The following is a 115,343-nucleotide window of genomic DNA, read 5'->3' on the forward strand; positions in this document are numbered from 1 at the left end:
AAATGGCTTGACAGATATGGGATTGACAGAGTAGTATGCGACTATGTAGCGGGAATGACAGATAGATATGCAGTAAAAAAATTCCATGACATATTTATTCCAGAGTCATGGAGATTTTGATAATATTAGTAATTGATATATTAATATAACAATCCCCTAATATTTATTGTTAGCAATGTTAAAAAATAAATATTAGGGGATTCTATTGATATTTTTAAATAAATTTGGATGAAAGGTATATGATTGTAAAAATAAAGAAAAATATAATTAATTGATCACTAAGATATTTGTAAAAACAATGAAATATAAATAGCTTTTAATATATAATAGCAACTATTTAATAAAATTCTTTTATTTATTTTAATAAATAGTTGTGAAAATATAAATAATTATATTAAAATATATAAAATAATGAAAAAAAGAAGGAATATTTATAAATATGTCGAAGAAATACTTATAATTAAGACTTTTATTAAATGTTTAGGAAATTAGGACTTGAAAAATTAGTGTTTTTTATATATGGTATATATGGTTGTTGAGGTTGTTAAATGCGTTTAAGTGATGAACAGATTGAAGAAATAAGAATTAATAATGATATTGTTGATGTAATAGGTGAATACGTGAGATTGGAACGAAAGGGGCAATACCTTTTTGGTTTGTGTCCTTTCCATAAAGAAAAAACGCCTTCATTTAGTGTAACACCATCCAGACAGATGTTCAGATGTTTTGGATGCGGAAAAGGCGGGAATGTATTTCATTTTATTATGAACGCTGAAAACCTTGATTTTATAGAAGCAGTTAGGCTACTAGCCGATAGGGCTAGAATACAGTTACCGGAAGGTGATAGTGAAGAAGAAAAAAGAACTCAGAAGCTTAAGCAAGAGATTTTGAAAATTAATGTCGAAACTGCACGTTTTTTTCATAAGCAATTGAATTCGCCAAAAGGTGAGATAGCATTAAAGTATTTAAATAACCGAAAAATTAGTGAAAATACAATAAGAAAATTTGGAATCGGTTATTCCCTGGATGATTGGGACTTACTGCACAAACATTTAAGCACTTTGGGGTTTTCGTATGAAGCTTTAAAAGAAAGCGGCTTATTGATTCCCAATAAAAACGGCGGGTATTTTGACAGATTTAGAGGAAGGGTTATATTTCCTATATTTGATTTAAGAGGAAATGTAATCGGTTTTGGCGGAAGGATTATAGGGGATGCAAAAACTGATAATATGGGTTATAAAGAACCTAAGTATATGAACTCTCCCGAAACCTTAGTTTATAATAAGGGAAGAAATCTGTATGCATTAAATTATGCTAAAAACTCAGGTGATAATACTCTCATTATTGTTGAGGGTTATATGGATGTAATATCTTTACACCAGAATGGCATAATAAATACTGTAGCTTCTCTTGGTACAGCACTGACGGAAAGTCAGGGCAGAATATTAAAAAAATATGCTGAAGAAATAATTATCTGTTATGATGCGGATATGGCTGGTCAATCAGCAGCAATGCGAGGTCTTGACCTGTTGAACGATATTGGATGTAATGTTAAAGTACTGACGGTACCGGATGGAAAAGATCCGGATGAGTTCATCAAAAAAAATGGCCAAGCCGCCTTTAGAAAGCTTATTGAAGGCTCACTGTCACTTATTGAATACAAGATTAAGTATCTAAAGAACCAAATAGATGTGGAAACAACTGACGGAAAATTAAAATTTTTAAACAAGACTGCAGATGTTCTCACAAAAGTTGACAATAGGCTTGAAAGAGAAATAAATATTAAAAAGCTTTCTAAAGATTATGGTATATCTGAGGAATCTCTGTATGCTGAGGTTATGAAAAGAACCAAGCCGAAAGGTGAAATAAAAAAATCTATTATTGATATGAAAGGTTTTAAAGACAATAAAAGCGTTAATAATAGTGAAAATAGAGATTTGGATAAGCTAATACACTTGGAAAGAATGCTTATAATGCTCTTTTCAATTGACAATAGTGTTTACAAACTAATTAAAGACAGGATAAACAGGGATTATTTCATTGATGAAAACAGGCAAATTGCTTCAATTGTATTGGATAAGCTTGAGAATAATAAGGGCATTGTAGCTGCAGAACTATTTAGTGTCATAGGGACAGAGGCAGCAAATGAGTATTCAAGAATAATTCAAGATGAATGCAATTTTGAAGACAATAAAAAGGCTGTTTTAGATATATTAAAAAAGATTGAAATTATCAAACTTGAAAAAAGACGCAAGGAAATCTTAGAACTTTTAAGTGGTAAAAATGATTTAATAGAAGGAGATGTTGAACAATTAAAAGAGGAACTGAAGCTGTTATTACAGAAGCAAAAAAGCCTTTAAATATGAGTTGTGTTGAAGGGAGGGTAACTGTTGAAACCAAACAATGAGAGCAGGAAAGCAGTATTAAAAGAGTTGGTCGACAGAGGTAAGGCTAAAGGAATGCTGACATATAAAGAAATTATGGATGCATTTGAAGAGATTGATCTTGAGCCTGATCAAATAGAGAAAATATATGAAACATTAGAAAATGTAGGTATAGATGTAGTTGGAGATATAGATGCTGAGATAGAAGACATTCAATTGACTGAAGAGGATCTTGATATTTCCATTCCGGAGGGCATCAGCATAGATGACCCTGTCAGGATGTATTTGAAGGAAATTGGAAAGGTGCCCCTATTATCGGCTGATGAGGAAATAGATCTTGCAAGAAGGATGGAAAAAGGCGATGCGGAAGCAAAACGCCGTTTAGCTGAAGCAAATTTAAGACTTGTTGTCAGCATAGCCAAGAGATATGTAGGAAGAGGAATGCTATTTCTGGACTTGATCCAGGAAGGTAATCTGGGACTTATTAAAGCAGTTGAAAAGTTTGATTATACAAAGGGTTATAAATTCAGTACCTATGCAACCTGGTGGATAAGACAAGCCATAACCAGAGCAATAGCGGATCAGGCACGTACAATAAGGATACCTGTTCATATGGTTGAAACCATAAACAAGCTTATTAGGGTGTCGAGACAGCTATTACAAGAGCTTGGAAGAGAGCCTGCACCTGAAGAAATTGCTAAGGAAATGGGAATGTCTGTTGACAAGGTCAGGGAGATTATGAAGATATCTCAGGAGCCTGTTTCTTTGGAAACACCTATTGGTGAAGAAGAAGACAGTCATTTGGGAGATTTTATCCCGGATGATGATGCTCCGGCACCTGCTGAAGCTGCTGCATTTACTTTATTAAAAGAGCAGCTTATAGATGTACTTGATACTCTTACAGCAAGGGAAGAAAAGGTATTAAGACTTCGTTTCGGCTTGGATGACGGAAGAGCCCGCACCCTTGAAGAAGTTGGTAAGGAATTTAACGTTACCAGGGAAAGAATTCGTCAGATCGAAGCAAAGGCGTTAAGAAAACTAAGGCATCCCAGCAGGAGCAAAAAGTTAAAAGATTACTTGGATTAAACTCGATTAAATCGAGTTTTTTCTATGTAAGTCATTTTTCATTCATACCTAATTACATAATGATTGATGATTGCTATACTGCTATATTGCTATACTGAACGGTTCCTCCAGTTACCTGAATCTTATATCCGAATTTTTCTGTAGTGTCCCAACCGTAAGATTTGGCATTCTTGTATCCACCCATTGTTACATTGCTTATGACTACCGTTACAACACCATTCTTGGGTGCTTTGGCCAGTTTAAGAGTGGTTTTGCCGCTTGATACAGGTGAACTGAATACTGTAGTGCCGTCTGCAGCTCGGTAAACTATTTGAGCTCTCATATCGGCTGTAGTTCCATTGCTTCCTTGTAGATCAGGTGCAAAATCTACGGTAACTTCTGTTGCTCCCGAGTTGACCGAAATAGGTATATTATTTCTTCCTGTATATCTTGGAAGCTTGTTTTTGTCTGGAATCAGTTTCAACAAATGGATATGAACCCTCCCATTTTAGGTCTTCATTAATACGATTAAGGATGGAGATTTGTGTATCTTTTGATACCTGTGATGTTCCGTTAGATCTCTCATTTAATAGAATATAACCATTTGGAATTGTCAGAGAAGGTTTTCCATATGGATTAATGTTAATTGGTGTGAGGGGTGGGTTATCTTTCCACACTTCTTTTGTATTGTATTAGTTGGAGCTATTGAAGGATAATTTCCTGGAACTGCATTAAAATGTGCAGCAATGATCAAAACATCAGACATATTTATAGTCTTGTCATTATTTAAATCACACTCTTCCAAATAATTCGCATCCCCTGACACAGAGTTGAACACTTTGGCGATTTTAATTACTTCAGTCATGTTAAAGAGGTTGTGTATTGGAAGTTCCACCAATTTTCGCCGCAAATGGTCACTGGATTGGCGTAGTAATACCATGCAGGTTGTACACCCCGGCAGGCTCTTGTCTTATCGTTGATTTTTGACATCATGGTTTTGTTATTATTCATTTTTGCAAGTGTGTAGACTGCTTCCTCGCCTGTATTGTCATAACTGTATTCTGAACCGTAAGGATATTTGGTGTTTTAGAAGTTGTTATACTTTGTAGCCATCTTTTTAACAATGTCGTTGGCCTCAGTTGTATAACCCTCATCCTTTAAAGCTTGTATGATTTCAGGCGTGGTCAGCTCACCCATAAGGCCGGTATTCCATTTGCCATAGGAGGTAGTCATTAACCAGGGAGTAGGTTTCTGTTAGCTGGAAATTCTTAATTCCCTGGGAATTGCCCGAGTTCTGATAACTAACCGTCACAGTGCTGCCGCTCTGGCTTTGCTGCCTCACATCTCCGGATTGGTTTGTAAATGCTTTAGTCCAAGCCCCCGTGCCAAGTCTATAGGTGAACATAAGCTCTCCAAGCCATTGATGGTCGGAAGTATATCAATTATATCTTTCTTGTAATATTCTACCATATTTTGAGCATTTCGTCCGTTTATGTACTTTAATTGCATTTGATTTTTAAATATTGAATCACTATAGACTTGCTTGAATAAATACCTAAAATATAGTACTATGTAGTTAACATAATAAATTTTTGTCGATAACTTTAAAAAAATCAAAGTGATAAATCTTTAAACTAAGCCTTTAAATATAGATAATATTAGCTCTTGAACTTTAGGGAGCTAATTAACTTTTAATATAAATTAATTTATAGGGGGATGAAAAAATTGAATAAAAGGTTAATCAAAAGGATCGCGTTATTGATTGTTGTGCCTTTATTGGCCAATATGTTAGTAACTGGTGGGAGTGTTTCTGCAAACACCAGCGATTTTCTCCAAAACGTAGCGGCAACTACGACTGCTACAGAAGCATTAGATGAAAATGCATCTGAAACAACTCCTAAAACAACTCCTAAAACAACTCTAGAAATGAATTCTGAAAAAGCATCAGGAGAGGCAGCTGAACCTATCATAGACAACATCAAAACCAATACCAATATGCCTTATGAATCTTCGGTTCAACAAAACGGTATTGTACTGCCTCTCATTGATAAAAAAGAGGGAACGGATAGTGATGCCAGCCTTAAAAAGTCCACTACCGCTAAGGCAGACATATTAAGGCAGGTATTACCCAAAGAGGTAAAGACTGGTGGTATTTTATCAAAAAGTAGAACACTAAAGTCACTTTCCTCAATGGATATACCTGATGATGCCATCAATGTTAATGAAAATGAAGTGAAAATTCTAAATGAAAACAGCAGTGAGTATAAATCATACTATACGTTTGTATTTACCCTGATACCACGGATTATTATAAAATAACTGCATCAAGTATAAAGATTCCATACATATACGTAAACGATAGTCAGAATAACACTATAGGATGGAACAGGACTTATCCCCAAATGAGCGATTCCATTGCGTGTAAGATGTATAAGGGGCAGCAGTATTTGATTAATCTCTCTTCGGTTAGCTCAGACGATGCAACGGAGTTTTCCGTCAAAAAGTATAGATCAAATGCAAATTCTTTTACATATACATTTGTTGATAATACATATACGGGTGATGAAAACGCTTCAATTGTTGTTACCCTTCCTAACATTTCGGCTGATAAGCTTTATGGAATATTGGATAGAGACATACTTATAAGGGCAGAGCTGTTTAAGGGCGATGAATTGATAGATAAAATATCTGAAATTCCTGCACAATCCATAAGAGGAGCTATGGGAACACCTGATGATAACATACTGCAGTTTGTTTGTGAGTTTGGTAGGGCTGTGGAACATGATGAATATACAATAAAAATTACCTGCTATGATAATGAAGGCAATATAGTAATAGATACATGTGAAAGTATAATTGAAGTTGGAAGTTCCACTTTCTTGTATGTTCCTTCGCAAAGCATAGTGTTTAAGTCTAATTCTTATAATGGTCAGCAAAGGGTCTATTTCAAAGGAGTAAATACTGATAAAGGCAAGTTTATTGTATTTGACGGTGATAGAATAATCGGCACAAGTGCCGATACCAGTACAGGAAGTACATATACGCAGCATGAAGATTTGTTTGAAAATTATTATTCAATAAACCATTATGAATACGACACATCAAAATTTGTTAAAAAATTATACTATGCAGATATTCCAGATTTATCCTTTGTAGAGCCTCTACAAGAGGGCAAGGATTATAAACTGAAAATGGTTGCAGGTGTCGGTGAGTTTGGCACCAATGCAAAAATTATTCCAACAAAAGGACTTGTGCTTAACAATATTTCTTATGATTCACTTTATAACAGCAGCTCCAAGCTCACTGTTTATGCCGAGTTTTACAACTTCGGCAGCATTAAACCCAATGATATTTCAGTAGAGCTTATAGACTTAGCAGGAGAGATTGTAGCTTCACAGGTTGATTATGCATATGATTCCTATTACTCAGGAACAGATAATATAACATATATTCGTTATAATTTACGCATAAATAAACCGCTTGAAGCTACAAAAAAGTATAGTGTAAGAATCAACTACCTGGGGAAGTTATATTTAAATACAGCAGGAACTTACATAGAAGCTTATCCAAATGGTGATTACCTGAACTTAAAATCCCCCACTGTATTGGATGCTGAAAAATTAAAAATAAGTATTCCAACATATCAATGTGATAACAAACTGGATTATGATGTAATTCTTTATAGAGAAAGCCAATCGTTAAGTGTGCCAATTTCCCAGGTTACAGGGGCTAAACCGGATAACAACGGCACCTTTGTGATAGATTTCCCTCAGGATAATGGTCTGCCAATTCTTATTCCCGGTGCATCATACTATATTGAATTTAAATACAAAAGGCCTTCATATAACAATGAAGTAGTTACTTCGAGCATTGGTTTTAGCATGCCGCAGACAACTGTTTCAAATGTATCAAAAAATATTACTTTTTATCCTCCTGCATTACCTGCAGAAGGGGAGATTGAATTTACCATAAGCGGCTACGAAATAGAAAACGGAATAATGGGAACTGATAACAGCAAAATAAATATTGAGCTTGTTGCAAATAATGAGATTTATGGATCGGTAATTAAAGACACCATAAAAAAGAGTGCATCCCTTTATGATGTTAATTCCCATTATAGCATGAGTCAGATAATGATATCAGGAAAGCTGCAGTTACAAAAAGCATTAGTTGATGATGTCCAATACTTTATAAGAATTAACGGCAGTGATTATGAATATTTTTACAAATCATCAAAACCATATATTGACGAAAACTCATTAAACATACAGCATTATTGTTCCTATTCTACATATAAAAATTCTTTGGGAACTGATTGTCTGCTGTATGATTTGTCCTTCAAGGAACCGTTAGAGTTAAATTATGGTTTTATAAAGAACGTACCTGAAGATTACAAGCTAGTGCTAAAAGATGCAGAAAATAATCAGGAGATTGAATTAGGCACATGGAAAACTGAAAAAACTTACTTTGATGGGGAATATAAAGATATTTCCATAGAGGTTGATTTGTCACAAGTTGCACAAGACAGAGTTTTTGAATTGTGCTTAAAAGCCGGCGAAAATTTTTACAGTCTTAATAAATTCATCAAATTGATTAAGCCCTATGAGGCACCTTCCTTTAGTGTACACGAGGCTGTATACGGAAGTGATAGGGTTACATTGTCATTGCCTTTATGTTATGATATTGATTCACTATCTTTTGATGTAAAAGATTCTTTTGATATGGTTTATGACTTAAGTGTGGTTCCTGGTAGTTTGAAAAGAGATTCAGATGCTATTTACATGGATGTGAAAACAGATATCCCTTTAAGTTATGGGGGATATACATTACGCATGTATGGTGCCGACAATACAATTAAATATACTGTGCAGTATACAGTTTCCCAAAAAAGCAGCAGTCCTTTTATAGATCATATTAAAAATGGGGTGCCATATCTTATCTATGGTAAAGACCTTAGTGATGAAGGGGTTTATACTGCGGATATTACTGATTATAATAATGTAACAAGGGTTAAAGGTGATATTACACTTACAAAGAAACATGGAGAAAATGTTTTGGAGCTGGATGAAAACAGTCTTCAAGGTTTGCCAATCGGAAACTATAATGTTGCAGTAAAACTCAATGGAAGCACTATAGGGGTTGCCTACTTTTATTACTCAGGTCCCATGATGTTAAAGCCCTTAATATCAGCAAAGGAATGGATAGATTCACCTGAAAAAAGTCCATTAATAGCAAGTAATAATGTAGAATTAATTATAAAGACCATGTATTATAACAAGGTTCGGTTTGCCGAAAGCCTGGAAAAGCTAAAAGAAATGAGTTACCAACCTGTAACAAACAGCATCAATTACAAGTTTGAAAATGCAGGAAGGATTAAGCTGCTTTATTTCCAGTTTGCTGATGACAATGAAAAGGAAAGTGAAATATTAACTTTTAAGGCGTACCTGGCATCAGATAAAAACGAGATAAAAGTAATTTCTCCAGAGAAGGATAAAACATATGAGAATGGTTTGCCTATTTACGCCAGTGTCTCAAATAATCCACACTCGGTATGGCTTGTATTGTACTGGCAAGGTGCTGTAGCATCTATGGCAAAAGCCACAGCTAATTCACTATACTCTTCAACCGACATTCAATATGTGAAACTGTCAAAGGATGATGCAAATGATTTTTATTCTTATGAAATACCGCAAGATTCAGCAGGTAATCTTATAAAGTTTGAGATTTATTCAGCAGATGTATTTGGAAATATAACAGATACTAAAACAGTAGATTTCAGGGAAATTGTAGACCCTGAGCCTGTAACAGCAATTCAAATCTCAAATCTGGCTCCGGCGTATAAAAAACAAAATATAACTATTTCAGGTAGTAATGCAACTACCGGAAGCAATGTTACCATTTATGCATATCCCCTCAAAGATAACGGATCTTCTACAGGAGGATATCCTTACTTAATCACTGTAATTGCAAATGAGGAAGGTAAATTTGAAGGCTCGTTGAATATTCCAAAGGATGGCTATTATAGGATTTACATAACCGATAATATGGGAAGAACAAGTTATAACTATCACCAAACTTGGGTTGATACAATGGCACCTGTGTTAAGAGACTATAACACAATAGCTCAGGGGGTCAACAGCGTAAGAATTTCATGGGATGTAAATGACCGCAGCAATTGCAATTATACATTGTGGAGAGACGGTAAGATTATTGAAAACCAATATAGGGAAAAGTATTATGTGGCAACAGGACTTACAAAAGGCCAAACTTATACATATAAGGTTATGGCAACGGACTTAGCTGGAAATCAGTCGGAAGCCGCCCAAATAATTGTAACTGTCGGAGATACCATCGCTCCTGAAACACCAAAATATCTTCATATAAGCTCCAATGCTGGTAGAAGCATCACCTTGTCATGGGAACCATCAACAGATAACAGCTATGTTGCCGGATATGAGATATACAGAAATGATGAAAAAATCGGGGTTTCTTATACAACAAGCTATACAGATTCCAATCTTGTAAAAGGTATAGAATACAGCTACAGAATAAAAGCCTTTGATCCATCAATGAACTATTCCGGGTTAAGTGAGCCTGTTGTTCATTCAATTCAAACTGTAACTGTAAAGGATGCCTATGACGGCAGCTATAACGTAGTAGCTTCAACAAACAAGACTTTGGTATTGAAAGCTATAACAAGTGATATTTTGAATAACACCAATATAAGAGTAGTTTTTGCATATTCAAATGATAAAGGGGCAAATTGGACTCGTATTGCTACAGTTTCACAATACACTACTACTCCTGATGGCCTCTTGTTCAGCACGATATGGAGTATTGATGGATACGAAAGCGGTGAATACATTATAAGATATACTGTAATTGACGTTGACAGCTTTACTAATCAGGACTTCTCCAAGCCCATAACCATACAAAAAACAGATGACTTTATAAACCCTACTATTAAATCTATCTGGCCTTATCCCTCATGTTATGCCAATTCCATACCACTTTGCATTACAGCAGAGGATAATGTGGGAGTAAAAAGCATAACAATACAGGAATCTATGGACGGGGCAGTGTGGGAGGATGTAACCTCAGTATCCATGAGTTATATCAATAAGATAAGCACCGTAAACTATAATCTTGATGTTTCTGAGATCAGGGAAGGACCCTACTATATTAGGGCTATAGCTGCAGATACAAGCGGCAATAACAGTAACAGTACAGGGGCTGCTTCTTATAACCAGTATATAATAGACAGGACTGCACCACAAAAGGTATCTGATGTATCGGTATCAAGTACTGTTGACTATATTGAACTTAAATGGGGCATGAACTCTGAGCCCTATGTAAAAGGATTTGATGTGCTAAGAGCCGAGAGTATTAACGGTGAATACATAACATTAGCTGCAAATTCCAATACCTTGAATTTTATAGACCAAAGTGCCAAGACAGGAGTTACTTATTATTACAAGGTGTCCTGTACCGATATAGCAGGAAATACAGGTGAAACCAGTGAGCCTGTGAAGGCAGTAAGACTTAGTATAGATGATATAACCGATGATTTGCCTCCGCAGATCACAAGCATATACCCAAATAACAATGCTGTCATAGGCAATAAGCTGAATTTGGCTGTAACTGCAATGGACAATATAAGGCTTTCAAAGATAGCAGCACAATTTAAAACAGGAGAAAATGATTGGACAGATTTAATGGTATTTGACACGGCATATTCCTCTGATGGGTTTTCAGCCGAATTGGATACTTCAAAGTACCCTGCAGGAACTGTTATAAAGGTTAGAGCATATGCGGTAGACGCAAAGGGAAATAAAAGCAGCTTTGAATATGCTGACTACACTGTTGATAATGTGCCTCCAAAGACTCCTGTAGTAGATGTGGTTGCACGTAACATGGGGATTTATGTATCCTGGTCATGTGAAGATGAAGACATAGCGGTTTACAAGGTTTACCGCAGAATATCAGGCTCAAGTTTCTATACACTTATAGGGGAATACTCCAAATCAGCAAATAATGTTTTGGATACAAGCCTCGATCCTTCATGCCAGTACGTATACAAGGTTATAGCAATAGATGGGCTGGGTAACACATCTTTTAAAGAGAGTAGGGCTATTTCTCCATTAGATGTGGATGATATAATGCCTCAAGCTGTTATAAACTGTATTTCATCTGCTGAAATGGACGCAGTTGTAGAGTTTGACGGTACTTCATCATATGACAATGTAAAGATAGCAAAATATGAATGGGATTTCGGTGACGGAAAAACAATGGAAGGCAGCACTGTAAAGCACCAGTTTAGCAATGTTGGGACTTACAGCGTGGTGCTTAAAGTAACTGATACTTCTGGAAACCAAAGCCTTACATCAAGGTTGGTTACAATTATAAAAAAGGGAGTTGCGGGTACTGTTGAAGTTTCAATAATAGATGATCAGGGAAATAGACTTCCCTTTACCGATGTTTTTGTAAATTTGGGTGAAGCTGATCAATACAAGAGTACATCTGATTCTACAGGAAGTTTGTCACTTAATATGGAGCCGGGCACATACAAAATAGGTGCCTATAAATCCGGATATGCTCCATCGCAGCAGGAAGTACTTGTTATAGCTGGAAAATCCAATACTTTAAAGCTGGTTCTTAAAAAGTCGGAAGTGGTTATTGGAAGTATGACAGCAACAAAGATGACTCTCGATGAGATTAAGAAGGCAGGTATAGATGTTACGGCACCTGGAAATCAGAATGTATTTAGGTACCAGATTAATCTTGTATATCAAAACAAGCCATATACAATAACGCATATAGCAAACACATCAAATTCTTCTTATGTGAGCTCTTCTTCAATCGGTGACAGGACTTTATATGTCAGCACAGTACCAAGGAGCGGAAGTTCCGGAAGTGCACCGGTGACAGTACTTCTTGATGTACCGGGAGGAACTTCCTGGCTTAAGGATTTCTTTGATGTTAAGCTCCATTTGGTTAATACCCAGGGAGCGTATGATATAGAAAACTGTGTTGTTAACTTAAATATACCATCCGGGCTTTCCATAGCAGGAGGCAGTGCAAAAACTACAGAAATAGGCACTCTGCCTGCCAATAGCGGCAAGGTTTTAAACTGGATAATACGTGGAGATAATCCAGGCAGCTATAACATATCTGCAGATTTCAGCGGGATTTTAGAATCGTTTAATGAGACAATATCAGCAAGGTTTGCTCCTGCTGAGCCAATTAAAGTGGAAGACAGCTCAAGGCTAAAGCTTTTTATAGAGGTTGAGGAAGTAAAATATCCAAATGATAAGCTTCTATACAGGGTGGGTTTTAAAAATGAAAGAAATTCTGATTTGTACAGACCTAAAATAAGCATGCAGGATTCCGAATATATAAGAAGCTATAAGACAAGCACCAGCATGGCTCTTATAAACACTTCCCATGAGGTTTTAAAACCGGGTGAGATATTATGGTCTGAGTACTCTATAGACCCTGCAAAATTTGAAGGTAACAACAATGTAGGACTTAAACTTACCGAGTATGCATCTACGGCTTTAGGAGGAATGAAAATACCAATAGAGATAAGGCCTGTGGAATATGGAACCTTTGGAAGGGTGAAACCCACAATATATGTCATTGACCCTCATACAGGAAGAGAAACAGAGACGGATTCTATTGACCTTATTAGATACAGATCCAGGGCAAACGATGTAATGCCTGATTTAAAGATTAAGACCGGCAGAGGAATTTCAAAAGATGTAGTGGTAAAGGAAGCTTGCAAACTTACCATAGGTGATGGCCTTTTTGATGTAACACAGGAAATAACTACAGACAAAAACGGGGAATACATATATAAAGGCGGAAGTATAGATGCTGTAAAGATAAACGATTCAGGTAAAGGCTATTTCAGCATAAAGGTTACATCCGATACCAAAATCTCCGATACATTAGGGATAAGGGTTTTGGACCAGAATCTTTTATCAGAAACGGAGTTTGGAAGCGTTTCGGGTAGGGTTTGGAACAAGGATGAAAGTAAACCTGTATCGGGAGCAACGGTAATAATAGGTTCAAATACACGTACTACTGATGCAAACGGTAATTTCAGTTTTAATGATATTATGTTTGACGGTGACACAATAACAGTAAAGGCAGCGGGTTTTCCAGAGAAAAATATAGACAGGGATCTTAGAGATGGAAGTTATGTTACTGTTTATTTAAGCAAAGTACCTGAAATAACCAAGGTTGTCTCGTGGTGTTCAAGCAGCAGCAACTATAGAAGTTCAATTGTTCCTTTAAATCTTATTGGAAGCTCTGTTAACTTTAGAATTGATACAGATTTAAAGGGCAATGGAGAAGTTACCGAATACATATATAAAATAGTGGATAAAAACGGCAATGAAAAGTACAGCGGATCTGAAACAGACCAAATAGTAACTATTTGGGATATAAAAAATAGGATGGCAATTGGAGATAGATTGAAGTTTGCAATCAAAACAAGCGGTCCATATGGTGATTTTACATCGAATTATGTGGATGCCAAGCTGGTTATGGCACCGGAATTGAAAATATTAGATACTGTTGATTGGCTTTTTGATAGTGGGGTAATACCAAATGAATTATCATTCAATCCTGAAATTGAGGGTATAAATGATGCTAATGAATTTTTAAACGGTAGTGACTCAAATGTACCATTCCCTGGAGATAGCGGCATATTCTGTTCCACGAAGCTGATACCTATAAATCCTTCTATTGATATGGATGTTGAATATGATTTTTTAAATGCTAAAGTAACTATTACCAATAAGGGAGGAGTTTCAGGAGAATTTTTGGGCGGACTTGCAGAGTGGGATCATGGATCTGACGGTGAAGGAAGCCGCAGGATTAATATTGGCGGAGAATTAAGTGCAACCTTTGATACAGTGCTTACATATAATGATGCTGCTTTGAGATGGGAATTGGAAAGAATGGATGTAAATGTCGTTACCGGGGCTAGCTTCACAGTAGAGTTCAAATATAGTGTTCCGCTGGATGTGTATTTTGGAGGTGCTTTATTATCAGGTTATGCAGCTGTAGAGCTGGAGGGAGGAGTTCAGCTTATTGTTAACGCCTCAATCCCGGATGTATCGAGCTTTGACAGTATAAGTGACCTGGTAACTGAAGTACAGGCAAACTTGCACCTGGGAATAAAAGGGGCTATAGGAGCAGAGGTAGGATATGGACTTTTATCAGGAGAGTTTTTTGTCAAGGGAGAGCTTGATGTAAATGTTCCAACCTGGAGGACAGAGCTCACATTATCTTATGGTGTAGGCTATGGTTATCTCTGGTTTTTCTCAGATGAGAATACCCTTGGAGAAAAAACTTGGGTTTTATATCAAGGTAATCAAAATAGAAGAATGTCAGGAATGCTTGCTGCACCACCGAATGTTGCAAATGAAGGTATAGTTTACAAAAGTGCTCCTAGAGGCTATTTGCAAAATCAAAAATGGGTTGGAAAAGAAGAAATTATAAAGGATGCTTACCCTGATTCGAGTGCTAAAATATCAGCTGTGGATAAAAAAATCGGTGACATGTTAATGGTTTATATAGGTGATGACAGTAAAAGAACTGATAATAACAGAACTTCAGTATACTCATCTGTATATAGGGATGGAACATGGTCACAGCCTGTACAAATAGATATTGACGGAACAGGGGATGCTTATCCAAGTCTAGCAGCAGATGGCGAAAATATATATGCATCATGGCTGGATATGGAGGAAGAAATGGGTGCATCCGCTGCCATGTCAGAGGATGACATTACAAAGAATGTCCTAGGAAAAATGGGAATATCCATTGCAAAGTTTGATGCAGGCACAAAATCATGGAAGGAACAAATTAGTAAAAAAACAGAAGGTATAATTAAGCTTCCTGAAATTGCGGCAAATGACGGCAAAGTCATGGCAGTGTGGGTAAATAACGGGAAGGGCAGTTTAAAAGGCAATTTGGAACAGCCGGATGATTTATACTATGTATATAATGATGGAAGCGGATGGAGTGAACCTAAGGCTTTTGTTACAGGTGCGGCTAACGTTACGGAAGGCAAATTATATATGTATAACGGTAAGGCATATTATGTTTTTGTTACAAATGCATATTCGGATGAAGGAATAAACAAGGCATATGTTACACGCTTTGACGGCAAGAGCTGGTCTAACCCTACAGAACTTATTGATAACAGTAATGAGGACAGTCATACTACTATAGCTCTTTACAATGAAGAACCTACTGCATTCTGGCAAAATGACGGAACCATATATAAGGTTTCTCTTGAAAGGCCTTACGGTGCTCAGATAATAATCAATTCAACACAGGTTGAGGGTGTTTTGGAGCTTAGTGCAGCCAACACAGAAAAAGGAGTTGCTTTGGCGTGGACAAGTGCATCAGCAGGAGAGAAAAAACTTTATATAAGTACTTTTGATGAAGAAAGCTCTTCCTGGACAGAAGGAACAATGAATAAGTTTAATACCATGGAAATACCAAAGGGTATAACACTGGCTGGCCTGGGAGATTCGGTAACGGCTGTATACAATAAATCCCAATATAAGTTTGATGAGGACAAAAAGATTTACTACAGGGATAATACATCATTAACTTCTACCAACTATATCAGAAAAGCCGATCTGGCTATTTTGGAAAATGGAGTGTATTTTGAAAACGGCAAGCCTCTTCCGGGAGAAGATACAACTGTTATAGCTACTGTTAAAAATGTAGGAGATATTACTGTAAAAGGTATAAAAGTTTCTTTATATGAAAGTGATAAGCTGGTTGCAGTAAAAGATATGCCGGAAGCGATATTAAGCCCTGGAAATTCAGTTTTGGCAAGTTTTCCATGGAAGGTACAGCAAAATGCATCAGGCTTTAAGTTAAAGGCGGTTGTAGAAGCAGCCGATGACAGCGATCCTATAAATAATGCTGCAACACTGGAGAAATCATATACTGATGTGGAAATTACAGGCGTTTATAATGAATTATATTCTAAAAATAGCGGCACAGTTTTCGTTGATGTAAAAAATTCAGGATACAGCAGTTTGGATAAAGTGAAAGTTTACATATCAACCGATAAGGAATTTAAAAACATTATTGCAGAAAAAGAAATTAAAGATATTAACCCTCTTATGGATAAAAAAGTTGCATTCCAATTCAAACCAACTGATGAGCAGATAGAAAACAGAGTTAAGTTATATGCAAAGGTTGAAGCCCTGCAAAGTGAATATGATTATTCAAATAACATCGATTTTACTGTTATAAGACCAATGGAGGACCCGGATGGAACAGGAATTATAGAGGATGACGGTCCTTCACCAACGCCAACACCAACCCCGACACCAACTCCAGGGCAGAATCAGAATAATACAACTATACCGGTTCAAACTCCTGGTACATCTGATAAAGGTAATGGTGATAACGGAAATAATCAGACAGATAAAAACAATCCAACGGATGAGCCAAAAGATAACGGTACAAAACCATCAGATAAGCCTGTAATTGTTGTACCGACTCCTGATGTGCCTTCAACCGGAGGAGAAAATAAAAAGAATGTTCCTTACATGAAAGGTTTTACTGATAAAACATTCAGACCGGATAAAGGGCTTACAAGAGCTGAAATGGCAGTGATTCTGGCTAACTTGGACGGTGTGTCACAGAAGCAAACAGAAAGTTTAATATTTAAAGATGTCAAGAATAATCATTGGGCAGCTTGGGCTATCAGTTATGTGACCGAAAAGGGAATTTTCAACGGCTACAGTGACAAGACATATAGACCGGATAATTTTATAACAAGAGCAGAGCTTTCGGTTGTATTGTCCAAATACATAAGTATTAAAGCTATTGATAAAGGTGATACAAAATTAAATGATATTGATAAGCACTGGGCAAAAGGGTATATAATGGGACTTGTTTCAGGGGGATATATTAAAGGGTATCCCGATGGTACATTTAAACCTGCAAACAATGTTAAACGTTCAGAATGTGTTTCCATTATTAACAGGATTTTAGGAATTGCACCATTAAAGAGTTCAGAACCAAGTTTCATAGATGTTGCAAAAAAACATTGGGCATATGGAGATATAATGGCTGCAACTTCTCCAAAAGTAAAGTAATGTAATAAAATGCCTCACAAAGCTTGTTTGAAAAAACTTTGTGAGGCATTTTATAATCCCTAATTGTGCTTGAAATAAAATACAACTTATAAATATATAGTATATCAAAATAATCTCCAGGAAAAAATAAAGAAAAATAAACAGAAGAGGGAGATTAATGATGGGATTTAACAGTGAAAATAAAAATGAAGTGGAAATGACCACCTACGATAGACTTTTAAGAGCTTGGGAAAACTCAAAGGAGCTAGTTAGAGACTTTGAGATGTATTCAAAAAGGATTGAAGATGAAGAGATTAAAAATGTTTTCAAGCAGTTTGCTGAAGATGAAGGAATGCATGCTACAAAGCTAAGAGAAATTATATTGAATTATAAAAGCGAAGGTGATAACCAGTAGTAAAAGTACGATTAGTAATGGCTAAGAAATAACATCCGCATAATTTGCTATAAATAAAAATTGATTTTACTGTAAGAGAAATTTACAGTAAAATCAATTTTATTTATGTGTGAGAAATGAAATTGTATGCTATAAAGCTATAAAAAGTAATTACCATCCAAGCTTAATCTTTATTTCTTTAGTAAGCTGATCAGCCATTAATTGGTGAGTTTTAAGGCTTGGGTGCCAATCTTCACCGTATCCGTTGCTTTCAGATTGTTGTGGATATTCAAGGAAGTATACTTTAGTATCTCCCTTTGTTTTAAAACCATTAACAACTTCATTCATGTAGTTGTAAGATGATTCCAGGCCTGTACCCCAAAGCATTGGACCCATTGTGCAGAATATATGTGCATTTGGATAGTTAGTGCGAACTGTAGTTATAAGATTGTTATATGAAGTTATAAATTTTGTCTTTTCTGCAGCAGTAGTTGAAAAATCATTTGTACCAAGATTGATAACAACTACCTGAGGTACATAGTTTTTAAAATCCCATTTAACTCCGCTATTTGGAAGTGTAAGAGGGTAACGGTCCCCTATAATTGGGCCTGCTTGACCTCCATAGTTCATTGTAAGGCCAATTCCTGACCAGGCAATAATATTTGCACTAGCGTTCAATGAACGTGCTGTAATGGCAGCATATGATAAATAACTGTTTTCATTCTTTGCTGTAAAGTGCTCTTCTTTTGCTTTTCCTTCATTTCCATATGCACAGGTGATAGAGTCGCCGATAAATTCAATCTTTCTTTCTAAAGGAGCTGGAGCAGCAAGGAGTTTACCTTGTCCGAAATCAAAGCCTAAGAACTGTGCTTCACCCTGGGAAGCTTCAGTTCTTTTCCATAAAACAAGCTTGTGGGTTCCATTTGTAAGATCGCTTGCTAAAGTTACAGTAGATGTTGTGCCGTTAACAGAGAAAGGAGTGAGTTCTTTACCGTCTATAATAGCTTGAAACCAGTTTTCCCCTGTAGATTTTATTGTTGCACTGACCTGTGTTCCGGAGAAGTTTAACTCTGCATTACTGCCTGACCAAGCACATTTTGGGCCCTTAGGGTCTGAAAAATCGAATCTTCCGTTATATAGTACTGCCGGAGAGGATGATGGAACAGGTGTTGGTGAAGTGTCTTCTATTACTTTATTAAACACTAAAGCGACCAAAATAACATCACTCATGTTTATAGATCCGTCATTATTTATATCGCATCTTTTGTCATAATCGGTTGTGCCAATGTTGCGTTAAAGTGGGAAGCTATCAATACCACATCGGCCATATTTACTGCTTTATCCCCATTGATATCTTCAGGATATGAAGATGGATTGGACGAATTTGTAGTTGTTACTTTAGTAGGTGTTGGAGTGTTTGTGGGTGTGGCAGTTGCAGCTGGTGTATTTTGAGTTCCGCCGGAACCCTTTACAAGTGCATTGGCTATATCAGGATAATACCATGTAAGTGCAGACCTATTTAACAAAGCATATGTTTCTGCCTTACCCGGTGCATAATAACCGTTATCCCACCAAAATAAAGCAATACCCTTAGCTCTTGCTTCCTGAGCATAATATTCGGCATGGGCTGTTCTGGAAGAGAGGTTGTTTTTATCTATGGTACCGAATTCACCGATAATTACAGCTCGTCCTTTACTTATAAACCTATTATAAAGTGCATTGAATTCTGAAGTAAGTGAAGATTTATCAGAAGAAGTTCCCCAAGTTGAAGTTCCGTTTATATCCATAGCAAAGAAATATGGGGAGTAAGCATGTATTGATACAATGACTTTATTATCGTCGTTTGGTATTTTAAAATCGTTTAGAGTAACATCCATAGCAGCTGCTGCATGGGGAGGAACCATTATGAACCTTTTGGCATTATTTCCGCCTGTAGCTCTTATAGTGTTTACTGCTGCCAAATTGAAATTGTTTATTACATCACGGTTTTCAGCTGTTCCGCCTGTCCACTCATTAGCCGAACCTTCTACCCTTGGTTCGTTCATTGTTTCAAATATAAGATAGTCACTGTAGTTTTTAAAACGGTTTGCAATTTGTTCCCAAAGCTTGGTAAGCTGTGTTTTGCTTGCTGCTTCCTTTGCATATGTAGGAACAAGCCATTTGTTTTCGTGGTGAAGATTTAAAATAACGTACATATCGCTATCAAGAGCATAATTTACTACTTCCTCAACCCTGTTAAGCCATGTTTGATCAATATTATAATCAGGGGCTGCTCCAACATGAGTATCCCATGTTACTGGTAATCTCACTGCGTTAAAACCCATTTCCTTTACCTTGTCTATCATTGCCTTGGTTGTTCTGGGATTTCCCCAGCCTGTTTCGGTAGGTGCATCAAGTGTATTACCCAAATTCCAGCCAAGCCTTATATCCTTTACAAGATCAATAGCTGTTATATCCCGCATACCCGTGTTAGCAGTAGATGCCGTAACATTCATACTGCCAAGAATCGTGACAAGAAGAAAAACAATCGCCAATAGTGAGGCTTTTCCCCTAACGAAAAACTTTTTACTCATTATACCAACCTCCATAAAATTTAAATATTTAGAAATGACCCATATTTTATCATTCCTTTATGTATCTATGGTTATCGAACTGATATATAACTTTACAGTTCGACACCTATTATAATAATTCGAAAAAACAAACTTATTTGAGTAGGGGGAACAAAATGGTTTGTAATTTTCTTTCATACCCTATACTGAAAAATTTGAATTTTATCGAAATATATAAGAGGGGAGGAAATCAAATTGGCAAAATTGAGTATTTTTAAGAAGCTAAAACCTGAAATCGATTACACTAATGACATAATAATTAAAATTCAAGATGGAGACAAGCTTTTAAAAGAAAGATTTATAAGTGATTATACTCCTTTTATTTTAAAGACAGTTGCCAGAATAACCAATAAATATGTTGATGTTCAAAACAGCGAAGAATATAGTATTGCACTGATGGCATTTGATGAAGCAATAAATTGCTTTAATATAGACAAAAACAAGAGCTTTTTGGCATTCAGCGACCTTGTTATCAACAGAAGACTTATAGACTACATTAGGAAGAACAGAAAAGATAATAATGTATTTCCTTTTACATACTTTGATTGTGAATCATATGAGGAACTTAAAGAAAAGTATTTGCTTGAATACTCTGTTACAAGGCTTGATAACATTGAAATAAAGGAAGAAATTATTCTCTTTAAGGAAAAACTGGCAACATTCGGTATAACCCTTGAAAACTTGGCTAAAAGCATACCAAAACACAAAGACTCGAAACTAATGTGCATTAGAATAGCAAGGATTATAGCCAGCGACAAGGAACTTAATTATAAATTAAATAAAACAAAGAATATTCCAATGACTGACTTGATGAAATTAGTTGATGTACACCATGCAACGATAGAAAGAAACCGCAAGTTTATAATTGCAGTAAGTCTTGTAATAAATAGTGGCCTTGATGTTATAAAGAGTTATCTTCAGTTTACTGAGGAGGGGGGTGTGAGTGGTGATTAACATGGGGACTATTATGGAGGTATATAAAAATGAAGTATTGGTTATGACTGTGGACTTTGAACTGGTACGTGTGAAAAGAAAGCCGGAAATGTATTTAGGACAGCAGGTTTATTTTGGTGATAGTGAGGTTATTAAATCCCAAAGAAAAAGTAATTTTTTTGTTGCTTCAGCAATAGCAGCGATAATGATGTTTGCAATTATAATTATTTATGTTGTTTTACAAAAAGGAAATTTTAAAAATGATAATAACTTTTATGCTTATGTTGATTTAGATATCAATCCAAGCATTGAGTTTTTAATAAACGATAACGATATTGTTAAAAAAGTTATTCCATTAAACAATGACGGAAAAAAGGCGATATCTGATACTTTGTTAAAAGAATTGCCTATAAAAGAAGCTGTGGAAAAAGTTATGGGCAAATTTCAAAAAGAGGGTATAAAGAATGCTAAAAATAATATTGTTATGATTTCAGCATCATTAAACCCGGAAATTAAAAGTTATAAGGAAAATAAAGATAATGCGGAGCTTAAGCTAAACAAGCTTATTGCTTCATTAAAATCTATCGATGGTACCGAGATAAATAAGGAGTATACTGTAAATGTAGTCAAGGTAGAACCGGAGGTTAAGAAGCAGGCGGTGGAAAACGGTTTGTCTGCCGGAAGACAGTTTATATTGAAAGAAGCTCAGAATAATGGTGTTGATATGACGCTAAATGAGGCAAAAACAGGCAATCTGGCAGTGCTTATGAAAAAGTTGGATTTGTATAATAAAAGTACTGATAAAGAGACTTTAAGTACACCGACCGTTAAATCTATAAAAAATACTACACCTGAAGCTAAACCAACTTTTACAAAAGGAGCTGCATTAGTGGGTTCTACTCCGAAAAATTCGTATAATCCTATAAATCTAAAAAATGATAAGGAAACACCAACAAAATTAAATATTCCAACGCAATTAGATATACCGACTCAATTAGATATACCACCAAAATTAAATACACCAACACCTAAGAATATATCTGAAAGTAAAAAACCAGTTGAAAGCAAAACGTCTGATTCATCAGCAGGTACAATTAAGATACAGTATTATAATGTTTCAAAGAAAGTAAGTAAAGTCATTCAGATAAACACTGTTATAAATGTTATTAATACAGGCAGTGAGGCAATTGATTTAAAAGACCTGACTGTTAGATATTATTACACAATTAATGGGGAGAGGCCCCAGTCGGCAGATTGTTGGGCTCAAACAGACAAATCCAATATTATTCACAGATTTGTTAAAATGAATAGGCCTTCCGGTAAAGCGGACTACTACCTTGAAATAGGATTTAAAAGCGGTTTGGTGGAACCGGGGAAAAGTACTATGGTTATAACATGGTTTAATAAAGACAATTGGTCAAATTATGAGCAGGACGACGACCATTCATATAATTCATCCGGAATTGAGGAATTGTATGATTGGAAGTATGTAACGGGTTATATAAAAGGTGCCTTAAAATGGGGAATCGAGCCTAAGTAAGTTTTCTTAAATTTTTTGGTTTATAGAAAAGTTAAAAGCTTTATAATATCTATTCACAAATTTGTTGTAATGAAAAATGTGAAATTTTAAGAAATTAGTAGATAATGCATGAAATGAGTAGTAATAGAAATGTAAATATCAATAATTGGCGATATTGGTTAAATAACGTCTTGACCAAACAGCTATCCGTCAGTATAATATAATACGTGTCTGAGACATGACAACGACATTCCTCAATAGCTCAGTCGGTAGAGCATGCGGCTGTTAACCGCAGGGTCGTAGGTTCGAGTCCTACTTGAGGAGCTATAAGGGCCTTTAGCTCAGTTGGTTAGAGCAACCGGCTCATAACCGGTTGGTCCGGGGTTCGAGTCCCTGAAGGCCCACTTAAAAATAGGAAGCTTGCAAAAGCTTCTTATTTTATTTTGTCTGGAAATTATTTTGTGTCTAGGGAATTATGGTGTTTGCATAATCATAATTTCTCACGACAACAATCAAGGTTAACAAAATCATTTCGTGATTTTGTTATTAATCGGTGGAGTGTTATGGAGTTAAAAGGAAGATTGAAGCTTATTGCCTCAAAAGTTGTCAAGAGTGATACGGTGTGCGATATTGGGACTGACCATGCATATATTCCAATATATCTTGTTAATAACAACATTTGCAAAAGAGCAATAGCTTGCGATGTTAAAAAAGGTCCTATTGTGTTTGCAAAAAAGCATATTGGATGCTCTGGGCTTTCAAATTACATAGAAACCCGTTTAGGTGACGGTCTCGATCCATTAGGTGAGAACGAGGCTAATGTGGTTATTATTGCAGGAATGGGTGGTTACCTTATAAGTAGGATTATCAGCGATGGTTTATATAAGGTTACCAATTGTGAAAATATAGTCTTACAGCCTATGAACGAGATAGAATGTTTAAGGAAATGGCTTTATGAAACCGGGTTTGATATTGTTGATGAAGAGCTTACAAGTGAAGGTGAAAAGATATATAATGTCATTGTGGCAAAATGGACTGGAAAACCTTCAGTAAAGGATGCGGTATACCACCATTTTGGAGAAAAGCTTTTTGAAAGGAATGATCCGCTTCTGAAAGCTCATATCGAAAAGAAAATAAAAACATACAAAAAAATAGTTATGGAAATGGTAAATATAGATCAAAATAGGGATGAATTAAGGCAGCATTACATATCTTTGATTGAAAGCTTTGAAAAGCTGGCTGAGGGACTAAAGTAAATTCTGTTATTTTGGTCATGATCAAAAAATAACTTCCGCTATAAATTTCGCTCATGTGTTGACTTAACTCGTCAACACCCGCTTAGAAAGCGGAAGTAATTTTTTATTCATGCCTGAAGCAAAGTTACTCATTTGGTAGGAGCAAACATTAAATGGAGGTAAGATAGCTATGAGCATTATTTGCAGGCATGTTGTAAACTTTATGGAAGAACTGGCACCACCCCATTTATGTGAGGAGTGGGACAATATAGGGTTATTGATAGGAAGTAAGAACAAAAAAGTTCAGAAGATACTTATATGTCTTGATATAACAAGAAATGTTGTAAAAGAGGCCATAGAACAAAAAGCAGATATGATCATATCTCACCATCCCTTTTTGTTTAAGGGGATAAAAAGAATTATTCCTGAGGATCCAAAGGGAGAATTGATTTACAGTCTTATCAGGGAAGATATATGTGTTTATTGTGCTCATACCAATCTTGATTTTGCAGAAAACGGTCTAAACTATACACTTGCTAAAACTCTAGGACTAAAGAACATAAAAAACCTTAAGACTTATACAAAAGAAAAATTGTATAAAATTGTAGTTTTTGTACCGTGTGAATATGGTGAAAAAGTGACAGGTGCCATGACTGCTGCAGGTGCCGGATGGTTAGGAAATTACAGCGATTGTTCCTTTACATTGGAGGGAACAGGTGCTTTCAGACCATTAGAAGGTAGTAACCCCTTTATTGGGGATACCGGTAAACTGGAAAAAGTAAGTGAGTTCCGGGTAGAAACTATTGTAAGGGAAGAGTTGTTAAATAGAGTTGTAGAATCCATGCTTGAGGCTCATCCATATGAGGAACCTGCATATGACATATATTCTTTAGTGCAGGGTGGAAAAGAGTACGGTTTTGGTAAAGAAGGAGAACTGGATAAGGCATTAAGTCTTGATGAATTGGTGTCCAGAATAAAAAACAGCTTAAATATAAAAAGCTTGAGAGTTATAGGAGACAGAAGCGAGGATATAAAGAGGGTGGGAGTCTTTTGCGGAAGCTTTGATGGCGATGTGATTCCATCATTGGGTAAGCTGGATATATTGGTGACAGGAGATATAAAGTACCACACAGCACTTGACATTGCAGAAATGGGATTGTGTGTTATTGATGCAGGTCATTTCGGAACCGAAAAAATTATTGTAAATGAATTAAGCCGTTTGCTGAGCGGCAAATTCTCAGATCTAACAATAGTACCAAGCAAAGTGGAAAAGGACCCAATAAAAGTTACTTGACTTTTTTGACTTTGGATATTAGTATATAATATGTTGCTTATTTTTGATAAGTAAGAATTTTAAAATTAAAACTTAATATGAGTAAGCCAGATGATCGCGTGTAAAGTGCCGAAAGGCCTTATACGAGGAAAGTCCGGGCTCCATAGGGCAGGGTGCCGGGTAACTCCCGGTGAAGGTGACTTCAAGGAAAGTGCAACAGAGATATACCGCCTCATTTATGAGGTAAGGGTGGAAAGGTGAGGTAAGAGCTCACCAGCGGCATGGCGACTTGTCGGTCTATGTAAACCCCATCTGGAGCAACACCGCAGAGGGACGTTAAGGTTGCCCGCTAGTCCCGGGTAGGTGGCTTGAGCTATACAGAAATGTATGGCCTAGATAGATGATCATCAAATACAGAACCCGGCTTATAGACTTACTCATTCAAATACGCATTAGCACCAGCTTATATGGCTGGTGTTTTTGCTTATACGCTGTTTTTGCAAGTATTATTGTTCGTTGGATCAGTTTTAGGGATAATAACGTCGGCTTCATTCGCTTTTGGGCTAAGGTAGTGTTTAGTACCATCAGGGAGCTCAATAAATTCATCACCATAATCACGTATTAAATGAAACTCTTGAAATACTTTTTCTTGAGCTATCTTAGCATCTTCCTCATAACCTTCCCTTGTTATATAAATAGTGGAAACTTTATCTCTATGAGAAAATAATGAAATGCAGGATTTACATGACCTGTAGATGCCAACATTAAGTGTACTGTCTGGGAATATATTTTTAAACAAGGTATGAGCTTTTTGATTATCAATGCCCAAGAATTTAATATCATATAAGTAGGCTTCAGCTTCAGGCATAAATTCAATAGTGCCACATACATGAATGTTATTTTCGTCAGGCTCATAATGTATATTTGAACTCCTGCATTGTGTGGATTGTTGAAAACGGAAAGTTGCATATAACAGTGTCGTATCGTTGTTGTAGTAATATTTTATGGTTAAAACAATAATTACACTTATCATATCCACAGCCTCAAATCCTTGTTCAGCGAGCATCCTGACATGGTCCCTATATCGTTTTTTTATTATAACTAAGCCTTTTACCCTGAAATATTTGGCAAAATAAATAATTGCGGTATATAATAATGTTGTCAGATTATTGCCGTATTTAACTTTGGGGATGAGGTGCATAAGTATAGGGAGAAGTGTTAAGAAGCAGGTGAGAGGTGAATTGAATAGAAATAAAGAAGTGTTGTTGATTGATATTTGTATAGGCTTTATCTTTATATTAATTGTTTTACCTTTAGTATATTCTTTTTATGGGTCACTTGAGGTCTATCCTAATGATGAACAGAACAGCAAAGTGAGAATAGTAATGGGGGCTATAGTACTTATATTAGTAATAATAGAACTATTCTTTCTTAGTATTCGATATAAAATAGTTTCTAAAAGGAATAGAGAAAAATAAAAGCACTTTATCAACCCCTACAGTTCTTATTGCCTATAAGCAAATATGAAACATCAGAAAGGATGAACTATAAAATTGAAATTACTTGAAAGACACATATTTGAATTGGAAAAAGAATTATTAAAACCTGAAACAAGGCAATCAGCAGAAAAAATAAGTGAACTGCTATCAGATGATTTTATGGAATTCCGTAGTTCAGGGTCCATATACCATTATAGTATGGGTGATGTTTTTAGTAAGGAGATAGATATATCAGTTGAGAATTGCGAAGTGCGGGATTTTACAATCAAAGAACTATCTAATGGCTGTGTACTGGCTACTTATAAGGTGATTAAGCATAGTGAATTGAGTCAAGATGTAAAGTATTCATTGCGAAGTTCAATATGGAAGGTATTCAATGGTTCATGGAAAATAGTTTTTCATCAAGGTACTTTAACTTCTAAAATACAATAGGTAAAACAATGAAAGAATTATTGAAGTTATTATGGTTATGAGGTGTATCGTGTGAAAATAATGTGGTGCTGGCGATGCAAACAAGAAGTCGGGATGCTTGATGAAGAAGAATATAACAGAGTTCATGAAATTTTCATAGATTGTACAAAAAGGACAAAGGTTTATAGAGAAACAACAGGAAGTCCACTTGATAAGACAACTTTATGTAACTTATTTAAACCTGTAGTTGAAGAATATGAGAAGATAACTGGATTTAAGGGTTTTCATCATAATGTAGTAATGCATCATAGAGTTTCGATTTATGGACACCCATGCAAAAATTGTGGGAAGCCATTAAGGACTCCAAGAGCAAAAATGTGTACAGCATGTGGGGCAAAAGTTTAGAAGAATTGATAGTCACGCTCCTCATGTGTTTGAAAATTGGAAGAAAAGGTTTGAAACAGGAACTTTCCCTTTTTGAAATTTATAGGCTAAATATCAGTCAAAAAATGGAGTGATTTCAATGCTTGATAAAGATGAATATTATTGCAAAGTATTTGTAAATAAGGATATTGAAAGATTTCAATTAAATAGAATTATTATGGATATTGTATCTGGAGCCTTTGATGGATTTGATATTGAGGCTTGGTGGGGGAATATTTATCTTAAGGAAAATGAGGCTACAAAGCCACCTTGGGGCAAAGTCAATGGAGATGACTTTATTTACTGGCTTTATTTTATGGATATAGAGCCAAGTGATGAAGTTGAAAGGGAAGATTATATTGAATCCATAGCAAAACTTATGACTGAATTATATAATAATGGCTGCCAGGTTATCGCTGCATGTGACTTTGAGGATGAGGTGCCGAAGTATAGGGAAAAGTTGTAGGAGATAAGTAGTAGGGCGTTGATATAAAATTAAGTAGAGAACGGGGAAAACATGTATATGAGTTGGAAATATAAAACTGCTTTGAATTCTATGAGGAAGGTACTATATAGTGGAAAATAAAATAGTAGTTGCTGTTAAAGGCGTAATAGTAAATGACGGGAGAGTATTAATAGTAAAACGTGCAAGTAATGATGAAATCGGTGCAGGCACTTGGGAATGTGTAGGTGGTAAAATTGAGTTTGGTGAGGAATTGGAAACTGCACTTATACGAGAAATTAAGGAAGAGGTTGGGTTGAATGTTACAGTTGAGAAACTTTTATATGCTACCACTTTTAAAACATCCCCGACAAGACAGGTAGTTATCCTTACATATCTATGTAGAAGTGAAGTGACTGATGTCAGGCTATCAGTGGAACACTTGGAATATCTTTGGGCTACCAAAGACCAATTAAAGCAACTTTTGCATCAAGGTATTCTTGAGGATTTTGAAAAGAACAATGTATTTTCAATACAAGAATTGTTATGATATGGTATAAATAAAATTATTTATTGGTGTTACACTTAAGTCTTTATTTGTAACGGACAGGAGGTAATAAAGTGAAAAAAACATATGATATGAAAAATCCGATGGCCCCTCCATGGCTAATGTGTCCCAGTATCAGCAGATATAGTATTGGCTGGAGAATGGGATATGGAGAAAATTATATATACAGATTCGGAGAATGGTTCGGTGCTCTGACAAAAGAGGAACAGAAGAAGTTTGAGCAGATGTTTCCTGCACCTAAAGGCTGGCTTGGTTGGTATGAAGATAATGAGGAAGATTTTTATGATGATGTAGGATATCTTCTTTGGAACAAAGATGGAGATATGAAATATTCCATTGACTCTTTACAAAAGGATTTTCGTGCAGGTAAAGAAAATAAGTACTTGTTTTTCTGGGGCCATCAGCCGTCCGCTGATGGAAGTATTACAAAAACCTGCCTAAGCCAATGGTGGGAATCCGACTTTACAATTGATATAAATACTTACTGCTGTATGGAACAGTATATGATGGCAGAAAAAGCACGGCTCTTTGGAGATGAAGAAATATTAGAGGAGATATTGAAAAGCAAACACCCCAAGCAGATTAAGGAGTTGGGAAGAAAAGTCAGGAATTTTGATGAAGAGGTATGGAAGATAAAACGGTACGCCATAATTCTCAACGGTAATTATGCAAAATTTATACAAAATGATGGGTTAAGGGAGTTTTTAATTGGGACCAAAAATCGAGTACTTGTTGAAGCCAGTCCTTATGATAAGATTTGGGGAATAGGAATGGCGGCTGATGATAAGCATATAGAAAATCCTTTGGAATGGAAAGGGTTAAACTTTTTGGGGTTTGCGTTAATGGAAGTACGAGATGAACTTATCCGTGTTTGTAAGAACTATGATAAATTGAATTTAAAAGTATTACATGAAGATAATACTTAATGAATCAATTCTTAAGGTAAGGGAGAGGTGCTTTGGAAAACATCAAAAACATTATTTTAAATGCAGGTGAAGTCTTAAAAAAACAGTATAATGGATTAAAAACCTGCGAAACTAAAGAAAAGTTTGATTTGGTTACGCAAAGTGATTATTTAATTGAAAAGATATTGATAAATGAGATTAAATTAATTTACCCTGATTATTCAATATATTCTGAAGAAGTTGGAAGCATAAGTAATAAGCCAGATAAGTGTTGGATTATTGACCCTATTGATGGAACTGCAAATTTTGTATTTGGAGTACCATATTTTTGCATATCGGTATGCCTCGAAAATCAGGGAGAGATTACTGAGGCTTATGTTTATAATCCTGTCTCAGAAGAATTTTTTTATTCAACAAAAGACGAAGGGAAATCTTTTTTAGATGGGAAAGAGATAAATGTCTCTCAAAACAATGAAATTGGTGATTGCTTGGCAGTCTTCGGATTTAGTGCAAATTATAATAATATACAGAGATACTACAAAGACTGGAGTTGCATTTTTGAAAATGCTAAAAAGGGAATGCCACTTTTATCACCTGCCCTGAATATTTGTAATGTGGCGAGAGGAAGAACAGATTTTTTTATAGATTTGAGCAGTAATATGGAAGGTCATTCAGCGGCAGCATTAATTCTGAAAAATGCAGGTGGGAAAGTATATAATTATGATTTTACAGAGTGGGATTATAAGAGTAAAGGGATAATTGTTACAAACGGCAAGGTATGCTTGGAGCAGTATAAAGATAAATATAGCAGTTGATTGAAGAAATACTTTGTGGATTATGACTATTATATATGACTAAATATGTGTTCATAATTTTGTAGTTAGAAAAATACTAAGCAGGAAATGGTATTTTAATATTGACTGCCACATCTTGTTGAATTAGAATATAATAAAATGACAATATTATTAATGCTATGAAGAGAAGAGTAAACTATTGATGTCTTTTACAGAGAACTCCTAAATGCTGAGAAGGAGTAAAGAATAAGTAGTTGAACATGGTCTTGGAGCGTTCGTACCAAATATTCTATAAAAGTTTATAGATATAGGCTACGACGGGTGCACCCGTTACAGTGCCAGAGTATAATTAGAATCCATTTATTCTAACGTACTTGTTGAGGCTGATGTCGTGAGTCATCGGTGAATCGGGGTGGTAACACGGAGTATAATGCTCTCGTCCCCAGGATGATACCTGGGGGTGGGAGTTTTTTATTTGCATTTATTGTTTCATAAAACCACAAAATTTAGGAGGTGCTAACAATGAACATATTTATTGGAGGAGCGTGGCCATATGCAAATGGGTCACTCCACATCGGGCACATTGCGGCTTTATTGCCAGGAGATGTACTGGCAAGATATTATAGGTTGAAAGGGCATTCAGTGTGCTATGTTTCTGGAAGTGACTGCCATGGTACACCTATTCAAATTAGAGCAAATAAGGAAGGTGTTTCACCAAAAGAAATTTCTAACTATTATCACAATGAATTCAAAAGTTGTTTTGATAAACTGGGCTTCACATTTGACTTATATAATCAAACAAATGATTATTTTCATAGCAGTTTTGTTCAAGAGTTCTTTGCAAAACTATTAGATAGTGGATACATTTATAAGAAAACTGTAGAACAGGCCTTCTGCCAAAAATGTAATCAGTTTTTACCCGACAGGTTTGTGGTTGGCAAATGTCCTAACTGCGGAAGTATTGCAAAAGGCGACCAATGTGATTCCTGTGGTTCCCTTTTAGACCCGTCCAACTTAAATGACAGGAGATGTGGAATTTGTGGTGAATCCCCTATATGTAAGCCATCAGAACACTTTTTTCTGGCTTTGTCCAAACTTGAGCCGTTTATTAAGAAATATATTAACTGTTCAAGTGGATGGAGAGCAAATGCTATTAGTTTATCGCAAAGATATATTGATGAAGGACTTCGTGACAGGGCAGTGACAAGAGATTTGGAGTGGGGTATTCCTATACCTGTTGAAGGATTTGAAACTAAGAAGATATATGTATGGGTGGAAGCGGTTTTAGGATATCTCTCTGCAAGTAAGAAATGGGTTTTCGCTAATAATTTAAACTGGGAATCCCTGTGGGCTGATAATTCTCTACACTACTATATACATGGCAAAGATAACATTCCATTTCACACAATTATTCTTCCAGCATTGCTAAAAGCACATGGAAACCTTCATTTGCCTGATAAGATAATATCAAGCGAATATGTAACCCTTGAGGGTAGAAAGATATCCACAAGTCAAAACTGGGCGGTTTGGATACCATATCTTCTTGAAAGTTACAATCCAGATACTATCCGCTACTTTTTTATATCCAATGGACCTGAAAAGCGGGATATTGACTTCTCATGGAGAGAATTTATAAATAGCCATAATGGTGAATTGCTTGGTGCATATGGAAATCTTGTTAATAGAAGCCTTGTTTTTATAAATAAGTCTTTTGACAGCAAAGTACCAGAGGGTCAATGCAATCCTAATATCAGAAAATTATTAACTGAACTCTATTTAGGCGTTGGAAATCTGATTGAACAAGGTAATTTTAAGGATGCTTTAGAAACTATATTTTCGTTTATACGGTCAGCAAACAAATACTTCGATGAGGAACAACCATGGGTTACAGTAAAAGATAACATTGTAAAATGTAAAGAAACACTTCATACATGTGTACAAATTATCGCTAACCTCTCAATACTACTGAACCCTTTCTTACCAGTTTCGTCAGATAAAGTTAAGAATATGTTAAAAATAGAGACAAATGGCTGGGAGTATATTGAAGTGCCATCAGATTCAAGAATAGGAAATGTAACGATTTTGTTTGAACGTATTGATAAAAATAGAATAGACGAGGAACTTGAAAAACTCAAGAAATTATAGGTGTTGTGACTGCTCTTGCTGAATATTAGGTGGGAGCAGTTAATTCTTGAACTATGCGTATTACAACCACAATAGTGCTTACTGATTTTACTTTTATATAAACTCATATTGGAAAGGCTTTAAGGATGATATAGGATAAAACAAAGAACCTGTAAATATTTTTTAAGTTTGGTATAATTTAAAATAAGATAGAAGAAAAAATTATGTGTTATGGTAAAGAAACCTAAATTATTCAATATTACATCAAATATCTTTGAAAGTGAGATGTTAAGATGATTTCATCAATAACTAAATCAAAAATACCAATTGACTTTTCGTATGTGCTTAAAACATCACAACTTGAAGAGATACTTGGAAGAGAAAATATTATTACCGATGTAACTCTGGAATACTGGAAACCACAAATAATTGGTTCAATTTTTGAAGTGCATTATTGGTTGCCTAATGAAAATAACCCCTTTAATAGATTATATATCAGGGCTGGAGCAATATTAAAAAAGGATGTTTATAACGCCAGAGAGGGCTTGCAGAAAGAAGTATTACCTGAGTTTGTGAAATGGATAAAAAATATTGAGCAATTAGAAAAGTCATCACCGCTGAATACCGAACGATTATTCTCAGGATATTATCGAAATAATAAGGTTTTTATTGTGAAAGATTGATTTATGTAAGTATAGGTATGAGACTTCAAGCAATGAACATATTGTCTATTATATTCAAGAACTTGACTTATGGGTTACCATAATATAACATTGAATTACAAAACCTATATCACATACTTTAATATAAAACAGAGGATGTTTTCATGATTTCAATAATTGTAGCAGTATCGAATAATAACGTGATAGGTAATAATGGTATTATACCTTGGAAAGTTAAAGGTGAACAAAATAGATTCAAGGAGTTAACTATAGGTAAAACCATTATTATGGGCAGAAAATCTTTTGAAGAAATAGGAAAACCACTCCCTAACAGAAAAACCATACTAATTTCAAATACTCAGAGTATAAACAATGAGAACTGTATCACAGTAAAATCCCTAATTGAAGCAATTAACTTAGTAAAAGATGAGGATGAAATATTTATTGCAGGCGGAGGTCAAGTATATAGGGATGCATTGCCATACACAGATAGGATATATATTACTGTAATTGATAAAACTATTAATGGTGATATATATTTCCCTCAAATTTCTAAAACAGAATTCGAAAAAATCTATGAAGAACATGTGGATGGAGAAATTCCATACACATACTATACATATGTAAGAAAACGCAGAGTTTATAATGAAAAACAACTGTAACAAACCCATAATACCTTCATTCCCATTTATACAGAGGAAATAAAAGAATGAAAAAATAAATTTTTTTTAATGGACCTGCAGGTGTAGGAAAAACAGCAAATTGAAAGAGTTTACTTGAGAAAATGAATAATGTAGCATGGCTTGAAAGCGACTGGTGTAGAACAATAAATATGTCTCCCTCTACTTTTAATCCAGAAACAGATGAGATTGCAGTCAGAAATATTTCTTTTGTTTTAAGAAACTACTTAAAATGTAATATGCTGGATTATGTAATTTTTTATTGGGTATTACACAGGAAACATTTATTTGGTAGGGTTCTTAACAATATAAGTGACATGGTAATCCAGTTATTGATACGACAATGTTATCTGCGGATGAAACGGTCGAAAAGATTTTAGAGGTTATTAAGAATGCAACTTTATAAAATCTATATTGAATTGTTATGACAGGGAGGGACTTAGGTGAAGGGTGCTACCCATGTTTATGCAATTATTAGGATTGACAAGTTTATAGATGATTATAAAAATGCTGTTACAGTGAAAGAGGTTGTTTTGTCACTTGAAGACGCTGAAAAGGAAGTAGAACGGCTAAATAGAATTAATAGTGACAAAGATTGTTTGTATTTTTGGCAGACAACACGGCTGATAAGTAATATTTAATACGTACAAACTTACATAAAGTAACTTCAATAAACCCATAATTTACTCGCTTAAGGAACCGATTGAAAATTGTTAATGCGCAAGGATGCAGAAGTACTTAACTGATTAAAAGGACGAAAAGGAATTCTATAGAATAACTTTTTTGTTCTTTTTAATTTTACTCTTGACACTCACGTAACGTTATAGTATAGGCTGGATATATAAAAGGAGGGAATATAAAAATGAGGACTGTAAACGATGTTTCCAAATTAACTGGTATTAGCATACGCACGCTCCATTATTATGATGAAATAGGAATACTAAAGCCTACAACATATAATGAAGCAGGATATCGGATTTATGACGATAAAGCAATGGAAACATTGCAACAGATATTATTTTTTAAAGAGTTTGATAAAGAGAAAACGCTTATAAACCAGAAGAAGATACTGTTGTTGAAAAAGGAACGCCTAAATGGCCTGATAAAACTGATTGATGATAAATTAAAGGGAAAAATAAAATGAGTTTTCATGAGTTTAGCAAAGAAGAAATTGAAGATTTGTTTCATTCAATGCTTGTTAATATGGGCAGAAAACAAGTAGAAGGTTGTGAACGAAATTATGGATATATGGAGAATTTCAAAGACAAGTTCATGGCTAATGCAGGCAGTGAGGAAGCACAGGGTAATTTTAGAAAGATTATAGAATGGTATGGGAGTAAAGAGGCTGTATTGGATGTTGTAAAAAATCCAAATCCGCCTGAGATTATGCAGTCGTATCAGGTTCGGATTTCGGAGATTCTTAAGAAGTTATCGTTATTTAAGGAAGAAGATGCAACGCTATTTCAGGTAGAGAAAAATTGCATCAACAATTTCTTGGTTGGGCTTTTCACCAAACCAATCCATTTCAATACATTCACCACAATGCTTGCAGTGATATGATGCATATGTATTAACCATTAAATTTATAAAACTTTGTCCAACGTGCATTTCAATTTGCTTTCCGCATTTCGGACATTTGATTAAAATTATTGCCATGTGATACCTCAAACCAATTCTATCAATGATTGGCTTCTAAAATCTCACTTTTAATATCAGCAGTTATTATGTTAAATTATAACCGATTTGCATTTTTCATTTACAGGTAAATTCTCTTACAGACTTAACCTGATTTAAGTATATCTTACCTGTAACACCTTGAATATCCAACATACCCCAATCAGGATGCTTTCGCAAGTATTCTAAATCGAATATCCTTTCCCAACTTAATTCCATGTCGATAATTTCATCATCATAATCCAAAATCGGATAATCATTTAAAACGCAGTGCCATGCTTGAAAATCAGATAATAGTACTTTACTATCTGGTAGTTCTACCTCAATAAGAATAGCCTTTTTACCTCTTTCCATATGACCACTTCGCCTTAAGTCGGGCTTTTCAGGCCAAAGCCATATAGGATACTCCTCATTATATTCGGGAATTCTTTTAAGCATTTGGGACATCATCCAGTGATAGGGACGTAAAAATTCTTCCCAAACATACTTTTCATTACCAATTAAATAACCTCGGTGCTGTGCTTCAGTCCAAGCATTTAAATCTTGTATAGAATAATATATTCCCATATCAATACCTCAAATCTATTTTAATTCAATAACTTCAGGTTCATCTTTTACTATACCACCAATAATATCATAAAAATATACATTCTTGTTTTCAAAATCAACTATAGTGAGAGAGGGATTATGTTCCCGAAATAATGTACCAACATTAATAATGGTTTTATCTTGTATTTGCTTAACCATCTTTCTGTGGGTATGCCCATTAATCATAATAGATGGATACGAACCATTAATAAACATCTGCAAATCATCATTTGATTCGATTGCGTACCCATAATCATCAGAACATACCCTTGCCATTTCATTGTCCAAAATTCCGTGGCAAAGAAGGACTGAGCCAGTAGAAGTCGTAATTTCACGGGTTTTAGGCAAACTTTTAAGAAAATCAATTGAATCATTTGATAAATCGGCTAAGGTCATTGAATCTGGCATGTTTCTCATAATACCTCCCAAACACCAAATATCATGATTACCTTTAACTGATATTATTCCTTCATTACGAGCCCTTGAAATTATTCTATCTACATTACCGTAACCATCACAAAAATCCCCAAGGCAATAAATATCCTTGATACCTTGGCGTTTAAAAAACATTATTGATGTTTCAAATATAATATCCTCTGCATGAACATCACTGATAAACCCAGCAACTTTAACCATTTGTTTAATTGCATCCATATCAGATTCCTCTTTAATCTTTTTCAATGAACTCAAGTATAATTCCCAAATCTTTTGCAGTTTTATCTATTTCAAAATAGTCAGCATAATCAAACTTTTTCTCTAATAGCAGTTTTTTATCAGACCTAATATAATCTATTAACGCTTTTGTTGATAAGTCATATAATCCGCCAAATTGCCTGAAAAACTTTAATACTGCTGAATTTACTTTGAATTCGGAAGGAATTAACCACAATTCACCATCAAATCCAGGAGTTAGAAAGGTTTTCTGAGTTTTTGCAAATTCTTTTACCTCTTCACTGCTCTCAATATACTGACTATATGTTTCAGTATGAATCAGATGTTTTCTGTTTAAAATATGTGTAATAACTTCAGAAGGCAATTTAATGTAGTGCGACTCAATATAATGTAAATCAATATTCGACCACCTGTAAAAGCCATCGTCAAAGAAATACGGACCGCCAATTCTTTTTTGTCTGCAACGAAATCGGCACCAGACAATACCAGGAGACCAGAGTACGCATTCAAATGATTTTAAGTAACTGATAACTGTTTTTCTTTCAGACTCATTCCAAGTCAAATCAACAAATCCTGATAGGTCAAAACCATCTGGATTATCCTGACTGATACAATTATTTTCAAAAAGACTTTTTCTATTTATCATTTTACACCTTCTTATAAATAAATGTTTATAAAATAGTAAAAATTAGTCTGAGTACTATGAAATATCAATTCTTACAAGATGTATTTTCCCTATATGGCACTTAGGGCAGTCGCTTTCAAAAGGACGATATGGCACTAAAAAAAGTAAATTAGTTATATCACAGTGAGGGCAACGGATTTTTTTATCAGGATTATTTTTAGGGGCTTTAAGTTTAAAATCATATTTTCCCCATTTTAGAAACTGTTTATATTCTTCATGAGAGTAGCCTGGTTTTAGTTCAGTATGTTTACCCCAGACTTCAAGGTTGGTAAAAACTCTTTTCTTATATTCCAATAAAATGATTTCGGACACAGTATCACAGTTTACGCAAAACAAGTGGCCACTAAGACCGTCTACGCCTTGTTTTACTCTATTTCCTAATAGATGACCGCAATATTCTATTTTACCGCTTTTGTTCCATCTGAATTCCCATGGCCCTGATGTGAAAAATTTGTGTTCACAGTTATTGCATTCAAAACAATAGGATGAACCCATATAAATCTCCAGTAGAAGCCATAATAATTGCACCTTGGCTCCAACAAAATTTATTGTCTGTAATTTCCTCAATATCACTTACGAACCCGTATAGGTAATCCCATCCATGTTTATAACCGTCATCGGGAAAAATATGTTTTTTATTTTCGGTATTATCATTAATAATTATTTCATACCTTACGTTACAAAAATCCTGCTTTTTCTCGAATGAGATAGGATTTATAGGGCTTTTCATTATTTGCTCTATAGATTTATTTATAAATTCCTCTCTTAAAACGCTGCTTTTACATGTTATGGTTGGAAAAATGACTTTTGGGTATTTAAGCCTTTCAACAGGGTTTCTGAATTTTTCTGAGTCTGTTTCAAAGTACCACTTGGTACGGCAAATATAATAAGTACCACCTAAATCGAAAATTTCCCAATGTATATAAAGGTGAGTAAAATTGTACTTGAAAATTTGAATTAAACGTCTTCGGTTATTAAAATATTTTAAATGCTCCCTACAACCTTTTAAGATAATCATTCCTGCATTTTGCTCAAGTTCTCTATATTCATAAAATAATTGTGGACAATCTGCTGCCATACTTATTCCTTTCGTAAGCCTATAATCATTAATATTACGTTCCATATACCGCTAAATGGTCTCCCTGCTTCCATCTGAATTTCAAACTCCTTATTTTCTTTTGTTATAATACCTAACCTGAATATATCACACTTAGGATTCATGTATTTAATTTGTGTTCTTGTCTCAATAATGTTTTCCAAGTCAACAAATAAAGTATTATTGTCGAGATTGGACCACCATAACTTATGTGTTGTAAGCAGTACGCAATAATAACCCTTTTATATGAAGCAATTAGTGGTTTTTCTTCTTCAGTTGATACTCCTAATAGGGTTAATATTTCAGCCTGCGTTTGATATGGAAAATTACAAAAAATCTTTGTAAAGTTGCCTTCTCCCCCACGTGATTCAAAATATTTATTTATTCTTGAAATAAATGAATTTTTAATTTGCCACATATTTACCATCCTAAATAGTCTATTGTCTTATTCCGCTTATTTTTCAAATAGTATATCTTCTATTGATATCTTTCCCGAACACACTTCCCGAAATGAGTGGGCAATTAATTTACAGTCATCATATCCTAAGTTACCTGAACTTGCAGCAAGTATTGGGTATTCGCCATTTATGGGGTTATGCCTCATATCAAATAAATAGTGATTACCATTCTCATCCATTGCAAATGATACGGCATACTCCATGTACTTGGGAATATGGTAGGCTATATTAAATTCTCGAATCTCAAAAATATTAAAAAACTGGAAGTACCTATCACCATTTTCAAACTCTCCACCGTTAGAGTATTGAAGGAAACTAATATAACTATCTGGAAAATTTATCTTGGGGAATCTCCAACTGCAAGCGTTGCTTTGATGGCTTCCGACAATCTCTTCAAGTTCTTTATCTGTTATATCATCATTCCAAGTGTTCAAAAATGCCTGGAATTCATGCTGAGTTGCAACAGGATTTTTTCTGTATTCTTTTTCAAATGCCTTACCCCAAATCATTTTCCTCCAAAGTCTTTACTTAAAATATCTTAATAGTAGAAATCAGCCAGTTTTTTATAGTCTACTTCAAGGGTTTCTCCGATTTCAAACCAAGCAAATGTTTTAATATAGAGGCTTTTACCTATTAATGCAGAAACTTCGTTTAGAAGGTTGCCAATGGTCTTGCTTTTATCCTTTATCCAACGCTGCTCCAGTAGACAGACATCCCTGATAAAGAACTTATTTAACCAGCCATTAACTGCTTTTTCGATTATATCAGCAGATTTACTCGTACATAATAAAACTGCTTTGTTTCTATGGAAATCTTTTATGTCAGTTAAAACGTCCAGAGGAATGTCATTTTTACTTAAATATAACGGTCTTACTGCTGCAATATGGAAAGATAATTCACTTATAAATGCTTTTATCCTATCTATATTGGATGTTGACAATAAATGTGTATTGCAGTCAGTACATTTAATTTCTATAAGTACACCTATTTTTCTGTTATTATGAACTCTTGCATCAATTATTCCTTGAAAACTCATATGTCACCTATTGCTTTACGAAAATATACTGTTAATAAATATATTATCATGTAAGGGTATGGTAATTCAAATACTATGATAATTGATATACTTATAATTAATAAGGATGTAAAGAGACATCTTAAAATAAGTAAAGACATATATATTTATCTTATTGTCTATTATCTAATGTACCAGTATATGTAAAATATATAAGACTACAAGAATCCTAAAAATATTATTTTCAGTTTAGTTGGCAATTTACAGATGCGTGTTATGCTTAAAATGTAGAGATAAGAAAACAATTGCAGTGTGCATATCTACTATATTCACGACATTAAATCTACTTGAAAAACAATCCGATGTAAATTTGACTTTTGAGGTAATACCCCCTATAATGTCATAAATTTTAAAGTACTGAACTGTGTTTGACACAATAAAATTATTAATAATACAAGAAAGGAAGATGTATGATGGTTAAAAAAGAAGATAATCAAAAAGAGATTAAAGTAAACCAATTCATTATGGAAAACTTAATAAGGGTGTGTGAGGCATGTAAATCAGCCGCACTAACTGATGAGGAAGAAGCAGAGATAATAAGAAGGAAAGAAGAAATGTATAAGCAAAGGGGAATAAAGTTTCCTGTAAACAAGAAATAAAGAAAGGATGATGAAAATGTCTCCATTTAAATTTGAATACGAATTAGCAGTTAAACATGCAAGAAACAAGTTGGATAGAGAATATGCTCAAATGTTTGACAATTTAATTATTCAATTATCTATTGAAGCCCTGATAAAGACAGATATAACTCAACAATATTATTTCTTTGAGGACGATGGATTTTATATAGACCATGGGGCAGAAATAACTGTTGAAGAAGCGATGGAAGAAGCAAAAGTTCATTAAATTGAACATGACAAAAATGAAGAAGATGAGGATGAAATTAAATATGAAATTTTTCAAAAGATTTGCAAAAAATTTAATAATGAGTATCTGAGTAATTTGGGTGAATTGCTTGAAAATATTACAGAAGAACAACTTGAAGAGTACGATTATTAAAATATTATCGATAGTTTTAAGCCTGCCTTTGCTGTCTAAAGATTTTACACTTCTGATTCAATACTTTCACAAATAAAAATCTGGTAAAAATAAGGGAATTAAATAATTTATATTGCGACTAAAAAAGACTTGAATGCTCTTTTTATCTTTCTTTATACTTTTCACTGAAACTTAGTACTGGAAAATAAACTAAGGAGGCATTCAATATGGAAAAATCGAACATGGAAGTTTATACCATGTTTAAAACTGAATATGTGACTATTGTAATACCCCGCAGTATAAAGTGTTTAGTAATAAGTGAACTAAAGAAGTATATTATGGTGTTGCAGACGGAATTTAAAATGACTGGGGAAATGTGTGTGTTGGAGGACATTGAAGATTCAAAGACTTTGTTTCTGCGTTTAGCCCTTACTACTATAAAAGAAAACGAAAAGGTTGAAGTTACGATTAGCGAGTTTTTACTACTTATGAGCATGTTATACTGTAGCCTTTCAGCATTAGAGCGGTTTGGGAAAGTAAGTAACACTAAAATGGATGAGTATCGGAAACTGTATGAGAGTTTAGATGTAATTAGGAAAATGCTTGGGGAGAGCAGGATAGATGAGTATATTAAGTTTCAGCGACACTACAAGCAGGCAAATACAAATAGGATGCAATAAGTTGAAAGGGTATTAAGTTAAGGTGTTAATAATATCGAATAGGTGCAAATACATCAAAATGAAGGTCTACAAAGTCCTTAGTAAATGTTAAGGAATGGTGATAGTTGTGAAGGATTATAAGGTTATTATTTCGGATGATGATAAAAAAGCGATTGAAGGTCTTGGGATAAAACTTGAGACAATAATAGTAGCAACACAAAGGGCAATTTGGAGGATAAAAAGTGTCCGGGCTGATAGAGTAGATTTTATGGAGCGGTTTGAGGAAGATGGTAAGCCTTTCATTCTTCATGGGAACATTAGATATTACAGGAAAAAGGGTTATATATTAGAATTCCAAGGAATAGGTGAAATAAAGGCATTTTATAATCGAAAGACGGGTGAGGTACAATACTTTGGGGAGCAAGAGATAAGTGATGTAAGTGATAAGGAATAAGTTAAAAGTTTAATATATGTTTTAAAGGGCTATGAAAGTAGTCCTTTTTCTTTTATTAAATTTAATAGCAGAAAGAATTAAAATATAAGAATTTGGACCTGATTTTTCTTTTGCGGCCCGATAAAATGATTCTAAAAGTATAACATACATATGGTAGGTTCCCAAAAATGGATTGACACATTTTTGTCTATAAAATAAACGTATGTATGAGGAGTGCTAAATTGTGAACATTTTAGTCTGTAAGGAGTGAAGTAAATGGGTCAAAGGAATTATGCTTATTTGAGGGTTAGTTGAGAGCCAGAGTTTAGCCAGACAGCAGGATACTTTTAAAGGTATGGGGCCCTTAGATGAGAGAGATATTTATATCGACAAAGCATAGTGGAAAGGACTTTAGTAGACCTGAGTACCAAGCATTAAAGCGTTCTATTCAGCGAGGAGATATCCACTTTTTATTTTGGTCAACATGGCATAGACGGATTTGAAAAATTGAAAAACCGTAATGAAAAGGCTTTGTACAAAATGCAAAGCCTTTATTATTAGTCATATTTAATTATCTTGTATATAAAATCTTTAGATAGATTTTGGAAACAAAACTGATATTTTAAGAGAATAGCAGGGGCTTATTGATAATGACATTAACATGGTAGTTTTGGATATGCCTATATTGGATACAAGGAAGTATAAGCAGTTAGATGGTATTGGAGAGTGAGTTACAAGTCTTGTTCTACAAATACTGTCTTGGTTGGCTAAAAAAGAATTTCAGGAGCAGGTTTAATAGGGTAAGAATACGAGGAATAAATAGCAAGTGTTATTTCTAAATTAACTTAGTAATTAGTAATTAGTAATTAGTAAATAACTAAATTTTACTGTATAATTAAAGAAGAGATATCAAGGTGTAGACTTTAAATAATTGGGATTGTTTTTGTGAAAGGGCTATTTGCAACTATCAGGAGTATTTTAAACAGGAAAAAACATGAATATGAGAACTGGGCTATGGATTATATTGGTGCGTATTCAATAATTATTCCAAAAACAGACTTAAATTACTGGATTAATAAGGGGTGGATAGAATCTCCTATGTTTAGGAACTATCATTATGCTCCTGGTCCTGAAGAAACGGTTATACTAAACAAACCTAAAACAATTACCTTAATATCAAAAAGGATGAAGTCGTAACGATAAGAATAGAGTAGGTGGGATGAAATGTATATTTATAAGTATCATTTAGGTGGATATTATATTGTTAAACCTACACAGAGGGCAGAATACATGAATAGTAGAGTAATACCTGAAACTATTCTATCAGTAAGTAACTGCATATGCGACGTTTACCCTGATATATCTTCTGTTTGGAGCACTTCTGAAAAAGAAAAAGATAAATACAGGCAGAACTTAAACACTTCAAACACTACGTTTAATAATTTAATAGAATGGATAAATGATAAGAATATCTCTGGGGATTTTGGTTTTCCCCATGTTTTTAATAATTTAGAATCGGCCAGGGAGTTCTATTTGAATTTTCTTTATAACGTTCAGGACTTACTCCTTGTGGGAATAGGTTTGCCAGAAGAATATAATAATGAATTTATAGAGGACACAGGAATATCAAAAGAGACATATTACAGTGTCGAGAAAAACGTATTCAATAAGTGCCTAATGGAAAGTAATGGTTCAGTTTTAGGTTTTGAAATCTTAGGTTATGAGATGGGAACATTTCATTCATACATATGCAATAGCCTTGAGGATGATTATGATAGGGAATTTGGTTTCAGGTTGAACAGCAGCGGGTTTATATCAACGATTGATGAAGCAAAAAAGTTGGCTGAATATACAAATCAGGACACTGTAGGTGCTGAACCAGTACTTTGGCTTCCATGGGTTATTGTTAAGTATAATTTTAAAACAGTTTAAATGTTCGAAATTGTTATCAGTCTTAGATTCGGCATGATTAAGTAAGGTAGGAGTTAAGAGTTATGAGTGAAACTATTGAAGAAAGGTTATATTCTTTTAGAGTTGATGGAAAAACTGGGTTTATAAATAGAGCAGGAAAAATTATTATTGAGCCTAAATATGAAGGTGCTTGTGAGTTTTGTGATAATGAGGATTACACTTTTTTTATTTCAAGTGAAAAGTTGGGCTGTATCGACAGAAAGGGAAATGTAATTATCCAGGCTCTGTATGATGAAATAAAACTATTTTCGGAGGAGGGACTTGCTGCATTTTTAATTGATGGCAAGTGGGGCTTTATAAGTAAAGATGGGAATGTAATAATTAATCCTATATATAACAAAGTAGATAGTTTTGTTAATGGATTAGCAGGTGTTGAATTTGAAAAAGGTAAATGGGGATATATTGACTGCTCTGGGACTACTGTTATAGAGCCTGTCTTTGAACAGGTGTCTGAATTCTGGGACAAACTTGCAAGGGTCAAATTAGGCGGGAAATTTGGGTTTATTGATAGGTCTGGGAAGTTTATTTTTGAGCCTATATTTGATTCTGCCAATTGTTTTACAGGTGAGGATGACCTTTCAGTAGTTGAAATAGACGGTAAGTATGGTTATATCAACATAAATGGCAATTGGGTTTGGAAACCATCAAAGTAACAAGTTGGCTAATTAAAATTTTAATTGAGGGAGAAAAAATTATTACTTAATAAAAAACAAGAAGCATTTTTAAAAGCATTAAAGCAAATAAAGGATTTTAATATTGAGGCATTTTCATCATATCTACATCCGAAATCTAAATGTGAATCAACTTTGTTAAAAAATGAATATAAAAATCTTCAAGGTAAGTTTATTACAGATGAGGATGTTGAAGTTTCAAAAAAGTACAGAATGAGTTAATCAAGAACGTATTATATGATATTATGGTGTTAATTGATGGATATGGAAGAATAGATTTTAAGGTAGATTTAATTGATATGGAAAGTAAAGAATCTTTAAAAAAGAATATTCAATTACATGATGAATTTGCTGATTTTTTGAGTGAAGTTGAAGAATAGTTGGCAATACACAAACAAGGGTTGTATAGGCGATGTTTTGATTTAATCAATATATATCTTTACTTTGCATGTGAGGTGTATGATGGATATACAGTTAAACAAGGAGTTTGCACAGAAATTGAGTATTATGTTGCAATCACATTTGATATGGCATAAACACTATTATTTATGGTGTGATAAAATAATTGAAAAGTTTGAAAAGCCTCCATATTGGATAATTGAACTATCTGTTACAAGATTTATTGGTGATGCAATAGACATTGTAGGCAGTTATGCAAATTCTGAACCATTTGAAAAATATAATAGTACGAATTTAAGTGACCTTTATATTGCTTGCCTATTTTTACGATATGAAAGAAGAGAAATTTCTTGGGCCACATTTCTAAAGGAAGCAGGTGAACATTCTGATGGTTCTGGTCAGTGTTCACAAGAGTGTGAGTATTTCTACCAGATGCTAAATGAATATGAAAATGTAGAATTTGACGAGAAAACTGAAAAAAAACAGAAAGTTGAAGTGAATAATCAATTTGAGATGGTCATTAGTGAGGTTCAAGAGTTATATAATTACTTTAAAGTATGATGTGCTTAATACAAAACATGAGATTCGAAAACAGCAAAATAGCAAAATAGACAGAATCACATGAGGGATTTCAAATAAAGAGAATTTATGGGATATATTTATGAATAGCGGAATTTATCTTAATCAGCACGATTATTGCCATCGGAGTAACAAAAATTGTACATATTCGAAATGTAGAAAATAGTCTTCCGGCACCGAACCGATACTGATACATGGGGATTAGATGGCTTCGGCATAAGAAGGAGATAATAAATATGCTTTCACTAAAGAATGAAGCAGAGATATACCGTATAGGGTTAATTGTTGGTTATTTTTTAAAGGATGATGTTATAAGTTGGGCTGACAAGATTATTGAAACACAGGAAAAAATTGATTATGAAATTATAGAAGTATCCTTACTCTCAAGTTCCAGTAAAACTAATATTGTTTCAAAATTAAGTGATATTGATGGGATAGTAGACGAACAACTTGTTATTAATGTTTTACTTGGTTTATGCTCAGTAGGTTATATTAGTAATAAGTTTTCTGATGATGAAATATGTACTATGCTATATCGATTAGTTTCAAATAAAACTGATATATCAATAAATTATGAGATAGAAAAAAAGATACATTATCTTTCAGATGGTTATTATTTAACGTGAGTTCGATATAACAAGTGCCATAATTAACCATATCTATAGATTATAATTAAGTAAGGCTTTAGTATCTTGAATTTTAGAGCCTTTTTTATTATGAAAAGCAGCCTTAAAGTGTGGCAACAAGAACGCTTTTACTAAACTTTAAGCTTGGTTTATTCGGTAAGAAGCTATAAGAAGCAATACCAGCTACGACATTAGTTAAAAAGTTTGTAAAGCTTCTATGCCTAGTATGGTCAATCTGGCAAGTATTTTTCAGAAAATCATTTATTGTCTCAATAAGAGCTCTCTTTCTGAGAAGAAGCTTTTCTTCTATATCAATTATCAATTAGCTTATTTTTCATGTTCTTTTTTAACTTGGTTATTAGTTTTATCCCTCGGTTATACAACTTTTTAAATAAAGGCTGTGATAAATAACCCTTATCTCCAAAAAGTTTTCCAAACAGGTTTTTTGTAAGTATATCTATTACCTTTGAGTCTCTATCATCTATATCACCCGGTGTTAAAAAGAATGATAAAATTTCTCCTATTTCATTTACTACAATGTGCAGCTTAAACCCATAGAACCAACCTGTAGAAGATTTACCTCTCTGAGCAATCTCTTTAAAAACTTTGTGAGAGTGAATTCTTCTGTTATCACAAACATCTAATGTCGTAGAGTCAATAAAGGAAATTCCTGTTGTCTTGCCTAGTCTATATTTTTGTGTGTATAATATTAATGGAATTAGTGCTTGTTGCATTAACTCTACAAACCTTGTATAACTTACAAGGCTCGGAAAGTATCCATTTAATCTTTTACAGACAAATTCTTTATAATAATGCTTAAAGTTTCTATAACTCGAATGATGAAAATATATTGTTATTGTCATTACTTCACTTAATGTCATCATTCTTGAAATGTTAATGTTTTCGGTAAAATAAAAGTACACAAATCGGCGGCGTAAAAGTGCACAGGTTACAAGAAGAAAAAAGTGCCATTGCTAGCACACTTTAAATAAACTACCCTTTAGTTTGACAAGAACTTAAGGGGGTATGAAAGGATGCTGAAAATGGCACAAATAGAGTATATCAAACATTTGTATGAAGTTGAAGGAAAATCAATTTCATATATAGCCAAAACTTTACAATTAAATCGCAGAACAGTAACAAAATATGCCGAAAAGTATAATTGGACTCCTTTAGAGAAACCACTTGAGGAAAGGCGATATCCAGTGCTAGGTATGTTTAGCTCGATGACATTTATAAGATACACATTTATAGAAAAATTAAAGATTTCATTAACATATAAGGCATTATTAGTAGGGATATCAACACTTATAATAGGGTATTTTATTTATTTCTTATTGAATGTAATCTTACCTAAACAATTTAATATTGAGGAATCAGAAGGCGAAAGTTTTAATTAATTTGTTACATATGATATGAAGAATAACAATCCTCACAGTAGAAAACTTTGAAGGATTTGGGGCTCGGACATCCGTGTTCTCGTCTGGCTTCGCGGGGCAGGGAACTCCACATATCAACACATGCCCGTAAAAGTGCGGAAAGAAGTTCATGAAGAATTGCTACGAGGGTCATTCCATGTAGAAAATCCGCACTACACCACTTCACCGACGCAAGCGTGCCAAAGAAGAAGGGCTTCGTGGGTCCGGTTCAGTGGCGTCGGGCATGTACACGATATATGAAATTCTTTTTCCCTTTTATCTTAGGTATGAGAGGGGCTATCGAGAGTAAGTTTTTGTGGTATAATATTAGTAGATCTATTTTAGGGAAGGTGGTTTATATGAAGTGGAGTGAAGTGAGAAGTATATACCCCAATCAATTTGTAAAGTTTGAAGTGTTGAAATGTCATATAAAAGAGGATAAAGAATTTGTTGATGAGATGGCTGTTATAGGTCCTGTTGCAGATGATGAAGCAACAAAGGAACTTTTGCATGCAAAGGACAAGATACTAGTTTATCATACATCCAGAGATAATGTTGTTTTAAAGATCCGGTCAAGAATTGGGTTGAGGAGAGTATACAAAGAATGAATATTGAGTATAGGGATGGCTTACTTTTTACTGACATTGAGATTTCATTTAAGGGCAAATCCAAGATAATAAATAACGTTGTGGTTGATACAGGAGCAGCACAAACTTTGATTTCTCAGGATGCTGTAGATGATATTTGTATAAAAGTTAGCGGCGATGATGAGGTAGTCACGTCTTATGGAATAGGTGGAAAAGAGCATGCTTTTGTAAAGACCATTGATAGAGTAAAACTGGGTGAGTTTGTCTTAGATAATTGTTCATTAGATTTTACAAGTTTTCAGTATGATGATATAAATGGTCTGATAGGATTGGATTTATTAATAGAAGCTGGATTTATAATTGATTTAAAGAAACTAAAAATGTACCTGCAAGAATGACTTGCGGGATTTTTTATAAAAAAGGAAGGGAAAAAGAACTTCATATATCAACGCATACAAGGGTAGTAATGAATTACGGGTCGCTCAGCAAACCTTTTCGGGGACATAGGAGCTATGTTACCCCTCAAAGGCTTCTTGTATGCAGACGTTATCTGGAATCCATTAATGTTGGATGCTGGATTAAAGTGTTTAATTTGTTGAAATGAGTGGGTTAAAAGTTGTTTTAATATATACTTAAGTAGTGGTATTGAACTAAATTATATTAAAGGGGATGTATAAATGGTACGTCTAAGATTCAAACAAAAATTGATAATAACAGCTTTGTGTTTAATAATTTTCTTTAGTCTTAATAGCTGTACAAACATATCGAATAATAAAACTACAGATAATTACCAAAAGAAGTATGAACAATTACTTCAAGAACAACCTCCTCAAATTGAGGAAATTAGGTTTGAAACACTAGATGGTCAAATACTTAATAAAAATGCTAATTGGATTGAGCTTAAAGATAAAGTCAAAATATTGGTTACTTTAAGTGGTAATTCTACTGAGGTTGAGTTTTATATTACACCAACAGGAACAGAAACTTACAAATTACAACAATTAATAAATCTTGTTGAAGTAAAGAATGGCATAGCTGAATACATCTGGGATGTTCCGCAAAGTACTATGGGGCATTTTTGGATTGTTGCCTACAATAAGAATGTAGGACGAAAGTCAGATTTAATTAATGTTATTCGTCAAAATTAGTTTCAGGCTTAAGTATTCTTTAAATTTAAGAAGGGTTTTATAAATGTACTAACCTTAAAGTAGTACCGATGGACTCCAGATAACAAGTCCATTTGAGTAAAGGGCATGCTTAAGGGTCATCCTGCCCGCATCGCCTCATCGGGTGCAAGCACCGCCAAGGGGTATTCCTTACGGGTACGATTCGGCGACAGCCGCAAATGGCGAACGTTGGACTAAGCCGCAGGGCGGCAGCTGGTGCCAATCAGATTTTTAAAAATTTCATCAAGAATATAGCCAATTTAATAGTGAAAAATAAAACCTTCTTTTGTGATAAAATTTCCAAAAACACACAAGGAGGCATTTTTATGTCAGTACTAAGAGAGCAAATGATACGGGATATGAACCTAAAAGGTTTATCTCAAAAAACTATTCAATCCTATGTGAGGTATATTGTAGATTATGCACGATATTACAAAACAACGCCCGAAAAACTAGGTCCAAATGAAATTAAGGAATATCTATCTTATCTAATTAGCCAAAGAAAACTAAGCAATGAGTATGTTCGAGGATGTTATTGTGCCATGAGATTTCTATATGAAACAACACTGGCAAGGAATTGGGAAAGCTTTAAAATTCCACAACTCAAAAGAAAACGCAAAACATCTGAAATACCAACAGATCAAGAGATTCAAAAAATATTTGACAATGCACCTCAAGAAAAATATAGAACAATGTTCACATTAATGTTTGCGACCGGTATGAGGATTGGTGAGGCTATAAGACTTCAAATAAAGGATATCCAGCCTGAACGTAGTCTTATTCAAATTTGGAATGGAAAAGGTCAAAAAGATAGAGTTACATTGCTATCTCCATCTCTTTTGAAAGAACTTGAAGAACACCTGGAAAAGAACAAACCAATCAAATGGGTTTTTGCTGGTGGTAAACCTGGAACTCACATTACTGCAAGGTCTGTACAAAGGGCATTTAAAAACTCACTGGTAAAGGCTTCAATAACAAAGCAATTTACAGTTCACACCCTTAGGCATAAGTTTGCAACAAGTGTAGTCTAAATGGGAAACGACATCTATAGACTGCAACAGTTAATGGGACATAGTTACGTAAGAACAACATCGAGATATATCCACATCAGTAATCTCCATGCTCTGACTGTAGAAAGCCCTCTTGAAAAATTGGTGAAAGATAAAAACAAGGGCAATGATAACACCTAAGAACAAAAATAATACTGTGGAGAATGTTAGAAATGCTACAAAAGATATATCGGATATATTTAGAAAACATTTTTACAAAATAAAAAGCAAGTATAGATACCCATATCATGTTTTGAGAGCAGTAGAAAGTATTTGCCAGTGCCGGACGAATTCGCTGGGAACGCAAATATATAAATGTGATAGTTGTGGTGAAGAACATGAAATAGCAATGTCTTGCGGAAACAGACATTGCCCAAAGTGCCAGCATGAAAAAAGAAAAGATTGGCTAGATAAGCAAATAGATAGAATGCTGCCTATTGACTATTTTCATGTTGTTTTTACACTTCCGGATTCTCTTAATGATTTAATTTTACATAATCAAAAAATATTGTATGGAGTGCTATTAAAATGCGTTAAAGAAACACTTATTGAGCTTGGCAGAGACAGGATGAGGGCTGACATTGGTGCGATTGCAATACTACATACCTGGGGGCAAAATCTATCATATCATCCCCATGTTCATTGTGTAGTAACAGGCGGAGGAATTAATGTTGATTCTAAAAAATGGATTAGTAGCAAAAAAGGATATTTGTTGCCAGTTGAGGTGATGTCAACGCTATTTAAGGGCAAATTTCTATCTTATACCAAAGAACTACAACAAAAATCGACAAAAAGGCAAGGAAAAGATATCCCATGAAGAATTAAAGGACTTGTTAAAACCCTTGTATAAAAAGGATTGGGTGGTATATAGCAAAAAGCCTTTTGCCAATTCGGAAGAAGTTTTTAAATATATAGGGAATTACACACACAGGGTTGCAATAAGCAATAACAGAATAGAAAATATTGATGAAGATGAGGTAACTTTCAGATACCGAGATTACAAGGATAAAAGTACTATAAAAAGTATGACATTACCTGTTACCGAATTTATGAGAAGATTTTTACTGCATATATTACCTCCGAATTTTGTGAAAATAAGGTATTTTGGTATACTTGCAAACTCGTCAGTTAAGATGCGAGAACTATGTATGGGAGTTTTTGAGGATTGGAATTTTCAAAAGAATAAAGCATCGGAACCATGCATTAAAGAATCGAAAAAGTGTGTGAAATGCAATATGGGGAATATGATGCTTATATCTTTAATGTATAGAAGCCGTGATAGGCCTTATACAAGAGTTTCATAAAAAATGAAAGATTTCAGTACCTCTATTTTGTTATGCAGTAAAATATTTTATGATTACAAATTAGTGAAAATCCTGTGAAAAACAATAAAATTGAAGGATATATCAAGTATGATTAACTGGTGTAATATTGAAAATTATTGATAAAATGATACAATTGTAGATGTTAGGGGAAATTATTTGAATAGATGAAAATACATCTTTAACTAATACAAAAAACAGCAAAAAGTCAAAATCCAAATTTGTAATGCGTGGTTGCAGCTTAGTCCAACGAAAGCCATTGCGACATTGGGCAATTAGATTATAGAGCATGTTTTGGAGTTCAGCATTGCCCAATATCGTAATGGCTCCAAGGCATTCTACGACATGGGAGGAGGGCGACGCATCCATGCGTCGGTTTTGAAAGCAAGGCTTTGGAGATTTGTATAATTCATGTTAAGCTTTATAGTATGCATCATTACTATATTGCAAAATGAAGATTATTTTAATTATACACTGTAGAGCAGGTTTAAGAATGGAATGGGGGGAAAAGTTTGAAAAAAGTTATTTTTGGTTCGGCATTGATGATATGTGGAATGATTGGAATTATAACAGAATACTTAAGAGAGGCTATTTTCTTTGCGTCACCAAATAACATTTCTTATGGAGGTGGGAATTATCTTTTTAATCCTGGTGGTTTAATAGTTTTTGCAATAGGATTAGCATTGTGCTTATTTTCAATTTTTAATAAAAATGATGCTAAATAAATTTATCTTATCTTAATTCTTTGCATGAACTCGAGATTATAAGCATATTAGTTTACATCATTTGGTATTAGACGAACTAAGTGCAAAACTATACTTTTTACTTTTTTAAAGGCCGCATAATCCTTGATGCTCTTGCTGCGCGGGCCCTCCCACGACGTAGAACAATCCATCTAGTGCAAGGGGCACGGAGGGAAAAGCATGAAGAATTGCTACGCGGGATTATCATGAAGCGTGCGTGCCCACAGTGTTTCTCGGATGCAGTCGCATGCTGACGCGGGTCATCCCAAAGAAGCCCGAGAAACACCGTCTCAGATGGTGACGATTCTCTGAAATGCGGCGGAAATTGTGTCCATCCGTGGGCGCAGGTGTTAGGGAAAGGCTTTGAAGGATTATATATTTAAAATTAAGGAAGTGTATTTTATGTCAATGATAGGTAATTATTTATTGGTTGATGAAGGATTAATTCATGGAATTATTTCGGGAAAGATTGGTATATCAGAGATTCTTTATAATACTGAACATAGTGATGATGAGTATCTTGATATAGATAAATCTTGGCATGCTATACATTACATACTTTGTGGACAATGTTGGGATGGTGAACTTCCATATTTTAATGCTGTTCTAGGTGGAACTATTATAAATGATGAAGATATAGGTTATGGTCCGGCAAGATATTTAACACCTTCTGAAATAAAAGAAGTGCACGAAGCAATAAAAAATATTACAGAGGATGAATTCAAAAATAAATTTGACTGTAAAGAACTTGTCGCGAATGATATTTATCCTCAGTTTAGTAGTAATGATGATGTTGATTATGTTTGGAGTTATTTTACTATGGTTCAAAATATATTTGAAAAAGCTTCACAAAATGGAAAGTACATGCTACTGTATATAAATTAAAATTAAGTGCAGCATCCGTGCTGCTCTGGCTTCGCGGGCCCGCCGCACATCAGAGAACAATAGATGGCTGTAAAGGTGTGGTGTAGTAAAATCATGTAGAAAATTCTCTGGAGAACGAGCATGAAGTATTCCGCACCACATTCCATCGTCGGGCAGACAAGCTGCCACTTACGGGTCTTTCTGATGGGTCCGACTCTGGAACGTCAGCCATCTGAGACGATATACGCCATGCTTCTGAATAATAAGAGCCTTCGAAGTATTCGTGGCAAAGATAAGATTCGAAGAGAAAAGGGAAATATTATGATTAAGAGTAGTATTAAAGATAGAATTAAAGTAGTTAAAGGCGATATAACAAAATTGGAAGTGGATGCAATAGTAAACGCCGCTAATAGCAGTTTACTTGGTGGTGGAGGAGTAGATGGTGCTATACATAAAGCAGGTGGAAAAGAGATATTGGATGAATGTATAAAAATTAGGAATAAACAGGGTGGTTGTAGTACAGGCGAGGCAGTCGTTACAACAGCAGGTAAGTTAAAAGCAAAATATGTTATACACACAGTCGGGCCTGTATGGAGTGGAGGACAAAAGAACGAAAAGGAACTTCTCGAAAAATGCTACTATAATAGTTTGAGATTAGCTGTTGAGAATAAAGTTGAAAGAATTTCTTTTCCGAACATTAGCACTGGTATATATAGATTTCCAAAAGATTTAGCAACTGAGATTGCTATTAACGAGGTGTCAAAGTTTTTACAAGATGATACAATTATAACTGAGGTTGTATTTGTTTGTTTTGATGATGAAAATTATAGAGGCTATTTGGAGTATATAGGCAAAAATTGAATTGCGTAGTTTGATGAAAGTTTTTTTGTTTTTTAAGGAGCACGGCGTATATCAACACATGCCCGTAAAAGTGCGGTTAGAAGGTTATGAAGAATTGCTTTGCGGGTCATCCCATGTAGAATGTCCGCACTACACTGTTTCGCCGACCGCACAGCGGCACTTACGGGTCTTTCTTTTGGGTCCGGTTCGGACGTCGTGCATGTACACGTTGGACTAAGCCGCACAGCGGCAGCTGGTGCCAATCAGATTTTCAAACAATTTCATCAAGAATATAGCCAATTTAATAGTGAAAAATAAAACCTTCTTTTGTGATAAAATTTCCAAAAACACACAAGGAGGCATTTTTATGTCAGTACTAAGAGAACAAATGATACGGGATATGGGCCTAAAAGGTTTATCTCAAAAAACTATTCAATCCTATGTCAGGTATATTGTGGATTATGCACGATATTACAAAATATCGCCTGACAAACTGGGTCCAAATGAAATTAAGGAATATCTATCTTATCTAATTAGCCAAAGAAAACTAAGCAATGAGTATGTCCGAGGATGTTATTGTGCCATGAGATTTCTATATGAAACAACACTCGCAAGGAATTGGGAAAGTTTTAAAATTCCACAACTCAAAAGAAAACGCAAAACACCTGAGATACCAACAGATCAAGAGATTCAAAAAATATTTGACAATGCACCTCAAGAAAAATATAGAACAATGTTCACATTAATGTTTGCGACCGGTATGAGGATTGGTGAGGCTATACGGCTTCAAATAAAGGATATCCAGCCTGAACATAGTCTTATTCAAATTTGGAATGGAAAAGGTCAAAAAGATAGAGTTACATTGCTATCTCCGTCTCTTTTGAAAGAACTTGAAGAACATGAAATAGCAATGTCTTACGGAAACAGACATTGCCCAAAGTGCCAGCTTGAAAAAGAAAAGATAGGCTCGATAAGCAAGTAGATAGAATGCTGCCTATTGACTATTTTCATGTTGTTTTTACACTCCCGGATTCTCTTAATGATTTGATTTTACATAATCAAAAAATATTGTATGGAGTGCTATAAAAATGCGTTAAAGAAACACTTATGGAACTTGGCAGAAATAAGCTTAAGGCGGATATTGGTGCAATTGCAATCCTTCATACCTGGGGCAAAATCTATCATATAATCCCCATGTTCATTATGTAGTAACAGACGGAGGAATTAATGTTGATTCTAAAAAATGGATTAGTAGCAAAAAAGGATATTTGTTGCCAGTTAAATATTAAATACTTCTATTTGGCATGCTATAAAATATTTTACGGCCATAAATTAGATGAATTTTTTTAGAAAATTATGAAATCAAAGTGTTTTTAATTGTTAGAATATTGAAAAGTATTCATATAATGATACAATTGTAGTTGTAAGCAGAAATTAATCAGATAAAGGAAAATACATCTTTAACTAATGCAAAAACAGCTAAGAAAAAGTCAAAACCCAAATTCTTAATGAGTGCGTGTGGCTTAGTCCAACGAAAGCCATTAGTTGAAATTGTTTTTGGCCTTTTAATTAGGTGCATGTAATTCTTTTTAGAAAGGGGGCTTTAAGATGGGTTTTGAAGAAATTGCAAGTGCAAATGAGAATAGGATTAAACATAATAATTACCCTGGAAGAGGGATAGTTATTGGAAAAACTCCTGACAGCAAAAGTTATGTTCAAATATATTGGATTATGGGAAGAAGTAGTAATAGTAGAAATAGAGTGTTTGTAATTGAAGGAGATTGTGTTAAAACAAAAGCATTTGACGAGAATAAAATGGAAGATCCAAGTCTGATTATATACTACCCAATAAAAAGTTATTTGAATTTTCATATAGTTGGGAATGGGGATCAAACTGATACTGTTTTTGACTATATAAGACGAGGAAAGGATTTTGAAAGTGCTTTGAATACTAGAGATTTTGAACCTGATTTCCCAAACTACACCCCAAGAATTTCAGGAATAGTAGATTTGAACGAAAGGAGATATGTCCTATCAATACTAAAGACAATTAATAATGCTCCTGAGCTAGCTCAAAAAAATTATTATAATTATAATAAAGGAATAGATGGATATGGACATTGTATTCATACATATAGGGAAGATGGACACCCAATTCCTTCCTTTGAGGGAGAACCATTTATAGTTAAACTGCATGATAAAATTGAACAAAATGCTAACTACTATTGGAATTTGTTAAATGAAGATAATCGAATTTCTTTGTTAATTAAATACATAGAAATAGAGAGTAGAAATGTAGTGTTTAAAATCATCAATAAAAACATCTAATTATAATAAAAAGGGGAGAATTAAAATGACAAAACAAGAACAAATAATAGAATGTGAAAAAAGACTTTTGACAGCATTCAAAAACAATGATATAGAGGTTGTTGAAGAACTTTTGCATGACAATTTGCTTTTCAATATTCCAAGTGGACAGACTGTAACTAAAGAAATGGATATTGCAAATATTCGTTCAGGTGTTATGGAAATCATTGAAATAAGTACGAGTGAACAACAAATTTGTGTAACTGATGATATTGCAACTGTTGCGGTTACAATGTATGTAAGAGCAAACCTTTCAAACAATTTAATGGAAGGTAAATTTCGATATTTAAGAGTCTGGAAATTTGATAACAACTCGTGGAAAGTAATCGCAGGTAGTCGTTTTCAAATATGAATAAGGACATATAAAAAAGCTATAGTGAAAATTTATACATTGTACTTAAAGATATGTAAATTATCTACTCAAGCTTTAATAAGGAATTCACGTCCATGGGAATTCTGAGGCTAGGGTCAGGATACGTCGGAGATCAAGTCCATTACTGCAAGGGCATTGATAGGTATTTCACGAAGAAAGACGTTGGAGCAGGAGCATGAAGCATGCCATGCCACATCGTCAAAGCAACCGAGTCGGTCAGTGCATTAGCCCGCCAAGTCTGGCTGGGCATGAGCACTGACTTGTAAGCTTTGACGACGTCAGTAATGGCAACGTTTGGTGAAATTGGTCGCTTGCTGAGCCATCCATGGCTCGGGTTTTTAGGGTTAGGCTTTGAAGAATAATATACCATAAAAACGCACAAGGAGGCGTTTTTATGTCAGCACTAAGAGAACAAATGATACGGGATATGAACCTAAAAGGTTTATCTCAAAATTCTTATGGCACATACTACCCCCGAATTTTGCCAAAATACAATATTTGGGTATTGTGGCAAATTCAGCAGTTAAGATGCGGAAACTTTGTATGGAAGTCTTTGCCGATTGGAATTATCGAAAAGATAAAGTGATAGAAACATGCAATAAAGAAGCGAAAAAATGTGTTAAATGCAATATAGGGAATATGATGCTGATATATTTAATGTATAAAAGCAGGGATAGGCCTTATACAAGAGTTTCATAAATTAGCGAAAATCTTGTGAAAAATATTGTTATCCAAAGATATATCAAGGGTGTTTAGCTGGTGTAATATTGAAAATTATTGATAAAATGATACAATTGTAGTTGTAAGTGGAAATTAATCAGATAAATGAAAATACATCTTTAATTAATATAGAAAACAGCAAAAAGTCAAAACCCAAATTTGTAATGCTTGGTTGCAGCTTAGAGCTCCAAGGTATTAGATGACATAGTCTGCAAAAGACCGCATGTCCCGTGTGGTTTAAAGGCAGGAAAAGCTTTGAAGTAGATACATATATGTAATTTATTGTTCTTTACTATGATAGTATGAATGAGTTATACATAATAGGAATAACAATAGGAGGGTTCAATGAACTTATTAAATATTAATATTCAGTATTTTATGATAGGTATAATAATTACCTACATTCCTTTTCACTTATTAGAGGAAGCACTGGGTGACTTTCCTACTTGGATGAAGGAACATAAGTGGATTCCAGAAAAAATAACATATGGGCATTGGATGGCAAATAACTTGTTTTTTTATTTACCATTATTATTAATAGGACTTATTAGTTTTCATTTTGGAGGAGACAGGCTGTTATTTTTAGGCGTAGGAATAATAGTTTGGGGACTTATTAATTGTTTTGACCATATAATATATACAATTAAAGACCGAAGAATATCACCTGGATTATTTACTGGATTAATATTTGGCGTGATATCAGTTTTAGCATTGTTTAAGATATACATGGATAGTATGCTAACAATAGGTATTTTAGCGTTATCAATTATAATAGGATTAATATACGCATTTTTACCAATTGTACTTAGTGTGATATTTCATAAAGAATTTAATAAAAAATTTGTTTGATTATAATGTTTAAGTAACAGAATATGTATATCTAAATTATAGTTAAATATAAGTAAATCAGTAATTGTATTGAACATCATTTCTAGGTTGTGTATAAATAAAGAAGGACTATGCAGAGGAATTTTGAGGAGCCGCCGTCCATGGAGGTTTCCGGGTCATAGGGCAACCTACAACATCTAACACAGCATTTCTGCTTAATAGATATCCTGAAGCCAGAATAATACTTATAGATATTTCTGAAAAAATGCTTGAAGTTGCAAGGCAAAGATTTAGTGGAAATGAAAATATAAAGTATGTAGTAGGTGATTATACGAAGCTTAATCTATCTGAAGAGTTTAATATGGTTGTTTCTGCACTTTCAATTCATCATTTAGAAGATTCAGATAAAAAAGAATTACTCAGAAAATGCTATTCAGTTTTAAAACCAAACGGTATTTTTATAAATGCAGATCAAGTAATCGGAGAAACGCCTTATATAGATAGCCTTAACAAAAAAAGATGGAAGGAAAGTATAGAGAAAAGTAGTTTGCTAGAGGAAGAGATACTATCAGCATATGAAAGAATGAAGCTAGACAAAGAAGCAACATTAAAGCAGCAATTAGAATGGCTTACTGAAATAGGATTAGAGGATGTTAGCTGTATCTATAAGTATTATACATTTGCGGTTATGTTTGGCAGAAAGGCATCCTAAAAAACGAAGAACTAAAAGAATAAAGTATGGGGAAACAAAAAATAAGATTAAATGCCGCCGCGTCCGTGCGTCCTGCATGGAGGGATTGAGAAGGGCTTTGAAGATTAAAGATTAAAGTAAAGGATGGGGTATGATGTCAGATTATGATAAGTTATTTATTAGTGCCATTGAGAATAGAGATATACAAACTTTAAAATTGATTCCTAAAGCAGACTTACATAACCATTTTTTCCTCGGTGGAAGAAGAGAATATATTAATAAGCGTTTAGGCATTACAATACCTCACCTAAGTAATAAATTGCATAGCATGGATGAAATGCACACATGGGTTGAAAAAAATATTGGTGATATTTTTGGTACTACTGATAAAAGAAGATTAGCGATTGAAGCTACTTTTGTTCAGGCAAATGATGATGGTGTCACCGTTTTGGAAATTGGTGATGATGTTTGGGCAAATGGACATTTTTATGGGGGTAACGTAAATCTGCTAATTGAAACATTTCAGGAAATGCAAGAAATGTTTGCTCCAAAAATAGAATTTCGATTTCAAATTGGTCTATCTAGGCATTGTCCGGTAAACATGCTTGAGGAATGGATTGTACCATTTCTCGATAAGGATTGTTTCTTTTCAATTGATTTGTATGGAGATGAAATGGCTCAGCCAATCAAAAATTTTAAACCAATTTACCGAAAAGCCAAAGAAAAAGGGCTTTTACTAAAAGCTCATGTAGGTGAATGGGGATGTGCAGATTCTGTTAAAGAAGCAGTTGAAGAGCTAGAGTTAAATGAAGTACAACATGGCATTTCTGCTTACAAGTCTCCAGCAATAATGAACTGGCTTGCAGATAATAAAATTCAGTTAAATATTTGTCCTACAAGTAATGTTATGTTAAATCGAGTGGAAAGTATAAAAGTTCATCCAATTAAAACTTTGTTTGATCATGGTATAAAAGTTACAGTTAATTCTGATGATATTTTAGTTTTTGGTCAAAGTGTTTCACAAGAATTTATTAATTTGTATGATGCAGGATTATTTAATGCTAAAGAATTAAATATTATACGGAAATATGGCTTAGGAATTCAATAGAAGGTTTATATGAGGGTCTATCATCCGTGATAGACTCTGAAGTTCGCGAGGCGTGGCAAATAATATATCAACACATGACCGTAAAGGTACGGTTAGAAGATCAAGAAGAATTGCTTCATGGGTCATCTCGTAGAAGAGCCATACCACACTGTTTCGCCGGCCGAACAGCGGCTCTCACGGGTATTTCTTTGGGGTCCGGCTCAAACGGTGTCGGGCATGTACACGATATATGGAATTCCATGCGTTACCTCGACATCATGTCTCGGATTTGTTTGGGTTATTCTCTGGAGATTTCTTATTATACTTGGTAAAGATATGAGGAGTGTGAATGATACTTGGGTGAGCAACTTAACAATCAAAAATTGATTCAGCAATATAACAGAATAAAGGATTTAATTTCTCAAACGGCCATCACTGAAACAGGACAAAAAATTTATGGTGCACATTATAGTTTTGATAAGTTTGGTTAAGAATAAGCATGAAGAAAAAATCCCAACTGAAATACTAATTCAATCAGGATTTTGTGTACGTCTAGGAAATTATGGTGCATGCTGCACCACAATTGTCAAATAAAAAGGCTAATATTCCAAAATACTTTCATCCGCTCGTACTAAAACAGAATTGCTTTCTTTGTTTAATCCTACAAAAGATACTTGTTTATTAAGGCTTGAGTATTTCTGTTTGATTTTTGATATTGCAGTAGCTGCTGAATGATCCCATATATGAGAATTCTTAAAATCAATTATTACTTCGTTTGGATCTTCTGAATAATTAAAGCTCTCAATAAACTTAGAAGTTGATGCAAAGAAAATTTGTCCGTGTACCCTATATATTTTATATTTATTCCCATCATAATTAACAGTATGTACTTTCGTCCTAACTTCAGTTATCTTCCATGCAAACATTATTGCACTAATGGCTATACCAGCTAAAACTCCTGTTGCCAAATTATGAGTCATAACAACTACAACCATAGTTGTAATCATTCCAATAGCACAGCTTACAGGCATTTTCCTTATTTCTGTTATTGATTTCCATTCGAAGGTACTTATAGATACCATTATCATAACTCCGACTAAAGCAGCCATTGGTATTACTTTTACAACATCGCCCAAACATATTATGAGGAACAACAAAAATACTCCTGCAACAAATGTTGATAACCTGGCTCTTCCACCGGATTTAACATTTATAACAGACTGTCCTATCATAGCACATCCTGCCATACCCCCGAAGAAACCAGCTACAACATTTGAAATGCCCTGTCCTTCAACTTCCTTGCTGTTATTGCTTTTTGAATCAGTCATTTCATCCAGAATAGTTGCTGTCAACAAGGACTCCAAGATTCCCACAAGAGACAATGTAACTGCATATGGAAAAATGATTGTTATAGTTTCCAAAGAAAAAGGTATATTGGGAATATGGAAAACTGGTAAAGCACGAGTGATATTTCCCATATCTCCTACAGTTCTGATATCAAACCTCAAATATACTGTAATAATTGTAACCATAATAATTGCCACCAGTGGAGATGGCACTTTCTTCGTAATTTTAGGGAACAAATACACTATACCAAGTGTTACGGCAACAAGTGCATACATTATCCATGATTCACCCTTGAAATGAGGAATTTGAGCCATAAAAATAAGTATTGCCAAAGCATTTACAAATCCTAAAACAACCGGGTGAGGAACAAAATCAATAAGTTTGCCGAATTTTAACTTACCTAAAATAAATTGAATAATACCTGTAAGTATAGTCGCAGCAAACATATACTCTACTCCGTGATTTTTCACAAGGGTAACCATTACCAAAGCCATGGCTCCTGTAGCTGCTGATATCATTGCCGGTCTTCCTCCAAATATGGAAATAGTTACGGCTATACAAAAAGATGCATACAGTCCAACCATTGGATCTACTCCGCAAATGATTGCAAAAGATATTGCCTCAGGAATAAGTGCCAATGCAACTGTAATTCCTGACAGAATATCCCCTCTTACATTACCAAACCAAGATTTCTTGATACTTTTAAGCCTCAAAACAAAAACTCCTTCTTAATAATTCTATGAGTGTTTTACGCACAAGGATGAATTATAAACTACTTTACATATTAATGCAAGTATAAGATTATAATTAAATATATTTGGTTTGACTATATTATTATATTTAGAGTAATATTATAGTTAATTATAAAAGATTATATTTAAAACTAATAAATATTAATATTTATAGATAAACGAAAGGAATCTGATACAATGTCATTGAAAGAACATCCTGATTATATTGAGGAGATAGAAAGACTTGAGTATACAATGAAATATATAATTGAAGGAACTTGATTTAAAATTACTATATGTAGCAATGACGAGAGCTTTACATAGCCTTGATATATATGCTTAGATAAAACTATGGGGTTACTTGAGCAAATATCAAAAGACTTTTGTTCAAAAAACGATTAGTTCAAAATAAAGGAGAAGAAAGCAATGGAAAATAATCATGACAAGGAAATAATGACTGTAAGTCAGGTGGCTGAATATCTTCAACTTAGTGAAATGACTACATATAAGCTTGTACAGGAAGGCAAAATTCCAGCTTTTAAAATAGGTCGTCACTGGAGAGTGCTAAAAAGCGATTTGGCTTCCCTTATTGAAAGGTTGAAAAAAGGCGAAAGAATATAAGAGTATAAGATTAAGATAAGGAGAATTAAATGAAAAGAACACGAAAAAAGTTAAAAATTATTCCCCTAGGAGGTTTAGGAGAGATTGGCAAGAACATTACGGTATTTGAATATGGTGATGATATTATAGTTGTTGACTGTGGTATAGCATTCCCAGACGATGACATGTTTGGTATAGATCTTGTATTGCCCGACACTACATACTTAATAAAAAATAAGGATCGAGTTAAAGGCATTATATTGACTCATGGTCATGAGGATCATATTGGAGCATTACCTTATGTATTGAAAAATATTAATGTTCCTGTTTATGGAACTAGGCTGACACTTGGGTTATTGGAGTATAAGCTTGAAGAGCATAGGATTCTTTCAGACTGTGACATTCAAACAGTATCTCAAGGCCAGACAATTGAAGTTGGCATTTTCAAGGTGGAGTTTATCCGAACAAACCATAGTATAGCAGATTCTGTAGCCTTAGCAATACATACGCCTGTGGGGGTAGTTGTCCACACATCGGATTTCAAGGTTGATTATACACCTATTTCGGGTGAACCTATTGATTTGCAACGTTTTGCAGAACTGGGAAAAAAGGGTGTTTTGCTTCTTATGTGCGATAGCACAAATGTTGAACGACCCGGTTATACTATGTCCGAAAAAACTGTTGGAAAAGCCTTTGAAGAAATCTTTATGAATGCAAGGAATAGAATTATCCTTGCAACTTTTGCTTCTAATATTCACAGGATTCAACAGGTTTTTGATGCAGCTGTAAAGTATAACCGCAAAGTAGCAATCAGTGGCAGAAGTATGGTTAATGTTTGCAAAAAAGCAATTGAATTAGGGTATCTTAATATACCTGAAGGAACGCTTGTAGAAATTGAACGCATCAACAGTTACAACCCAAAGAATCTTGTTATTATTACCACAGGAAGTCAGGGTGAAACAATGTCTGGACTATCAAGAATTGCCTCAGGTGATCATAGACAAGTTGAAATAAATAACGGAGATTTAGTAGTAATTTCAGCAACTCCTATACCTGGAAATGAAAAATCTGTATCAGGTGTGATAAACGAGCTTTTTAAAAAAGGTGCAGAGGTAATATATGAATCACTGGCGGATATACATGTTTCAGGTCATGCGTGTCAGGAAGAGCTTAAACTGATTCATAAGCTTGTAAACGCAAAATACTTTCTTCCCGTACACGGTGAATACAGACACCTTATAAAGCATGCAAACCTTGCTCAAAATCTTGGAATGAATCCAGAAAGAACGATAGTTATGAAAATTGGGCAGGTACTTGAAATAAATTCTGATGAAGCACGAATAAATGGTAATGTTCAATCGGGTAAAGTTCTTGTAGATGGTCTTGGAGTCGGAGATGTAGGTACTGTTGTGCTAAGAGACAGAAAGCATTTATCTGAAGATGGACTTATTATTGTAGTTCTTACGGTACAAAAAGAAACAGGTGCCGTTATAACTGGACCTGATGTCATTTCCAGAGGATTTGTATATGTAAGAGAAGCAGAAGGGTTTATGAATGACTTAAAACAAGTATGCCAAGAAGCGGTTTCAAAATGTGAAGGTAGAAACTGGAGTTTGAAAAAAAGCACTATTAAAGACACCTTAAAGAATTATGTATATCAAAAAACTAAAAGAAGACCAATGATTTTACCAATTATTATGGATATTTAATTGTTCTTAAGACAAACTAGGTCCAAATGAAATTAAGGAATATCTATCTTATCTAATTAGCCAAAGAAAACTAAGCAATGAATATTTTCGAGGATGTTATTGTGCCATGAGATTTGTAAATGAAACAACATATTTTACGGCCATAAATTGGATGAATTTTTTAGAAAATTATGAAATCAAAGTGTTTTTAATTGTTAGAATATTGAAAATTATTCATATAATGATACAATTGTAGTTGTAAGCGGAAATTAATCAGATAGAATGGAGAGCATGTTTTGGGGTTCAGCATTGCCCAATATCTCAATGGCTCCAAGGCATTCTTTGAAATGGGGGGCAAGAGTAGGTGCATCCGTATGCCGATTTATCAATTATGTCTTTGGAGGTTTTGTTTCCAAGGTAGGGGTGAAGAATTATTGTTTGAGAATAGAAGTACAATTAAGATATTGAATGCATTATTAGAGGCTTTATTTGTATTTTTTGGGGAGGCAAAGATGGTACGTAAATTATTAAGTATTTTTATTGCATTATGCATATTGGCTTCAGGTGTTCCCAATATGTCGGGAAATCAGGTAAAAGCTCATGAAAATTCAATTCAAAACCAGGGGGCTCCGGAGCTGGATTTTGCGAAAACTGTATATGCTCCGGTAGACGGCAGCTTATGGGCAGTAAAGACTTTTCAAACACCCCAGAATACCTATATACAGGTCATCCAGACAACCCAATTAACTGGAACTTCTCCAAACAAGTCCCATGTTCCAGGTCCAAATTATATATATGAGTTTGGTTCAAAAGGAGAAGTAAAAAGATCCATCAAATTTGAAAATTTCTACAGTAAGGGTTTAAGTGCTACTGCTGCAACGATGACAAAGGACGGCGGGATCCTTATAGTTGGTAGTTATCTTGGTGGTAATGCAAACCAAAGAGAAATAAAGCTGTTAAAATTTGATAAAGATTTCAAGCTGCTTTGGGAAAAGGATCAAATGTTTGAACAGGACTTCGGTTATGGTTTTAATTGTATTTATTTTACGGATATTGTTGAAACCGGTAATGGTAAATTTATTGCAACAGGCTTGGAATGGGCAATGTACAAGGCAAAAAGAACCAAAGTATCTGCACACCGCAGCAGTACTACCGGTATACTTGACCATGGGACTTATCAAGACGAACAGGTGTATGCGGTAAATCTGGCTATAAAGCTGGTTTTTGACGGTGATGGTACAAAGCTTTCGGAAGAATGGGTTGATGACATAACTACACGTTTAGCTGAAAACGAAGATGTATACCAAAATATTACAAACCTTGCGGTTGACACCGACGGAAATGTGTTAGCGGTTGTTTCCACTGTTGAAAGAACTTTAATAAGATATGAAGTTGACACAAGTGATATAAAAGTAAGCCCTGAAATAAATGGAATTTACGATTTCGAGACTACGTTTACAGTTGTAAAAATGGACCATGATGGACAAATAATCGATTGGAGTTACATTTCACCGTCTAACCTCGGTATGGTTACAGGTACCCAAATTATAAAAGAAGTGAATAAGGATATAGAAAAACCCAGCCGGGACTTTACAAGGTATGATCATAGAATAAACGCCGGTGATATTAAAGGCATTAGTGCCATAGAGGGAGGAAAGCTTCTTTTATACGGCTCTACATGTACCGATCGTAAAGTAGATGGAATAAGCTGTTATGTGGATATTGAAGCTTTTACCACAGTTCTTGATTCAAACCTGATGCCAGCGAAAGTAATGACTTACAAAAACATGCTTTCGCGTACACGGATAACATCAGGTCCTGCCAGATCACTTGGGATTTGCATCTATTCAGCTATACAGACGCCTGATGAAGGTTTTATGCTGTCAGGTCAGATAAAAATAGCTGGGGAACAGGATATAGTGGCAGAGGACTACTTGTGGATCGCAAGGGTCAACAAGTCAGGAACTGTGTTGTGGGAGAATACAGTCAAAAACAAAAACGACAGGCATTATGCCATAGACCTTTTCAAAAAAAGCCAAATATTCAGAGGAGATGCCGGAGAATATGTCATATTCAATGAAAGGTTGATTGAGGGTAATATTAATATAATGTCTGAGATCATGGTGAAGACCAAAGCTGAACAGGATATGAAAATAAGTGCTTCAGCACCATATGATATGCAGAAGAAACTATTATATATTCAGGCAGAAGCTGAATGTCCGTATCATGGGATGCTTACTCCTCTAAATACCGATATGGCAAAATACCAGCTGCTTGATAAGAATGGCAACAGCCTGAGCAATGAAAAGGATCTTACATATAATAATGAGAGAAAAAGGTGGGAAGCTGCCGACATAAAAATTGAAGCAGGTGAGGCTGTGCCTTACCAGGTAAAAGTAAAGTTCGCCGACAAGGAAGACGACACCGGTGTTTTTTTCGCACAGACTTGTGTATTTGATCTATTTGCCTCAAGCCCTGCTACCCTTGGTGAAATGGATGTTTATTTCTTTTCACCTGCCCGGGATATAAACGGAAAAGCTATCGGATCCATAAATCCGCTTATTGACATCCGTTATGGAGATAAGATTATAAAAATGACTGATAAAAAGGATGATGGCGATATAAATGACGACGATGGCACACCTGGAGCTTTCGTAAGGCTAAAGGGAGATAAAAATGAAAAAATAGAACTTATAGCATGCGGTAAGGTTATTGCTTCTGTTGATGTGGCTTCAAGAAACAATGCTGATCTTGTAGTCCTGACAAACTTTGCAAATATGTACGAGGGTTTCATAGATAATGGATTAATGAAAGACGCCGATGAAGACAGCAGTTTTATATTCGATTTTTATGATGCACTATTAAGGATATCTTCTTACGCAAATTCAAATAATGGTGTGGTGGTTGATAATGGACGTGAAATTAAACAAAGGTTTGGGATGAAACCTCACTATAAAGACGGCTACAATAGCCGTGAGAGTATCATGTCGGGTACCGATGCAGTACTGGAATTTCTCAGTATGATAAACCCGTATAAGAATGTAGCAATAATCGGTGACGATTATGTAATTCCCTTCTACAGGAGAAGTGACCCCATAAAAACTGTTTTTCCGGGTTTAATGGATGAAAGTACGTACGATAACGATGTTACTGCCGCTTATGGAAGTACCGGTGATAATATTACTGTTGAAGATACTGCTTCCAATTATATAATGTCGGATATACCCTATGCCATATATGGTACCGAGCCGGTAGCCGTAGCGTCAAATCCTGCACCTGATGCAGGCATAGGAAGGATATTTTCCGATTCGCCGTTAAAACTTATAAAGACCATTGATTTTTACAGTAATCCCATAAATGCAGATCCAAAGGGCATAAGTGGTTCTCAGCTCTATTTAAAAAAGGACTCCATAGATTGGCCGGATTGTTTTGAACGTACATTCAAGCCGGTTTGGATAGGGCATTTTATCCAGGGAAATACCAATGAGCCAACTTTGTATGAACAGGGAAAGTACTATGCTTTTTCACAGGATGCTGCACCTTGGAATGCAGAGAAAGTTTCAGAGGCTTTGACAAAGAGCGGGTTAACAGTACTTTCAAGCCATGCATCTCATTTCAGTGAGAATACAGGCACTGCTGGTGGAACAATAAATATATCAGATTATAAAAAGCTGCCTGATTTACCGGGACATGTTTTACTTAATGAAGGATGTCATTCGGGCTATACACTGTCAAAAACCGGAGATGAAACAGGAAGGATCATATATGAGGATGCTTTTGCAAAAACATTGATGGAAAAAGGAGTCACATATGTAGCCCCTTCAACTTACGGATGGAGGCATACCGACGTAATAGCCCTTCATGAAAAGCTTATTCAAAGCGTTCTTGGCAACGTTTTAAGAAATGATATTACCAATATGGGTCAGGCCACTGTTGAATCCTATAAGAATTACTGGGCATCGGTACCTCCGGAAAAAATCGGGGTTTTGTCCGAATATACGACATCGGCGTATGGAACTGTATTTTACGGATTACCTACACAACAGATAATCCACGATTCAGCTGTTAAAAATTTACGTTTTGCTAAACCGGATTCTGTGCTTTCTGAAGAACCAGTTCTGGCTGCACCTGTTCCTTCTGCACCTCAGGCTGAAACACTAAAGGTGGATTTCCAGTTTCCATACTTTAAAGTTGAGAAAACTGCTGACGGCTCTCATATATTAAAGATTCCTAACAGCAGCGGTATGATGGGATTAACAGGTATGCCGGTGTTGCCTTTAGCTGCAAAAACCATATCCCTGCCCAAAGGCACAGTCATAAACAGTGTAAAATTAACTGATTCAAAAACTCATGTTTGTCCTGAAAAGTTGAATTTACAAAGAAATCAGCTTATAAACGGTACAAAAGGGATAATTTATGAATACAAAGATATTCCAGAGGTTTATCCCAATAAAAATTACTGGTGGCAAAGCTTTGATGACGCCAGTGGATTGAAGCTGATCATCAATACAGTGCCTGCAAGCTATAGTGGAATGGAATCCGACATAACAATTTATGACAGTATGAGTTTTGAGGTAGAGTATACCCTGCCAAATGAGCCGGTAGTAAAAATAATCGCTACACAGATTAATGGCAGCAGCCCAGTTTTAGAGGGAAGCGGAAAGGTAAATACGAGCCTGGAAGTTGAGGCGTTAAAAGGCGGGACATATGATATACGCTGGTATATGAGCGATCAAGGTGGATTGTGCATCAAGTCGGGCAGTTCTTCTATTGTTCTGGCACCCGGCAAACAAACTGTGTTCTTTAGTGCAGACACAGTTTCGGGAAGCAGAGGACAGCGTGTATTGAGGATAGATATAGTAGATTTGGGGATTGGTGAGGTTATTGCCTCAAATACTGTTGATTATACCATTTTAGGACAGGATTTTACATTAAAGCCTGTAAGCAAAGTTTTCTACACACCGGAAAATTACTTCAGGTTTGATATTGAAGCGTATGATGAAAAGGAAGAGTTTATTTCAGGGCTTGTTTTGGGTAAGGAATTGACTGTTAAAATTGACGGTAAGGATGTATCTGGTGCAGTTTTAACAGAGGACAGCGAAAAAACAAAGTACAGCCTTAAAATACCAGGTTCAGCATATTTGACAGGTTCTCACAGTATCGAGGTTAACTATAAAGGTGATGCAGAAAGAACTGGTGTTGCAAATGCAAATTTTGAGGTCATGAAAGCTGATTTATTCAGCAATGTCAAGAAAACAGCCGGAAGTACTGCACTTAGGAATGACGGGACTGTCTGGACATGGGGAAATGGACGCTATGGTCAGCTCGGAAACGAAAAGAAGGGGATAATATTTTCAGCAGTTCTCCTTCAAAGGTAGAAGGCTTAAGTGATATTGTGGATATTTCTGAAGGAAATGGGTTTGTACTTGCACTTTCAAGGAACGGTAAAGTTTGGGGATGGGGAAAGAACTCAGATTATCAACTTGCTGACCAATCGTGCCGGAATATGAGTAAACCGATTATGATTTCTGGCTTGTCGGATATTATCGCCATTGATGCTGGAGGATCTCAATCTGTTGCAGTGGATAAGGACGGAAAAGTATATCACTGGGGTGTGTATGAAGGTCCATGGTTATATGTAAAAATGCCACAGCATGTTTCCTCCATATCAGAAGTGGTGCAGGCAGCAGCAGGCTTTAACTTCAACCTTGTACTTAAGGATGACGGTTCGGTATGGGGATGGGGTTGTTCAGGGGCAGGCGGTCTAGGCAACAAGGCGGCTGCCAGGGAATTTATGATATATGCTGACAGTCCTGTAAAAGCTGAATTAGATGTAAAAATCAAAAGTTTATCGGCAAACCAGAATTATGTATTTGCTGTTGATGAAAACGGGGAAGTATGGATGTGGGGGACAGATGAAAGAAATAATAAAGTACCTGTACCAACAAAAATCAATGGTTTGACTGCAATAACTCAAGTTTCTTCCGGCGGAGGTTATGGAGCGGCCGTTGATGATAAAGGAGAAATATGGGTTTGGGGCGATAATAATTATGGACAGTTTGGTAATGGCAAGACAGGGTATGAAAATATGCCTGTGAAGAATGGTATTGCTAATACAGCAAGTGTTTCGTGTTCGGGTGATTTAATGCTTGCGGTTAACAAGTCCGGAAGTGTTCAGGCAATGGGCAATAATGAGTACGGACAATTGGGTAATCTGACGACTTTGAAAAGTACTGAGCCGGTTTATGTATTGGTAGAGGAAATTCTTCAGCCGTCAACTACACCTACACAGACACCAGTACCGGTGGAAACATCAACACCGGAAGCTACGGCTGTTGTGACACCGACAGCAACTGAAAAAACAGTTGAGACACCGACGCCAACACAAGAACCTGTACCAACCGAGACGGCTACACCGACACCAAAAGGTCCGGTTATTATACCTGATTCGGGAACAACACAATTACCGGTGATTACAACAACACCAACCGTGACGTCAACAGTTACACCGACAGCAACGCGTACGGCAACGCCAACACCAACACCAACACCAACACCAACACCAACACCAACACCAACACCAACACCAACACCAACAGCTGTGGTGGAACCTACAGTTAAAGTACCTGCATTTATTGAGTTTAAGGACATAAAAGGCCATTGGGCAGAAAACTATGTGCTGAACCTTGTTGAAAAAGGTATCATCACCGGATACAAGGACGGTACAGTAAGACCAAATGCATTTATAACAAGGGGTGAAATGGCAAAGATTTTGGTTCTTGCTCGAGGGTATAAAATCATTGGTAATTCCGAATCAAGTTTTTCAGATAACGATAAAATACCAGAATGGGCTAGAGGGTACATAGTCACAGCATACGAGAATGGAATAATCAAGGGTTATCAGGACGGCAGCTTCAGGGCTACCAGTCTTGTAACAAGAGCGGAAATGGTGGTTATGGTCATGAGGGCTTTTGGATACAGCGAGACGGATGATGTCATAGTTGAATTTAAAGATGCCCGCAAAATACCCTCATGGGCGGTAGGTTATGTTAATAAGGCATATGAAGTCGGTATAATAAAAGGGTATATTGATAACGAAATCAAACCCAATGAAAGTATTACAAGAGGAGAGGCATTTACAATTCTGTCCAGATGCTACATCGCCCGACGCCACTGAGCCGGACCCTCAGAGACATTCTACTTTGGTGCACTAGCCGGTGAATTAGTGTGGTGCGGCTATCATTGTAGTTTTCATAAAAAGTTTTTTTATTGTATTATTGTTGAGAAAACTAAAATATTTTTGAATGTTATTACTTTTAGAAATTAAAGGAGATTTTTTATGGGTTACTATGTGCGGGCATTTTGTACTTCAGATCGAGTTCCAACTATTAAGGAAATATTTGATTGGGCAGCATCTCAAGGTTATAAATTAGGGGTTTCAGATAATTTTAAGGATATTGATATGAAATCTAATAATTGGGAGCGAGTTGATATTTTATATAAAGCAGGCAAGTTACCAATCTTATCCGAAATAAATCGAGATGAAGGTACTGATAATTGTTTAATGAGAGAAGAAATTGAGGAATTTAAGGAGCGTTTATCAGAGGTCAGGGGTTTATTAAACATAAAAAAGAAAAAAGTTGAAACTCACCTTGCAAACACCAGGTATATAGTAGCAAATGAATTACCAATAAGCAATATAGATGATGATGGCTATAATGCAAATTATATCTTCTTGAAATATTTTGTTGTTCATTGTGGTGGTATGATTCAAGCAAATGGTGAAGGTTTTTATGAAGGTGATAAATTGATAATAAAAATTGATTAGATCAAATTAGGCAGGATTATAAGGGTGCAACATCATTGTTACACTCTGAGTAACGGTACACCATGCAAGTCCGATTCATCGACGCCGGAAATGGCAAGGGTTGTGTGAAATACCACGCTATGCCACCCATCCAGGGTGGATTAATAAGGTGTTTCGATGGAGTGAAGTCTATAACTGATATAAAAGAAGGGTTAAAAATATGAATGAAAATGAGTTTAAAGTTTCTAAATATAAAACATGGTTATGAGCTTGGGCGAACGATAGTTTTCCAGTTGAAATAAGAAAAGAATCAGAATGCTTAAAAGATATTTTCAAAAAGACAGGATTTGATATTTTTATAGAACCATCAATAGAAGGTGATATGGATATAGCTATTGGCTTCACAGCATTAAGTGTAAATCAATTAAATGCTTTAGGAAGTTATAAAGTACCCGAAAAGGATATGGCTTTGTTTTTGGCACTAATACGGGAAAAGAAACAATTTGTTTAAAGATATCTATTTGGCACAATATAATTAAAGGCCGCCACATCCCTGTGTACGCCTTGTTGGGCTATAACCCCTGTGTAACAAACAGGAATAAAGCCTTCGGGCTATTTAATATAGAAATTGCACCAAACTGTTTCGTTGAATTCAAGGGGTGAAATTCCCCTTGCTGCCTGGAGTTAACATCGATAATACCACCTGTTAAGTGGGAGATGAGGCAAGTACTAATCCTCTACTATGCGTCTTGAACCTGCCAGTTGAAGATGTATAAAGTGTAGTGAAGCCGTAACCTAGGTTGCATAGGCGAGCAGTGCAGCGAAGCGGAACGGCCAGCCTGAAAAGCCTAAACTGCAAGGCATGGCATAATAATGGTGCGGGTATCCCAGAGGCATGGTTAATTAAAACTGAACATGTGTCGTAAAGCTTCGTCAGGCGGTGGCCGGTGAAAGTCGGAAGTTTGAAGGTCGAGCAATTCTCATGCCACGGTAGCATTGCTCGTTGCAGCCTGAAATGACTGCAAACTTAATTGTGAAACTGTAACTCAAACAATATAAAGCACCTTCCGGAGCACAGCAGGACCTAAACCTCTTAATTGATAAGGATAGATGGCAGCAGGATGAACAAGTACCTGCAAATGGACAAAAATAAGCTGATAGGACTGATACAAAAATCAATAAAGGACTATAGACCCAAACCTGTCAGGCGAACATACATAAAGAAGGAAAACGGCAAGTTAAGACCCTTGGGAATAACAACGGTCATTGACAAAATAATTCAAGAATGCATAAGAATAATAATTGAACAAATATGCGAAGCAACCAAGTTAATACAAGAGTGAAATCTAAAGCAATAGTTGTTTTTTGATCATGCATTAATGATAATTAGTAACATATAAGCAAATTGCCACAATTTTGCGGAGATTTACGTTTTTATTTTATATAAAATATTCTTAGGTTATCTGTAAAACAAATACATAGTTATGAAAGGAGCGATTTTGATGTCTTATAAGTATATAATTACTATAATTTTAGTATTTATATTATTGAGTGGATGCAGTTCCAAAGAGCCAGCTTCAGATATCCATGAAAGCGGCACTAACATAGCTGCAAATGAAGATACAGCATCAGCCCAGCCAAACAACGAATCAGATTATTCATCCTCGGGAGATTCAGTATCTAATATGACTCCTAGTCCTTCTTACTCAACCTCGACAGTGATGGCTAAAACATCTGATACACAAAAGACATCTAGTCCACCCAAATCAACAGATTCTCAGAAAACAACTCGGGCTCCAAAAGATTCTGCAAAACCTGGAGCTAAATTGTCCCAGAATTCCACATCAAATCAGTCGCAAAAACCTTCAGTATCAGGAGATCCAAAAGCCAATCGCCAGAATGCAGATGTTATGGGAGAAATAGAATCCGTATCTGCAGATACAATAAAAGTCAAGCTTATTGAAATGCCGCAATTTAATCGAAATAGGGACAATTTGCCAATATTAACACCAGTACCTGATGGAAATGGGCAAATTAAGGAGATGCCATCTGGCGGAAATGTGGGTGATAGACCTAAAAGACAGGAACAGACAGTAAAGTATACTGGGGAAACAAAGACTTTGAAGTTATCGTCACAAGTAGATATTTCTTCAATGCAAAGAGTTAATCAGGAGATGGCAGAAACAAAGCTCCTATTGAAGGATTTAAAAGCAGGTGACATTATTTCTGCATGGTATTCTGATAATTCAACAGATACGGTTTCAAAGATAAGTATTAGATCTAAAAGATAATAGAATATTTGGTAAAGCAGAAAAACGAATTGTATAATTACAGTTGGTTTTTTTTGTTAAATTTAAATTTATCATTACAATTTCCATTCTTTTATATAGAATTTAATTAATGCTGTAAAACATTGTTTGTGCAATGTTTCACTTAGAAATAATGATTATACCTAAAATACATATTCATTGGGGGACTGTGGCAACATAAAGACTTAAAAAGGGATTGGCATTAATTGTTATGATGCTTGTACATTTAGTAGTGTCAGCTGGGGGAAGTGTTACAGCAGATAAAATTACAACTGTTATTACATGGACAAATCCTTTTTTAGGACCAATGGGACCTACCTTATCATGAGGATATATTTTAAAAGTATCACTTACAGATGCAAATGGGAGTCCATTAAGTGACAAATCTATTACCTGGAGTATACAATCAGTAGGCGTTTCAAATCAAACAACAATGAAAGATATTAATGGGGTGTCACAGAATATTCTTTATATTGCACATCTTGATAAAAATGAAACCTATACCGCAAAAGTATATGTTTATTTTGCTGGTGATGAAAAATATGAAAGATCCACGTATACTATTAATATTAAGTGCTATGATTATGGACCAACTGGAGCACCAACCTTCTTTCCAGGGTCAACCACACCAACCCTAACTCCGGTAGTTACACCAAAACATTCATATATGGGAAGTAAACAAATAAAGGCTGCACAAATTGAAAAGATTAATTCAATGATAGTAGGAGTAGCAGAATACAAAAAAACATTCATATGAAGAAAAGCATTTAATTACATAGACTATATCAAGATCAAAATACCAAAATCGGGTGCAAGCACCGCCTACGCAGAAGGGGTCTGTAGGTTCGATTCTTCGACGACGCAAATGACAGGCATTATCGGTAAGAAGAGGCGAGCCGTGCCATCCGTGGGTATGACTTATTGGGATATAACCTCTGTGTAACAAGGAGGAATAAAGCCTTCGGGCAATTTATTGAAATTGTACCAAACTGTTTGTCAAATTGAAAGGGTGAATTTACCTTTGATACAAAGAGGTAACGTCGCTAATACCACCTGATAAGTGGGAGATGGGGTAAGTACTAATCCTCTACTATGCGTCTTAAACCTGCTAGTTTAAGGAGAATATGTAGTGAAGTCGTAGCCTGTATAACCTAAACCGAAAGGCATGGCTTAATATATGGAGCGGGTATCCAAGAGGCATGGTTAATTAAAACTGAACATGTGTCGTAAAGCTTCGGTAGGTGCAACGAAAGTCGAAAATTTGAAGGTGGGGCAATCCTTATGCCACGGTAGTTTCTTTTATTATGTGTTAAAGTTCGTTATCTATAGGTAAAATTATTAAATAGTGACTTTTAGCACCATGCCCATATAAATTTATATGTTACAATCACAAATAAAAAGTATATGTGTATTACAAAAACAAAGTTTATCATGATTTACAATAATTTTGCACTATTTTAAACTTATATAGTTATATAGGAGGGGTTTTATATGAGGAAGAGAATCATGGATTTAAAAGTATTATTGATTTTTGCAATTACACTATCAGTTGTTTATTCATTGGCACTTTTTTCATTTGCTTATACCCCGCCATCAACACAAGATTCGGTATCGATAGCTTCTGATGAATTTTTATTTATTAAAACCCATACGGATAAAGAAGGAGTAGGAGAAGTCGACGGCTTTCATATATTGATTTTCCAACCTCTGTGTGTATATCTGGCAACATATCTTACTACATGCCATGGTGACTTGAAAGGTTTTTTACTATGGACAACCCAATTCAAGTGGTATAAACTGTTAATGAGTGAATTGAAGTTGTCACCAGAGTAAAGTTCCTGAGAATCACCAAAAAGCTTGATCTGATTTTTCTTCCAGGCTTGCTGGAGATGCTCAAGGAACTTTCCTCTGAACTTCTTCGATAATGCTTTAACAGGAAGAAAGAATTTTTTACTGGAGCGGATGAAGTTAAGTCCATTGTTTGACAGGCCTCCACCGGGTGCGGTTCGCCGTGTTGCGGCATAAGTTCGACATAGCAACCCGAACGAAAAGCAAGCCAGTCTAAAAGACTGAACTGTTCTGATAAATTCAAGGGTGAAAGTCCCTTGCAGTGTAGAGTCACACTACACATTTAATATATATACAAAAAACATCATAAGAAATATAGAGTAAAGCTTGAAGAACTAACCAATAGGCCCCAAAGGCATAAAAGATACAAATCTAGGACATATGCAATAAGAGTTGGAGAAATGAACATAGGAATAACAAAAGCATTCATAACACATAGTCAATAGGTAAGACGCTCATATAATCAGAAAACATCGCCATATACAGAGGAAGGGAGAGATCTTTATTTGAAGCAGACAAATAAGAAACTTCCTTTAAACAGGCCACCATTATATGATGTCGTAGAACTGGAGCAATGTAAAGAAGATAAAGTAAACTTTGAATTTTACATGAATAGAGAATATGCGTATAATAGAGATTTATATAAAAGTAATCAAAATAATTCTAAATGAGGTGTAGTTGTGAAAAGTATAATAGAAATTAGAGAAGAGCACTTAAAAAATGTGCTGAATTATATGCAAGAGTATTCAACGCAGAACCATGGAATGATAAGTGGTCAACAGAAACAGCTTTTAGAAGATTGTTAGATATTTATAACTCACCTAGTTTTGTTGGCATCCTTTATTTCAAAGAAGAGGAGATTAAAGGTGCTATATTTGGCAATTGTGAACAATGGTATGAAGGGTTTCATTTTAATTTGAAAGAAATGTTTGTGTCAAACGAGCTACAAGGAATGGGAATGGGTAGAGAATTGCTTAAATCATTGGAAGAGAAATTAAGAGTAATGCAAGTGGGTACAATTATTCTTTTTACATCCAAAGGAAATTTGACAAGTGAGTTTTACATAAAAAATGGTTTTAAAGAACTAGGTTTTATGGCTATGATGGATAAAAATATTTAGGCCTATTAGTTTCTTTATAAATTTACTTCTGAGAACATGTTTTTTTGGGGGGGTGGCCATCCGTAGCCTCTTCTAGCTATGCAGGGCAGGGAACTCTACATATCAACACATGCCCGTAAAAGTGCGGATAGAAAGGTCATGAAGAATAGCTTCGCAGGTCATCCCATATAGAAGATTCGCACCACACCGTTTCGCCGACCGCACATCGGCACTCATGGGTATTTCTTTGGGGTCCGGCTCAAACGGCGTCGGCATAAAACATTTTACGCCATTCCCTTTACGAGTCGCTCAATGAAGTATTTTGAAAATGAACAAGAATTAAGAACGGAGTGATAAATTTTGAGGAAAATAGTTTTATTAATTGTTTTAAGTTTTCTTTTGTCTTTTACAGTTGGTTGTTTTGCTAATACTCAAAAAGACCATAAAACGTTGAAAAAAAAGGGAGTAGAATTATTTTTACTACAACTAAAGAATCAATATAATTCCGTATATGAGCATTGGGATGAACTGAAATTGAACACAGTAAAAATCATGGATAAGCCTTTGTTTGTGGAAAATGAAATAGAAATTATGACCGATGGAATCTTGAAAGTAAACAAGGAATTTTTTGTCGCAAAAGGAGAAGGAATTGACACAGGGCTTTTGAGTGAAGACAATACAAACAAAACTTTAAAATATGAAATTGATGGCAAGAGGTTCGAGGTGAATCAAAGTTCAAATAATTTTCTTTATAACTACTACATTCATGGTGTTTGTGTTGTTAGTGATGGAAATAGGATTATTTTTGTAAAACAGAATGATTTCAATAAAGCATATGCCGTAGGTGGAGTTTCTGGTGTAGAAAGGAAAACTAAGAAAGGTGCCATAGGAATTCCATATGTTTTGGTAGTTGATGGCAAACGAAATGAATTAGGTGTCATTAAGATTGGAGAAGGTGATTTTGCAGTTCCTGAAATCTTTGATTCATGGACTTATATGGGGTTTCCAGATAATTTGCCCAATCTTATACCTAATGCTTCAACATTAAGCAAAGAACAAACTGATTAATTTGTTATGGGAAAGTTTTGAAGTAGTGGAACGGCATATAACAAATTAGAGATTTATGATGTTCAGAATGGAAAGAAAAACCCCAAAGATTACAAACCTTTGAGTGGCAAGGTATTTCTTAATTATTCGAATAAGAACATCATGAATCTCTTGTTGTACTGAACCGCTACCAGTACTAAGGGAAATTAAAAATGTCTTTTACTTTAAAATTGCTATTTAGGGCGATAAATTTTATGCTAGAAGCCATAATATAACAACAAAATAGCTAAAAATAAGCATAGTTAAGAAGACCGTTCGAGGACGTCCAAGATAGGAGACGTTCAATAAATACCACGCAAAGACCGCACATCGTGTGCGGATCAATGAAGAAGTGTGTTGTAGATATAGGATTTTCTGTTTATTATGAATGTTTCATGGTATTAATATTATTCATATGAGGTGCTAATAATGAAATTTGCTAGAAAGATGCCATCTACCAATAATGAACTAAGCATCCAATTAAAGTCGGAAGGATGGAAAAAAATCAAAGAGCCTTCCAATTTGTTTACAACAATATTGTTTGCATTGCCATTTGCTTTTTTGACTGGTGGAATTGTTATTGCCATTACATATTTGCTCTCACCTTCATTATATAATTTTATTAACGATGAGCATGGTCTGAGATTAACTATTCGTATTGATGGTTTATTTATAATATTTATATTTGCAATACTGATTTTTATGCTGTTACACGAACTTATCCATGCTTTATTGATACCAAATGTATTTCAATCAAATAACACTTTCTGGGGAATTAATGGCGTTTTTGGATTTGTATTTACTACAGAAGCAATAAAAAAAGGTAGATTTTTAGTCATCTCAATAATGCCATATTTAATTCTATCAATATGTTTACCTATATTACTTGCAACTTTTGGTTTACTAAATAGTTTTATTATACTCTTGTGCTTGATAAATGGCATGGGGTCATGTGTAGATTTTATGAATATCTGTCTAATAGCATTTCAAGTACCAAACGGTTGTTATATTAAGAATAATGGGTTTGAAACTTATTATAAAGGATAACAACCTAACAGAAAGTACCAAATTTGCATATAAAGACATATAAACAAGTGGGGATCGGTATTTTAGGAGGTTTTAGTTTGAAGAATAGTTTAGTAGTAACAGCAGATTTAATAAATGACAAGGTAAAATTTTCAGGGGTATCACGGGATAATCATGAGATAATGATAGATTATGTATCACCTATAGGTGATGATAATGGATATACTCCACTTGAACTGTTTCTCTTAAGTTTAGCAACCTGCAGTGGAATGACTATAATTTTATTGCTTAGGAAGATGCATAAAGAGGTATTGGGGCTAAGAGTAATGGCTTCAGGCAATAGAAGGGATACTAATCCGACATATTTTGAAAGCATTTTTCTAACATTTGAAATTGAATCAAAGGATGTGCAGCTTGATGATATGGAAAAGGTCTTAAGGCTGTCGGAAGAATCTATATGCCCAGTTTGGAATATGGTAAGAAATAATGTTGAAATTACAAAACTGTTTTGAAAATTTTCCAGGAATTACTTGACATTCACTATTGGAATGATTAGCATAATATTATATTTAACAATTTTATTATTTAAAGTTAATACATCAATTAATTGTAAATAATTGAGTTAAATTTTATTAAAATTGCTATCAAATAAAATATAAATTCTGGGGAATAAATTATGTATAGAAAAATGGTTTGTATCCTGATTTTAAGCCTGGCTATAGTATCACAGATGGTAAATACTCTGAAATTGGTGTCAGAGTCTTCCGCTTCATCAGCAATACCAGCCTTCCATGCAACAATCCGAATTGATGGGGATGCTAATGAATGGAGTTCACTTCCTTCACAACAATTCCAAATTGCTGAAGGTACTGGCACCATTAAATCCCTTCATGCTATTCAGGATACATCAAGTCTGTTTTTATGTGCCAAAGTATCACAAGCACCGATAAGCAAAACCTATTTCTATATAGACAGTGACAATAATTCTGACACCGGATATCACCATTCTGAATGGTTACACTGTGGTGCCGATTATCTTTATATTGCAGAGGACAATGCTTTGTTTAAACATACCGGCAGTGGTTATGACGATACATTCAAATCAGTTGAACACCAAAACCCTATATGTATGTCCTCCATCGGTACCCATGCAGTAGAAGTTATGATAGATCTGTCGGTATTAGTAAAATCGGCAAACGGCAATATGAAAATATCTGCTGTATTTGATAGTGAAAACTTTGCTCCTTGCGAAGGAACTGAACAAGCTTTATCTACATACACAAGTCAAAACCAATTGCATCCACGCATTAATATACAACCTACACCAGTTCCTCTATATAATGTGCCATTTAGGATCGACACCGGGAGCAATTGGGACTATATCGACTCACAAGACAATTTATGGATGGCAGATCAAGGTAATACAGGTGGAGACGTCACAGACCGCGGTGCAATTGAAATCAGCTCCTCTGGCAATGACCGAATTTATCAAACCGAACGATATGGTATGAAGTCCTATAATTTTAATGTTACAAACGGATGGTATGAAGTCCATCTACATTTTGCCGAGACTTTTTCCTATATTGAAGAAAAAGGCAAACGTCTATTTGATGTGACTGTTGAGGATAAGACTTTATCAGGACTGGATGTTTTCAACGAAGCTGGTGGCAGAAATATAGCACTGATGAAAAAATTCTGTGTTAACGTCACAGATAATCAACTGAACATTATGTTTACTCCTCTTATAGAAAACGCCATGATTAATGGTATAGAAGTGCTGAACTACACTCCAACTCCATGTCCTACCCAAACACCCACGCAAACTGTAACTCAAACGCCTACACAAATCGCTACATCTACGCCAACCGTGATTCCAACAGCTACATCAACCGCTACATCTACGCCAACCATGATTCCAACAGCTACATCGACTGCTACATCTACACCAACAGCGATTCCAACACCTACATCGACCGCTACATCCACGCCAACCGTGATACGGACAAACACAACAACGTCTTCATCTTCTTCAATATGGACTGAAACACAATATTCAAAAACAACATCTACACCAACAACATCTACACCAACAACATCTACACCAACAACAACACCTATACCAACAACAACACTTATACCAACAACAATGCCAACTATAACTAAAATGACAGCTTTACCTACTGCAAAGCCAACACCTATACCTGCAATAATTTCAGAACCCATGCAATCAAAAAAACCATATACAGCTATTTCAGATATTGAAAACCACTGGGCAAAAGAACATATATTAAAGTTATTTAATAAAGGATATATTAGAGGATATGAAGATAAAACATTTAGACCTGATAATTATATTACTCGCAATGAAACCGCAGTTATAATTGCCAAGGCAGCAAAATTAGATTCTATTGAAGATTCAGAGATATACTTTAGGGATAGAGATACAATACCTGTATGGGTAAAGCCCTTCTTAAGCATCATTGTTGATGTCAAGTTTTTAAAAGGTTATGAAGATAATACTTTTAGAGGTGACAATAATCTTACAAGGGCCGAAGCCGCTACTATATTTACTAATATGATATGCACAAAAAAGAAAATACCGTTTCCTAAAGAATCCCAAAATAACATGTCTGCTAAATTAATCAAATTCAAAGATTTCAATGCTGCTCATTGGGCAAATCCATACTTAAATACATTAATTGAAAATGGAATGTTGACAGGTTACCCTGATGGAACTATTAGGCCTGAGAAAAAAGTTACACGTGCTGAATTTTCTACTATGTGTTCCTTACTTATCAATCTATTGGAATACAAAGAATAGTTTTATGCATATGTAATTAAGGATAAATGCAAAGGTTACGTATATAAAAGGTATCTTCCATTACTTCATCATCTTTAGCTCCAAAAGTAGTAGTAACATACAACTGTATTGTAATTAGATCATGTATGTTTATATTTTTAATCTCTTTCCAACTATTGTAAATAGCTATGTTGTCGGCAACTCTGTTACTATAAATTATTTTTAAATCTTCTGTATTTTCTTCTGACTGACGTTTATATGAAAAACCCAGTTTTTTATATCCAGGTGAGTCTTTAAAAATATCTGGCTTGGTTTTAATTTTAACATAACCATCCCCCTTAATAATAAAATGAATTTTGATAGCATCAAGGTCTTCATCATATGTCATATTAACCGTTGCATTTTTTGTTTTACTCTCCCAATTCTCTACTTTAAGCATTTTTATTGGTTCTAGCGAAGGAATTGGTAAGATTACCGGCGAAACAGCTACAGTTGGATTTTGTGTAAAGGTAATCACAGCATTTGGTATAGGCGTTGGAGATATTGATGGAAAAGGAGTTACAGTTGAACTTGCAGTAACCATAGGTGCTATTAAAGGTGTAATAGATTTAATGGAATTAGGTTTTGGAGAATTGGTAGTTTCGATTTTTATATCTGGCTGTGTGGTACTACGTGTGGTACTAATAGAAGCTTTATCTTTCAAAAAATAAACTGAAGCAAATATTATTAAAGTTGTAGCTAATAATTTAATACCATTTTTATTTATAAAATTCAAAACTACGTTAATGTCTTTTTGTTCAGCTTTATATTGCTTTTGTGAAGTATCATCTCCGGAATTCTCTTCTGAATCGACACCTCCTCTGTTTTCCGAAATACCAAACAATGTAAGTATATCCGCTAGTGCCTTAACAGGTATAAGTTTTGGAAGATTTTCTATACTTCGGATTTCCTCATCTTCATTTATTAAATCCTCAACTTCGTCACGATCTTTTGAAGGGTATAACAATAATTCTATGTTGGAATTTACAGCAGCAAGTATTTTTTCCTTCAGACTGCTTACTGATCCTATTTCCAAACGATCGTTTATAGCACCGGTAGCCGCAATATTAAGAGGTATCTCCTCACCAGCTTTTAGTATGCCTTTATTTACTAAGTACAAAATAAAGGCTAAAGAAAAAGAAAGTTCTGCACTTTTTCCAACTATAGTACCGCCGGAAAAGCCAAAAATGCATATAGGAATAGGTGATAAAAGAATAGGGTTATTTGGAAATCTTGTTAATAGAAAATTATATGTATTTGTAATACTACACTGGACTGATTCTTTTAAATTATTCCCGCTAATTGTAGAACGGAACAATAATCCACTTTCACCCTCTTTACAGGGAATGGTAGAAATAATTACTTTTTCTGCTGTCTTATCAGAAAACAAAGCCCATACGTTCATTGTCAACACCTTTACAGTATTTAAAATTTAAAAAGTTTAATCAGTTTTCATCTTTTTAAATAAATAATAGAAGTAATCTTGAAGTATTTAACATGTTTCTTTTGGTTATACTTTACAAATTATCATTACGAATAATCAATTGACTTAAATCTACGTTACTGGATAAAATCAAGCAGGCTAATCCGTCTTTGTCAATCTCTACTTTTTCTCGAAATTTTCCTGTATAAACAATTAAATTACCTTGGATCGATGGATCAAGTACTTTTATTTCCATTAAAGACAATTCCTTGTTTTCCTCAATAGGACGCAAGGTGATATGATATTTCTTATTTGCAGTTTTAAATTCTTTTATAGATTTATTTCCATCATCAGCACATTTATAATCCATAACATAATCACTGCTTGTTTTCCAAGCAAGGCCTAAAATAGGATTTGCTTTGATAATTTGATGTCTTTCTATAACTGAAGATACTCTTCTTGCTTTATCAATACATTTTTCACAATTACAAAGATGTTCTTCAATTTTACCTCGATGTACTAGATCGAGCTTTTGTAAATAATAATCTTCCAAAATATTTTGATCTATGCATTCAAAGGTATCGCAATTCATACCTATATCCTACTTTCTATGCTTTTAATTTTGAATCAAAAACATTGATTATCCTGTTTTTAGCCCGCTCGTTCCACTTATCAATCAATTTAACTCTATTTAATTTAATCTTTTCCAAGTATATTTTTTGAGAGTCTTTTATTAAAGCAAAAAATTTCTTCAAGTTAATTGAAGGAAAATAATCATTTAATTTATGATTGAATAAATTATTTTCATATAAAAATTCTTCAAACGGCATAAAATTTATTAGGGTGACTGGGTATGGAATTTCGCTATTTTTCGAATATTCTGTAATAAACCCTGACAATAACTCATCAAGCCGTTTTTTCCTAAGTTTGCTCAGAATTTTTTTTGTAACCCAACCATCCAAAAAATTTTTATAGCAAAAAATTAATTTTTCATGAGGACGACATTTTATTACAACTACGACCATTAATTCTCTTCTTATAATATCATCATAAACGGAAAATACGTCACATAGTACTCTTTTGTATTCATTTCCGTCAAATTTAATTGAATTTAAATAAGGCTCGTATACTTTTTTATAGGCAAATTCACTACTCATAAGCCTTTTAAATAAATACACATATTTTTTACGCAAGCACTTATAATATTCCAATTCATCCGGCTGGGGTATTTTACTTTTGAATTCTTTTTTGTATTTTTTTGCCTTGTCGTAATAGTATTTATACAAGGCAAAATCGCATTGGAAATATAGCCATTCAAGTTCATCTGTATTTTTGGGAATATTCAAGTCAATCTTTTTAAAGATCTCAAGAACTTCATCCCTGTCCTCATCATTTAATGTATTAGCTCTGATATAACCTAAAATTCTTTTTTCATATTCTTTAAAACTGATTATTAAGCTTATGTTAACAACCCCTTAAAAATAAAATATTTTTTATATTAATTAGCTAATTAGTTATAGTTTGGTAATTTCACTTTTCTTAATTATTATATATCGTCATACTTAATAAAACAATGATATCTTACTTTAAAATTCAAAATTTATAATTTAATTCCTAATTTTTGTCGGAAAATGAAAATCATATGATATATTTTTTGAAGATTAGAACAGTAACTTAAGCAATCAACGTTGAAGGGAGTTGTGAGCATGTCGATAATAAAAAAATTAGAAGAAAACTATTATTCAAAAGCAATTGAAGAAAAGGCAAGGGACTATTTTGAAAACAAAACAGATGTCAATCTTGAGGAGGTAATTAATTCAATCAAGCCTATCATCAAACACTTTGCCTTTAAGTATAGGAGAAATGAACTTGTAAGCGATTTGATACAAGAAGGTTATATAGGGTTTTTAAAAGCGTTAAAAGCCTATTCATATGTTGAGGGAGCAAAATTCACAACCTTTGCATGCCACTACATTCACGGAGAAATAAGGCATTTTTTAAGAAAAGAAAATTCATATTATAAGCCTGGCGATTCACTCAACCTCGACAGCAAGATAAAGAGCTTTATTGAGAATAAAAGGACTCCTACAGTCACTGAAATATCAAAGGAATTCAATATTACATATAATTATGTAGTAAGAATATTGAACACAGGTCTTATATCTCTAGATGATCTGGAAACAACATCTCATCATATTCCATATAATGATGAAAATGGTATAATTGAAAACAGGTTGCTTTTAAAACAATTAATTAACAATCTTGAACCAACGTTTAAACAAGTGCTAATTATGACATATTATAAGGATTTTTCACAGGTAAAGGTTGGGAAAGAGTTAGGAATGAATCAAAGAAAAGTGTCACGTATATTACACAAGTGTTTAGTAACACTTAGAAACGAGATGTGTATAAGTTGAATATAAATAACAACTAATAACTTAGGGGTTTATTGTTAAAAGACTTTAAACCCCTTTATAAATTAAGAATAGGTAATTTGGCAGTTAATTACAGTCTGTTACAGTGCATATAAAGTTTTTATTCTCACTTAGTATGAAGAAATTTGAGGATTTATCATTATCTAATATATTATAAAGTATTGGTTTTCCAAGTTCATCTGAAGCTTTAAGAAGGTCATCAAAAGAATGTACTCGTATACTATTATCCAAGGTTAAATATCTCTCGTCACAGATATTGACAATACGCATATTATATTTTCTTAGAATATATTGTACTTTTTTATTCTGCTCACTAGTCTCCTTGCCTCTGACATATAAAAAAAGTATAAATAGGCCTAGAACACATATACCCACTATAATTGAAAAGAATATGACCTGATTGCTTTTTATTATAACAACGGGTTTTATGTTTTCTATTATACAATTTTCTTTTATCTCTTTGTCACCTGTAATAACAAAATAATCCTCTGAAAGTGGTATTATTAAATTGGGTGCTATAGAATTCCGGTAAATTCCATTAACACTGTCATGAGCTTCAACAGAAATATTAAAATTTATTATTAAATTAGCTTTGGAGTTTATTTTATATTCTTCCAAAACATTTTTCACAAAAGAATTATACTTTTCCAGTTCCAAGATTAGTTTCCTATTTATAGATATATTCCCCTTGGACTTTTCTCTTACTTTGGGTTCCAGCAAGTAACTTTTTGACCAAAGCCTTTCTTTCTCACCATTTTGCTCGTAAGCTTCAATAGTCGCACTTATACTGTAATCGACAGCAACATCTCCTCCTGTATTTCCTGTAAAATTGTAATCGAAGTTCATATTTATATTTTCAATCATTCCAGTAATATATTTTTCCCCTGAATTGGGAATTTCGCTGTTGTAAATGGGATTTGGCTTTAAGTTCACGTCATAACTGATAATGCCTTTATGATTTCCCACATCTTTTTTTTCAGTAATTTCAACCGTTTTTCTTTGTAGAAGTGAATAAACCAGCAAAGTTGAAGAAAAAATCGAAAAGCCCAGGAATATTATTATTAATCTTAATTTAATAGGTTTACTTAATTCCATAGCCATTTTTTAATACCCCCTTTTATATTCATTCAATATTAGTATTCAAATTTACCAGATTTTTCGCCATGGCTTTTAAGAAGCATGGAAATCCATCCTAATTTAGGTATAACAAACAAAACCTTACCCTTAATTTGTTCAGGATAAACCAAGTCTATATCAGGAATGGAATTGTTGTCACCCTTTGTTCTATATACTGTTTTATCAGATTTTATAATCTCTGTGACACGATGGGTAACAGTCACCTTATCTTTGCATGTAAAATGTATAATGTCACCTTTACAAATATCTTTAATTTTAATTTTTTGATAGATTACCATATCACCTGGATAACATATGGGAATCATGCTGCCGGTAGCTATTATTGAAGGATAAACAGGGAAAATGCCTACTGTAAACCAAACAATGATTACTGAAAGTACACATGCAACAGTCCAACTGAAAGGGTTTTTGCTCTTTACCATTCTGTTTTCCTTTATTCTTATGTGCTTTAAATATAAATGCTGAATCAAAATAATTGCTAAAAACGGTACAAAAACTCCGAGCAGTGATTTTGTTATGAAGCTTAAGTTTGGAAGTATAGGGCAATACCAGTGAAAGGCCTTTTGTATTCCTATAAATCCTAAAGACGCTTTAAATCCTGCAAGGTATGAAAGGTAAGAAGCCAATACATTCTCACAAAAAATTGGCAATAATGTAGAACCAATAAAGTTAACAGCTTTTAGATTAGTGTCTATAGTTGATACTTGACTTATTTGAATTTCCATCAATGTCATAACCAGTGATGTAATGAAAATAGGTATATAAAAATTTTTTCTATGATAAAAATGTCCCATAATATTTTGCCTTATCAATTCCTTACAAAGAAGGCTAGTCAATAGTATCCATGTATTTCCTGCTAAACCTATGATAGTAAATGAGTAAGGACTTTTTCCAAATCCATCAATAAATCCCCCCATTACCTGGAGCATTATATAGAAGAAGGAAATAACAACTCCAAATAAAATTATATCCGTTTTTATTCTTAGCTTACCCATTGGCCTTTTTGTAGTGAATGTAAATAAGACTACTGCTGCACAAGTAAACCAAAGTAAAGGTTTCCCAAAGTATAAGTATACAGGACTACTCCTTACACTTGATAATTGAAAGTTATCAATAAAGTAGATAAATATAAGCAGCAATATAATTGTTATAAGTTCAAAGTTTTTTCTGCTCCAATGCATAATATCTTCCTCCCTGATTTATTTAACCAGGATATATGTAGATTTAGACATCTGAAAATAAACAACATGGTCAATACAAAGGTTGACCATGTCGTTAAAAGAAAATATGATTAGTGCGGCAATATTTATAACTTTGTGTTTGTTATGGCACTGCCTGAACCCAATCAAATGTAAGCTTGAATTTTAGTGTTTTACCTTCAGTTGTTGTATTTGGGGCTTTATCGCTCATTCTGATATGAATGCATTTTCCATGATCAAATTGAAGCCAACCTTTTGGATCAAGCTTTATACTCATAAAATCTTTGTTGGCTTTTAAGTCGTTGGCTATACCACTTAGGGGTTTCCAGTCACAGCCTGATATATCTTTGACATTACTATTTGGAGAACCGTCCTGTGACCAGGCGTAATATCCATGGTATTCCATATATGGCAAAATATTATCAGGATCATTGGTAGTAACCATTGTAACATTGCTTATTTTTGCAGGTATTGTTCCGACATTCAATGCTTTAGGATCGAAATGGAACTCTCCTCCAGGATAAATGTTGTTTACTGTAAGAATAAGAGTGTGCAGGTCTGAAGGATCCTGTTCTATTGATGCTTTGACAAAAGGATCTGCTGGACAGGATGCCTTATCTGGTTTTTCCCATACAACATCAAAGTTACCTGTTGTTATTGTGGAGTTAATTTGTATATTCTGACTCCATGCCGCATAACCTATTCCTGTCAACATAACTGAAATTACAAGCAAGACTGCAATAAAATTGAATTTTCTCATATTAAAACTCCCCTTTCAAATAAATTAATGATTTATTGGTAACATTCTTATAAAACTACAGAGATTCCAGGGTATTATTTCAACTTTCCAATTCATTTTTTTGAGACCATTTATGCAATATTTCCAAGATGTTTAGAAGTCAGTTTCTATAGGAAAATTGATATGTCGATCTCTGCCAAGTAGAAATACAAAAGTAAAATCACCTCCTTTTTGTTCACCCAATTAGGTTTAACCAGAAAAAAATGAATTTAGACACAAAAAAGAAAAAAATTAGTATTTTCAAAAAATATAGACGTCTATATGGCTTTCATAAACTCTAAGACCTGCAAAGTAATCTCTGCTGAGAACATCCTTTTTGTCGTCTCAAAGCATGTTGAGAGTATATTGATAAAATGATAAAATTGTAGTTGTAAATGGAGATTATTCTTATGAATAAAAATAGTTGGAAGGATTAAAAGGAAGATGAAAAATACAATTAATATATTAGGAACAGATTTATATTATGAAGTTTATGGAGAAGGCATACCATTCATAATAATTCATGGATGGGGAGTCAATCATCATATCATGTCTGGCTGCTTGGAACCTATTTTCGAGGAAGATAAGTATGGTGTTAAGAGAATCTATATTGATTTGCCGGGAATGGGCCAATCAAAAGCAAGCAGTAGAATTAAAAAATCTGATGACATTTTGGATGTAATACTAGAATTTATTGATGAAATAATACCAAATCAAAAATTTATATTAGCTGGAGAATCATACGGAGGATATCTAAGCAGAGCTTTAATACAAAAAAGAAGTAATCAAATACTTGGATTATTATTGCTATGCCCTCTTATATACCCAGGGTATAGACAAGGGGATGTTCCACCACTCACAGTTATAGAAAAAGACAGCGAATTCCTTGAAAGATTAAGTGAAAATGAAAGAGCTAGCTTTGAAAGTATGTCTATAGTACAAAACAGAAAGGTTTGGGGAAAATATAAAAGAGATATCTTAGATGTCATGAATAATGATAGTTACTTCTTAAATGAAGTATTAGATGGAGCTTTTTCATATGATATTGATAGTCTAGAAAAGCCTTTTGGTAAGCCGAGTTTAATATTAGTAGGCAGACAAGATACAGAAGTTGGTTATAAGGATCAATTTAAGTTGTTAGATAATTATCCAAGAGCATCATTTGTTGTACTGGATAAGGCTGGACATAATTTACAAATTGAGCAGGAAGTATTATTTAACTGTCTTATTAGTGAATGGGTAGATAGAATGATTGCAGAATTATAATCTCTCCAAAGGCTAATTTTTCATACGACTATGAGATATAATTTATAGACTTAAAAAACTAAAGGAGTAATTTAATATGGGAATTTGCAGTAGATGATTTAGTGGTAAAGAAAAAAGGTAATTGGATTAAAAGATTGTTTGGTAAGTAATGATTTTTTCTGTTGTATGGACAAGTAAATAGATGATGAAAAAGGGTACTGGATTGGTACTAAAATGTTTGTATAATCTGTTATTTACATTAACATAAGTACTGCAATACACTGGGACCTGACCCGCAATTTTTCTTAATTTATATCTCCTGGATTTACTCCCAAAGTCTGTATTTCCACTTGTGCATCCTTAAAACTTATGCGGAGGTTAAAATTAGCCTTTAGAAAATGGAAGAACGAGACGATATACTAATGTATATTTTTTTTACAACAAACTATGAACAATTTTAATAAAAATAAATAAAGTAATGTTGGGAGAGGTTTGTAATGCTTAGTAAATTTAATATTTCATTAAGAATGAAACTTTCCGGTAGCTTTATTATCCTTATATTAGTATCGTCTATAGCTATAGGTTTTTGTGCCATTAATAATGCTAAATCTACAATTGTGGAAGCGGTAGGAAAAACGGCTCTGAATATATGTAATTCTATGGTGATTTCAATTGATATAGAAAAGATTAATGAGCTTAAGACCAAAGAAGATATGGAGAGCAGTTATTACAAGGAGCTTCACGATAAGCTTCTTACAATGAAAGATTCTGTAGGGTTGAAATATCTTTATACACTTAGGAAGAATGAAAACGGTAAGTACATATATGTTGTTGATGGTACCCCTTATGACAGCGAAAATTTTTCGCAGTTAGGTGATGAGGAAGATGAAATTGATTCTGCTTTGAGGGCCAGCTTTGAAGGAACTGCGGGGTACTTATTACAGTATTCGGAGGAATGGGGTAATCTAATTTCTGCATATGTACCTATAAAAGACAAGAACGGTAAAATATCTACGATATTGGCAGCTGATTTTGAGGCTAAATCTGTGTATGAAGCTATAAATATGGTAAAAACCCGTATTATGATAGTAGCTCTTTTAGTAGTGTTGATTGGAATACTTTTTAGTAGTATTTTATCACACTTTTTAGTTCGTTCTATAAAGATGTTGGAACGTAAGGCAAAACTTGCCAAAGAGGGTGACTTAACCGTAGAAATTGAGTGTAAAAACAATGATGAAGTTGGTCGCCTGACTCAAACATTTAATGATGTAATAGCAAGTATGGGTGCTATTACAAAGAATATAAGATATAACACTAAAAAAATTTTAACACATACTGATGAGTTAAGCAGCAGTGCCAGTGATACAAGCAAAGCTACTGAAGAAATAACAAAAGCAGTAAATAATATAGCAGAGGGTACTTTAAAACAAGTTAAGAGTGTTGAAGAAGTTTCTAAATCTATTGATGAAACCTTTAGCCAGATTGAAAAGGTTATAATTCAGGCAGATTTATTATCCAACTCCTCAAACAGTGCAATGAATGATATACAGCAGGTATCAGGCATATTCAAAGATGCAATGCAAATGGTAAGTCTTGTAAATAACACTGTTAAGAATACCGCTGAAATTGTACAAAAGTTAGGAGAAAGATCAAAGGAAATAGAGTCTTTTAGTGAAGCTATTTCACATATCGCTAAGCAGACCAATCTCTTGGCATTAAATGCAGCTATTGAAGCAGCGAGGGCTGGTGAAAACGGAAGGGGCTTTGCTGTTGTGTCGGATGAGGTTAAAATATTAGCTGAACAATCAAACCAGGCAAGTATGCAAATAAACCATATTATAAATATGATGCAGGAAGAAATTGACGGTGCGGTCACATATATTCAAAAGGGTGTAGTTCAGGCACAGGAGGGAGTAAATTCTGTTTCGAAGGTTGAATTGGTCCTTGGTAATATGGAGGAATCAAGCAGACATGCTTATTCAGGGATTGAGGGTGTTATTAAGGCTATTCAGGTAATAGAAAAATCAAGCAAGATTGTATATGACAGAATTAATTATCTTGCAGATATTTCAAAGGGCTTCAGCTTGAACAGTCAGCAGGTAGCTGCTTCAACACAGGAACAGCTGGCAGTAATGCTGGATATGGAGTCTCATATCGATGGATTAAAGCTCATGGCATTTCATCTGGAAAAGGAGGTTGACAAATTTAAGGTCAACTAGGTACTTGAAAATGACCTTTGAGACATGATTTCACCATGCATTGGCCAAAAAGGGTACCGGATTAGTATTAAATCCGGCACCTCTAATACATGTAATAAATATACTAGTTTACGGTGATAAGTATGTCACTTCTTTCTTCTTCTACTCCATTTTCATCATTTATAATTAAGGTATCTGTTACATTTCCCTGATCATCAATTGCCTTTAATGTGCATACAGTTTTAGAATATGGATTAACTGTGGTTGAACCATTTAGGAGACATTCTATTTTATTTGTTCCATCATTTAAAGTTACCCTTTTAAGGCTATGGTTGGTAATCCAGGTGAGTGTAATAGCCTCCTCGGGATTTACGACTGACTTATCAGCCTTAAAGGATGAGAATGTAGCTGCCATAGCAAATACTAACATGAGCATAACGGAAAAAACAATCCTTATGGAATTAATAAATTCTTCTTTGACATTTTGAAAGATTAAACAAATTACGGCGTAAAGAAAAAAACCTCTTTCCAAATGAGATAGGATAGCAAAATTTTGGATTACTATCTTCCAGCAAAAAATTTTCAACATAAGAAATACCAACTTCTACAAAGGAATTTAAGTCTATTTGTGTTGTCGAGGATAATGCCTTATTAAAATTACTTTTCATAGTTAATATAAGCTGCTCTGCTTTTATCAGTAATTCATCAAATATCTCTTTTTTGTTTGTGAAATGATAATATATTGAGCTTTATTTTATGCCAATTGCTTTACTGATATCTCGTATTGAAACTGAATTGTATCCCCTGATAGAAAACATATCAAGAGCAACAGTAAGAATTTTTTTCTTTTGTAGTTGCCTCTAATTTATTCATAATACTTCTCCCAACCTAACAAATGTTAGATGAATTTTACCTAACGCCTGTTAGGTTGTCAAGAACAAAATGTTCTCTGGATACGGTAAAAGTCTAAATTTAACTTCAAAAAAACCTTGAAGCAAATTTATATTTTTATGTATATTACTCTTAAATTATAGAATATTCCATGATATCATCCTTGCCTTTTATAATTGTCCTACACCTGTTCCAACAGGCTATGTTTCCACAGTTCCTATCACTATCCTGGGAACAACATTAGGCGGTGGCAATTCATTTGCCCAGGCAATAAATAATAAGGTGGAAATTGTTGGATTTGCTGAAGATTTGTTTTTAGAAAAGCCTACAGTTCTCTGTCAGAATGGTATTATGACTGATCTGGGAACCCTGGGTGGTAAGTATTCCGATGCTACCGGAATTAATGACAAAGGCCAAATTGTAGGATGTGCTACTACTTCAGATGGAAACTCTCATGCATTTCTTTGGCAGAATGGTGTTATGAATGACATTGGAAACTTAGGTCCCGATGCTTCACGTATTAAAGCAATAAATAACAATGGTCAAATTGTAAGGTGTTTTCGCTTTCCAAATGAAGAAGTAAATCATGCGTGTTTATGTGATTTATCTAAAATTTTAGAAAATCCCGCACCAGAAGATATTAATGGGGATATGGTGGTTAACGTGAAGGATGTCATTTTGGCGGCTACTCATTTTAACACTATATCTTCTGGCAATAATTATGATATTAAATGCGATTTAAATGATGACGGGTACATCAACATGATTGATATTATGATGATTGTAGAGAAATTCAATCATACATACTAAAATTCGTATAAATTAAAACTACATCTGAATTTTTTGTGTTATGTGAAAAAGTATGATAAAAATTAAGGTGATCAACAAAAAGTAAACAGAACTTAAGTCGCAATGTATAAATGTGAGGGGGCATTTATTTGTGTATCATGCCAGCAGAGCATGCATTTAAAGGTTGCAGTAGCCTGACAGATATAATAATGCAAAAGGGTGTAACCAGCATAGAAAAAGATGCAATTTGTAATTGTATTTAGAAAAACAGGGTTAAGCTGTTATCAATGTTTGTCATGTAAAAAAATAGTGATAGACATGAACTGATAATCATATTGGTATTAATATAGCTCTTGCCATGCTATAATTATAGATGTAAATGAAGAATAACCCAAAAATAAAAGGAGGTTCGTGAATGACTGCAAAATTATCAGCAGGAAGCAAAATATTTATTTTTCTCTCTCAAATAATACCATGGATGATATTGTTTGCTATTTATTTTACAAAAAATTTAGCATTAGAAGCATTAGAGCCGTTTTTAAATAATAAACCAGCAGCATTAGTAATTTCTATTTTGTTGGCTTTAATTATTGGACTTATTGTATTTTTTGATTCGTTAATAAGTGGGATATTTTTAAAAAAGATTAATAGCACCAAAATAAAAGTAAATTTATTGGTGTCAGGTTTACATATTGTTATTGTTTTTATTGCAATAGTAGCTGTTTATGGTAATGAGGATTTGTAAAAAGATGTACACATATTTTTCTAATATTGTATGGTAATAAAACATTTGCAAGTGTTTTATTGTTATTATATTGAAAAGCAGTGATAAAATGATACAATTGTAATTGTAAGTCCAATTAATGGCAATGGGTACAAAAGTCAGGCTATGAATTTCATAAAACTTTAAATGGTATTTAGTATGAATAATGGAGCGGCATGATTATGTTATGTGAGTAGGTTATTTGGGTGAAGGCTGAAAGCCTTTAGAGAGAAATTGAGGAGGGAGTTTTATGGGTAAGATAATTTTTATAGTTCTTTTGATTGTATTTCTATTTGTTGGATGTAATAATACATCACAAATTACAAATGAAACCCCAAAGAATGACTTAATTACCGGGGTACCAGAAGATATAAGACCAACACCAAGTAAGGAAAATTTATATGAGCCAAATTACAAAGATATTAGCCTAAAAACTGATGTTTCAGATTTAAAAGAGATATCAGAAGAATTATTTGATATGTATTTAAAGTCATTTACAGAAAGCAAAGTTATTGAATATGCTAGAATTAGTGACTACAAAGTAGAAGATATAAAAATAGAACATGGGAATATTGATAAATTTCAATTTTATGTTAGATATTCTATTAAGCCTGCTTCAGAAAAATATGTAATAGCAGGAAACGGCATATATGAATCTGATGGCTGGATAGGGCATAGAGTTTATTTTATAAATGTAAAGAAGGAAGAAGATGGGTTTAAAATATTAAGTATTGGAACAGGGCCTTAAGGGAATTTTGGGGAGGTTATTATATGTTTGTTTATGAAAAAATTGAGGATAACTGGCTGCAAAAGATTAAAGAATATAATTTCAAAAAGCCTTTGGATGATGGGTGCCCTCCTGAATCTTACTGGTATATAAACCGTGAAAAGAATGAATCACTATATTATATTGGTTGGGTTTCAAGTTCAATCTTAAGGTGTGATGGTGAATCAATGTATGAATTTGCATATATTTACAAAGATAAATGTATGCATGTAACTGCATATGTTTTTCCTCTAACAGATGGCAAACAGTGGAATGATAAAAATAAACTCATTTATAATAGCAAAATTATTCCTGAACTGAACAATGAAATTTTGAATCAGAACGTAAAGGAAGCCATAATTTTTTACCTTGATAATATATATAAAGACAGAATGAATAAACCAAAATTTAAAGATATTGAAATGTCGGATGGAAAAAATCATTCTATGTTTGCATACAAAAAAATGTCGGAGGAAGAACGTAAAACAGCTCTTGAAGTGTATGCAACTATTGACTTTTTACACTTTGGATTTGAAACAGACAAATGGGTAATTAATGAAAATGAAAATATATACCTTATATATATTTCTTGTTCAGATGGTACCCATGCTCCTAAGAACTTTGTTGAAACTCGAAAGTTTTTCTTAAATTGGAAAGGTACTCCTATGGATATATATTTAGCAGATAGCCTTAAGGGCACGGTGCTAAGCTATAAAATACATTATTTTAAAATACCTGATCATCTAAAGGAAAACAGCAAAAAAATTATTGAAGACGTCAAAGAAGCATTAACGGTATATGAAGTGGCAAAAAATTCTAATATTAAAGTTGACTTCGATTTTTAATACACTATGCACATGATGCACATATGGTTAAATGCGGAAGGACTTTCTGGGTAATAAAGTCACTAATAACAGGCTCTATCAGAGGGCAGACACTTACTCAAACAATTACACTGAAAAATAACTATCCAAGCTACCAGGAGGGTATAATATGTATGTGCTAATTCATCCGGACAATGATTTTGCCGTAACTTTAAAATCAAATAGCTATATAAAAAAGTGGGATATACGTAGTGATATCCCTATAGAAATACAATGCGTACCAATAGCATATCCCGTTTATAACCCAGATTGTAACTGTGATTCTATTGTCACAGTACATATGAGAAGCAAAATAGCACAAAGAGACAATTGCCTGCTCAATATCTATAGCTGGGATGACTTGAAATTAATAGCTCAGAACGAAATAACTGATCTGAAAAATGAGCTTTTCTGGTTTCAAAGTCTATCCATTTCACAGGATGGAAAAACAATTGCTTTAGCAAGCTTCAATGAATGCTTGGCATTTATCAACCAATCCGATTTTAAATGCAAGAAAGTGATAGATGGGGGAGAATGGACTAGTGGTCTTGTATTTGACAATAATTCAAAATATATTGCTGCAGCCCACACTTTTCAAGGAGGGGGATATATAAGCATCTATGAAAACTTTGATGAAGATATCCAAGTATTGCATGAATCTCTCTTTCGGAATCCGGAATTAGGAGACTTTAGTGACTCAGTTGCAAAAATGGCCTTTACCAGCAATGGTAAATATCTAGTAGTTTGCGAGGTTTCGGTTAATGGCACGGGATATGATGACAAAGGAAAACTCATTTTGTACGAAACTTTTACCGGTAAATTGGTTTGGGCAGTAGATTTGAAATCAGATGGAGAAGAAAACGTTTATCCAGATATATTAATAGGTTCTAATGATAATCTGATATTATGTGGTATGGGCGTGGAAAAATATATTGTTATCAATTGACTAATGGAAATCATATCGGAACTTACAATACTGGGTATAATAATGCAGTCCAATCTTTTGGTATAGATCGAAAAAGGAATCGTTTATGGCTAGTGAATGAAGATGAAAGCTTGATTTACATACCGGTTTAAATATATTAAAAGAAATGTATACGATTTATCACCTTTATATGTATCAAATTGGATAAATTTATTGCACAATTGGAAAACATATGATAAAATTTTGTTAAGCATGAATGACATTTTCGTGTTTAATATGGATTTACAGATGTTTTCTTAAAAAGCAGTTGTGCTAGATTTATAATCTTAGGAGGGGATTTTCATGAAAAAAGTGATTATGTGTGTAAGTGTACTTATTCTGTTCCTTTTTGCCGGTATTTCAGTTTTTGCCGATTTAGGACCAAAACCTACCCTTGATATTGTAGTTAATGGTGTCCCGGAAGGTAAGTATTACCTGGATCTTTTATCTAAAAGCGATAACATTACTTATGATGAGTTAAACAGTAAGTATTCGGAAGAATACAAGAGTATGCCGTTATATAAGTATAATGAAGACGGATGGCTTGCTACTCACATTAGAGACTATCTTTTATTTGGGACATTGGAAGGGAAATCTGATGGAGTTACTCAAAAACCCCATAACTTTACATACTTTGGAGTTCCTAAACTGTTTAAGGTAATTATACAGCTTGAATCGGGAGAACTTTATGTAAGCAGTCAGAAATATGAATTCACAGAATTTAATCAGGTTACATATATCAATTTCGACAAGGATATGGTTAAAGTAGCTGTCCCAACACAGCCCAACGTTACTCCATGCAAAATTAACGGATATATCAAATCGGAGCTGTGTGATAAAAACGTTATGGAATCGGATTTTAACAAGGATTTTTATATAACTGTTGATGGATTGTACTCTTACGCAACTACTGATAAATATGGTTATTTTGAAATAAGAGTTCCTAAAAATTTATCCGGATATAAGATCAGAATAAAAAAGCAGGGCTATTTAACAAGAGCTGTTGAAATTAAAGAGGTTGCAAATGATACAAACCTTAATACAATTAATAAAGCTATAGAGATGTGGGCAGGGGATTCAGTCAAATATCAAAATGGAAGGTATGAACAAGACAGTGTAATAAATATGACCGATATTGTTAACCTGGCTGTTTCATTTAACACAACATCCAATGAATCAGGTTATGTAGCCGGTAATGATTTTAATAATGATGGTGTTATTAACATGGCTGATGTTGTAATAGTTTCCAAGCACTTTAACACCTTTTACGAAGATGTATCACTTCCAGGTACTGCACCTGTTACAATTACAGGCATTCTCGTGAAGAATACAATTGAAGGCGGCTTCTACGGGATCATTGCGGAAGGCGGCAAATATGATATAGGTAGCGGTAAAGGTTTAACAGGTATTGAAAACTACATAAATCAAGTTGTAACAGTAACAGGGTATATTTCTGAAAATTCTTATTCCACTCATCAGTGGGGTACAGGTTTTGATGCCAAGTCTATTAAGTCTGCAAATGCATTTTAGGAATTTACTCGAACATTGAAGCATAAAGCCCATTATTAGCAAGTAGTTCATCATGGGTGCCAGATTCGGATATTCTGCCGTTTTCCAGAACAAATATCCTCTGGCACCTTTTTATTGTGGACAAGCGATGTGCTATAACAATCCTTGTAACCTTTCCCTCAAACAGGTCCAGGGTGTTTGAGATAGCTTCCTCAGTTATTGTGTCAAGGTTACTTGTAGCTTCGTCCATGATAAGAACATCGGGATGCAGTAAAAATGCCCTGGCAATAGCAATTCGCTGTCTCTGACCACCTGAAAGGTTTGAACCGTTTTCTTCTATGTGAGTCTCGTATTTTAAATGTAATTTTTCAATAAATTCATGGCAGTTGGAGAGCTTGGAAGCCTCAATCACTTCTTCCATAGATGCATCAGGATTACCTAATGCTATATTTTCTTTTACAGTACCGCTTAAAAGAAACACATCCTGTGAGATAAACGCTATTTTTTTTCTGATTAGTTCAAGAGGTATTTTCCTAAGGTTATTTCCTCCAATACTTATTGTGCCTTTCTCAGGCAGGTAGTAATTCATAATAAGCCGTGCAAGAGTGGTTTTTCCAGATCCACTGCCGCCAACTATGGCTATCTTCTCACCGGCTTTAATTTGAAGTGAGAGGTTTTCGATTACTGGCCTTTTATAGCCATACCTGAAGGTTATGTTATCTATATTCAAATTACCGCATAAATTATCCGGAACAACATTTCTTTCAGGGTCGACATACTTTTCTCCTTCAATTTCAAGTATCTCACCAAGCCTGTTTGAAGCTGCCACCGCTGTCTGTATTTCGGATGAAAGATCAATAAGGTTACGTACAGGCGTCAGAAAATATTGGAGCAGGGAGTTGAATGCAAGAAGGTCACCGGTAGACATTTTTCCGGCAGATATTTCAATTATTCCAAACCACAGAATCAATATTGTTCCAAGGCCATTGATCGCTGATGTAATGGATGTAAGGGCAGAATATAATATACTGCCTTTATATACTTTTTTAATTAAATCGTTAAAGTTTGTATCTGCAACAATATCAGTTTTTCTTAAGGCGTTAAATGATTTTAAGGTTTCAACGCCGTTAAGGCTTTCAACCAAATGGGAGGTTAGGACTGCATTGCTTTCCATCTGCAAAGTGTTGATTTTTCTTAAAGGCCGTATAAAACATAATACTGTTATTGCGTATAGAACTAAAATACATAGTGTTATATAAAAAAGAAATCTGTTTGCCATAAAAAGAATAACCCCACCAGCTATTGCAATGACAGTGTCGATAGAAAGGGTGAGGGTAATGCCGGAAATGGCTTCGCGGATTTTGGATGCATCCATGAACCTGGATATTATCTCACCGTCTTTCCTCGATATAAAAAAGCTCATGGGCAGCCTTAAAACATGCTTGAAATAGCTCAGCATAAGCTCTTTATCAATCTTAAGTGCCAATTTGGTTACCATAAGGCTTCTTATAACACCTAAAAGAAGCTGTATTATAAAAATCCCTATAAAGAAAAGGGAGACATAAGTAAGCTGGTTAAACATTCTTTTTTCAATTACCGTATCAAAAAGGTACTTCATGTAGTATGTACTTAAGATTCCAAGGCCTGAAAAGATAAAAGATATTAAAACTATAATAAAAATAGGAAGTTTAAGCACTTTCACAATTGATATTATTAGATCAAAAAGTGCCTTATTGTTTTCCGTTTTTATATTAAGAAGCTCTCCAGGTTTAAATGAAAGGATTCTTCCTGTATAAATATCCCGAAAAAGGGACAGTTTAGCCTTTACTATCCCTTTAGCAGGGTCCATATATGTAATAATATCATTTTCAATCTTGTACACAACAACATAGTGCTCAAGCTTTTTACCTGAATGATCGGCTATTACATGAGCTATTAAAGGAAATTCTTCTTTTTTAAGCTGTTCAATATCAATTCTGAGGCCTCTTGCAGTAAAACCAAGTCTTTGTAATGCCTTTACAATTCCGTAGCCGGTAGTGCCTTCCTTGCCAGTGCCGGAATAATCTCTTAGCTTCGCTATTGATATATTGCCACCGTGATATTTGACTATAGAAGCTAAGCAAGCAGCACCGCAATCCGTAATATCATGTTGTCGTACTACCGGGTATCTTCCGGCAAAATTTAAAATCTTTTTTAGAATCATGCCTGTCCTTCCTTAGTCATGTTGAAAATATAACTTCCCGTATAATTTCGCTTTCGTGTTAACTTAACTCGTGAACACACGCTCAAAACGGGAAGTAATATTTCAATCATGCCTTAATAATATTATAAAAAGCCTGGTTGTTATTCTTAAACTCTTCGGATAACTTAAAACCCTCCTCAAGGGACTTAATAGCTTCCACAAGTCTTCCGTTCTCGTAATAGACCACAGCAAGATCATAGTAGGGATCAAGATATGTTCCGTTTGACAAATCTATTGCTTTTTTCAAATAACTGATACCCTCATCAACCATTCCAAGCCTTGCTATGGAAAGGCCGTATCCTTTATTGGCATAGACGTTGCTGCTGTCTTTTGAAAGGAGCTTTTTATTCGCCTGGGCAGCGTCATTATAATTTTCCAGCATGAAAGAAGTATAACCGTAGAGGGAAAGTGCTTCTTCATTTTCCGGGTCAATGGATAATACCCTTTCAAGCAATATCCCGGTAAGCTGGTGCTGGTTTAGAGGTGCAAATTTATTGGCCTTTTTCATAAGCTCATCAATATCATTTAGGCCTTCAAACTGCTTCTCAGCCTTTTGTACAGCAAGGTTATATGAGCAGTACCTGTTCTGACCATAAATTGTTCCTTCCATTGTAAGCCTTGTGTTACCGCATCCGCCGTGGCATCGATTGCCATACTGGCACTTTTTACAGGTACCCTGAAGCATATCCTTTGTAATATTCCTGTTCCAAGAAAACTTTTCAGGATTGTTCCATAGCTCCAAAATTGGAGTTTCCTTAATATTACCTTCTATAAAATTTCTGTCCCTTATAGATGTGCATCCAACTATATCACCGTTATGGAGTACTCCCATAACATATTTCCCAGCACCGCAGCCGTTCCAATCATATCTGTCTGTTGAATCGGATTTATTCCTGACAGCTATTTCCTTTTTGTTGAAATATCCCATACAGTCAGCAAGTTGTATATCAATATCGCTCTTTTGCATGGCATTGTATGCAAAATTGATAACGTCATCCATGTGGTGAGGCTGTGACACAAGATCACTGTTTTTTGCCATATTACCCATAGGAAGGCCTAGCTGGAATTGCCAGCCGTAAATACCCTTACCTGATAGGATACTGTGCATTTCTTCCAGTTCACCAAGGTTCATTTTGTTTACAGTGGTTATAATTGAACAGTTTACACCATTTTCAACAAGAATGTCTATAGCATTCATTATCCTTTTGAATGAACCCTCACGACGAATAAAATCATGAGTTTTTTCAAGACCGTCAAGACTTATGGCTACCGTATTGATTCCTGCAGATTTGGCCCTTTTTGCAATTTCTTCATCCATAAGCCAGCCGTTAGTGATCATGTTGGGAATGATACCGTTATCGTTGAGTCTTTTTGCAATTATATCCCAATCTTTCCTTGTAGTCGGCTCGCCGCCGGAAAGAGTAAGCCATTGGAATCCAAGCTTTGCCAAGTCATCACAAAGATTTAATGCCTCATCCGTTGTCAGTTCTCCGCTTAACTGATTTTCACAGGAAGACCCACAGTGCTTGCACCTCATGTTGCATCCCATTGTTATCTCCCATACGCCTGTTATAGGCCTGAAATCTATACTCATAAAACTCCTCCTTGTGGAAAATGAATAATTATGCGGGGATGGTGAATGGAAAAATATTATAAGTTTAATAATGATTCTTCCATTCACCTTTTTATCTAAATAACTGGAAAGTTTGTTCTTATTTTATGTATCTGCGTTGCATAAGTTTATACAATCGCGTATTATAATTTGAAAATGTAACAATTAGTATTTGGTAGGATCAATTCCATACAGTGGTCTGTTTTTGATTCCGTATAAAGGTTTGATTCCATACAGTGGAAGAATTTTGATGCCGTACAAAGGCTTAACAACAATCGGCGGTTCTATTCCGTATAATGGCTTAACATCTATTGGTTCTTCAACAATATTAGTTGAAGCGGATTGAGCATTTTCAAATCCACCAAACATGTCCATTAATTCTTCGTCAGTCATTTCAAATGAAGATTTTATTTCTTTATCCATAATATATAAACCTCCTCGTATAAAAAGTTAATATCCAGTAATTTAGGCTCCCCATATAATTATATAATCTTTTCCATTAAGTTAAAATAAGTATTTCAAAAAATGACAATTTTTGACCAACCGATTGAATTGTCGATGATAATAAAATATGGTAAGATTATCTTAAGTCGTAGGTAATTTTAGATAGGGGGAATTATATGTGAGGAAAAAGTGTATTATTTTTACTTTGCTTGTGATGTATATTACAAGCATAATCCCAAAACCTGCATCAGCTGCTGCGGGTGACCTCAATTATGTTGATGCATTTGCAAAATCCATTCTTTTCTATGAGGCAAACTGGTGTGGACCTGATGCTGGTGAAAACAGGATCAAATGGCGTGGACCTTGCCATATAGAAGACGGCAAGGATGTTGGGCTTGATCTTACAGGTGGATTTCATGACTGCGGTGACCATGTAAAATTCGGTCTGCCTCAGTGTACTTCTGCTTCAGCGTTGGCATGGGCATATTACGAGTTCAAGGACACCTTTATTGAAAAGGGGCAGGACAAGTACATGCTTAATATTGTGAAACATTTTGCTGATTATTTTATGAAATGTTTCCCAAACAAGACAACATTCTATTATCAATTGGGCGATGGTGATGAAGACCATAAATTCTGGGGTCCGCCAGAGCTTCAAACTTATAACAGACCAGCATATTATGCTGCAACTCCATCAAACCCAGGTTCTGACGTAGCTGGTTCAGCTGCTGCTACATTGGCACTTACATATCTTAACATGAAGGATAGTGATCCTACATATGCGGCAAAATGCCTTACATATGCTAAGGATTTATATGCATTCGGTCAGGCTTATAGAGGGAACAGCAAAGGCCAGAGCTACTATCTTCCTAGAAGCTACTATGATGAACTCATGTGGGGTGGAATTTGGCTCTACATTGCTACAAATGAACAGAAATACATGGATGACATAGAAAAGCTCATGGCTGAAAAAGGTCTGGGTGGAGATAACACTTATCAGAACCATTGGACAAACTGCTGGGATGATATATTTGGCGGGGTTGCTTTAAAGATGGCAGAGATAACTAAAAAACCCAAGTATATAACAATAGTTGAAGAAAATCTTGATTACTTTATGAATAGTCTATCAAAAGTTCCAGGCGGTTTAAGCTATCTTGACAGTTGGGGTGTAGCTAAATACCCAGCGGCAGAATCAATGCTTGCACTCACATACTATAAGATCAAACCTGATCAGAAATATCTTGATTATGCAAAAAGCCAGATAGACTTTATTCTCGGTAAGAATCCTAACAACATGTCATACATGGTAGGCTTTGGTGATAAATATCCCAAATTCCCACATCACAGGGCTGCGAGCGGCATGCTTGAAGGACCGCCGGCAGATGAAAAGAAGGTAGCACCTGAAAGACACATTCTATATGGTGCTTTAGTAGGCGGACCTGATAAATCCGGCGTTTATTATGACGATATAGACCAATATGTTTATACCGAAACAGGTCTTGACTATAATGCAGGTCTTGTAGGTGCTCTTGCTGGTATGTCAAAATATTTCGGTGATGGCCAGAAACCTGAACCGACACCTGGAATTGAGGGCGATCCTGACCTTTATTACGCAGAAGCTAAAATTTACAAGCAGGATGCTCAAAGTACAGTAATAGATTTGAATATGTATAACATTTTAACAGCACCACCAAGGTACGAAACAGGATTGTCCTTCAGATATTTCATGGATTTGTCGGAGTTAGTAAGTGCAAATGTTGACCCGGCATCTACAAAGGCAGACATTTATTATTCACCGATAAAAGGGGCCAAGTATGGGGATGTAAAAGTCTTTGACAAGGCAAAGAATATCTATTACATAGAGTTTTCTTTCCCTAATGAAAAATTATACTCAAGAAGCTATATTCAGTTCTGTTTGGCAAACTACAGCGGTAAATGGAATGCAGCAAATGACTATTCAATTGCTGATCTGTCTGCAACCAAGTATACAAGAACCGATAAAATAGCAATATACAAGGATGGTGTCAAGGTGGCAGGTCTTGAGCCTGGTGAAACTCCTATTCCAAGTACTACAAAGCCAACAAACACTCCAGTGCCTTCAAGCACTGTTCCTAAAACAAAGGGTTATATAGCACCAGATTTCACATATTCAGCATCAGCTGCTTCAAAAGTAAAGGAAGGATTTGAAATTCATGTTACAGGTAATGTCTCAATATCTGCGACAACAGATGAAAACGGTTACTTTGAAATAACAAATCCAATACTAAATTCTTTAACCTTCGATCTTATAATAAGTAAACCAGGGTATTTGACTAGAATAATCAAAGACATTCCTACAAATAAAAATACAACCATCGGAACATCATCATCTCCAGCAGCAGTTTGGGCTGGTGACATTACAAAGGGTGATGTGCAGGATGGAGCAATAAACATGGCTGATGTTATAGAAATTGCAAAAGCATTTAACGCCACATCGGATACAGCCAAGTATGTGGCTGAGCAAGATTTTAACGCTGACGGATCAATTAATATGAGCGACATACTTATAATTGCAAAACATTTTAGCATGACATCATCCAATTATCCTGAAATAGTTATTCAGTAATATTAATATATTTGACATTTAAAAAGACTGTGAGAGGGCAAATACCTTCTTACAGTCTTTTTTATGTTAAGAAAAAAGAGTACAGAAAAGGAAAATAACATTTGAAAGATTAGATGACCTATTTGAAGCTATCCAACCACTTTTGAAGCATTCCTATATTGCAAAAAAATGTTGGAGTTATTCCCGACATTTGAAATATAAACTCTACAGAGGCTCTTAAAAGTTCGTTTTCACTAATCAGAACTGCTGCTTTATCCATACCTGCACCTAGCAATAAATTCTGTGCTTCAACATGAAGGCTCACTAACTGGTTTATGCAGCCTTTATACTGCGTAAAGTCATAGATTATGTCAAATCCTGGTCTGGAATGTGCAACCATTGTTTTTACATCTTCTATATAATAATCCAACTGCGACATTTTATCCCACAGTCCAAAAAAGGCTACAAATAAACAGTTTGAAGATTCATCGTAAGATAATTCATAGGAATTATTTTTACTTACTTTAGTAAAACGCAACATATCCATAATCGTTACCCCTTCAATAATATATATTATATTTATCGGTAAGTATTTATGTTTACTAAACCCCTTCTTTTTAAAGGAATACCTAAAATATAAAGTCTGTTTTTTGTTTATATTTATTTGAACACATTTAAATAATCTGCATAATATGTTGGTAGAGAATCTATTTTCGAGGTGTATTTATGGGCGTTTTGTTTTTTTTAGTAAATTTATTTGTAGGAGGCGTATTTGCTGCAGCAACCTTTGAACTTGTCTGTTGCCATAAGTCAAAATGCTGGCACCGGTTCACTTTCACAGCTATAATGTTTTCATTATTTGTACTTCTTGCTAACTTATCATGGCTAAGACTTTGTCACCTTAAATATAATTTTATCGATGTAATGATCTATTTAAACTTTTTGAGTATTATAGCAAAGACAGCTTTATTAAGTTTTGCTTCCGGTGTTGTATTTGGACTTTTTGCAGGTCTTGTTTGCCGCTTGTTAAGACACAAATTCCATTGTTTTAGAGACTAGTTTTTTATTAATTAAAGGAAGTGTAATTTTGTTCTTATAAAATCTTATATCTGGCAGGGCAAAATAACATAAACAGCTGGTTATTTTGCCTTTCCAAATGTAAGACTGATAACAATAACTATAAAATTATGAATAAATGACAAGGGTGATACAATTTGGACATAAAGCAAATAACATATATGCTTTTAAAAAAAATAAAATTTATTATCATAATACCAATTATAGTTGCAATTATAACATATTTTGTAAGCATAGAAATTCTTAAACCTGTATACCAGTCTTATACTACACTCTATGTAATAAATAAGCCTGATGGGGGCAAACCGATAAATTACAACGATTTACTGACAAATCAGCAGTTGGTTAAAGACTATAGAGAGCTTATTGAGAGCAAAACTGTAACGAGGTCGGTTCTAAACGAGCTAGGTATTAAGAATGTGAGTCCCGATGATCTGGCAAGCAAAATAAGTGTTAACCTAAAGCCTGACACAAGAGTGCTGCAGATTATTGTTAATGACAAAAATCCTTATAGAGCAAGGGATTTAGCTAATAAGACAAGTGAAAAATTTATTGAGAAGTCTATGGAATTAATGAGTGTAGCCAATATAAATATTGTTGATAGAGCAGAGCTTCCGCTAAAACCTGCAAAGCCAAAGCCAGTAGTAAATTTTATATTGGCATTGATGATTAGTTTTGTATTGACCACAGGATTAATATATCTTATTGAGTATTTTAGTGATACCATAAAAAGTAAGGAAGATATTGAAGAATACTTATCATTAAGCATTCTCAGCACAATACCACTTGTAAAAAACAAGTAATTCCTTATTCTGTTTATTCAAAATAATGCAAAATGGTCCTTGGGGGAGTTTATGACAACAATAAATTATGAACATGAATTTAAGATAAATGAATCCTTAGAGGAAGCTTTTAAAGTTTTAAGAGCTAATATACATTTTTGTGATCCGGAAAATAAGCTAAAAACAATCGCTATTACCAGCTACAGTTCTGGAGATGGAAAAAGCTGTGTTTCAGCCAACCTTTCATATACAATTGCAAAATCAGGTATGAAAGTGCTTTTTGTTGATGCAGATTTAAGAAAACCTATACTTTATAAAAAGCTTGTGAGCAAAGACTTTAAAGGACTCTCTAATTACTTGTTGGGTAATTCAACTTTAGAACAGATAATAAATAAAACCCAGATTGAGGGCTTTGATTTTGTATCCTGCGGGATTAAAACATTGAGTCCGGGAGAGCTTATAGCCTCTCCTCGATTAGGAGAATTTCTTATAAAAACAAGAGAAATATATGATTTTGTTATTATAGACACACCACCGCTAGGCAGTGTTATTGACGGTGCACTTATATCATCACAAAGTGATGCTGCAATAATAGTAGTATCACAATACAAAACAAAGTGCAATAACGCTATTATGATGAAAGAACAATTGCAAAAGGCTAATGCCAATATTCTTGGAGTTGTATTTAACAAAGTGAATAAATTGGATTTTCGAAATTATTATGGCGGATATGACTACGATAACAAAAAAACGAAATATTCCAGAAAATTACTCAAGGAAATCAAAAATGTAAAGAGGGATAATTTATGATTGATATTCACAGCCATCTGATTTTTGATACAGACGATGGCCCTTCTACCATTAAAGAGTCAATTAGAATGGTTCTTGAAGCAGAAAAAATTGGTATCAAGACAATTATCGCAACTCCTCACTACAAAAAAAATGTCTTTAATATTGATAATGCCGAAAAAAACTTTAAGGAATTATTGATTAGGCTTGCTGATTGTGATATTGAACTTAGATTGGGGTATGAGGTTTTTGTGGAATCATTGTTATTGGATTGTATTGATAATAAAAGAATTTTTACATTAAATAATTCCCAGTATCTTCTATTTGAACTTCCGTTTGATGTATACCCGGCTAACACAGTAGATATTATATTGAATTTGCATTTAGAGAATATTATTCCTATAATCGCTCACCCTGAAAGGCATATATATTTCCAAAGGGATTTTGGCAAGTTTTTAGGTCTTATAGAAGCAGGATGCATGGTACAGCTTGATGCAGGAAGTATAATGGGAATACATGGCAGAAAGTCTAAAGCATTTTGCAAAAAAGTATTAAAGCTTGGATTAGCTCAATTCATTGCATCTGATGCACACTCAGCAAAGGATTATACCAACCTGTTTCTGCCTTCATATCATAAGGTTGTAAAATGGGTAGGCACTGACTATGCAGAATCGTTATACCGCAGAAACCAGGAACTGATATTTAGATGAAAATAAAGTGCAAAATATCCGGAAAGGAATTGGTGGATTTAGATTCTACATAAGGAATGACTAAAATAGGTTTATTGGGGAGAATTAAAAATGAAATGGAATGGTAAAAAAGTATTATTCTTTATAGGTGATCTTATAATTTTAAATATAGGAATATGTGCTGCATTTTTCATAAGATTTGAAGGTTCAATTCCAGCAAAATATATAGATTTGTTTCCAAAATTACTTGTTATTATTTCTTTGGCAAATGTAAGTTGCTTTTATGTTTGTGAATTATATAAGAAGCTTTGGAGATATGCAAGCATAGGAGAACTTGTTCAAATCCTGCTTGCAACTGTAACAGGTGCCTTTATGTCTTTGCTTATTGAACTGGCATTAGATATATATTTACCTAAATCCGTATTACTGATCTTCTGGTTGATAACCTTTGTTTTTGTCGGAGCCTTAAGGATAAGCATTCGTTTTAAAAACGACATAAAAAAATATTTGTTTGAAGATCATTATAAAAAGAACACAATGATTATTGGTGCGGGAGAGGCAGGTTCAATTATTATTAAGGAGATGAAGAGCAATATTAATTGTAAATACAAGCCTGTTGCAGCAATTGATGATGACAAAAAAAAGCATAAAACCAAAATTAACGGTGTTCCGATCATAGGCGGTAGGGATAAGATATTATGGGCAGTAAAAAAATTTGGAATTGAAGAGATTATTGTAACTATGCCATCTGTACAAAAAAAGGAAATGCAAATTATTATTAATGTCTGTAAAAATTCTCGATGTAAAGTTAAAGTGCTTCCTGAGGTATTTGGATTAATGGGAGAAGGGGTTAGCTTTAAAAAGCTAAGGGGCTTTAATATAGAAGATTTGCTTTCAAGAAATGAAATATGTATTAATACAGAAGAGATAAGCCACTATATTGAAAATGAGGTGGTTATGGTGACTGGAGGCGGTGGGTCAATAGGATCGGAACTTTCCAGACAAATAGCAAGGTTTAGGCCCTCAAAATTATTGATACTTGATTTTTATGAAAACAGTGCTTTTGACATAAACAATGAGCTTGTAAAAAAACATGATAAAGATCTGGATATAAAAATAATCATAGCTTCCATAAGAGAAAAGGAAAAGATGGAGTATATTTTTGACACATATAAACCAACCGTCGTTTTCCACGCAGCAGCACACAAGCATGTGCCTTTAATGGAAGGAAATCCTGATGAGGCTGTAAAAAACAACATATTCGGTACCCTAAATCTACTTGAATGTGCTGATAAATATAGTTGCAAAAAGTTTGTTTTCATATCAACGGATAAAGCCGTTAATCCTGCTTGTATAATGGGTGCTACTAAAAGAGTTTCAGAAATTCTAATCCGTTATATGAATAAAAAAAGCAGTACAATTTTCTCTGCAGTAAGGTTCGGAAACGTATTAGGAAGTAACGGCAGTGTTGTTCCTCTTTTTAAGAAACAGATTGAAGAGGGTGGCCCGGTAACAGTGACCCATCCTGATACAACAAGGTACTTTATGACAATATCCGAAGCCGCAAGCCTGGTTATACAAGCTGGTGCTATGGCTAGTGGAGGCGAAATATTTGTTCTTGACATGGGTAAGCCTGTAAAGATACTTGATCTTGCCAATATTATGATTTCACAAGCAGGTATGAGACCTGGGGAAGATATTGAAATAGAGTTTACCGGCCTTCGGCCGGGTGAAAAACTGCATGAGGAACTTCTGATGTTTAAGGATGGGATCAATATTACAAAAAACAATAATATATTTATTGAAAAACAATATGATTTGGATTTCGCGGCGATAATTGAAGAAATTAATAAAGCTAGAAACAACGGTTTGATCGGAATAAACGAGGTGAAAGACTTCTTAAAAAAGATTATCCCTGATTATAAATAGAAACTCATTGATGAGTTTACCAAAATTGGTAAATTATCCAGAAAACCAACATGTGAAAATTGTTTGGTAAATTGTATTCATTGCCATAATAAGGTTGTGTGTGATAAAATATGGTGTAAGATGTCATAAATATTGCACTTGTCTATCACAAGCTTGTTAAAATCACTTAATCTTATTATTTGTATATCATAAAATAATGGTTATTAGCTTCACCAAATGTAAGATAATTAACACTTTTAATATGGATAGGGTCTAATTTTGTTGGAAATAGAGTAAGGACAAGTACAATAAAGGACTTTGGACAAGCTAAGCTAGTAGGCCTATTGGGTCAAGGAGGAAAAACATTTTGGATGAATTATATACTGTTATGTATGATGGAGAAAACTATTTTAAACATATAATGTCCGATTATGAAAAAGAAGCAGCATCTAAGCTGATTTCTAAACTGGAAATCTCACTTTCAAGTGATTGGGGACTTAACGGATTATACATTAAGTATAGTATAAAAATAGGGTATTATGTAATAGAGGATAATGATAGAGGACATTATTCCATGCTTTCCGGATTTCCAACTAAAGATGGGGATGAAGCCTTTGTAATATTATTAGCTTATGGAACCAATTGTCAAGGATTTAGCTTTGAATCTAAAAATCGAACACAATTTAAAAAAGAGTGGGAAAAGTGCTATAAATTAAAATATGAGGGACGTAAATTCGCATTTGAGTATTCACTAAGAAGGATGGATGAAGTTTTAGGGTATATTCCTGATAAGTTTATAGTCAAGTATGAGAATTATTTAAACATTTGCGGGTTGAAGTGGAAATTTGATAATGCCTTAAAAAGTTTTGTTGAAATATAAGATTCACGATTGACCAGTTAATTATTTGTTAATACATAAAGGAATTTAAAGAATATATATTCCGGAAGTCATGGGTTAAATGGAGGCACTTGATATGAATGAATACCAAAGTATTCTAACCGGTTTAATTGAGCTCAGTAAATTAACAGACCAGATAAAAACAGGTATTATTATAGGTTCAAGATCAAGAACACAACATCCTGCCGATGAGTACTCGGATATAGATATTATAATGCTGGTTGATGATATAGAGCATTTCATAAAATCCGATGAATGGCTGGATAGTTTGGGTAAATACCATATTTCCTTTAGTGAAAATACAATTGCTAATGGAAAAGAACGGCGTGTAGTTTTTGATAATGCACTGGATGCGGATTTTCTCTTTTTGAAGGCAAATGACATTGATAAAATTGAAAAAGATAAAGACTTCAAGGAAATAATTGCAAGATCATATTGCATATTATTTGATAAAATTGGGTTTGATGATGTTTTGAGGAGGATAGCGTTATCACCTGAACAGTATTTCTTGCTATCGGAGAGTGAATTTGTAAATATTGTTAATGACTTTTGGTTTCACTCAATATGGGCTGCAAAAAAAGTGCTGCGTGGCGAACTTTGGGTTGCAAAAAACTGTGTGGATAACTATATGAAAAATATCCTATTACAGATGATAGAACTTTTTACTCATGCTGTTAACGGCTCTTCTTATGACACCTGGCATTGCGGGCGTTTCATAGAACAGTGGGCAGAACCTTGGATAGTGAAGGAATTTCCTAATATATTTGCAGGGTATTCAGCTAATGATATTTTTCGTGCACTATCTAAAAGCATGGATTTATTTCGTAAATTATCTGTCAAAACAGCTGAGAAACTAAATTATATATATCCCAATGAAGCAGATATGTATGCTGCAAATTTTCTGGAAAGCGTTAAGAAATTTCGATAACATATAAAAACATTATTTGCGGTTTAATATCGTGAATCAATATATTAGAGTCGGATAATTTTATTAAGGGGTGATTTTATGGGTAAGTATAAATCATTAAGAATAAAAGCATTGTTTATTGGGGTTTTGATTATTACTCAGTCTATGATATACACTGGCTGTGACAAAAATAGGAATTTGGAAGTAGAAGCTTCATATACTCCTCAAGTTACAGCAGCAAAGGATATTCAGGTGAAAGTAGGGGAGAAAGATGAGTACGGTGGGACAGTAATTGCCATTGACAAATTTGACAATAATTTTAACATAGGGACTCTCACAAGTATATCAAAGGACGGAAGGCATTACTTGTTTCAACTTGATCCGTATGATTTTAAAACTCATGAACCCAGTGATAAGGCCAGACTTGTTATATGGGACAGTGTCGACAAAAAGGTTATTGCCAGCATTGAAGGTAAAATAGCCGCCGCGTATATGAGAAATTCCGTGCTTGATATGGAAAACAAAAGAGTATACTACGGAGATATGAATAGTATTAATTATATTGATTTTAATCAAAAAGAGAAAGTTGATATCCTTAGTAAATACAAAATCCAACCTGGCGATGAATTTATGGACAAGTCTGGAAATCTCCAATACAATGTAGGATTTTTAGCCTTTGACAAGGGAACTTTATTTGTAAACATCAGAACTCAAAAAGATCCGGATAATACAGATTACAGCCTTTATCAGATTAAGGATGAAAAATGTAAAAAGATTAACATAGAAATTAAAGAAAAAATTAGCTTTATGGAAGTTCTCGGGGTTATTGAAGGAAGTAGATTGATGTGTCAAATAAATTCCAAATTTTACATAACCGATCTTGATGGGAATGTAATTGAAGAAAGACCGTTAATAGAAAATAAGGATTTTAAGGTATTGGGATCATCATATATGTATCCTTCATATGACGGTAAAAAGCTGCTTTACAGTCTGGGTAAAACTCCAACGGATTTATATATGTATGACTTTGAAACCAAAGAATTTAAAGTGCTTTGCCCAAGCGGGTTAAATGATTTAGGGGTAAATATACCTTCTATTAGAGAAAAGTATGGTGATTGCGAAGGTTGTTTTTGGGCTGGAAACGATAGGGTTATTGCAAAAATTGGATTGGGAGAAATTTTATTTGGCGGTATGAGAACAGTTATTGCAAAGGAGTATAAAATCGATTAAAAGAAGTAGGTATATATAATTCGTTATTTATTGGAGGATTTAGTAAATCTTGTTTATAACAAATAGAGAAATTTCCTGGTTATGAATACTCAGCAACAAAGTATTCATAACTCTATACGTAGTGTATTCAGCTATTTAAATAGGGGGTACTGGATATGAAAAGGTTAATTTCATTTATT

107 protein-coding genes, 2 tRNA genes, 1 other RNA gene, 5 pseudogenes and 1 other annotated feature (2 of these 116 only partly in view) are annotated in these 115,343 nt (G+C 34.4%); of the genes and pseudogenes, 86 read left to right on the plus strand and 29 right to left on the minus strand.

The window, feature by feature from the left end; translation table 11 throughout:
• The 3 genes from Bccel_RS03370 to rpoD form a co-directional block, all read left to right on the plus strand.
• Positions 1-120 carry the final stretch of a deoxyguanosinetriphosphate triphosphohydrolase gene (locus tag Bccel_RS03370; protein ID WP_036943043.1) on the plus strand. It extends 879 nt beyond the left edge of the window, so 120 of the gene's 999 nt are visible here — the last part of the coding sequence; the start codon falls outside the window, past its left edge; the stop codon is at positions 118-120.
• Positions 121-548: 428 nt separating this feature from the next.
• Entirely contained in the window at positions 549-2,360 is a 1,812-nt protein-coding gene (gene dnaG / locus Bccel_RS03375; RefSeq protein WP_036943045.1) for a DNA primase, read from the plus strand.
• Between the two features lie 30 nt (positions 2,361-2,390).
• Positions 2,391-3,470 carry an RNA polymerase sigma factor RpoD gene (rpoD, locus tag Bccel_RS03380; RefSeq protein ID WP_036943046.1) on the plus strand — a complete coding sequence of 360 codons (1,080 nt, stop codon included), beginning with the start codon at positions 2,391-2,393 and terminating at the stop codon, positions 3,468-3,470.
• 73 nt (positions 3,471-3,543) lie between these two features.
• Here the strand turns inward: rpoD and Bccel_RS03385 are convergent, their stop codons facing one another.
• The 3 genes from Bccel_RS03385 to Bccel_RS30055 form a co-directional block, all read right to left on the minus strand.
• Positions 3,544-3,936, minus strand: coding sequence for a hypothetical protein (locus Bccel_RS03385; protein ID WP_036943048.1), 393 nt, complete (start codon positions 3,934-3,936; stop codon positions 3,544-3,546).
• A gap of 126 nt (positions 3,937-4,062) precedes the next feature.
• Positions 4,063-4,389, minus strand: coding sequence for a hypothetical protein (locus Bccel_RS30655; protein WP_036943052.1), 327 nt, complete (start codon positions 4,387-4,389; stop codon positions 4,063-4,065).
• Between the two features lie 249 nt (positions 4,390-4,638).
• The gene (locus Bccel_RS30055) at positions 4,639-4,854 is read right to left on the minus strand and encodes a hypothetical protein (RefSeq protein WP_036943054.1); all 216 of its coding nucleotides are present in this window, start codon (positions 4,852-4,854) and stop codon (positions 4,639-4,641) included.
• A 320-nt stretch (positions 4,855-5,174) separates the two neighbouring features.
• Here Bccel_RS30055 and Bccel_RS03400 point away from each other — a divergent pair, with 320 nt between their 5' ends.
• The 3 genes from Bccel_RS03400 to Bccel_RS03410 all read left to right on the plus strand — a co-directional run bounded on the left by Bccel_RS03400 (position 5,175) and on the right by Bccel_RS03410 (position 17,984).
• Positions 5,175-5,768 carry a hypothetical protein gene (locus Bccel_RS03400; RefSeq protein WP_050753054.1) on the plus strand — a complete coding sequence of 198 codons (594 nt, stop codon included), beginning with the start codon at positions 5,175-5,177 and terminating at the stop codon, positions 5,766-5,768.
• An 83-nt stretch (positions 5,769-5,851) separates the two neighbouring features.
• Positions 5,852-17,590 carry an S-layer homology domain-containing protein gene (locus Bccel_RS03405; protein ID WP_082225115.1) on the plus strand — a complete coding sequence of 3,913 codons (11,739 nt, stop codon included), beginning with the start codon at positions 5,852-5,854 and terminating at the stop codon, positions 17,588-17,590.
• A gap of 157 nt (positions 17,591-17,747) precedes the next feature.
• A complete protein-coding gene (locus tag Bccel_RS03410) occupies positions 17,748-17,984 on the plus strand; it encodes a ferritin family protein (protein ID WP_242853137.1) in 237 nt (78 codons plus the stop codon).
• 150 nt (positions 17,985-18,134) lie between these two features.
• Here Bccel_RS03410 and Bccel_RS30660 read toward each other — a convergent pair whose 3' ends face one another.
• Both Bccel_RS30660 and Bccel_RS30665 read right to left on the minus strand, forming a co-directional pair.
• Positions 18,135-19,193, minus strand: coding sequence for an SGNH/GDSL hydrolase family protein (locus tag Bccel_RS30660; RefSeq protein ID WP_082225116.1), 1,059 nt, complete (start codon positions 19,191-19,193; stop codon positions 18,135-18,137).
• 20 nt (positions 19,194-19,213) lie between these two features.
• A complete protein-coding gene (locus Bccel_RS30665) occupies positions 19,214-20,536 on the minus strand; it encodes a glycoside hydrolase family 5 protein (RefSeq protein ID WP_082225117.1) in 1,323 nt (440 codons plus the stop codon).
• A 234-nt stretch (positions 20,537-20,770) separates the two neighbouring features.
• Here Bccel_RS30665 and sigI point away from each other — a divergent pair, with 234 nt between their 5' ends.
• From sigI to rnpB, 7 genes are all read left to right on the plus strand, one after another.
• The gene (gene sigI / locus Bccel_RS03420; protein WP_036943063.1) at positions 20,771-21,529 is read left to right on the plus strand and encodes an RNA polymerase sigma-I factor; all 759 of its coding nucleotides are present in this window, start codon (positions 20,771-20,773) and stop codon (positions 21,527-21,529) included.
• On the plus strand, positions 21,519-23,048 hold the full coding sequence (locus Bccel_RS03425) for an anti-sigma-I factor RsgI family protein (RefSeq protein WP_152965906.1): 1,530 nt from the start codon (positions 21,519-21,521) through the stop codon (positions 23,046-23,048). The genes sigI and Bccel_RS03425 overlap by 11 nt, the downstream gene beginning before the upstream one ends.
• A 230-nt stretch (positions 23,049-23,278) precedes the next feature.
• Positions 23,279-23,351 (plus strand) — tRNA-Asn (locus Bccel_RS03430).
• 6 nt (positions 23,352-23,357) lie between these two features.
• Positions 23,358-23,431, plus strand: a tRNA-Ile gene (locus tag Bccel_RS03435).
• A 159-nt stretch (positions 23,432-23,590) separates the two neighbouring features.
• Complete coding sequence (locus Bccel_RS03440; RefSeq protein WP_036943067.1) at positions 23,591-24,283, plus strand: tRNA (adenine(22)-N(1))-methyltransferase; 693 nt, start codon at positions 23,591-23,593, stop codon at positions 24,281-24,283.
• 169 nt (positions 24,284-24,452) lie between these two features.
• The gene (locus tag Bccel_RS03445; protein WP_036943070.1) at positions 24,453-25,556 is read left to right on the plus strand and encodes a Nif3-like dinuclear metal center hexameric protein; all 1,104 of its coding nucleotides are present in this window, start codon (positions 24,453-24,455) and stop codon (positions 25,554-25,556) included.
• Positions 25,557-25,634: 78 nt separating this feature from the next.
• An RNA gene (gene rnpB, locus Bccel_RS28505) (RNase P RNA component class A) lies at positions 25,635-25,979 on the plus strand.
• Between the two features lie 40 nt (positions 25,980-26,019).
• Here rnpB and Bccel_RS03455 read toward each other — a convergent pair.
• Positions 26,020-26,601, minus strand: a complete 582-nt coding sequence (locus Bccel_RS03455; RefSeq protein WP_036943073.1) for a hypothetical protein — start codon at positions 26,599-26,601, stop codon at positions 26,020-26,022.
• 487 nt (positions 26,602-27,088) lie between these two features.
• Between Bccel_RS03455 and Bccel_RS03465 the strand changes: the two genes are divergently transcribed.
• The 12 genes from Bccel_RS03465 (at position 27,089) to Bccel_RS29515 (ending at position 35,603) form a co-directional block, all read left to right on the plus strand.
• Positions 27,089-27,466 (plus strand): nuclear transport factor 2 family protein, encoded by a 378-nt coding sequence (locus Bccel_RS03465; protein ID WP_036943079.1) that lies wholly within the window; start codon positions 27,089-27,091, stop codon positions 27,464-27,466.
• A 51-nt stretch (positions 27,467-27,517) separates the two neighbouring features.
• Positions 27,518-27,850, plus strand: coding sequence for a hypothetical protein (locus tag Bccel_RS03470; RefSeq protein ID WP_036943083.1), 333 nt, complete (start codon positions 27,518-27,520; stop codon positions 27,848-27,850).
• Between the two features lie 118 nt (positions 27,851-27,968).
• On the plus strand, positions 27,969-28,334 hold the full coding sequence (locus tag Bccel_RS03475; protein ID WP_036943085.1) for a hypothetical protein: 366 nt from the start codon (positions 27,969-27,971) through the stop codon (positions 28,332-28,334).
• 109 nt (positions 28,335-28,443) lie between these two features.
• Positions 28,444-28,860 carry an NUDIX hydrolase gene (locus Bccel_RS03480; protein ID WP_036943088.1) on the plus strand — a complete coding sequence of 139 codons (417 nt, stop codon included), beginning with the start codon at positions 28,444-28,446 and terminating at the stop codon, positions 28,858-28,860.
• 71 nt (positions 28,861-28,931) lie between these two features.
• The gene (locus Bccel_RS03485; protein WP_036943091.1) at positions 28,932-29,804 is read left to right on the plus strand and encodes an NADAR family protein; all 873 of its coding nucleotides are present in this window, start codon (positions 28,932-28,934) and stop codon (positions 29,802-29,804) included.
• Between the two features lie 32 nt (positions 29,805-29,836).
• Positions 29,837-30,598, plus strand: coding sequence for an inositol monophosphatase family protein (locus Bccel_RS03490; protein WP_036943094.1), 762 nt, complete (start codon positions 29,837-29,839; stop codon positions 30,596-30,598).
• A gap of 149 nt (positions 30,599-30,747) precedes the next feature.
• Positions 30,748-31,024 (plus strand) — a binding site (T-box leader).
• Between the two features lie 75 nt (positions 31,025-31,099).
• Positions 31,100-32,722, plus strand: coding sequence for a methionine--tRNA ligase (gene metG / locus Bccel_RS03495; protein WP_036943097.1), 1,623 nt, complete (start codon positions 31,100-31,102; stop codon positions 32,720-32,722).
• A 272-nt stretch (positions 32,723-32,994) separates the two neighbouring features.
• Positions 32,995-33,384 (plus strand): hypothetical protein, encoded by a 390-nt coding sequence (locus Bccel_RS03500; RefSeq protein ID WP_050753056.1) that lies wholly within the window; start codon positions 32,995-32,997, stop codon positions 33,382-33,384.
• Between the two features lie 143 nt (positions 33,385-33,527).
• The gene (locus Bccel_RS03505) at positions 33,528-34,025 is read left to right on the plus strand and encodes a dihydrofolate reductase (protein WP_036943100.1); all 498 of its coding nucleotides are present in this window, start codon (positions 33,528-33,530) and stop codon (positions 34,023-34,025) included.
• 461 nt (positions 34,026-34,486) lie between these two features.
• Complete coding sequence (locus Bccel_RS03510) at positions 34,487-34,684, plus strand: hypothetical protein (RefSeq protein WP_036943103.1); 198 nt, start codon at positions 34,487-34,489, stop codon at positions 34,682-34,684.
• A gap of 221 nt (positions 34,685-34,905) precedes the next feature.
• Positions 34,906-35,187, plus strand: a complete 282-nt coding sequence (locus tag Bccel_RS29510) for a MerR family transcriptional regulator (protein ID WP_050753057.1) — start codon at positions 34,906-34,908, stop codon at positions 35,185-35,187.
• Positions 35,184-35,603, plus strand: a complete 420-nt coding sequence (locus Bccel_RS29515; protein WP_050753058.1) for a hypothetical protein — start codon at positions 35,184-35,186, stop codon at positions 35,601-35,603. Before Bccel_RS29510 ends, Bccel_RS29515 begins: the two co-directional genes overlap by 4 nt.
• 192 nt (positions 35,604-35,795) lie before the next feature.
• On the opposite strand, the gene Bccel_RS03525 is transcribed toward Bccel_RS29515, so the two are convergent.
• The 8 genes from Bccel_RS03525 to Bccel_RS03560 all read right to left on the minus strand — a co-directional run bounded on the left by Bccel_RS03525 (position 35,796) and on the right by Bccel_RS03560 (position 40,252).
• Positions 35,796-36,284 (minus strand): DUF3841 domain-containing protein, encoded by a 489-nt coding sequence (locus Bccel_RS03525; RefSeq protein WP_036943107.1) that lies wholly within the window; start codon positions 36,282-36,284, stop codon positions 35,796-35,798.
• A 15-nt stretch (positions 36,285-36,299) separates the two neighbouring features.
• Positions 36,300-36,959: a metallophosphoesterase family protein gene (locus Bccel_RS03530; protein ID WP_036943109.1), complete on the minus strand. Its 660-nt coding sequence runs from the start codon at positions 36,957-36,959 to the stop codon at positions 36,300-36,302.
• A gap of 13 nt (positions 36,960-36,972) precedes the next feature.
• Positions 36,973-37,623 (minus strand): hypothetical protein, encoded by a 651-nt coding sequence (locus Bccel_RS03535; RefSeq protein WP_036943112.1) that lies wholly within the window; start codon positions 37,621-37,623, stop codon positions 36,973-36,975.
• 54 nt (positions 37,624-37,677) lie between these two features.
• The gene (locus Bccel_RS03540) at positions 37,678-38,157 is read right to left on the minus strand and encodes a hypothetical protein (RefSeq protein WP_036943115.1); all 480 of its coding nucleotides are present in this window, start codon (positions 38,155-38,157) and stop codon (positions 37,678-37,680) included.
• On the minus strand, positions 38,135-38,785 hold the full coding sequence (locus tag Bccel_RS03545; RefSeq protein WP_152965908.1) for a hypothetical protein: 651 nt from the start codon (positions 38,783-38,785) through the stop codon (positions 38,135-38,137). The genes Bccel_RS03540 and Bccel_RS03545 overlap by 23 nt, the downstream gene beginning before the upstream one ends.
• A 94-nt stretch (positions 38,786-38,879) precedes the next feature.
• The gene (locus tag Bccel_RS03550; protein WP_036943122.1) at positions 38,880-39,176 is read right to left on the minus strand and encodes a hypothetical protein; all 297 of its coding nucleotides are present in this window, start codon (positions 39,174-39,176) and stop codon (positions 38,880-38,882) included.
• Between the two features lie 36 nt (positions 39,177-39,212).
• Positions 39,213-39,725: an SMI1/KNR4 family protein gene (locus Bccel_RS03555; protein ID WP_050753059.1), complete on the minus strand. Its 513-nt coding sequence runs from the start codon at positions 39,723-39,725 to the stop codon at positions 39,213-39,215.
• Positions 39,726-39,754: 29 nt separating this feature from the next.
• A complete protein-coding gene (locus Bccel_RS03560) occupies positions 39,755-40,252 on the minus strand; it encodes a hypothetical protein (RefSeq protein WP_036943125.1) in 498 nt (165 codons plus the stop codon).
• Positions 40,253-40,701: 449 nt separating this feature from the next.
• Here Bccel_RS03560 and Bccel_RS03565 point away from each other — a divergent pair, with 449 nt between their 5' ends.
• From Bccel_RS03565 to Bccel_RS03610, 10 genes are all read left to right on the plus strand, one after another.
• Entirely contained in the window at positions 40,702-40,890 is a 189-nt protein-coding gene (locus Bccel_RS03565) for a hypothetical protein (protein WP_152965909.1), read from the plus strand.
• A 16-nt stretch (positions 40,891-40,906) separates the two neighbouring features.
• Positions 40,907-41,137: a hypothetical protein gene (locus tag Bccel_RS03570; protein ID WP_036943131.1), complete on the plus strand. Its 231-nt coding sequence runs from the start codon at positions 40,907-40,909 to the stop codon at positions 41,135-41,137.
• Between the two features lie 359 nt (positions 41,138-41,496).
• Positions 41,497-41,949 carry a hypothetical protein gene (locus Bccel_RS03575; protein ID WP_036943134.1) on the plus strand — a complete coding sequence of 151 codons (453 nt, stop codon included), beginning with the start codon at positions 41,497-41,499 and terminating at the stop codon, positions 41,947-41,949.
• Between the two features lie 106 nt (positions 41,950-42,055).
• Positions 42,056-42,382: a hypothetical protein gene (locus Bccel_RS30695; protein WP_162838926.1), complete on the plus strand. Its 327-nt coding sequence runs from the start codon at positions 42,056-42,058 to the stop codon at positions 42,380-42,382.
• A 924-nt stretch (positions 42,383-43,306) separates the two neighbouring features.
• Positions 43,307-43,558: a hypothetical protein gene (locus Bccel_RS03585; RefSeq protein WP_036943140.1), complete on the plus strand. Its 252-nt coding sequence runs from the start codon at positions 43,307-43,309 to the stop codon at positions 43,556-43,558.
• A gap of 27 nt (positions 43,559-43,585) precedes the next feature.
• Positions 43,586-44,293 (plus strand): hypothetical protein, encoded by a 708-nt coding sequence (locus tag Bccel_RS03590; RefSeq protein ID WP_036943143.1) that lies wholly within the window; start codon positions 43,586-43,588, stop codon positions 44,291-44,293.
• A gap of 62 nt (positions 44,294-44,355) precedes the next feature.
• Positions 44,356-44,985: a WG repeat-containing protein gene (locus Bccel_RS03595; protein ID WP_050753060.1), complete on the plus strand. Its 630-nt coding sequence runs from the start codon at positions 44,356-44,358 to the stop codon at positions 44,983-44,985.
• A 24-nt stretch (positions 44,986-45,009) separates the two neighbouring features.
• Entirely contained in the window at positions 45,010-45,225 is a 216-nt protein-coding gene (locus tag Bccel_RS03600) for a hypothetical protein (RefSeq protein ID WP_036943146.1), read from the plus strand.
• A 240-nt stretch (positions 45,226-45,465) separates the two neighbouring features.
• Positions 45,466-45,963 carry a hypothetical protein gene (locus Bccel_RS03605; protein ID WP_050753061.1) on the plus strand — a complete coding sequence of 166 codons (498 nt, stop codon included), beginning with the start codon at positions 45,466-45,468 and terminating at the stop codon, positions 45,961-45,963.
• A 254-nt stretch (positions 45,964-46,217) separates the two neighbouring features.
• On the plus strand, positions 46,218-46,607 hold the full coding sequence (locus tag Bccel_RS03610; RefSeq protein WP_050753062.1) for a hypothetical protein: 390 nt from the start codon (positions 46,218-46,220) through the stop codon (positions 46,605-46,607).
• Between the two features lie 103 nt (positions 46,608-46,710).
• Here Bccel_RS03610 and Bccel_RS32460 read toward each other — a convergent pair.
• Positions 46,711-47,581, minus strand: a pseudogene (locus Bccel_RS32460) (IS982 family transposase); the annotation flags it as partial.
• A gap of 60 nt (positions 47,582-47,641) precedes the next feature.
• Here Bccel_RS32460 and Bccel_RS03620 point away from each other — a divergent pair.
• The 18 genes and pseudogenes from Bccel_RS03620 (at position 47,642) to Bccel_RS31980 (ending at position 61,153) form a co-directional block, all read left to right on the plus strand.
• Positions 47,642-48,007 (plus strand): terminase gpP N-terminus-related DNA-binding protein, encoded by a 366-nt coding sequence (locus tag Bccel_RS03620; RefSeq protein WP_036945985.1) that lies wholly within the window; start codon positions 47,642-47,644, stop codon positions 48,005-48,007.
• A 377-nt stretch (positions 48,008-48,384) separates the two neighbouring features.
• A complete protein-coding gene (locus tag Bccel_RS03625) occupies positions 48,385-48,633 on the plus strand; it encodes a hypothetical protein (protein ID WP_036945987.1) in 249 nt (82 codons plus the stop codon).
• Complete coding sequence (locus Bccel_RS03630) at positions 48,630-49,010, plus strand: retropepsin-like aspartic protease (protein ID WP_036945990.1); 381 nt, start codon at positions 48,630-48,632, stop codon at positions 49,008-49,010. The genes Bccel_RS03625 and Bccel_RS03630 overlap by 4 nt, the downstream gene beginning before the upstream one ends.
• A 279-nt stretch (positions 49,011-49,289) precedes the next feature.
• Positions 49,290-49,760: a hypothetical protein gene (locus tag Bccel_RS03635; protein ID WP_036945992.1), complete on the plus strand. Its 471-nt coding sequence runs from the start codon at positions 49,290-49,292 to the stop codon at positions 49,758-49,760.
• 344 nt (positions 49,761-50,104) lie between these two features.
• Positions 50,105-50,809 (plus strand): tyrosine-type recombinase/integrase, encoded by a 705-nt coding sequence (locus Bccel_RS03640; protein ID WP_160317683.1) that lies wholly within the window; start codon positions 50,105-50,107, stop codon positions 50,807-50,809.
• A gap of 145 nt (positions 50,810-50,954) precedes the next feature.
• A pseudogene (locus tag Bccel_RS31220) lies at positions 50,955-52,002 on the plus strand (IS91 family transposase); the annotation flags it as partial.
• Between the two features lie 659 nt (positions 52,003-52,661).
• Positions 52,662-52,874, plus strand: coding sequence for a hypothetical protein (locus Bccel_RS03655; protein WP_036941149.1), 213 nt, complete (start codon positions 52,662-52,664; stop codon positions 52,872-52,874).
• Positions 52,875-53,294: 420 nt separating this feature from the next.
• Entirely contained in the window at positions 53,295-53,777 is a 483-nt protein-coding gene (locus Bccel_RS03660; RefSeq protein ID WP_036941147.1) for a YfbM family protein, read from the plus strand.
• 303 nt (positions 53,778-54,080) lie between these two features.
• Complete coding sequence (locus Bccel_RS03665; protein WP_409372126.1) at positions 54,081-54,617, plus strand: O-acetyl-ADP-ribose deacetylase; 537 nt, start codon at positions 54,081-54,083, stop codon at positions 54,615-54,617.
• A gap of 346 nt (positions 54,618-54,963) precedes the next feature.
• Positions 54,964-55,578: a tyrosine-type recombinase/integrase gene (locus Bccel_RS03670; RefSeq protein WP_050753066.1), complete on the plus strand. Its 615-nt coding sequence runs from the start codon at positions 54,964-54,966 to the stop codon at positions 55,576-55,578.
• Between the two features lie 184 nt (positions 55,579-55,762).
• Positions 55,763-55,885, plus strand: a complete 123-nt coding sequence (locus Bccel_RS32465; RefSeq protein ID WP_082225188.1) for a transposase — start codon at positions 55,763-55,765, stop codon at positions 55,883-55,885.
• Between the two features lie 319 nt (positions 55,886-56,204).
• Entirely contained in the window at positions 56,205-56,924 is a 720-nt protein-coding gene (locus Bccel_RS03675; protein ID WP_036941144.1) for an IMP cyclohydrolase, read from the plus strand.
• Between the two features lie 25 nt (positions 56,925-56,949).
• Positions 56,950-57,315, plus strand: coding sequence for a nuclear transport factor 2 family protein (locus Bccel_RS03680; protein ID WP_036941141.1), 366 nt, complete (start codon positions 56,950-56,952; stop codon positions 57,313-57,315).
• A gap of 465 nt (positions 57,316-57,780) precedes the next feature.
• Positions 57,781-58,035 carry a hypothetical protein gene (locus Bccel_RS32470; protein ID WP_409372125.1) on the plus strand — a complete coding sequence of 85 codons (255 nt, stop codon included), beginning with the start codon at positions 57,781-57,783 and terminating at the stop codon, positions 58,033-58,035.
• A 366-nt stretch (positions 58,036-58,401) separates the two neighbouring features.
• Positions 58,402-58,905 (plus strand): HXXEE domain-containing protein, encoded by a 504-nt coding sequence (locus Bccel_RS03690; protein ID WP_036941135.1) that lies wholly within the window; start codon positions 58,402-58,404, stop codon positions 58,903-58,905.
• A gap of 157 nt (positions 58,906-59,062) precedes the next feature.
• On the plus strand, positions 59,063-59,596 hold the full coding sequence (locus Bccel_RS03695) for a class I SAM-dependent methyltransferase (protein WP_081926892.1): 534 nt from the start codon (positions 59,063-59,065) through the stop codon (positions 59,594-59,596).
• 133 nt (positions 59,597-59,729) lie between these two features.
• Positions 59,730-60,683, plus strand: a complete 954-nt coding sequence (locus Bccel_RS03700; protein WP_036941130.1) for an amidohydrolase family protein — start codon at positions 59,730-59,732, stop codon at positions 60,681-60,683.
• Between the two features lie 335 nt (positions 60,684-61,018).
• Positions 61,019-61,153 (plus strand): hypothetical protein, encoded by a 135-nt coding sequence (locus Bccel_RS31980; protein ID WP_276326146.1) that lies wholly within the window; start codon positions 61,019-61,021, stop codon positions 61,151-61,153.
• A gap of 108 nt (positions 61,154-61,261) precedes the next feature.
• Here the strand turns inward: Bccel_RS31980 and Bccel_RS03705 are convergent, their stop codons facing one another.
• On the minus strand, positions 61,262-62,722 hold the full coding sequence (locus tag Bccel_RS03705) for a SulP family inorganic anion transporter (protein ID WP_036941128.1): 1,461 nt from the start codon (positions 62,720-62,722) through the stop codon (positions 61,262-61,264).
• 444 nt (positions 62,723-63,166) lie between these two features.
• On the opposite strand from Bccel_RS03705, the gene Bccel_RS03710 reads away from it, so the two are divergent.
• The 9 genes and pseudogenes from Bccel_RS03710 (at position 63,167) to Bccel_RS03745 (ending at position 75,901) form a co-directional block, all read left to right on the plus strand.
• The gene (locus Bccel_RS03710) at positions 63,167-63,361 is read left to right on the plus strand and encodes a helix-turn-helix domain-containing protein (RefSeq protein WP_036941125.1); all 195 of its coding nucleotides are present in this window, start codon (positions 63,167-63,169) and stop codon (positions 63,359-63,361) included.
• Positions 63,362-63,390: 29 nt separating this feature from the next.
• Positions 63,391-65,049 carry a ribonuclease J gene (locus Bccel_RS03715; RefSeq protein ID WP_036941123.1) on the plus strand — a complete coding sequence of 553 codons (1,659 nt, stop codon included), beginning with the start codon at positions 63,391-63,393 and terminating at the stop codon, positions 65,047-65,049.
• Between the two features lie 491 nt (positions 65,050-65,540).
• Positions 65,541-70,406, plus strand: coding sequence for an RCC1 domain-containing protein (locus tag Bccel_RS03720; protein ID WP_152965912.1), 4,866 nt, complete (start codon positions 65,541-65,543; stop codon positions 70,404-70,406).
• Positions 70,328-72,205 carry an S-layer homology domain-containing protein gene (locus Bccel_RS30060; RefSeq protein ID WP_160317684.1) on the plus strand — a complete coding sequence of 626 codons (1,878 nt, stop codon included), beginning with the start codon at positions 70,328-70,330 and terminating at the stop codon, positions 72,203-72,205. Before Bccel_RS03720 ends, Bccel_RS30060 begins: the two co-directional genes overlap by 79 nt.
• A gap of 162 nt (positions 72,206-72,367) precedes the next feature.
• Positions 72,368-72,856 (plus strand): hypothetical protein, encoded by a 489-nt coding sequence (locus Bccel_RS03730; protein ID WP_036941117.1) that lies wholly within the window; start codon positions 72,368-72,370, stop codon positions 72,854-72,856.
• A 259-nt stretch (positions 72,857-73,115) separates the two neighbouring features.
• A pseudogene (locus tag Bccel_RS32290) lies at positions 73,116-73,346 on the plus strand (DUF6882 domain-containing protein); the annotation flags it as partial.
• Positions 73,347-73,956: 610 nt separating this feature from the next.
• Positions 73,957-74,178, plus strand: coding sequence for a hypothetical protein (locus Bccel_RS03735; protein ID WP_036941114.1), 222 nt, complete (start codon positions 73,957-73,959; stop codon positions 74,176-74,178).
• A 159-nt stretch (positions 74,179-74,337) separates the two neighbouring features.
• Positions 74,338-75,126 (plus strand): hypothetical protein, encoded by a 789-nt coding sequence (locus tag Bccel_RS03740; protein WP_036941111.1) that lies wholly within the window; start codon positions 74,338-74,340, stop codon positions 75,124-75,126.
• A gap of 469 nt (positions 75,127-75,595) precedes the next feature.
• Complete coding sequence (locus tag Bccel_RS03745; RefSeq protein ID WP_160317685.1) at positions 75,596-75,901, plus strand: hypothetical protein; 306 nt, start codon at positions 75,596-75,598, stop codon at positions 75,899-75,901.
• A 949-nt stretch (positions 75,902-76,850) separates the two neighbouring features.
• Here Bccel_RS03745 and Bccel_RS32475 read toward each other — a convergent pair.
• A pseudogene (locus Bccel_RS32475) lies at positions 76,851-77,141 on the minus strand (transposase); the annotation flags it as partial.
• 531 nt (positions 77,142-77,672) lie between these two features.
• Here Bccel_RS32475 and Bccel_RS31990 point away from each other — a divergent pair.
• From Bccel_RS31990 to Bccel_RS03775, 6 genes and pseudogenes are all read left to right on the plus strand, one after another.
• Positions 77,673-77,798: a hypothetical protein gene (locus Bccel_RS31990; RefSeq protein WP_276326216.1), complete on the plus strand. Its 126-nt coding sequence runs from the start codon at positions 77,673-77,675 to the stop codon at positions 77,796-77,798.
• Positions 77,783-78,112, plus strand: a pseudogene (locus Bccel_RS03755) (GNAT family N-acetyltransferase); the annotation flags it as partial. The gene Bccel_RS31990 and the pseudogene Bccel_RS03755, both read left to right, overlap by 16 nt.
• A gap of 513 nt (positions 78,113-78,625) precedes the next feature.
• On the plus strand, positions 78,626-79,159 hold the full coding sequence (locus tag Bccel_RS03760) for a hypothetical protein (protein ID WP_152965914.1): 534 nt from the start codon (positions 78,626-78,628) through the stop codon (positions 79,157-79,159).
• Between the two features lie 447 nt (positions 79,160-79,606).
• Positions 79,607-80,224: a DUF3267 domain-containing protein gene (locus tag Bccel_RS03765; RefSeq protein ID WP_036941097.1), complete on the plus strand. Its 618-nt coding sequence runs from the start codon at positions 79,607-79,609 to the stop codon at positions 80,222-80,224.
• A 77-nt stretch (positions 80,225-80,301) separates the two neighbouring features.
• The gene (locus Bccel_RS03770; RefSeq protein ID WP_036941095.1) at positions 80,302-80,715 is read left to right on the plus strand and encodes an OsmC family protein; all 414 of its coding nucleotides are present in this window, start codon (positions 80,302-80,304) and stop codon (positions 80,713-80,715) included.
• A 164-nt stretch (positions 80,716-80,879) separates the two neighbouring features.
• Positions 80,880-83,024, plus strand: coding sequence for an S-layer homology domain-containing protein (locus tag Bccel_RS03775; RefSeq protein WP_036941093.1), 2,145 nt, complete (start codon positions 80,880-80,882; stop codon positions 83,022-83,024).
• Positions 83,025-83,040: 16 nt separating this feature from the next.
• Here Bccel_RS03775 and Bccel_RS03780 read toward each other — a convergent pair whose 3' ends face one another.
• The 3 genes from Bccel_RS03780 to Bccel_RS03790 form a co-directional block, all read right to left on the minus strand.
• Complete coding sequence (locus Bccel_RS03780; protein ID WP_036941090.1) at positions 83,041-84,447, minus strand: S16 family serine protease; 1,407 nt, start codon at positions 84,445-84,447, stop codon at positions 83,041-83,043.
• 112 nt (positions 84,448-84,559) lie between these two features.
• Entirely contained in the window at positions 84,560-85,057 is a 498-nt protein-coding gene (locus Bccel_RS03785) for a hypothetical protein (protein ID WP_036941078.1), read from the minus strand.
• 16 nt (positions 85,058-85,073) lie between these two features.
• Positions 85,074-85,811, minus strand: a complete 738-nt coding sequence (locus Bccel_RS03790) for a hypothetical protein (protein ID WP_036941059.1) — start codon at positions 85,809-85,811, stop codon at positions 85,074-85,076.
• Between the two features lie 360 nt (positions 85,812-86,171).
• Between Bccel_RS03790 and Bccel_RS03795 the strand changes: the two genes are divergently transcribed.
• On the plus strand, positions 86,172-86,882 hold the full coding sequence (locus Bccel_RS03795; RefSeq protein WP_036941039.1) for a sigma-70 family RNA polymerase sigma factor: 711 nt from the start codon (positions 86,172-86,174) through the stop codon (positions 86,880-86,882).
• Between the two features lie 84 nt (positions 86,883-86,966).
• Here Bccel_RS03795 and Bccel_RS03800 read toward each other — a convergent pair whose 3' ends face one another.
• The 3 genes from Bccel_RS03800 to Bccel_RS03810 form a co-directional block, all read right to left on the minus strand.
• The gene (locus tag Bccel_RS03800; RefSeq protein ID WP_036941036.1) at positions 86,967-88,001 is read right to left on the minus strand and encodes a DUF5305 family protein; all 1,035 of its coding nucleotides are present in this window, start codon (positions 87,999-88,001) and stop codon (positions 86,967-86,969) included.
• A gap of 32 nt (positions 88,002-88,033) precedes the next feature.
• Positions 88,034-89,218 carry a signal peptidase I gene (locus Bccel_RS03805; RefSeq protein ID WP_036941033.1) on the minus strand — a complete coding sequence of 395 codons (1,185 nt, stop codon included), beginning with the start codon at positions 89,216-89,218 and terminating at the stop codon, positions 88,034-88,036.
• Positions 89,219-89,360: 142 nt separating this feature from the next.
• Positions 89,361-89,996: a hypothetical protein gene (locus Bccel_RS03810; protein ID WP_036941030.1), complete on the minus strand. Its 636-nt coding sequence runs from the start codon at positions 89,994-89,996 to the stop codon at positions 89,361-89,363.
• A gap of 462 nt (positions 89,997-90,458) precedes the next feature.
• Between Bccel_RS03810 and Bccel_RS03815 the strand changes: the two genes are divergently transcribed.
• Together Bccel_RS03815 and Bccel_RS03820 are read left to right on the plus strand one after the other, a co-directional pair.
• Positions 90,459-91,280: an alpha/beta fold hydrolase gene (locus tag Bccel_RS03815; RefSeq protein ID WP_036941027.1), complete on the plus strand. Its 822-nt coding sequence runs from the start codon at positions 90,459-90,461 to the stop codon at positions 91,278-91,280.
• Between the two features lie 476 nt (positions 91,281-91,756).
• Positions 91,757-93,478, plus strand: coding sequence for a methyl-accepting chemotaxis protein (locus Bccel_RS03820; RefSeq protein WP_036941023.1), 1,722 nt, complete (start codon positions 91,757-91,759; stop codon positions 93,476-93,478).
• 103 nt (positions 93,479-93,581) lie between these two features.
• Here Bccel_RS03820 and Bccel_RS03825 read toward each other — a convergent pair whose 3' ends face one another.
• Together Bccel_RS03825 and Bccel_RS32480 are read right to left on the minus strand one after the other, a co-directional pair.
• On the minus strand, positions 93,582-93,893 hold the full coding sequence (locus Bccel_RS03825; protein WP_152965915.1) for a hypothetical protein: 312 nt from the start codon (positions 93,891-93,893) through the stop codon (positions 93,582-93,584).
• Between the two features lie 313 nt (positions 93,894-94,206).
• Positions 94,207-94,296 carry a TetR family transcriptional regulator gene (locus Bccel_RS32480; protein ID WP_152966130.1) on the minus strand — a complete coding sequence of 30 codons (90 nt, stop codon included), beginning with the start codon at positions 94,294-94,296 and terminating at the stop codon, positions 94,207-94,209.
• Positions 94,297-94,618: 322 nt separating this feature from the next.
• On the opposite strand from Bccel_RS32480, the gene Bccel_RS03830 reads away from it, so the two are divergent.
• From Bccel_RS03830 to Bccel_RS03855, 6 genes are all read left to right on the plus strand, one after another.
• The gene (locus tag Bccel_RS03830) at positions 94,619-95,158 is read left to right on the plus strand and encodes a dockerin type I domain-containing protein (protein ID WP_276326147.1); all 540 of its coding nucleotides are present in this window, start codon (positions 94,619-94,621) and stop codon (positions 95,156-95,158) included.
• Positions 95,159-95,552: 394 nt separating this feature from the next.
• Complete coding sequence (locus Bccel_RS03835) at positions 95,553-95,882, plus strand: hypothetical protein (RefSeq protein ID WP_036941017.1); 330 nt, start codon at positions 95,553-95,555, stop codon at positions 95,880-95,882.
• A 268-nt stretch (positions 95,883-96,150) separates the two neighbouring features.
• On the plus strand, positions 96,151-96,648 hold the full coding sequence (locus Bccel_RS03840) for a hypothetical protein (protein ID WP_036941014.1): 498 nt from the start codon (positions 96,151-96,153) through the stop codon (positions 96,646-96,648).
• A 23-nt stretch (positions 96,649-96,671) separates the two neighbouring features.
• Positions 96,672-97,511 carry a hypothetical protein gene (locus tag Bccel_RS03845; RefSeq protein WP_036941012.1) on the plus strand — a complete coding sequence of 280 codons (840 nt, stop codon included), beginning with the start codon at positions 96,672-96,674 and terminating at the stop codon, positions 97,509-97,511.
• 148 nt (positions 97,512-97,659) lie between these two features.
• Complete coding sequence (locus Bccel_RS03850) at positions 97,660-98,475, plus strand: WD40 repeat domain-containing protein (protein ID WP_050753072.1); 816 nt, start codon at positions 97,660-97,662, stop codon at positions 98,473-98,475.
• Positions 98,476-98,796: 321 nt separating this feature from the next.
• Complete coding sequence (locus Bccel_RS03855) at positions 98,797-100,023, plus strand: hypothetical protein (RefSeq protein ID WP_050753073.1); 1,227 nt, start codon at positions 98,797-98,799, stop codon at positions 100,021-100,023.
• Positions 100,024-100,027: 4 nt separating this feature from the next.
• On the opposite strand, the gene Bccel_RS03860 is transcribed toward Bccel_RS03855, so the two are convergent.
• From Bccel_RS03860 to Bccel_RS03870, 3 genes are all read right to left on the minus strand, one after another.
• Positions 100,028-102,205 (minus strand): peptidase domain-containing ABC transporter, encoded by a 2,178-nt coding sequence (locus Bccel_RS03860; protein ID WP_242853111.1) that lies wholly within the window; start codon positions 102,203-102,205, stop codon positions 100,028-100,030.
• Between the two features lie 106 nt (positions 102,206-102,311).
• The gene (locus tag Bccel_RS03865; protein ID WP_036941006.1) at positions 102,312-103,838 is read right to left on the minus strand and encodes a radical SAM/SPASM domain-containing protein; all 1,527 of its coding nucleotides are present in this window, start codon (positions 103,836-103,838) and stop codon (positions 102,312-102,314) included.
• A gap of 183 nt (positions 103,839-104,021) precedes the next feature.
• Positions 104,022-104,279, minus strand: a complete 258-nt coding sequence (locus Bccel_RS03870) for a hypothetical protein (RefSeq protein ID WP_036941003.1) — start codon at positions 104,277-104,279, stop codon at positions 104,022-104,024.
• Positions 104,280-104,478: 199 nt separating this feature from the next.
• Here Bccel_RS03870 and Bccel_RS03875 point away from each other — a divergent pair, with 199 nt between their 5' ends.
• Complete coding sequence (locus Bccel_RS03875; RefSeq protein ID WP_050753074.1) at positions 104,479-106,905, plus strand: glycoside hydrolase family 9 protein; 2,427 nt, start codon at positions 104,479-104,481, stop codon at positions 106,903-106,905.
• 118 nt (positions 106,906-107,023) lie between these two features.
• On the opposite strand, the gene Bccel_RS03880 is transcribed toward Bccel_RS03875, so the two are convergent.
• On the minus strand, positions 107,024-107,431 hold the full coding sequence (locus Bccel_RS03880; protein ID WP_036941000.1) for a hypothetical protein: 408 nt from the start codon (positions 107,429-107,431) through the stop codon (positions 107,024-107,026).
• 667 nt (positions 107,432-108,098) lie between these two features.
• Between Bccel_RS03880 and Bccel_RS03890 the strand changes: the two genes are divergently transcribed.
• The 8 genes from Bccel_RS03890 to Bccel_RS03925 form a co-directional block, all read left to right on the plus strand.
• On the plus strand, positions 108,099-108,764 hold the full coding sequence (locus tag Bccel_RS03890; protein WP_050753075.1) for a YveK family protein: 666 nt from the start codon (positions 108,099-108,101) through the stop codon (positions 108,762-108,764).
• Positions 108,765-108,815: 51 nt separating this feature from the next.
• Entirely contained in the window at positions 108,816-109,553 is a 738-nt protein-coding gene (locus Bccel_RS03895; protein WP_036940994.1) for a CpsD/CapB family tyrosine-protein kinase, read from the plus strand.
• Entirely contained in the window at positions 109,550-110,242 is a 693-nt protein-coding gene (locus tag Bccel_RS03900; RefSeq protein WP_036940990.1) for a tyrosine-protein phosphatase, read from the plus strand. Before Bccel_RS03895 ends, Bccel_RS03900 begins: the two co-directional genes overlap by 4 nt.
• Before the next feature lie 90 nt (positions 110,243-110,332).
• The gene (locus tag Bccel_RS03905) at positions 110,333-112,150 is read left to right on the plus strand and encodes a polysaccharide biosynthesis protein (protein ID WP_036940988.1); all 1,818 of its coding nucleotides are present in this window, start codon (positions 110,333-110,335) and stop codon (positions 112,148-112,150) included.
• A gap of 346 nt (positions 112,151-112,496) precedes the next feature.
• On the plus strand, positions 112,497-113,009 hold the full coding sequence (locus Bccel_RS03910) for a hypothetical protein (protein ID WP_036940985.1): 513 nt from the start codon (positions 112,497-112,499) through the stop codon (positions 113,007-113,009).
• Between the two features lie 94 nt (positions 113,010-113,103).
• Positions 113,104-113,955 (plus strand): aminoglycoside 6-adenylyltransferase, encoded by an 852-nt coding sequence (locus Bccel_RS03915; protein ID WP_036940982.1) that lies wholly within the window; start codon positions 113,104-113,106, stop codon positions 113,953-113,955.
• A gap of 78 nt (positions 113,956-114,033) precedes the next feature.
• A complete protein-coding gene (locus tag Bccel_RS03920) occupies positions 114,034-115,164 on the plus strand; it encodes a hypothetical protein (protein ID WP_036940979.1) in 1,131 nt (376 codons plus the stop codon).
• Positions 115,165-115,319: 155 nt separating this feature from the next.
• Positions 115,320-115,343, plus strand: partial view of a leucine-rich repeat protein gene (locus Bccel_RS03925; protein ID WP_050753076.1) — the 5' portion only. The gene runs 2,148 nt beyond the window's last position; the window shows 24 of its 2,172 coding nt (coding positions 1-24); it begins with the start codon at positions 115,320-115,322; its stop codon lies off the right edge, out of view.

This window comes from Pseudobacteroides cellulosolvens ATCC 35603 = DSM 2933 (genome assembly GCF_001262605.1).
GTDB classification, from domain to species: domain Bacteria; phylum Bacillota; class Clostridia; order Acetivibrionales; family DSM-2933; genus Pseudobacteroides; species Pseudobacteroides cellulosolvens.

Bases quoted from the DNA above. Each gene is read 5' to 3' on its own strand.
- dnaG (WP_036943045.1), top strand. From the start codon at position 549: ATGCGTTTAAGTGATGAACAGATTGAAGAAATAAGAATTAATAATGAT.
- Bccel_RS30655 (WP_036943052.1), bottom strand. From the start codon at position 4,389: ATGGTATTACTACGCCAATCCAGTGACCATTTGCGGCGAAAATTGGTG.
- Bccel_RS30055 (WP_036943054.1), bottom strand. From the start codon at position 4,854: ATGTTCACCTATAGACTTGGCACGGGGGCTTGGACTAAAGCATTTACA.
- Bccel_RS03405 (WP_082225115.1), top strand. From the start codon at position 5,852: ATGAGCGATTCCATTGCGTGTAAGATGTATAAGGGGCAGCAGTATTTG.
- Bccel_RS03410 (WP_242853137.1), top strand. From the start codon at position 17,748: ATGATGGGATTTAACAGTGAAAATAAAAATGAAGTGGAAATGACCACC.
- Bccel_RS30660 (WP_082225116.1), bottom strand. From the start codon at position 19,193: ATGAGTGATGTTATTTTGGTCGCTTTAGTGTTTAATAAAGTAATAGAA.
- Bccel_RS30665 (WP_082225117.1), bottom strand. From the start codon at position 20,536: ATGAGTAAAAAGTTTTTCGTTAGGGGAAAAGCCTCACTATTGGCGATT.
- Bccel_RS03440 (WP_036943067.1), top strand. From the start codon at position 23,591: ATGGAGTTAAAAGGAAGATTGAAGCTTATTGCCTCAAAAGTTGTCAAG.
- Bccel_RS03445 (WP_036943070.1), top strand. From the start codon at position 24,453: ATGAGCATTATTTGCAGGCATGTTGTAAACTTTATGGAAGAACTGGCA.
- Bccel_RS03455 (WP_036943073.1), bottom strand. From the start codon at position 26,601: ATGCTCGCTGAACAAGGATTTGAGGCTGTGGATATGATAAGTGTAATT.
- Bccel_RS03475 (WP_036943085.1), top strand. From the start codon at position 27,969: ATGCTTGATAAAGATGAATATTATTGCAAAGTATTTGTAAATAAGGAT.
- metG (WP_036943097.1), top strand. From the start codon at position 31,100: ATGAACATATTTATTGGAGGAGCGTGGCCATATGCAAATGGGTCACTC.
- Bccel_RS03500 (WP_050753056.1), top strand. From the start codon at position 32,995: ATGATTTCATCAATAACTAAATCAAAAATACCAATTGACTTTTCGTAT.
- Bccel_RS03505 (WP_036943100.1), top strand. From the start codon at position 33,528: ATGATTTCAATAATTGTAGCAGTATCGAATAATAACGTGATAGGTAAT.
- Bccel_RS29510 (WP_050753057.1), top strand. From the start codon at position 34,906: ATGAGGACTGTAAACGATGTTTCCAAATTAACTGGTATTAGCATACGC.
- Bccel_RS29515 (WP_050753058.1), top strand. From the start codon at position 35,184: ATGAGTTTTCATGAGTTTAGCAAAGAAGAAATTGAAGATTTGTTTCAT.
- Bccel_RS03525 (WP_036943107.1), bottom strand. From the start codon at position 36,284: ATGGGAATATATTATTCTATACAAGATTTAAATGCTTGGACTGAAGCA.
- Bccel_RS03530 (WP_036943109.1), bottom strand. From the start codon at position 36,959: ATGGATGCAATTAAACAAATGGTTAAAGTTGCTGGGTTTATCAGTGAT.
- Bccel_RS03535 (WP_036943112.1), bottom strand. From the start codon at position 37,623: ATGATAAATAGAAAAAGTCTTTTTGAAAATAATTGTATCAGTCAGGAT.
- Bccel_RS03540 (WP_036943115.1), bottom strand. From the start codon at position 38,157: ATGGGTTCATCCTATTGTTTTGAATGCAATAACTGTGAACACAAATTT.
- Bccel_RS03545 (WP_152965908.1), bottom strand. From the start codon at position 38,785: ATGGAACGTAATATTAATGATTATAGGCTTACGAAAGGAATAAGTATG.
- Bccel_RS03550 (WP_036943122.1), bottom strand. From the start codon at position 39,176: ATGTGGCAAATTAAAAATTCATTTATTTCAAGAATAAATAAATATTTT.
- Bccel_RS03555 (WP_050753059.1), bottom strand. From the start codon at position 39,725: ATGATTTGGGGTAAGGCATTTGAAAAAGAATACAGAAAAAATCCTGTT.
- Bccel_RS03560 (WP_036943125.1), bottom strand. From the start codon at position 40,252: ATGAGTTTTCAAGGAATAATTGATGCAAGAGTTCATAATAACAGAAAA.
- Bccel_RS03565 (WP_152965909.1), top strand. From the start codon at position 40,702: ATGATGGTTAAAAAAGAAGATAATCAAAAAGAGATTAAAGTAAACCAA.
- Bccel_RS03570 (WP_036943131.1), top strand. From the start codon at position 40,907: ATGTCTCCATTTAAATTTGAATACGAATTAGCAGTTAAACATGCAAGA.
- Bccel_RS03575 (WP_036943134.1), top strand. From the start codon at position 41,497: ATGGAAAAATCGAACATGGAAGTTTATACCATGTTTAAAACTGAATAT.
- Bccel_RS03590 (WP_036943143.1), top strand. From the start codon at position 43,586: ATGTATATTTATAAGTATCATTTAGGTGGATATTATATTGTTAAACCT.
- Bccel_RS03595 (WP_050753060.1), top strand. From the start codon at position 44,356: ATGAGTGAAACTATTGAAGAAAGGTTATATTCTTTTAGAGTTGATGGA.
- Bccel_RS03605 (WP_050753061.1), top strand. From the start codon at position 45,466: ATGGATATACAGTTAAACAAGGAGTTTGCACAGAAATTGAGTATTATG.
- Bccel_RS03610 (WP_050753062.1), top strand. From the start codon at position 46,218: ATGCTTTCACTAAAGAATGAAGCAGAGATATACCGTATAGGGTTAATT.
- Bccel_RS03620 (WP_036945985.1), top strand. From the start codon at position 47,642: ATGCTGAAAATGGCACAAATAGAGTATATCAAACATTTGTATGAAGTT.
- Bccel_RS03625 (WP_036945987.1), top strand. From the start codon at position 48,385: ATGAAGTGGAGTGAAGTGAGAAGTATATACCCCAATCAATTTGTAAAG.
- Bccel_RS03630 (WP_036945990.1), top strand. From the start codon at position 48,630: ATGAATATTGAGTATAGGGATGGCTTACTTTTTACTGACATTGAGATT.
- Bccel_RS03635 (WP_036945992.1), top strand. From the start codon at position 49,290: ATGGTACGTCTAAGATTCAAACAAAAATTGATAATAACAGCTTTGTGT.
- Bccel_RS03640 (WP_160317683.1), top strand. From the start codon at position 50,105: ATGTCAGTACTAAGAGAGCAAATGATACGGGATATGAACCTAAAAGGT.
- Bccel_RS03660 (WP_036941147.1), top strand. From the start codon at position 53,295: ATGTCAATGATAGGTAATTATTTATTGGTTGATGAAGGATTAATTCAT.
- Bccel_RS03670 (WP_050753066.1), top strand. From the start codon at position 54,964: ATGTCAGTACTAAGAGAACAAATGATACGGGATATGGGCCTAAAAGGT.
- Bccel_RS03675 (WP_036941144.1), top strand. From the start codon at position 56,205: ATGGGTTTTGAAGAAATTGCAAGTGCAAATGAGAATAGGATTAAACAT.
- Bccel_RS03680 (WP_036941141.1), top strand. From the start codon at position 56,950: ATGACAAAACAAGAACAAATAATAGAATGTGAAAAAAGACTTTTGACA.
- Bccel_RS03690 (WP_036941135.1), top strand. From the start codon at position 58,402: ATGAACTTATTAAATATTAATATTCAGTATTTTATGATAGGTATAATA.
- Bccel_RS03700 (WP_036941130.1), top strand. From the start codon at position 59,730: ATGTCAGATTATGATAAGTTATTTATTAGTGCCATTGAGAATAGAGAT.
- Bccel_RS03710 (WP_036941125.1), top strand. From the start codon at position 63,167: ATGGAAAATAATCATGACAAGGAAATAATGACTGTAAGTCAGGTGGCT.
- Bccel_RS03715 (WP_036941123.1), top strand. From the start codon at position 63,391: ATGAAAAGAACACGAAAAAAGTTAAAAATTATTCCCCTAGGAGGTTTA.
- Bccel_RS03720 (WP_152965912.1), top strand. From the start codon at position 65,541: ATGGTACGTAAATTATTAAGTATTTTTATTGCATTATGCATATTGGCT.
- Bccel_RS30060 (WP_160317684.1), top strand. From the start codon at position 70,328: ATGGGGAAATGGACGCTATGGTCAGCTCGGAAACGAAAAGAAGGGGAT.
- Bccel_RS03730 (WP_036941117.1), top strand. From the start codon at position 72,368: ATGGGTTACTATGTGCGGGCATTTTGTACTTCAGATCGAGTTCCAACT.
- Bccel_RS03735 (WP_036941114.1), top strand. From the start codon at position 73,957: ATGAACAAGTACCTGCAAATGGACAAAAATAAGCTGATAGGACTGATA.
- Bccel_RS03740 (WP_036941111.1), top strand. From the start codon at position 74,338: ATGTCTTATAAGTATATAATTACTATAATTTTAGTATTTATATTATTG.
- Bccel_RS03765 (WP_036941097.1), top strand. From the start codon at position 79,607: ATGAAATTTGCTAGAAAGATGCCATCTACCAATAATGAACTAAGCATC.
- Bccel_RS03775 (WP_036941093.1), top strand. From the start codon at position 80,880: ATGTATAGAAAAATGGTTTGTATCCTGATTTTAAGCCTGGCTATAGTA.
- Bccel_RS03780 (WP_036941090.1), bottom strand. From the start codon at position 84,447: ATGAACGTATGGGCTTTGTTTTCTGATAAGACAGCAGAAAAAGTAATT.
- Bccel_RS03785 (WP_036941078.1), bottom strand. From the start codon at position 85,057: ATGAATTGCGATACCTTTGAATGCATAGATCAAAATATTTTGGAAGAT.
- Bccel_RS03795 (WP_036941039.1), top strand. From the start codon at position 86,172: ATGTCGATAATAAAAAAATTAGAAGAAAACTATTATTCAAAAGCAATT.
- Bccel_RS03800 (WP_036941036.1), bottom strand. From the start codon at position 88,001: ATGGCTATGGAATTAAGTAAACCTATTAAATTAAGATTAATAATAATA.
- Bccel_RS03805 (WP_036941033.1), bottom strand. From the start codon at position 89,218: ATGCATTGGAGCAGAAAAAACTTTGAACTTATAACAATTATATTGCTG.
- Bccel_RS03810 (WP_036941030.1), bottom strand. From the start codon at position 89,996: ATGAGAAAATTCAATTTTATTGCAGTCTTGCTTGTAATTTCAGTTATG.
- Bccel_RS03815 (WP_036941027.1), top strand. From the start codon at position 90,459: ATGAAAAATACAATTAATATATTAGGAACAGATTTATATTATGAAGTT.
- Bccel_RS03820 (WP_036941023.1), top strand. From the start codon at position 91,757: ATGCTTAGTAAATTTAATATTTCATTAAGAATGAAACTTTCCGGTAGC.
- Bccel_RS03825 (WP_152965915.1), bottom strand. From the start codon at position 93,893: ATGCTCATGTTAGTATTTGCTATGGCAGCTACATTCTCATCCTTTAAG.
- Bccel_RS03835 (WP_036941017.1), top strand. From the start codon at position 95,553: ATGACTGCAAAATTATCAGCAGGAAGCAAAATATTTATTTTTCTCTCT.
- Bccel_RS03840 (WP_036941014.1), top strand. From the start codon at position 96,151: ATGGGTAAGATAATTTTTATAGTTCTTTTGATTGTATTTCTATTTGTT.
- Bccel_RS03845 (WP_036941012.1), top strand. From the start codon at position 96,672: ATGTTTGTTTATGAAAAAATTGAGGATAACTGGCTGCAAAAGATTAAA.
- Bccel_RS03850 (WP_050753072.1), top strand. From the start codon at position 97,660: ATGTATGTGCTAATTCATCCGGACAATGATTTTGCCGTAACTTTAAAA.
- Bccel_RS03855 (WP_050753073.1), top strand. From the start codon at position 98,797: ATGAAAAAAGTGATTATGTGTGTAAGTGTACTTATTCTGTTCCTTTTT.
- Bccel_RS03860 (WP_242853111.1), bottom strand. From the start codon at position 102,205: ATGATTCTAAAAAAGATTTTAAATTTTGCCGGAAGATACCCGGTAGTA.
- Bccel_RS03865 (WP_036941006.1), bottom strand. From the start codon at position 103,838: ATGAGTATAGATTTCAGGCCTATAACAGGCGTATGGGAGATAACAATG.
- Bccel_RS03870 (WP_036941003.1), bottom strand. From the start codon at position 104,279: ATGGATAAAGAAATAAAATCTTCATTTGAAATGACTGACGAAGAATTA.
- Bccel_RS03880 (WP_036941000.1), bottom strand. From the start codon at position 107,431: ATGGATATGTTGCGTTTTACTAAAGTAAGTAAAAATAATTCCTATGAA.
- Bccel_RS03895 (WP_036940994.1), top strand. From the start codon at position 108,816: ATGACAACAATAAATTATGAACATGAATTTAAGATAAATGAATCCTTA.
- Bccel_RS03900 (WP_036940990.1), top strand. From the start codon at position 109,550: ATGATTGATATTCACAGCCATCTGATTTTTGATACAGACGATGGCCCT.
- Bccel_RS03905 (WP_036940988.1), top strand. From the start codon at position 110,333: ATGAAATGGAATGGTAAAAAAGTATTATTCTTTATAGGTGATCTTATA.
- Bccel_RS03915 (WP_036940982.1), top strand. From the start codon at position 113,104: ATGAATGAATACCAAAGTATTCTAACCGGTTTAATTGAGCTCAGTAAA.
- Bccel_RS03920 (WP_036940979.1), top strand. From the start codon at position 114,034: ATGGGTAAGTATAAATCATTAAGAATAAAAGCATTGTTTATTGGGGTT.